At 33.0% G+C, this 115,343-nt stretch carries 99 protein-coding genes and 2 other RNA genes (1 of these 101 running past the window's edge); 63 read left to right on the forward strand and 38 right to left on the reverse strand.

Annotated features, from left to right (window positions below):
- The first annotated feature begins 530 nt into the window (after positions 1–530).
- The 5 genes from LPB88_RS02290 to LPB88_RS02310 all read left to right on the forward strand — a co-directional run bounded on the left by LPB88_RS02290 (position 531) and on the right by LPB88_RS02310 (position 4,302).
- Positions 531–1,121: a TetR/AcrR family transcriptional regulator gene (locus LPB88_RS02290; protein ID WP_230712182.1), complete on the forward strand. Its 591-nt coding sequence runs from the start codon at positions 531–533 to the stop codon at positions 1,119–1,121.
- 109 nt (positions 1,122–1,230) lie between these two features.
- On the forward strand, positions 1,231–1,998 hold the full coding sequence (locus LPB88_RS02295) for an SDR family oxidoreductase (protein ID WP_230712183.1): 768 nt from the start codon (positions 1,231–1,233) through the stop codon (positions 1,996–1,998).
- Between the two features lie 21 nt (positions 1,999–2,019).
- A complete protein-coding gene (locus tag LPB88_RS02300) occupies positions 2,020–3,021 on the forward strand; it encodes an NADP-dependent oxidoreductase (RefSeq protein WP_230712184.1) in 1,002 nt (333 codons plus the stop codon).
- A 220-nt stretch (positions 3,022–3,241) separates the two neighbouring features.
- Positions 3,242–3,517, forward strand: a complete 276-nt coding sequence (locus LPB88_RS02305) for a fatty acid desaturase (protein WP_230712185.1) — start codon at positions 3,242–3,244, stop codon at positions 3,515–3,517.
- Between the two features lie 110 nt (positions 3,518–3,627).
- A complete protein-coding gene (locus tag LPB88_RS02310; protein WP_230712186.1) occupies positions 3,628–4,302 on the forward strand; it encodes a M15 family metallopeptidase in 675 nt (224 codons plus the stop codon).
- Here the strand turns inward: LPB88_RS02310 and LPB88_RS02315 are convergent, their stop codons facing one another.
- From LPB88_RS02315 to tsaD, 8 genes are all read right to left on the reverse strand, one after another.
- Positions 4,303–4,869 (reverse strand): hypothetical protein, encoded by a 567-nt coding sequence (locus LPB88_RS02315; RefSeq protein WP_230712187.1) that lies wholly within the window; start codon positions 4,867–4,869, stop codon positions 4,303–4,305.
- Between the two features lie 2 nt (positions 4,870–4,871).
- Entirely contained in the window at positions 4,872–6,050 is a 1,179-nt protein-coding gene (locus tag LPB88_RS02320) for a class I SAM-dependent methyltransferase (protein ID WP_230712188.1), read from the reverse strand.
- 3 nt (positions 6,051–6,053) lie between these two features.
- The gene (locus tag LPB88_RS02325) at positions 6,054–7,145 is read right to left on the reverse strand and encodes an AI-2E family transporter (RefSeq protein WP_230712189.1); all 1,092 of its coding nucleotides are present in this window, start codon (positions 7,143–7,145) and stop codon (positions 6,054–6,056) included.
- Positions 7,146–7,257: 112 nt separating this feature from the next.
- Positions 7,258–8,208: a zinc metalloprotease gene (locus LPB88_RS02330; RefSeq protein ID WP_230712190.1), complete on the reverse strand. Its 951-nt coding sequence runs from the start codon at positions 8,206–8,208 to the stop codon at positions 7,258–7,260.
- A 307-nt stretch (positions 8,209–8,515) separates the two neighbouring features.
- A complete protein-coding gene (locus LPB88_RS02335) occupies positions 8,516–9,013 on the reverse strand; it encodes a TrmH family RNA methyltransferase (protein WP_230712191.1) in 498 nt (165 codons plus the stop codon).
- A gap of 10 nt (positions 9,014–9,023) precedes the next feature.
- The gene (locus LPB88_RS02340) at positions 9,024–9,662 is read right to left on the reverse strand and encodes a DUF4159 domain-containing protein (RefSeq protein WP_230712192.1); all 639 of its coding nucleotides are present in this window, start codon (positions 9,660–9,662) and stop codon (positions 9,024–9,026) included.
- Between the two features lie 160 nt (positions 9,663–9,822).
- The gene (locus tag LPB88_RS02345) at positions 9,823–10,536 is read right to left on the reverse strand and encodes a 16S rRNA (uracil(1498)-N(3))-methyltransferase (RefSeq protein WP_230712193.1); all 714 of its coding nucleotides are present in this window, start codon (positions 10,534–10,536) and stop codon (positions 9,823–9,825) included.
- A 3-nt stretch (positions 10,537–10,539) separates the two neighbouring features.
- On the reverse strand, positions 10,540–11,562 hold the full coding sequence (tsaD, locus tag LPB88_RS02350; protein ID WP_230712194.1) for a tRNA (adenosine(37)-N6)-threonylcarbamoyltransferase complex transferase subunit TsaD: 1,023 nt from the start codon (positions 11,560–11,562) through the stop codon (positions 10,540–10,542).
- A 207-nt stretch (positions 11,563–11,769) separates the two neighbouring features.
- Here tsaD and LPB88_RS02355 point away from each other — a divergent pair, with 207 nt between their 5' ends.
- From LPB88_RS02355 to LPB88_RS02380, 6 genes are all read left to right on the forward strand, one after another.
- Positions 11,770–16,260, forward strand: coding sequence for a translocation/assembly module TamB domain-containing protein (locus LPB88_RS02355; protein WP_230712195.1), 4,491 nt, complete (start codon positions 11,770–11,772; stop codon positions 16,258–16,260).
- A gap of 310 nt (positions 16,261–16,570) precedes the next feature.
- Positions 16,571–17,557, forward strand: a complete 987-nt coding sequence (gene pfkA / locus LPB88_RS02360; RefSeq protein WP_230712196.1) for a 6-phosphofructokinase — start codon at positions 16,571–16,573, stop codon at positions 17,555–17,557.
- A 95-nt stretch (positions 17,558–17,652) separates the two neighbouring features.
- Positions 17,653–18,657, forward strand: a complete 1,005-nt coding sequence (gene gap, locus LPB88_RS02365; protein WP_089353943.1) for a type I glyceraldehyde-3-phosphate dehydrogenase — start codon at positions 17,653–17,655, stop codon at positions 18,655–18,657.
- A 130-nt stretch (positions 18,658–18,787) separates the two neighbouring features.
- Positions 18,788–19,639 carry an N-acetylglucosamine kinase gene (locus LPB88_RS02370; RefSeq protein WP_230712197.1) on the forward strand — a complete coding sequence of 284 codons (852 nt, stop codon included), beginning with the start codon at positions 18,788–18,790 and terminating at the stop codon, positions 19,637–19,639.
- A 13-nt stretch (positions 19,640–19,652) separates the two neighbouring features.
- Positions 19,653–20,027: a methylglyoxal synthase gene (locus tag LPB88_RS02375; RefSeq protein ID WP_110837612.1), complete on the forward strand. Its 375-nt coding sequence runs from the start codon at positions 19,653–19,655 to the stop codon at positions 20,025–20,027.
- Positions 20,028–20,223: 196 nt separating this feature from the next.
- Complete coding sequence (locus LPB88_RS02380; RefSeq protein ID WP_230712198.1) at positions 20,224–20,610, forward strand: methylglyoxal synthase; 387 nt, start codon at positions 20,224–20,226, stop codon at positions 20,608–20,610.
- Here LPB88_RS02380 and LPB88_RS02385 read toward each other — a convergent pair.
- Together LPB88_RS02385 and LPB88_RS02390 are read right to left on the reverse strand one after the other, a co-directional pair.
- Positions 20,591–20,971, reverse strand: coding sequence for a RidA family protein (locus LPB88_RS02385; RefSeq protein ID WP_230712199.1), 381 nt, complete (start codon positions 20,969–20,971; stop codon positions 20,591–20,593). The genes LPB88_RS02380 and LPB88_RS02385 overlap by 20 nt on opposite strands.
- 23 nt (positions 20,972–20,994) lie before the next feature.
- Positions 20,995–23,721: a putative LPS assembly protein LptD gene (locus tag LPB88_RS02390; protein ID WP_230712200.1), complete on the reverse strand. Its 2,727-nt coding sequence runs from the start codon at positions 23,719–23,721 to the stop codon at positions 20,995–20,997.
- 82 nt (positions 23,722–23,803) lie between these two features.
- Here LPB88_RS02390 and LPB88_RS02395 point away from each other — a divergent pair, with 82 nt between their 5' ends.
- The 8 genes from LPB88_RS02395 to LPB88_RS02430 all read left to right on the forward strand — a co-directional run bounded on the left by LPB88_RS02395 (position 23,804) and on the right by LPB88_RS02430 (position 31,549).
- Positions 23,804–24,925 (forward strand): N-acetylmuramoyl-L-alanine amidase, encoded by a 1,122-nt coding sequence (locus LPB88_RS02395; RefSeq protein ID WP_230712201.1) that lies wholly within the window; start codon positions 23,804–23,806, stop codon positions 24,923–24,925.
- 50 nt (positions 24,926–24,975) lie between these two features.
- Positions 24,976–25,950 carry an MlaD family protein gene (locus LPB88_RS02400; protein WP_230712202.1) on the forward strand — a complete coding sequence of 325 codons (975 nt, stop codon included), beginning with the start codon at positions 24,976–24,978 and terminating at the stop codon, positions 25,948–25,950.
- Between the two features lie 5 nt (positions 25,951–25,955).
- On the forward strand, positions 25,956–27,293 hold the full coding sequence (locus LPB88_RS02405; RefSeq protein ID WP_230712203.1) for a (Fe-S)-binding protein: 1,338 nt from the start codon (positions 25,956–25,958) through the stop codon (positions 27,291–27,293).
- Positions 27,294–27,428: 135 nt separating this feature from the next.
- Positions 27,429–28,220, forward strand: a complete 792-nt coding sequence (locus tag LPB88_RS02410; RefSeq protein WP_230712204.1) for a (Fe-S)-binding protein — start codon at positions 27,429–27,431, stop codon at positions 28,218–28,220.
- A 1-nt stretch (position 28,221) separates the two neighbouring features.
- A complete protein-coding gene (locus LPB88_RS02415) occupies positions 28,222–28,824 on the forward strand; it encodes a hypothetical protein (protein WP_230712205.1) in 603 nt (200 codons plus the stop codon).
- A gap of 83 nt (positions 28,825–28,907) precedes the next feature.
- On the forward strand, positions 28,908–29,390 hold the full coding sequence (locus tag LPB88_RS02420) for an ABC transporter ATPase (RefSeq protein WP_230712206.1): 483 nt from the start codon (positions 28,908–28,910) through the stop codon (positions 29,388–29,390).
- A 572-nt stretch (positions 29,391–29,962) separates the two neighbouring features.
- A complete protein-coding gene (bshA, locus tag LPB88_RS02425; RefSeq protein ID WP_230712207.1) occupies positions 29,963–31,114 on the forward strand; it encodes an N-acetyl-alpha-D-glucosaminyl L-malate synthase BshA in 1,152 nt (383 codons plus the stop codon).
- Positions 31,115–31,126: 12 nt separating this feature from the next.
- Positions 31,127–31,549: a protease complex subunit PrcB family protein gene (locus tag LPB88_RS02430; RefSeq protein WP_230712208.1), complete on the forward strand. Its 423-nt coding sequence runs from the start codon at positions 31,127–31,129 to the stop codon at positions 31,547–31,549.
- Positions 31,550–31,677: 128 nt separating this feature from the next.
- Here LPB88_RS02430 and LPB88_RS02435 read toward each other — a convergent pair whose 3' ends face one another.
- On the reverse strand, positions 31,678–32,175 hold the full coding sequence (locus tag LPB88_RS02435) for a hypothetical protein (protein WP_230712209.1): 498 nt from the start codon (positions 32,173–32,175) through the stop codon (positions 31,678–31,680).
- A gap of 159 nt (positions 32,176–32,334) precedes the next feature.
- A complete protein-coding gene (locus LPB88_RS02440) occupies positions 32,335–33,159 on the reverse strand; it encodes a UDP-2,3-diacylglucosamine diphosphatase (RefSeq protein WP_230712210.1) in 825 nt (274 codons plus the stop codon).
- Between the two features lie 188 nt (positions 33,160–33,347).
- On the opposite strand from LPB88_RS02440, the gene aroC reads away from it, so the two are divergent.
- The 3 genes from aroC (at position 33,348) to LPB88_RS02455 (ending at position 38,057) form a co-directional block, all read left to right on the forward strand.
- Positions 33,348–34,406, forward strand: a complete 1,059-nt coding sequence (gene aroC / locus LPB88_RS02445; RefSeq protein ID WP_056249796.1) for a chorismate synthase — start codon at positions 33,348–33,350, stop codon at positions 34,404–34,406.
- Between the two features lie 52 nt (positions 34,407–34,458).
- Positions 34,459–35,739 carry a dicarboxylate/amino acid:cation symporter gene (locus tag LPB88_RS02450; RefSeq protein WP_230712211.1) on the forward strand — a complete coding sequence of 427 codons (1,281 nt, stop codon included), beginning with the start codon at positions 34,459–34,461 and terminating at the stop codon, positions 35,737–35,739.
- Between the two features lie 152 nt (positions 35,740–35,891).
- A complete protein-coding gene (locus tag LPB88_RS02455) occupies positions 35,892–38,057 on the forward strand; it encodes a response regulator (RefSeq protein WP_230712212.1) in 2,166 nt (721 codons plus the stop codon).
- On the opposite strand, the gene LPB88_RS02460 is transcribed toward LPB88_RS02455, so the two are convergent.
- Complete coding sequence (locus LPB88_RS02460; protein ID WP_230712213.1) at positions 38,054–39,304, reverse strand: DEAD/DEAH box helicase; 1,251 nt, start codon at positions 39,302–39,304, stop codon at positions 38,054–38,056. The genes LPB88_RS02455 and LPB88_RS02460 overlap by 4 nt on opposite strands.
- A gap of 124 nt (positions 39,305–39,428) precedes the next feature.
- Positions 39,429–40,475 carry a formimidoylglutamase gene (locus LPB88_RS02465; protein WP_230712214.1) on the reverse strand — a complete coding sequence of 349 codons (1,047 nt, stop codon included), beginning with the start codon at positions 40,473–40,475 and terminating at the stop codon, positions 39,429–39,431.
- A gap of 97 nt (positions 40,476–40,572) precedes the next feature.
- Here LPB88_RS02465 and LPB88_RS02470 point away from each other — a divergent pair, with 97 nt between their 5' ends.
- Positions 40,573–41,451, forward strand: coding sequence for a hypothetical protein (locus LPB88_RS02470; RefSeq protein WP_230712215.1), 879 nt, complete (start codon positions 40,573–40,575; stop codon positions 41,449–41,451).
- 614 nt (positions 41,452–42,065) lie between these two features.
- Here the strand turns inward: LPB88_RS02470 and hutI are convergent.
- Together hutI and LPB88_RS02480 are read right to left on the reverse strand one after the other, a co-directional pair.
- Entirely contained in the window at positions 42,066–43,301 is a 1,236-nt protein-coding gene (gene hutI, locus LPB88_RS02475) for an imidazolonepropionase (protein ID WP_230712216.1), read from the reverse strand.
- A gap of 137 nt (positions 43,302–43,438) precedes the next feature.
- Positions 43,439–44,488 carry a glutaminyl-peptide cyclotransferase gene (locus LPB88_RS02480; RefSeq protein WP_230712217.1) on the reverse strand — a complete coding sequence of 350 codons (1,050 nt, stop codon included), beginning with the start codon at positions 44,486–44,488 and terminating at the stop codon, positions 43,439–43,441.
- Between the two features lie 88 nt (positions 44,489–44,576).
- Between LPB88_RS02480 and ffs the strand changes: the two genes are divergently transcribed.
- From ffs to LPB88_RS02500, 4 genes are all read left to right on the forward strand, one after another.
- Positions 44,577–44,674: signal recognition particle sRNA small type (ffs, locus tag LPB88_RS02485), an RNA gene on the forward strand.
- Between the two features lie 165 nt (positions 44,675–44,839).
- Positions 44,840–45,643, forward strand: a complete 804-nt coding sequence (locus LPB88_RS02490; RefSeq protein WP_230712218.1) for an SDR family oxidoreductase — start codon at positions 44,840–44,842, stop codon at positions 45,641–45,643.
- Between the two features lie 156 nt (positions 45,644–45,799).
- Positions 45,800–46,456 carry a fructose-6-phosphate aldolase gene (gene fsa / locus LPB88_RS02495; protein ID WP_230712219.1) on the forward strand — a complete coding sequence of 219 codons (657 nt, stop codon included), beginning with the start codon at positions 45,800–45,802 and terminating at the stop codon, positions 46,454–46,456.
- A gap of 88 nt (positions 46,457–46,544) precedes the next feature.
- Positions 46,545–47,039, forward strand: coding sequence for a hypothetical protein (locus tag LPB88_RS02500; RefSeq protein ID WP_230712220.1), 495 nt, complete (start codon positions 46,545–46,547; stop codon positions 47,037–47,039).
- A gap of 89 nt (positions 47,040–47,128) precedes the next feature.
- Here the strand turns inward: LPB88_RS02500 and LPB88_RS02505 are convergent, their stop codons facing one another.
- From LPB88_RS02505 to LPB88_RS02515, 3 genes are all read right to left on the reverse strand, one after another.
- Positions 47,129–48,598, reverse strand: a complete 1,470-nt coding sequence (locus LPB88_RS02505; protein WP_230712221.1) for an MFS transporter — start codon at positions 48,596–48,598, stop codon at positions 47,129–47,131.
- A gap of 176 nt (positions 48,599–48,774) precedes the next feature.
- Positions 48,775–49,476: a LytTR family DNA-binding domain-containing protein gene (locus LPB88_RS02510; RefSeq protein WP_230712713.1), complete on the reverse strand. Its 702-nt coding sequence runs from the start codon at positions 49,474–49,476 to the stop codon at positions 48,775–48,777.
- Complete coding sequence (locus tag LPB88_RS02515) at positions 49,466–50,518, reverse strand: sensor histidine kinase (protein ID WP_230712715.1); 1,053 nt, start codon at positions 50,516–50,518, stop codon at positions 49,466–49,468. The genes LPB88_RS02510 and LPB88_RS02515 overlap by 11 nt, the downstream gene beginning before the upstream one ends.
- Positions 50,519–50,788: 270 nt before the next feature.
- On the opposite strand from LPB88_RS02515, the gene LPB88_RS02520 reads away from it, so the two are divergent.
- From LPB88_RS02520 to chiA, 7 genes are all read left to right on the forward strand, one after another.
- Positions 50,789–53,977 (forward strand): SusC/RagA family TonB-linked outer membrane protein, encoded by a 3,189-nt coding sequence (locus LPB88_RS02520; protein WP_230712222.1) that lies wholly within the window; start codon positions 50,789–50,791, stop codon positions 53,975–53,977.
- A gap of 12 nt (positions 53,978–53,989) precedes the next feature.
- On the forward strand, positions 53,990–55,513 hold the full coding sequence (locus LPB88_RS02525) for a SusD/RagB family nutrient-binding outer membrane lipoprotein (protein ID WP_230712223.1): 1,524 nt from the start codon (positions 53,990–53,992) through the stop codon (positions 55,511–55,513).
- 433 nt (positions 55,514–55,946) lie between these two features.
- Positions 55,947–58,985, forward strand: a complete 3,039-nt coding sequence (locus LPB88_RS02530) for a SusC/RagA family TonB-linked outer membrane protein (protein WP_230712224.1) — start codon at positions 55,947–55,949, stop codon at positions 58,983–58,985.
- Between the two features lie 154 nt (positions 58,986–59,139).
- A complete protein-coding gene (locus tag LPB88_RS02535) occupies positions 59,140–60,717 on the forward strand; it encodes a RagB/SusD family nutrient uptake outer membrane protein (protein ID WP_230712225.1) in 1,578 nt (525 codons plus the stop codon).
- Between the two features lie 114 nt (positions 60,718–60,831).
- Positions 60,832–62,769 carry a glucosamine-6-phosphate deaminase gene (nagB, locus tag LPB88_RS02540; protein WP_230712226.1) on the forward strand — a complete coding sequence of 646 codons (1,938 nt, stop codon included), beginning with the start codon at positions 60,832–60,834 and terminating at the stop codon, positions 62,767–62,769.
- 159 nt (positions 62,770–62,928) lie between these two features.
- A complete protein-coding gene (locus LPB88_RS02545; protein ID WP_230712227.1) occupies positions 62,929–64,995 on the forward strand; it encodes a beta-N-acetylhexosaminidase in 2,067 nt (688 codons plus the stop codon).
- 511 nt (positions 64,996–65,506) lie between these two features.
- On the forward strand, positions 65,507–70,258 hold the full coding sequence (chiA, locus tag LPB88_RS02550) for a T9SS-translocated chitinase ChiA (RefSeq protein ID WP_230712228.1): 4,752 nt from the start codon (positions 65,507–65,509) through the stop codon (positions 70,256–70,258).
- Between the two features lie 185 nt (positions 70,259–70,443).
- On the opposite strand, the gene LPB88_RS02555 is transcribed toward chiA, so the two are convergent.
- The 3 genes from LPB88_RS02555 to LPB88_RS02565 form a co-directional block, all read right to left on the reverse strand.
- Positions 70,444–70,641 carry a hypothetical protein gene (locus tag LPB88_RS02555; protein ID WP_230712229.1) on the reverse strand — a complete coding sequence of 66 codons (198 nt, stop codon included), beginning with the start codon at positions 70,639–70,641 and terminating at the stop codon, positions 70,444–70,446.
- Between the two features lie 207 nt (positions 70,642–70,848).
- On the reverse strand, positions 70,849–72,237 hold the full coding sequence (locus tag LPB88_RS02560; RefSeq protein ID WP_089353912.1) for a radical SAM protein: 1,389 nt from the start codon (positions 72,235–72,237) through the stop codon (positions 70,849–70,851).
- 10 nt (positions 72,238–72,247) lie between these two features.
- Positions 72,248–73,009: a prolipoprotein diacylglyceryl transferase gene (locus tag LPB88_RS02565; RefSeq protein ID WP_089353911.1), complete on the reverse strand. Its 762-nt coding sequence runs from the start codon at positions 73,007–73,009 to the stop codon at positions 72,248–72,250.
- Between the two features lie 98 nt (positions 73,010–73,107).
- Here LPB88_RS02565 and LPB88_RS02570 point away from each other — a divergent pair, with 98 nt between their 5' ends.
- Together LPB88_RS02570 and LPB88_RS02575 are read left to right on the forward strand one after the other, a co-directional pair.
- On the forward strand, positions 73,108–73,881 hold the full coding sequence (locus LPB88_RS02570; protein ID WP_230712230.1) for a TlpA disulfide reductase family protein: 774 nt from the start codon (positions 73,108–73,110) through the stop codon (positions 73,879–73,881).
- A 234-nt stretch (positions 73,882–74,115) separates the two neighbouring features.
- Entirely contained in the window at positions 74,116–75,735 is a 1,620-nt protein-coding gene (locus LPB88_RS02575; RefSeq protein ID WP_230712231.1) for an ABC-F family ATP-binding cassette domain-containing protein, read from the forward strand.
- Positions 75,736–75,793: 58 nt separating this feature from the next.
- Here the strand turns inward: LPB88_RS02575 and LPB88_RS02580 are convergent, their stop codons facing one another.
- From LPB88_RS02580 to LPB88_RS02600, 5 genes are all read right to left on the reverse strand, one after another.
- Positions 75,794–75,967, reverse strand: a complete 174-nt coding sequence (locus LPB88_RS02580) for a hypothetical protein (protein ID WP_165902304.1) — start codon at positions 75,965–75,967, stop codon at positions 75,794–75,796.
- Between the two features lie 225 nt (positions 75,968–76,192).
- Positions 76,193–76,588 carry a VOC family protein gene (locus LPB88_RS02585; RefSeq protein ID WP_230712232.1) on the reverse strand — a complete coding sequence of 132 codons (396 nt, stop codon included), beginning with the start codon at positions 76,586–76,588 and terminating at the stop codon, positions 76,193–76,195.
- An 11-nt stretch (positions 76,589–76,599) separates the two neighbouring features.
- Entirely contained in the window at positions 76,600–77,052 is a 453-nt protein-coding gene (locus LPB88_RS02590) for a hypothetical protein (RefSeq protein ID WP_230712233.1), read from the reverse strand.
- Positions 77,053–77,113: 61 nt separating this feature from the next.
- Positions 77,114–77,539, reverse strand: a complete 426-nt coding sequence (locus LPB88_RS02595; RefSeq protein ID WP_230712234.1) for a hypothetical protein — start codon at positions 77,537–77,539, stop codon at positions 77,114–77,116.
- Entirely contained in the window at positions 77,540–78,424 is an 885-nt protein-coding gene (locus LPB88_RS02600; protein ID WP_230712235.1) for a hypothetical protein, read from the reverse strand. It abuts the gene before it with no gap.
- A 233-nt stretch (positions 78,425–78,657) separates the two neighbouring features.
- Here LPB88_RS02600 and pyrR point away from each other — a divergent pair, with 233 nt between their 5' ends.
- The 7 genes from pyrR (at position 78,658) to LPB88_RS02635 (ending at position 83,859) form a co-directional block, all read left to right on the forward strand.
- On the forward strand, positions 78,658–79,197 hold the full coding sequence (pyrR, locus tag LPB88_RS02605; protein WP_089353902.1) for a bifunctional pyr operon transcriptional regulator/uracil phosphoribosyltransferase PyrR: 540 nt from the start codon (positions 78,658–78,660) through the stop codon (positions 79,195–79,197).
- 88 nt (positions 79,198–79,285) lie between these two features.
- Positions 79,286–79,927, forward strand: a complete 642-nt coding sequence (locus LPB88_RS02610) for a hypothetical protein (RefSeq protein ID WP_230712236.1) — start codon at positions 79,286–79,288, stop codon at positions 79,925–79,927.
- 82 nt (positions 79,928–80,009) lie between these two features.
- Entirely contained in the window at positions 80,010–80,936 is a 927-nt protein-coding gene (locus LPB88_RS02615; protein ID WP_230712237.1) for an aspartate carbamoyltransferase catalytic subunit, read from the forward strand.
- A gap of 161 nt (positions 80,937–81,097) precedes the next feature.
- Positions 81,098–81,430, forward strand: coding sequence for a ribonuclease Z (locus tag LPB88_RS02620; protein WP_230712238.1), 333 nt, complete (start codon positions 81,098–81,100; stop codon positions 81,428–81,430).
- Between the two features lie 106 nt (positions 81,431–81,536).
- Positions 81,537–82,451, forward strand: coding sequence for a ribonuclease Z (locus LPB88_RS02625; RefSeq protein ID WP_230712239.1), 915 nt, complete (start codon positions 81,537–81,539; stop codon positions 82,449–82,451).
- Between the two features lie 86 nt (positions 82,452–82,537).
- Complete coding sequence (gene pdxH, locus LPB88_RS02630; protein ID WP_230712240.1) at positions 82,538–83,182, forward strand: pyridoxamine 5'-phosphate oxidase; 645 nt, start codon at positions 82,538–82,540, stop codon at positions 83,180–83,182.
- Between the two features lie 173 nt (positions 83,183–83,355).
- A complete protein-coding gene (locus LPB88_RS02635; RefSeq protein ID WP_230712241.1) occupies positions 83,356–83,859 on the forward strand; it encodes a CAP domain-containing protein in 504 nt (167 codons plus the stop codon).
- A 166-nt stretch (positions 83,860–84,025) separates the two neighbouring features.
- Here the strand turns inward: LPB88_RS02635 and LPB88_RS02640 are convergent, their stop codons facing one another.
- A complete protein-coding gene (locus LPB88_RS02640; RefSeq protein ID WP_230712242.1) occupies positions 84,026–85,972 on the reverse strand; it encodes an OmpA family protein in 1,947 nt (648 codons plus the stop codon).
- Positions 85,973–85,983: 11 nt separating this feature from the next.
- Complete coding sequence (locus tag LPB88_RS02645; RefSeq protein ID WP_230712243.1) at positions 85,984–86,895, reverse strand: type IX secretion system membrane protein PorP/SprF; 912 nt, start codon at positions 86,893–86,895, stop codon at positions 85,984–85,986.
- A 406-nt stretch (positions 86,896–87,301) separates the two neighbouring features.
- On the opposite strand from LPB88_RS02645, the gene LPB88_RS02650 reads away from it, so the two are divergent.
- The 7 genes from LPB88_RS02650 to LPB88_RS02680 all read left to right on the forward strand — a co-directional run bounded on the left by LPB88_RS02650 (position 87,302) and on the right by LPB88_RS02680 (position 93,825).
- A complete protein-coding gene (locus tag LPB88_RS02650; RefSeq protein WP_230712244.1) occupies positions 87,302–87,787 on the forward strand; it encodes a histidine phosphatase family protein in 486 nt (161 codons plus the stop codon).
- Between the two features lie 7 nt (positions 87,788–87,794).
- Positions 87,795–89,876: a polyphosphate kinase 1 gene (ppk1, locus tag LPB88_RS02655; RefSeq protein ID WP_230712245.1), complete on the forward strand. Its 2,082-nt coding sequence runs from the start codon at positions 87,795–87,797 to the stop codon at positions 89,874–89,876.
- Positions 89,877–89,911: 35 nt separating this feature from the next.
- Entirely contained in the window at positions 89,912–90,802 is an 891-nt protein-coding gene (locus LPB88_RS02660; protein WP_230712246.1) for a Ppx/GppA phosphatase family protein, read from the forward strand.
- A 118-nt stretch (positions 90,803–90,920) separates the two neighbouring features.
- Entirely contained in the window at positions 90,921–91,502 is a 582-nt protein-coding gene (locus LPB88_RS02665) for a TMEM175 family protein (RefSeq protein ID WP_230712247.1), read from the forward strand.
- A gap of 85 nt (positions 91,503–91,587) precedes the next feature.
- Positions 91,588–92,148 carry a Crp/Fnr family transcriptional regulator gene (locus LPB88_RS02670; RefSeq protein ID WP_230712248.1) on the forward strand — a complete coding sequence of 187 codons (561 nt, stop codon included), beginning with the start codon at positions 91,588–91,590 and terminating at the stop codon, positions 92,146–92,148.
- A gap of 63 nt (positions 92,149–92,211) precedes the next feature.
- A complete protein-coding gene (locus LPB88_RS02675; protein WP_230712249.1) occupies positions 92,212–93,240 on the forward strand; it encodes a saccharopine dehydrogenase in 1,029 nt (342 codons plus the stop codon).
- 6 nt (positions 93,241–93,246) lie between these two features.
- Positions 93,247–93,825, forward strand: a complete 579-nt coding sequence (locus LPB88_RS02680; RefSeq protein ID WP_230712250.1) for an NAD(P)H-dependent oxidoreductase — start codon at positions 93,247–93,249, stop codon at positions 93,823–93,825.
- A gap of 90 nt (positions 93,826–93,915) precedes the next feature.
- On the opposite strand, the gene LPB88_RS02685 is transcribed toward LPB88_RS02680, so the two are convergent.
- Together LPB88_RS02685 and dnaX are read right to left on the reverse strand one after the other, a co-directional pair.
- Positions 93,916–94,260 (reverse strand): DNA polymerase III, encoded by a 345-nt coding sequence (locus LPB88_RS02685; RefSeq protein WP_230712251.1) that lies wholly within the window; start codon positions 94,258–94,260, stop codon positions 93,916–93,918.
- 314 nt (positions 94,261–94,574) lie between these two features.
- On the reverse strand, positions 94,575–95,660 hold the full coding sequence (gene dnaX / locus LPB88_RS02690) for a DNA polymerase III subunit gamma/tau (RefSeq protein ID WP_089350285.1): 1,086 nt from the start codon (positions 95,658–95,660) through the stop codon (positions 94,575–94,577).
- Positions 95,661–96,090: 430 nt separating this feature from the next.
- Here dnaX and LPB88_RS02695 point away from each other — a divergent pair, with 430 nt between their 5' ends.
- The 5 genes from LPB88_RS02695 to LPB88_RS02715 all read left to right on the forward strand — a co-directional run bounded on the left by LPB88_RS02695 (position 96,091) and on the right by LPB88_RS02715 (position 98,278).
- Positions 96,091–96,489, forward strand: coding sequence for an NIPSNAP family protein (locus LPB88_RS02695; RefSeq protein ID WP_230712252.1), 399 nt, complete (start codon positions 96,091–96,093; stop codon positions 96,487–96,489).
- 106 nt (positions 96,490–96,595) lie between these two features.
- Positions 96,596–97,075 carry a cupin domain-containing protein gene (locus LPB88_RS02700; protein ID WP_230712253.1) on the forward strand — a complete coding sequence of 160 codons (480 nt, stop codon included), beginning with the start codon at positions 96,596–96,598 and terminating at the stop codon, positions 97,073–97,075.
- A 49-nt stretch (positions 97,076–97,124) separates the two neighbouring features.
- Positions 97,125–97,286 (forward strand): type II toxin-antitoxin system ParD family antitoxin, encoded by a 162-nt coding sequence (locus LPB88_RS02705; RefSeq protein ID WP_230712254.1) that lies wholly within the window; start codon positions 97,125–97,127, stop codon positions 97,284–97,286.
- Between the two features lie 130 nt (positions 97,287–97,416).
- On the forward strand, positions 97,417–97,899 hold the full coding sequence (locus tag LPB88_RS02710; RefSeq protein WP_230712255.1) for a BON domain-containing protein: 483 nt from the start codon (positions 97,417–97,419) through the stop codon (positions 97,897–97,899).
- Positions 97,900–97,906: 7 nt separating this feature from the next.
- Positions 97,907–98,278, forward strand: coding sequence for a LysM peptidoglycan-binding domain-containing protein (locus LPB88_RS02715; protein WP_230712256.1), 372 nt, complete (start codon positions 97,907–97,909; stop codon positions 98,276–98,278).
- Positions 98,279–98,634: 356 nt separating this feature from the next.
- Here LPB88_RS02715 and LPB88_RS02720 read toward each other — a convergent pair whose 3' ends face one another.
- A complete protein-coding gene (locus LPB88_RS02720) occupies positions 98,635–98,928 on the reverse strand; it encodes a hypothetical protein (RefSeq protein ID WP_230712257.1) in 294 nt (97 codons plus the stop codon).
- Positions 98,929–99,052: 124 nt separating this feature from the next.
- On the opposite strand from LPB88_RS02720, the gene rnpB reads away from it, so the two are divergent.
- The 4 genes from rnpB to LPB88_RS02740 all read left to right on the forward strand — a co-directional run bounded on the left by rnpB (position 99,053) and on the right by LPB88_RS02740 (position 102,610).
- Positions 99,053–99,368, forward strand: an RNA gene (gene rnpB / locus LPB88_RS02725) — RNase P RNA component class A.
- 30 nt (positions 99,369–99,398) lie between these two features.
- A complete protein-coding gene (locus tag LPB88_RS02730) occupies positions 99,399–100,649 on the forward strand; it encodes a cation:dicarboxylate symporter family transporter (protein WP_230712258.1) in 1,251 nt (416 codons plus the stop codon).
- A gap of 131 nt (positions 100,650–100,780) precedes the next feature.
- Positions 100,781–101,701: a ketopantoate reductase family protein gene (locus LPB88_RS02735; RefSeq protein ID WP_230712259.1), complete on the forward strand. Its 921-nt coding sequence runs from the start codon at positions 100,781–100,783 to the stop codon at positions 101,699–101,701.
- Between the two features lie 360 nt (positions 101,702–102,061).
- Positions 102,062–102,610 (forward strand): hypothetical protein, encoded by a 549-nt coding sequence (locus LPB88_RS02740; RefSeq protein WP_230712260.1) that lies wholly within the window; start codon positions 102,062–102,064, stop codon positions 102,608–102,610.
- Between the two features lie 35 nt (positions 102,611–102,645).
- On the opposite strand, the gene LPB88_RS02745 is transcribed toward LPB88_RS02740, so the two are convergent.
- Together LPB88_RS02745 and LPB88_RS02750 are read right to left on the reverse strand one after the other, a co-directional pair.
- The gene (locus tag LPB88_RS02745; protein ID WP_230712261.1) at positions 102,646–103,335 is read right to left on the reverse strand and encodes a response regulator transcription factor; all 690 of its coding nucleotides are present in this window, start codon (positions 103,333–103,335) and stop codon (positions 102,646–102,648) included.
- A 10-nt stretch (positions 103,336–103,345) separates the two neighbouring features.
- Positions 103,346–104,704 (reverse strand): sensor histidine kinase KdpD, encoded by a 1,359-nt coding sequence (locus tag LPB88_RS02750; protein WP_230712262.1) that lies wholly within the window; start codon positions 104,702–104,704, stop codon positions 103,346–103,348.
- A gap of 268 nt (positions 104,705–104,972) precedes the next feature.
- On the opposite strand from LPB88_RS02750, the gene LPB88_RS02755 reads away from it, so the two are divergent.
- Positions 104,973–107,087 carry an outer membrane beta-barrel family protein gene (locus tag LPB88_RS02755; RefSeq protein WP_230712263.1) on the forward strand — a complete coding sequence of 705 codons (2,115 nt, stop codon included), beginning with the start codon at positions 104,973–104,975 and terminating at the stop codon, positions 107,085–107,087.
- Positions 107,088–107,145: 58 nt separating this feature from the next.
- Here LPB88_RS02755 and LPB88_RS02760 read toward each other — a convergent pair whose 3' ends face one another.
- Together LPB88_RS02760 and LPB88_RS02765 are read right to left on the reverse strand one after the other, a co-directional pair.
- Positions 107,146–107,751 carry an RsmD family RNA methyltransferase gene (locus tag LPB88_RS02760; protein ID WP_230712264.1) on the reverse strand — a complete coding sequence of 202 codons (606 nt, stop codon included), beginning with the start codon at positions 107,749–107,751 and terminating at the stop codon, positions 107,146–107,148.
- On the reverse strand, positions 107,748–108,569 hold the full coding sequence (locus tag LPB88_RS02765) for a DUF3822 family protein (protein WP_230712265.1): 822 nt from the start codon (positions 108,567–108,569) through the stop codon (positions 107,748–107,750). The genes LPB88_RS02760 and LPB88_RS02765 overlap by 4 nt, the downstream gene beginning before the upstream one ends.
- A 386-nt stretch (positions 108,570–108,955) precedes the next feature.
- Here LPB88_RS02765 and LPB88_RS02770 point away from each other — a divergent pair, with 386 nt between their 5' ends.
- Positions 108,956–110,380, forward strand: coding sequence for an ATP-dependent RecD-like DNA helicase (locus LPB88_RS02770; protein WP_230712266.1), 1,425 nt, complete (start codon positions 108,956–108,958; stop codon positions 110,378–110,380).
- Positions 110,381–110,455: 75 nt separating this feature from the next.
- Positions 110,456–111,286 carry a 4,5-DOPA dioxygenase extradiol gene (gene ygiD / locus LPB88_RS02775; RefSeq protein WP_230712267.1) on the forward strand — a complete coding sequence of 277 codons (831 nt, stop codon included), beginning with the start codon at positions 110,456–110,458 and terminating at the stop codon, positions 111,284–111,286.
- Positions 111,287–111,383: 97 nt separating this feature from the next.
- Here ygiD and LPB88_RS02780 read toward each other — a convergent pair whose 3' ends face one another.
- On the reverse strand, positions 111,384–112,724 hold the full coding sequence (locus LPB88_RS02780) for a PQQ-binding-like beta-propeller repeat protein (RefSeq protein ID WP_230712268.1): 1,341 nt from the start codon (positions 112,722–112,724) through the stop codon (positions 111,384–111,386).
- 131 nt (positions 112,725–112,855) lie between these two features.
- Here LPB88_RS02780 and kdsB point away from each other — a divergent pair, with 131 nt between their 5' ends.
- Positions 112,856–113,587 carry a 3-deoxy-manno-octulosonate cytidylyltransferase gene (gene kdsB / locus LPB88_RS02785; RefSeq protein WP_230712269.1) on the forward strand — a complete coding sequence of 244 codons (732 nt, stop codon included), beginning with the start codon at positions 112,856–112,858 and terminating at the stop codon, positions 113,585–113,587.
- Between the two features lie 131 nt (positions 113,588–113,718).
- Here kdsB and LPB88_RS02790 read toward each other — a convergent pair whose 3' ends face one another.
- Positions 113,719–115,343 carry the 3' portion of a thiamine pyrophosphate-dependent enzyme gene (locus LPB88_RS02790; RefSeq protein ID WP_230712270.1) on the reverse strand. Its footprint extends 787 nt past the window's final position, so 1,625 of the gene's 2,412 nt are visible here — the last part of the coding sequence; its start codon lies beyond the right edge, outside the window; its stop codon occupies positions 113,719–113,721.

A 115,343-nucleotide genomic window follows, 5' to 3' on the forward strand; every position in this document is an offset into this window, starting at 1 on the left:
GTTTCTATAGAAACAGGGTTTTTTGTTTTATAAATTTTTGGGGGTTTAACCGCAAAGCATGCTAGGGAGCAGGGTTATGATAATGTATTATGCTTCAATGATTGAAACCGTTGGCAATGTATTCTAGTGATGTCTGTTTTTTTGGTGTTGGAATTTGGAATTCAAAAATTGGAATTTCTTTATAATTATATCGTTTCTTTTTATTCTAAAGCGCGTTAGGGATGGAAGCGATGTCCTTTTGTGATACTCAAAACTTCTCGAAATACTGAAACCTCTATCACAAAAGATTTAGCGGACAGCGCGATCCGGAGAGAAAGGCTATTAATTGCATTTTTACAAATGTTTTATTTAAAGTTTTAAAGAGTATTTGCTTCTTATTCATATTGGAATTTTTTGTTGTTCTATAGAAGAATTAATAGATAGTTTTATTGCTTTTGAATATGTGAAGAATGCAAACGTAAAAATATTTTTCTTTTTATATGTTTTAAAATATACTTTTTAGTATATTTGTACTCTAAATTAATTTTACGATGCTTACAAAGGCTGAAAGAACTAAACAATTCATATTAGAAACAGCGGTACCTCTTTATAATGAAAAAGGTATTTCAGGAGTAAATATTGATGATGTTCTCGAAGCTACAAAACTTACGAAAGGATGTCTTTATGGCCATTTTGAAAATAAAGAAGATTTGTCTGAACAAGTGGTTGAGTTGGCTCTTAAAATGGTTTCTGATAAAATTAGAGCTGCAGTTTACAACGGAAAAACGATAAAAGATAAGATATTTGCCTTTTTAGATTTTTATAAAAATCCTATAGAAACTTATATTTCTGGAGGATGCCCGATATTTAATACAGCTGTGGAAGCCGATGATAATTATCCTTTTATAAAGGAAAAAGTTGCCAAAGTGTTTAAAAGTGGTCAACAAGAATTGATTGCTTTACTTCAGGAAGGAATTAATAATGGCGAGTTTTCTAATACTCTTGATCCTGCAGTTTTTGCCTTTAAATTGGTGGCTTCGGTCGAAGGTGGAATAGTAATGTGTAGAGTGATGGATACTGCAAAGCCAATGCAGGGACTTGTTAAAAGCTTAAAAAATGAGTTAGAACAATATTCTATCTAATTTTTTTTGGGAATAAAATAGACTAAAAAGTCTAAAAAAAAATCTGGAAGATTGGCACTTTTGCCAAATAGTCAAAGAAATTAAAACTAGAAATTTTAATAAAAAAATAATGAATATAAAAGGTAAAACAATATTAATTACTGGAGGCGCTTCTGGTATTGGTTTAGAATCGGCAAAACAGTTTTTGGGCGAGGGGGCAAATGTTATTATCACAGGTAGAAATCAAACAAAATTAGATGCTGCAAAAAGAATACTTCCCTTGGTTACTATTATTCAAAGTGATGTTGAAAATCCCGAAGATTCAAAAGTGCTTTTTGAGAAGGTTGTTGCTTTGGGCGGAATCGATATTTTATACAATAATGCTGGAGTTGGAAGCCCGGCACTTAATTTGGGAATTGCAAATGAGCAAATTTTAAGGAATGCGATCTATGAAATGAACGTGAATTATTTTGGCGTTATTAGATTGAATACCCTTTTTATAGACATGCTGAAATCAAGGAAGGAAAGTGCTATAATAAATACAACATCTATTTTAAGTTTAGTGCCGGCTTTAGAAGAACCAACTTACGCAGCAACGAAAACTGCTTTGAGCTTTTATACCCGAATACTTAGAAAGAATCTTGAGATATTAAATAGTGGCGTAAAAGTGTTTGAGCTACTTCCTCCGGTTGTAGCAACAGAGATGACTGCTAAAAGAAATGATAAGAAAATAACTCCCGAACAACTGGTAAAAGCACTTATTTCCGGAGTTAAAAAAGATCAATTTACGATTCGGGTAGGAGACACAAAACTATTATATATCGTTAGCAGGTTTTTCCCAAAACTGGCTTTCAATTTGGTAAATCCTAAAAAGATATATGCAAGCTTAAAGTATTAATGGAATTCTAAAATAGTAATAATGAAAGCATTTATAATTAATAAATACAGTAAGAAAGGGAGTTTGCAATTTACTGAAATACCATTACCGGAATTAAAAGACAATGATGTTCTGGTTGAAGTTTATGCTGCAGGAGTGAATCTTTTAGATTCCAAAATAAAGGCGGGTGAATTTAAACTCATTTTGCCTTATAAGCTTCCATTAGTTCTGGGGCATGATGTAGCAGGAGTAATTACAAAGATCGGGAAAAATGTAAAAAAGTTTAAAGTTGGCGATGAAATTTATGCCAGACCAGCAGATCATAGGATAGGAACATTTGCCCAATTTATTGCTATAAATGAAAAAGATGTTGCACATAAACCTAAGAATCTTTCTATGGAGGAAGCAGCATCTATTCCGCTAGTGGCTTTAACAGCATGGCAGGCTTTAGTGGAAATTGGAAAAATCAAAAAAGAACAAAAAGTATTTATTCAGGCGGGTTCAGGAGGAGTAGGGACTATTGCAATTCAGCTAGCTAAATATTTAGGTGCTAGAGTTGCCACTACCGCAAGTGCCAAAAGTTTTGATTTACTTCATGAACTTGGGGCCGATCTTATTATTGATTATAAGAATAGTGATTTTGAAAATCTGTTGAGTAATTATGATGTGGTGCTAAATAGCCGGGATAAAAAAACGCTCGAAAAATCATTACGTATATTAAAACCCGGAGGTAAACTTATTTCTATTTCTGGACCGCCAACACCAGATTTTGCTAAAGAAATTAAAGCGCCATGGTTTGTAAAAATAATTCTTTCTCTAATAAGTTCAGGCATTCGAAAAAAAGCAAAAAGTAATAATATTGATTATTCGTTTTTATTTATGAAAGCTGATGGTGAGCAGCTAAGTAAAATTACAACACTCATTGAGTCAGGAACAATTAAGCCGGTTCTGGATAAGGTTTTCCCTTTTGAAAAAACAAACGAAGCCATATCGTATATAGAAAGCGGCCGGGCAAAAGGAAAAGTAGTTATCAAGATAAAATAATTTTTTTAGCATATTGATCCTCACTTTCAATTTAAAATGAGCACCTAATTTACGAAATAGTTATAAATGAAATTTTTTTGATTTTCATTCATTGTGGCCCTATGAAGTAATTTAAATGAAAATCAATTATGATTTAAATTCGGAGGTGGGACTTAACTGATTTAGACCAGAACCGAATGCTTGTTTTGAATTGGGAGCGGGTGATTAATAAAAAATCGCTATGTACTTATGTAAAAGCATGGTAGGAGTTGTAGCCCTTGTATCGACTCATGTGGATGAAGATGCACATTTTCCCGCAACGGATCAAGACGGAAATCTTTCTGCCACCGGGGCTATGCATCAAATGATTGTGACTAAGGATTTTAGTACAGAGCGTAAACTGGCTAATTTTTTATATGGAGGTTTTACTCATCATATTGCTCATCATCTTTTTCCGGGAGTAGGGCATACCTATTATCCTTATATTACGCAGTACGTTCCCATTTTAGGATGTTGAAAAATAAAGGAATACAAGAAAATATCATGATGAGAGGAGAGATTTAGAGAATCAATAACATTCCTTAAAATGGTTTTGTTTATATTTACTCCACACAATAAAACTTTGCAATGAAAATCAACCTAGGTACATATTCTGCGTCATTATTATTATTATTATTTCTTGGATTTTTTCTCTCTGTTGCTTCTGTAAATGCACAAAACGAAGTTCACACAACTGAAATAAAACAAGAAATTGCTGATACCACTTTTGTAAATTTGAAAGATTACAGTCAGGATTTTATTTATGACATGAAGTACGCAACTGAAGATAATTTTTTGAAAGCCAAGGTTTATGATTGTGCCGAATGTATGTTGCGTTATAAAACGGTAAAAGCGTTAATTACGGCCAATAAAGAATTTATGAAACAAGGATGTAAAATAAAACTATTCGACTGTTATAGACCTTTGTCTATTCAGAAAAAAATGTGGGAGATTGTTTCAAACCCTGAGTATGTAGCCGATCCAAAAAAAGGCTCCATCCACAATAGAGGAGGAGCCGTAGATATTACTTTAGTCAATGATAAAGGAGAAGAAATCGAAATGGGAACTCCTTTTGATTTTTTCGGGATTCAGGCAAGTCATAATTATAAAAAATTCCCTGTATCAGTACGAGCAAACAGAAAGTATCTCAAAAGTATAATGATACAAAGTGGTTTTAACTCATTTGATTCTGAGTGGTGGCATTATAATTTAAAAACAGGTTTAAATGATAAAGTTTCCAATCAAAAGTGGGATTGCAATTAATTATTCAACACATCTGATGTTGTCCATAAAATAAGTATTGGGGTGGAAAACTTTTCCATTTAATTCAGATGTTAATTCGCTTTTTACAATATAATCTTCAACATCTGTTAAGTATTTTATTCTCATAATAGAAACTGGAGACTTTTTTAGTTCTTCAAAATTATCTTTCATAAACATAAAAATTCCAGTTTGAATACGGTTATCAAAACCTTTGTCATCGCGAACCAGAGTTCCGCAATTTTCCTGGTCAATGTGAAGTAAAGTCACGATTTTACCGTTTTCTAATTGTAAAAATACTTTTGAGTTTTTGTCAAAGCAATTTGCTTTTATAAAGTCTTTGCTTTTTTGAATCAATTGCAGGTTTAAGGTTGGTAAACCATCTGTTTGAGCCAATGAAAAGAAAACATAACTAATTTTACCTGCAAAGTTTTTCTCGCTAATTAAGTATTCGTTAGTTATTTTATAAGTACCAATTGAGTCGGTTACATTGGTACTGTATTCACATGGTTTTTGGGCAAATGCAGTAAGGGTTAATAGAAAAAAAGTTAGTGTAATTAGTTGTTTCATTTTTAAGTTATTTTTCTGCAAATTAAAACTATTTTGTTATCATTTTTATCTGTTGTAAAAAAACAATACAAATTTCCGCCATTTTTTATTTTCCATTTTTTTCGAATGTTTTCTACCGTGTCCGGAAAGTTTCTTGTGGTAAGGTTTGCCTGCTGATTTGCGAGCTCATTTTTCATCTCATTTTTGCTGTACGGAATGACTTTTTCAATTTCAAAAGTTCTTCCCGGAAAATCAATTAACGCATCTGAGGTGTATAAATGAGAATGTTTATGCAATTTATTGATTTCGAAAATAGCACTTACTTGATCAAAACCACCAGATTTCATAATGGCTGAATTAGGTTCGTAAAGATATTTTTGAGGAAGATGATAAAACGGAAAAACAGAATTGCCCAAAAGAAATTCAAAAGTTTCCGTTTTCTCTTTTAAAATATTGGCAGTCTTGATTGTAATCTCGCCCGAATAATGATTGTGAATTTCAAAAAGCAATTCTTTTACTTCATTTTCAAGAGCAATAATATGGATGTTTTTAACGAATTTTAATTCTGATAAACCAGCAGAAATATCCAGTAAAGGAGCCGTTTTTATTAAAATAGAATCTGTTTTTTCGAAATAAAAATCTAAAGATTCCGGCACATTTGGCAAGCAATCTTTCAGCATAAAGACTTTGCCTTTTGCATCATTCCGGCGGGAAGGATCAATATAAATCCAATCCCATTTTTGGTTTGATTCTTTTAAAATATTAGCTGAATCATCGGCATAACAAACACAATTTTCAACTTTAAGCTGTTCAAAATTATGTTTTACAATTGCCGATAAATCTTCGTTTATTTCGCAGTGCGCAATAGTTTTGAATTTTTTAGAAAAGTAATAATCGTCAACACCAAAACCTCCGGTAAGATCAATTAAAGTTTTACCCGAAATTAAAGAAGCTTTATAAGCAGCCGTTTTTTCAGAAGAGGTTTGTTCAACAGAAATTTTACTCGGATAAATAATAGTATCAGCAACAAACCAAGTTGGTAATTTGTCTTTTGCTTTTGATTTGGCTTCAATTTGATTTAAAATTAAAATCCAGTCTACTTCAGGAAATGGATTTTTCTGAAGTGCTAATTTTGTAATCGATGCACCACTATTTTGAGTTATAAAATCCTGAATATTCTGGCTTAAAATAGAAGTGTTCAATGTTTAAATTCTTTCGGTTAATACGGAGACAATTTTGTTGTCAGGAAAAAATTCTTTCAAAATTACTTTCACCATTGTAAATACAGGAATTGCGATAATCATTCCGACAATCCCAAAAGTAATTCCGCTGATTAAAGTAACCAAGAATATTTCTAACGGGTGCGAATTTACACTTTTTGACGAAATTATTGGCTGACTGATGTTATTATCAATAGCCTGAACCAGTAAAAATCCAATGATTACATATATAGTAGTAGGAAGAATTTCTGATCTGAAATCGCTGCCAATTAAACTAATCATTGTTAAGAGTCCAGCTAATATGGTTCCAATAATAGGTCCTATATATGGAATGATGTTTAGAATGGCACATAAAAAAGCAATAACGAAGGCGTTTTTATTTCCAAAAATCATTAAAACAATAAAATAGAGAATAAACACAACCGTTAATTGAAGTAATAAGCCAATGAAATAGCGCGTTAAAAAGTGGTTTATTTTAGTAATCGAGTTTAAAATTTTGTCTTCGTTGGTATCAGGAAGAATTTTTCGTGCACTTACTTTAAAAGCATCCTGATCTTTAATAAAGAAAAAAGTAATAAAAAAAACAGATACCAATCCCATACCCATATTGGCCATAAAACCTAGGATAGAGTTTAAAAAAGAGGTAAAATAACTAAAATCCAGCAGAGAAGTCACCTTTGGATTTTTTAAAACTTTATTAAAATCTACATGCTGGATATTGAAATAAGTTTCTATACTTCTTTCACTTTCAATAAATTGCTTCTGTAAATTATCTGTATCTAATAAGGATAAATTGTTGGCTTGAGAAATGATTAACGGAACAAATAATAAAATAAAACCAACCATTGCCAGTATAAAAATAATCAGGGCAGTAGTTGCAGCGAGAGAATTGCCAAATTTTAATCTATTTTTTAAAAATTGAACTAACGGATTAGCTATCAAACATAGTATCAAAGAAATGCATAAGTAAACAATTACGGTTTGTATCTCATATAAAAAATACAAAATGGCGGCAATAACTAAGATTGTTGCAAGAGCTCTTAAGATTCCGTTAGAAATAATTTTAGATGTTATCATATTTCGATTTTAGATTATAAATATAGGAAAAAGCTTTTAAAATTTTCATGGAAACAAAAAAAAGCGAGATGAATACATCTCGCTTTTAAGTTTGCTATTTTGCTTTTCTTTTTTAGATTCCAAAAGCAGCTCTTGGTCCTCCTGAAAGGAAAATTGCAGCCATTCTGCTTTTTTGACCGTTTGAGAACATGTACATTGCATTATCGTCAACATAATCCATGTAATTCATTGTCATTTCTACAGGAGTTCCTGCACAAGTACTGTAATGAGGGTAAGCAGGTACACCATAGTTTTCAGCATTGTGAGTCGGAGTATCAGATACTAAATCGCTTCCGCAAGTTGCATCTCCCCAGATGTGACGTAAATTCATCCAGTGACCTACTTCGTGTGTAGCAGTTCTTCCTAAATTGTAAGGAGCAGCACCAGCACCAGATAAACCAAAATATTTAGAATCGATTACAACTCCGTCAGTTGCAGAAGCACCTCCAGGAAATTGTGCATATCCTAAAATTCCACCACCAATAGTACAAGCCCATAGGTTTAGTTTTGTAGTTGGCGAAGTTGGAGCCAAACCACCTTTTGATGTTTTTTTCATGGCATCAGCTGTTCCCCATGAAGTTTTTGTAGTCGATTTTCTGATGATTTGGTCTAAAACAAATGTAATTCCAACATTCGCTTTAACGCCAGAAAAAAGAGCAGGTACGCTGTTGAAATCTGAATTTAATGCATTAAAATCTTTATTAAGGACATCAATCTGAGATTGAATTTGAGCATCAGAAATGTTTTCAGTAGCAGTTCTGTACAATACATTTACTACAACCGGAATTTCGACTTTGCCATTTACAAGTCTACTAGTTAACATCTTTTTTTCTGTAAATGCTTCAATTTCATTCATTCTGATCGCTAACATCGGATCAGCTTTTAATTGTGCCTCTAATACTTCTTGTGTGGCGCATCCACGTCGAGCTGTAGCGCTTGCTTCTGAGCCAGCTGCTTCAGATTGGTCATTTTGACAAGAAAACAGCACTAACGCTGTGAATGCGGTAATAAGAACTTTTTTCATAATAATTTGGATTTTTGTTATAAAAAATTAAATTTGGTTAATTATGTGACAATTTTATAACAAAAAGATATTGTACCAAAATTTTTTTACTAAATTATTTTTAGGAAATTTTGCAAACCCTTGTATAATCTAGTTCCTACAAAAAAGTTAAAGTTATTTTTAAGATGTTTTTTCTTACTTATTGTTTTTAAACGCACTTTAACGATGTTATTTGCCTTTAGTCGAGGGTTTTGAATATTCCTGTTAAATACTATCCAGAATCGGTTCAGATTTTTAGTTAATTGTTTTGTAATATTTTAACAAAAACTCAGAAAGCAGTAATCTCGTACAATGCTATACTTGCAGCTTGTACAACATTCATACTTGAGTTTTTTCCGAACATATTTATGTGCACAATTTGGTTCGAAATTTTTAAAAGTTCATCCGAAATTCCATCAATTTCACTTCCTATTAAAAGTGCAATTTTTTGATTGTCAGGAATAACAACTTCTTTTAGCGGTTTACTATTGCTTGCAATTTCCAAAGCAATAATCTCAAAGTTATTTTGAAGTAAGTAATCAACAAGCTCGCTCGTTTCTTCGATTACTGTATGAGGCACATGAAGATGTGTGCTTCTTGAAGTTTTGTTTATTTTACGAGGTGTCAGCGGAATGTCTTTTCCTAAAAAGATGATATTCTCTACCCCAAAAGCTTCACTAATTCTAAAAAGAGAACCAATATTCTGTTGAAAATAAATATGATCACAAACTAATGTTATCGGAAATGTTTTTCGTTCAAATTGATTTTCTTGGTGAGTAAGCTGCACTTTCTAAAGTTTAATTGGTAAAAATATAATTGATAATGTTAGCGCCCATTTTCAAGGCTTTTTCTCTAACGGCCAGAGGATCATTATGAACTTCAGCATCTTCCCATCCGTCACCTAAATCACATTCATAAGTATATAGTAATACAAGTTTATTTTCTACAAAAATTCCAAAAGCCTGCGCCCGCGTTCCGTCATGTTCATGAATTTTTGGTAATCCGTTTGGAAAAGGAAAGGGTTTCTGGAAAATTGGATGATTTGCCGGAAGTTCTACCAGATTATTATTTGGGAATATTTTTTTTATTTCTTTTCGAATATATTGATCCATTCCATAATTGTCATCAATATGAAGAAACCCGCCACTATATAAGTAATTTCTAAGATTACTTATATCAGAATCGCTAAAAACTACATTTCCGTGTCCGGTCATGTGCACAAAAGGATATGAAAGTAAATCTGGATTACTTGGTTCAACTGTAGACGGTTTTGTTTTTATTCGGGTATTAATATTGGCATTACAGAATTTAATCAAATTAGGTAAAGATGTTGGGTTTGCGTACCAATCACCGCCGCCGCTGTATTTTAGTAAAGCAATTTCCTGCGAAAATACTGAGGCGGAAACCAATAAAAACAAAAGAAATATTTTTTTCATACCAATTTTTTTTTTGTCATTGTAGCAGACGTTTTTTTTGTCATCTCGACAGAGGAGAGATTACACTAGGAACTCCGGATAGTATATCGTCAATCTTTGTAGAGTTACGAGTGTGATCTCTCGTTCCTCGAGATGACAAAACTAGACCTTTTATTAGCTTTTAATTAGGCGTTTCATTAAAAAAGACAACACTATGACAGGCTACAACGGCAGCAGTTTCAGTTCGCAAACGGGTATTTCCTAACGTAACGGGTTGAAAATTATTTTCTAAAGCCAATGCAATTTCTTTTTCAGAAAAATCTCCTTCAGGACCAATTAAAAGTGTTATGTTTTCATTTGGCTTTAAAACATCTTTCAAAGATTTTTTATCAGTTTCTTCGCAATGTGCTATTAATTGTAAACCTTCATTTTTTTGTTTAATGAACTCTTTAAACGAAATCGCCTCATTTAATTTTGGTAAATAAGTTTCATTAGATTGTTTCATTGCAGAGAGAATAATCTTTTCAAAACGTTCTAAGTTAATCACCTTTCGCTCAGAACGATCACAGATTATTGGCGTAATTTCCTGAATTCCAATTTCGGTAGCTTTTTCTAAAAACCACTCAAAACGATCGTTCATTTTGGTTGGAGCAACCGCAAGATGCAAACGAAATTTAGGCTGAGGAGTTTTTTTTATCGAAAGTACTTCAACAATACATTTGTTATCTGAAGCCAGCGTGATTTCAGTTTCAAATAATAATCCCAAACCATTTGTAACGTGTAGAATATCCGAATCTTTCTTTCGTAAAACCTTTATAATATGGCGGCTTTCTTCTTTATCAAAAAAGAAGGTTTCAGTTGTTTCGTCGATATCAGGATTGTAAAATAATTGCATAATTTAAAATTGAATTCGCGCTTTCGAAACTACAGCTGAAGTTTCGAAACGACTTGATAAATATTTTTGATACCCTACAATTCCAATCATTGCGGCGTTATCTGTTGTGTATTCGAATTTTGGAACAAAAGTTTTCCAGCCGTATTTGGCTTCACTTTCTTTGAGTCGGGTTCTGATTCCTGAGTTTGCCGAAACTCCGCCACCAATAGCAATTTGCTTGATTCCGGTTTCTTTTACAGCTAATTTCAGTTTATCCATCAAAATTTCGATAATTGTATATTGAATAGAAGCGCAAATATCATTCAGGTTTTCTTCGATGAAATTTGGGTTTTTTAATTTTTCTTTCTGAATAAAATATAAAATTGCGGTTTTTAAACCTGAGAAACTAAAATCTAATCCGGGAACTTTAGGTTTTGTAAAAGCAAAAGCTTTTGGATTTCCTAATTTCGCATATTTATCAATTAATGGCCCGCCAGGATAAGGAAGTCCAAGGATTTTGGCACTTTTATCAAAAGCTTCTCCAACTGCATCATCAGTGGTTTCTCCGATAATTTCCATATCAAAAAAGCCATTTACTTTCACAATTTGAGTATGACCACCACTAATTGTTAAGGCTAAAAACGGAAATTCAGGTTTATCAAAACCTTCTTCGTCAATAAAATGAGCCAAAATATGGGCATGCATATGATTAACCGCAATTAGCGGAATTTTTAGGGCTAATGATAACGATTTGCTAAAAGAACTTCCCACTAACAAAGATCCCATTAAACCCGGACCTTGTGTAAACGCAATGGCAGTTAACTGTTCTTTTTGTACATTTGCTTTACGAAGTGCCGCATCAATTACAGGAACAATATTTTGTTGATGTGCTCTTGAAGCTAATTCAGGAACGACACCACCATATTGATTGTGAATTAGCTGATTGGCCACAACATTTGACAGTACTTTATCGTTATGTAAAACCGCGGCGGCAGTATCATCGCATGAACTTTCGATGGCAAGAATAAAAACCTCTGAATTTTGCATATAAAGGCACAAATTTTGAATTATATTTGACAAATCAAATTTTTAATTTTCTTTGACTGTAAGGAGAAGCCAAAATTAAAGAATTTTTATCAAAAACAGTCGTTCTTTGTCTGTTCAAAGCAAATTTAAAAGAAAACTAAAATAAAAGCAGCTATCAAAAAAGTACAGAAAATAGTATCCAGGACCCTAATTGGGTTAATCTTACTTTTGTTAGCACTCGCTATCATCTTGTCTTTGCCTGTGGTTCAGACAAAAATTGCCAATTATATTACAGAATCTCTGAACAAAGATTTTAATGTTAATATTAGTGTCGAAAGGACCGCAATAAATATTTTTGGTGGTGTTAAGTTAAAAAAAGTTCTAATCTTAGATCATCACAAAAAAACAATGATCTATTCAGATATTGTTACAACTGATATTTTGGCCTTGAAAAGGCTGCTTGATGGGGATTTGATTTTTGGGGATCTCCGATTAACAGGTTTAATTTTTAATTTAAAAACCTATAAGAACGAGCACGAAAACAATCTTAACATTTTTATTAAAGAATTTGAAAAAGGTCCAAAATCTCCAAAAACAAGCAAGCATTTTTTATTAACTGCTAAAAATGCATACATCGACAAAGGTGCTTTTTCTGTGGTTGACGAAAATAAAACGACACCAAAATTTCTTGATTTTAAAAAGCTGAACGCTTATATCAGCGATTTTAAATTATACGGTCCGGATGTTAATACAATGATTCACAGATTTTCTTTTTTGGATCACCGTGGTTTGTATGTTTCAAATTTTGCCGGGAAATTCAGTTATACCAAAAAACAAATCAAAGTAGAAAATCTGGCTATAAAAACCAAAAGATCATCGATTTATGGTAAAGCAATTTTGAATTATAAAATCGAAGATTTCTTAGATTTTACAGATAAAGTAAAGTTTAATGTGGCACTAGATTCGGCTTCGATTGCTTCAAATGATATTCGTTATTTTTATGACGGACTAGGGAAAAATCAACATTTTAAAGTTAGAACCAAGATAAGAGGAACGCTGAATAATCTTAATTTAAGACATCTTAAACTTAGCGATACCAATGGTTCGATAATTGCGGGAACGATTAATTTTAGAAACCTTTTAGGAAGCAAAACTCAAAAGTTTTCTATGGAAGGAAAGTTTGATAAACTGATTTCCAGTTATGACAATCTGGTTGTTTTATTGCCAGGTGTTTTAGGAAAAAAACTTCCAAAGGAGCTCCAGCGTATCGGGAAGTTTAATATTGTTGGAAAAGCAAAAGTCTCAACAACAGATTTAGAGACCGAGTTTAAGATGATAACTGATTTAGGAAATGGTCAGGCCAATATACACATGAATAATATGGACTTTATTGATAGAGCCTCTTATTCAGGAAATATTATTTTGGATAATTTTAATATTGGAGCTTTATTGAATCGTAAAGATATTGGAAGAACAACTCTGGATTTAGATGTTGATGGTGTTGGTTTTACAGAGAAATATCTAAATACGATTGTAAAAGGTGATATCGCAAAATTAGATTATAATAAATATACCTATAATAATATTGTTGTAAACGGTAATTTTAAATTACCTTATTATAAAGGGCAACTTTCTATAAATGATCCAAATTTGAGTTTGACATTTGATGGTTTGGTCGATTTGAGTAAAAGAGAAAGTAAATATGATTTTCATATAAATGTTGAAAATGCCGATTTACGAAAATTGAAATTCGTTAGCGATTCGATTTCTAGTTTTACAGGAGACGCAGTTGTTGAACTTACCGGAAACTCAATTGAGAATCTTCAGGGGAATGTATATATTAAGGATGCTGTTTATCAAAATCCAAAATCTACCTATGCTTTTGATGAAGTAACAATCAGTTCTAATTTTGATGCAGATCGATTGCGAACCATTACCATTAATTCTACAGACGTTATAAACGGGAAAATTGTAGGTAAATTTCAGTTTGCACAATTAGATAAATTGGTTATGAATTCGGTAGGAAGTTTATATACCAACTATAAACCTTATAAAGTTAAGAAAGGCCAGTTTTTGAATTTCAATTTCCATGTCTACGATAAGGTTGTCGAAATGTTGTATCCGGAAATCAATATTGATTCGTCGACTGTAATGCGTGGTAAAATAGATTCAGATCTTGAGGAGTTTAAGTTTAAATTTAAATCTCAAAAGATTACTGCGGCAAAAAACACCTTTGATAATATCCGAATTAATATTGACAATAAAAATACACTTTATAATGCTTATATCGAACTAGACAGTATTAAGACTCCTTATTATAAGGTACGTGATTTTAGTTTGATTAATGTTACTGCAAAAGATACGCTTTTTGTTCGTTCAGAGTTTAAGGGTGGAGATAAAGGCGAAGATTATTATAATCTGAATTTATTTCATACGATAGATAAAAACAAAAATAATATCGTTGGTATTAAGAAATCTGAGATGAAGTTTAAAGACTATTTATGGTATTTAAATGAAGATGAAGAAAAAGATAACCAAATTGTTTTTGATCAGTTTTTTAAAAATTTCACAATAGATAATATTGTTCTCTCACACGAGAATCAAAAGATTGATTTGAACGGATTCATAAAAGGAAAGGACTATAAAGATATTGTCCTCAATTTTGAAGATGTTGATATAAATAAGATTACGCCATTTAATTCCAAGTTTGTTTTTAATGGTAACCTAAATGGTCAGGTAAATTATAAGCAGAATAAAAGTGTTTATCAGCCAACGGCATCTATTGTTATCGATCATCTCAATTTGAATAAAATAGACTTAGGAACGCTGAATTTTGATATTGCTGGTGATGAAAGCTTTAAAAAGTTTACGGTAAATTCCTCGATCCAAAATGGTTTTACAGAATCATTTAAAGCTAATGGAACTTTTGCAATCGAAAATAAAGAAACTCTTCTGGATCTGAGTTTAAAACTCGAAGGATTTAATCTGGCAACTTTAGGGGCTGTGGGCGGCGACGTTTTATCAAATATAAGAGGAAGCGTTTCCGGAAATGCTGCTGTTGTAGGTAATCTTAAAAAACCTGAAATAAATGGTCGTTTGTATGTAGAAAAGGCCGGAATGACAATTCCGTACCTAAATACTGATTATGAGTTGAGTGATCGAACGGTTATTGATTTGACCGACGAAAAGTTTCTGTTTAGAAACAATCAATTAACAGATACCAAATACGGAACCAAAGGATTGTTAAACGGAAGTATTGAACATCATAATTTTGGAGACTGGAAACTGGATCTTACCATAACTTCTAAACGATTGGTGGCGCTGGATACAAAAGATAGTGAAGATGCGGCTTATTTTGGAACTGCATTTATAAATGGTACCGCAAGTATAAAAGGTCCAACCAACAGCCTATTTATTAAAGTAGCTGCGAAATCTGAGAAAGGTACCGAAGTTAAAATACCTATTAATAATGCGCAGAGTGTTGGAGAAAGTAGCTGGATTCATTTTGTAACACCACAAGAGAAATACAATCTGGCAAATGGTATTGTCGAGAAAACCAGAAATTATAACGGACTTGAATTAGAATTTGATTTTGATATTACACCAGATGCCGAAGTGGAAGTAATCCTCGATAGAAATTCCGGACATGGTATGAAAGGAAAAGGTTATGGATCGTTATTGTTTAAGATCAATACACTGGGTAAGTTTAATATGTGGGGAGATTTCCAGGCATACGAAGGAACTTATAACTTTAAATATGGAGGTTTAATCGATAAAAAATTCTCAGTTAAAAAAGGAGGATCTATTATTTGGGAAGGAAACCCGATGAAGGCACAGCTGAATTTAGAAGCAGTTTATAAAACATCGGCAAATCCTGCTGTGTTATTAGATAATACTTCTTCCTTCAATAAAAAAGTGCCAGTAGAAGTTGTTATTGGGTTAAGAGGAGATTTAACAAGTCCGGATCCTAATTTTGATATTCAATTTCCTTCAGTTAGTAATGTTCTTAAATCTGAGATACAATATAAGTTAGACGATAAGGATATTCGTCAGACACAGGCACTGTATTTATTATCCACAGGTTCTTTTATGAGTACAGACGGATTTAGTCAGGGCGATTTATCCGGAACATTAACAGAGACGGCCTCTAGTTTGTTAGGAGGTATTATAAAATCGGATAATGATAAAGTTAATATCGATTTGAATTATATTTCTGCTGATAAAAGATTGGGTCAGGAGGCAGATGGACAGTTTGTGGCTAATATATCATCTCAGGTAAACGAAAGGATTACCATCAATGGTAAATTAGGAGTTCCGGTAGGAGGTGTAAACGAATCTGCAATTGTGGGTGATATCGAAATTTTATATAGAGTAAATGAAGATGGGTCTATGAACCTGCGTTTGTTTAACAAAGAGAATGATATCAATTATGTAGGGCAGGGAATTGGTTATACACAAGGTGTTGGTATTTCGTATGAAGTAGATTTTGACACCTTTAGCGAATTGGTAAATAAAATATTCAAGGACCATAAACTTGAAAAAGCTATAAAAAACTCTAATAATGATTTACAGGATTCTAATTTAAATCCAGATTTTGTGAATTTCTCTAATAAAAAGGATGCTGAGAAAAACAAAAAGAAAACAGAGAAAAAAGAAGAAGAGAAGAAACCACCTCCACAAAACAATAACGAAGGTTTAATTCCTGATAATGACTTTTAAATCATTTTGTTAAATATATGTTTATAAAAAACCATTCGTTGTTGCGAATGGTTTTTTTATGCTAAATTTAGAGGTCCAAAAGGAAATTTAGAATTTGTAAAAACTCTGATTTTTATAACACTTCATTAATGTATTGTTAATTTTAAACATTTAATTAAAATAAGAGCCTTTTATTATTTTAAATGAAATTTTTGTTATCGAAAAACTTATTAACGAAAACGTTTGAATTTAACATATTTTATTAATTTATGACAATTACCACCTATAAAGTGGTGAATGTTTGCTAATTTTACACTTTAATACTTAAATAATGCCAAAAACAATAAAAAAAGTTGGTGTTCTAACTTCAGGAGGAGACTCACCAGGAATGAATGCCGCAATACGATCAGTTGTTCGAACATGTGCTTATCATAATATAGAATGCATAGGAATTTATAGAGGGTATCAAGGAATGATCGAAGGTGATTTCAAAGAAATGGGCCCTCGAAGCGTAAATAATATAGTAAACAAAGGTGGAACGATCTTAAAATCGGCTCGTTCTGTTGAGTTTAGAACCCCGGAAGGTAGAAAGAAAGCTCATGAGAATCTTTTGAAAGCAGGAATTGATGCTCTTGTTGTCATTGGAGGAGACGGAAGTTTTACCGGAGGTTTAATTTTTAATGCGGAATATGATTTCCCGATAATGGGAATCCCGGGTACAATTGATAATGATATTTTTGGTACAACTCATACATTAGGATATGATACTGCCTTAAATACTGTTGTAGATTGTATCGATAAAATTAGAGACACTGCAAGTTCTCATAACCGTCTGTTTTTTGTAGAGGTTATGGGTAGAGATGCCGGTCATATTGCTTTAAATGCCGGAATTGGTGCTGGTGCCGAAGAAATTCTTATCCCTGAAGAAGATTTAGGTTTAGACAGATTGCTGGACTCTCTTCAAAAAAGTAAAGCTTCAGGAAAATCATCAAGTATAGTTGTTATCGCCGAAGGGGATAAAATTGGTAAAAACGTATTCGAATTAAAAGATTACGTTGAAGCTAACTTGCCTGAATACGACGTAAGAGTTTCTGTTTTAGGACACATGCAGCGTGGTGGATCTCCATCTTGTTTTGACCGTGTTTTGGCAAGCCGTTTAGGTGTAAAAGCTGTAGAATCTTTAATTGAAGGTAAATCAAATTATATGGTTGGTTTGCGTGAAGATAAAGTGGCTTTGACTCCATTAGAGCAAGCAATTAAAGGTAAATCTGAAATTGATAGAGAATTGTTGAGAGTGTCAGACATTATGTCGACATAACATACATATAAAAGTTTAAAAAAGGAATGAAGTTTATTGTGAGGAAATTAGACTTTAAATTAGTGTAATAAAAACAAAAGCAAAAATTAAGTAAAATGTCAAAAGTAAAATTAGGAATAAACGGATTTGGACGTATTGGAAGAATCGTTTTTAGAGAAACTTTCAATAGAGATAATGTAGAAGTGGTAGCAATCAATGATTTGCTAGATGTAGATCACTTAGCTTACTTATTAAAATATGATTCAGTTCACGGTCGTTTTAACGGAACTGTAGAAGTAAAAGAAGGAAAACTTTATGTAAACGGAAGAAACATCCGTATCACTGCAGAAAGAAACCCTGCTGATTTGAAATGGAATGAAGTAGATGTTGATGTAGTTGCTGAATGTACTGGTATTTTTACAACTATCGAAACTGCAAATGAGCACATTAAAGGTGGTGCTAAAAAAGTAATTATTTCTGCTCCGTCTGCAGATGCTCCAATGTTTGTAATGGGAGTAAACCATGAAACAGCAAAAGCTACTGATTTAGTAGTTTCTAACGCTTCTTGTACTACTAACTGTTTAGCTCCTTTAGCTAAAGTTATTCACGATAATTTCGAAATTGTTGAAGGTTTAATGACTACTGTTCACGCAACAACTTCAACTCAAATGACTGCTGATGGTCCTTCTAGAAAAGACTGGAGAGGTGGACGTGCTGCTAGCATCAACATCATTCCTTCTTCAACTGGAGCTGCTAAAGCTGTTGGAAAAGTAATTCCTGCTTTGAATGGAAAATTAACTGGAATGTCTTTCCGTGTTCCTACTGCTGACGTTTCTGTAGTAGATTTAACTGTAAAGGTAGCTAAAGAGACTTCTTATGAAGAAATTATGGCTGTTTTGAAAAATGCTTCTGAAACTACAATGAAAGGTATCTTAGGATATACTGAAGATGCAGTTGTTTCTCAGGATTTTATTTCTGATAAAAGAACTTCAATCATTGATGCTGGTGCAGGAATTGGTTTAAATTCAACTTTCTTCAAATTGGTATCTTGGTACGATAATGAGTACGGATACTCTAGTAAATTAATTGATTTGTCTGTGCATATTGCAGGTTTAAAATAATAATATATAATTTTGCAAGATCCCGTTATTTTATAGTAACGGGATTTTCTTATTTTGTTACTTCTTTAATTAATGTGTAAAATACACTTTTAAATTAATTAAAAAGCAACTAATCCAAAAACTGAATAAAATGAAATTAATAGTTGATAGTGGGTCTACTAAAGCCGATTGGATTGCAATTGATGATAATGGAAAAGTATTATTTACCACGCAAACTCTAGGATTAAATCCTGAAATTCTTGATGGTCCTGAAATTATAGAAAGATTAAATGATCGTTTTGATATTTTACAAAACAAAAAAAATGCTTCACATTTGTTCTTTTACGGAGCAGGTTGTGGAACAGACAGAATGAAACAATCTTTATCACAAATCTTTCAGGCGTATTTTTCTAATGCAATTGTAGAAGTTCATGAGGATACTTACGCTGCTGTTTATGCAACTACTCCAAAAGGAGAAGAGGCAATTGTGAGTATATTAGGAACGGGATCTAACTGCAGTTATTTTGATGGAAAAGTTTTGCATCAAAAAGTACAATCTTTAGGGTATATTGCCATGGATGATTGTAGTGGTAATGTTTTTGGAAAAGAATTAATCAGAAAATATTATTTTAATAAAATGCCTAAGGAATTAGCAGTTGAATTTGAAAAAGAATACAACCTGGATCCTGATTTTATTAAAAATAAATTATACAAAGAACCAAATCCAAATGCGTATTTGGCGACTTTTGCAAAGTTCCTGATCAAACATAAAGACACTGAATTTTGTAGAAAAATTATCTTCAAAGGGATGAAATCTTTTGTTAAGAATTACATCAAACAATTTGATAATTGTAAAGAAGTTCCGGTTCATTTTGTTGGTTCAATTGCTTTTTATTTAAAAGACGAATTACAAGAAACATTTAATAAATATGAACTTCAATTAGGGAATGTTTTAAGAAGACCTATTGACGGATTAATTGCTTATCATGTTGCTAATCAATAAATAAAATTAAATGATTGAAATTGCTATTATAGCTCACGACGGTAAGAAGGCAGATATGGTTCAGTTTTTAAATAAAAATAAGACACTTCTCCTTAAAGAAAATATTAAGCTGATAGCTACAGGAACTACCGGAAGCAAGGCTGTAAATGCCGGTTTTAAGGTAAAAAGAATGCTTTCAGGACCAATGGGAGGTGATGCACAAATTGCTGCGCGTGTAGCCGAAGGTAAAACGCAAATGGTTTTCTTTTTCAAAGATCCGTTGGCAAGCCACGCTCATGAAGTCGACATTAATATGCTTATTCGCGTGTGTGATGTACATAATGTGCCTTTAGCAACAAATGAAGCTTCTGCTCAATTGTTATTAAATGCTGTTGCATTAGAGCTTTAGGATTTTAATTCATTTCGATTATATAAGAAACCGTTTCCATTACCGAAACGGTTTTTTTATTGCCTGTAAAATAGTAATAATGACTTATTTTGTAGTCTTTTTTACTGTTTTTCTAAATATTTGATATTCATTATCTTATGTTTAATCTGTTTTGCTTTTTTAAAGTAAATTTGATTAGTATAATTATTGTTAAATCATGAAAAAACAAACTTTAATTGCAATAATTGCTCATGATAATAAAAAAGCAGATATGATTCAGTTTTTAATTAAAAACGGAATTACACTGCGACATGATAAAGTAAAACTTATTGCAACAGGAATATTAGGGAAAAATGCTGAGAAATCGGGGTTTAAAATAAAAAAGATGCTTCCGTGTTCAATGGGTGGGGATGCTCAAATTGCTTCTAAAGTAGCAGAGGGAAAGATTAATGTCGTTTTTATGTTTACAGATCCATTAGTGACCAATGCTCATGAAGTCGATATTAAGATGCTTGTCAGGATGTGCGATGTTCATAATGTGCCGCTGGCAACAAATGAAGCAACGGCACAATTATTTTTAAATGCTATTGTACAGCGATTATAGATATTTCTACATTTACATTTTTTGGCAAACATGCTACCTGAACAGTTTCACGTGCAGGAGCCGTTTTTTCATTAAAATAAGATCCGTAAACAGCATTTATAGCAGCAAAATTATTCATATCCATAATGAATATAGTTGCTTTTACTACGTTTTCAAAAGTCATACCTGCCGCTTCTAAAATAGCTGTAATGTTTTCCATTACTTGTTTGGTTTCATCATTGATGTTCTCAGTAACAAGTTCTCCAGAAGCCGGATTTATAGCAATTTGGCCAGAAGCATAAAGTGTATTTCCTGATAATACGGCTTGATTGTAAGGTCCAATTGGTGCTGGAGCTTTTTCAGTAAAGATGATTTTTTTCATAATAAATTTATTGATTTAAGGAATTATCGATTTGAGGTACTTCGTTTATTCCATTTAATATCACTAAGCATTCCGGATTTAATTCCAATGAAGAAGTTCCAGTTTGAGTTTGTCCCTAACGGAGACCAGTTAAAGGCCATTCTCCAGCTCAATAAATCTCTTTCAAAACGGAATTGAGTAAAGGTAACTCCCTTTTGTACAAAATCGTAACCGGTAGAAACTCCACCTTTCCATTTTGGAGTAATATCCATGTTGACGGACACCATAACAGAGTTTCCGGAGATTTTATTTTCTCTTTTAATATTTGTATACGTTAAGGAATAGGCAAGAGTCATGTCCCATGGAATTTTCGATTTAAAAAACTCGCTAATTACATCTTTATCATCATCTTTTTCATTTGCAAATTGGCTATTTCTACTGTCTGTTAAATCAGTATTGGTACCAAACAAGTCATCATTTCGACCACCATTACGCTGACTTTGCGTGTTTTTTTCGTCTTTGTCGGTACCTTTGTTTGAGAACGAGTAATTTAAGGTTAGATTGGCATTTGTCATTCTAAATAAACTTCCTCCATTGTCGATATTATACATGTCGATCCTGTCGTTATTGCTGTTTAAAGCATAAGGATCTAATGTGGCTCCAAAATTAACATTCATCTTGTTTTGGAAAAGCTGTGTTCCACCACTAATAAGTAAGGGTTGCCAAGCTAAAATATCTTTACCATTTGCATTAAAATTATAATTTGTGCTAAGGTTTAAGTTGTTTAATAACATTACTTTTTTAGGTTCAGTCTTTGTGCTGTCCCTGTCTCTTACTTTGGCCTCAAAAGTGTTGCTTAAAGCAAAAGCGACAATGTTTGAGTTTTCTTTCCCGGGAGCACCATAAACACCTCCTGCAAATCGTGTGTATTGGTCTGTAAGTCTTCCTGAAGCATCTACAGCATAAGTGTCGTAGTATTTTTCGAAACTTGGTGTGTAAGAGTAGCTAATTGTAGGACGCATTACGTGGCGAATCGATTGGATTCTTTTGTCACTTCCAAAATTAAAAGTTCCATAGATAGTTGTACCTAAACTTGAGGTGAAATTGTATGTTCTAAAAGAGTCAAATCCGTTCACAACTTTATCTACAACTTTGCCCTGATCAGTATCATAATTTTTGTTAATGGTTTTAGTAACCCATGTTTCCTGATAATTAGTAGCTGCTTGTGCACTAAAATATTTGAACAATTTAAAGTTTGTACTTAACGGAATAGTATGCTGCATCCCAATTTGAGCATCTCTAAACATTTGAGGTTTAAAAAACAAGGAATCAGTAGTTGTAATATTGTTTTTACCGCTTAAGTTGTATTGTAAGTTAATGTTTTTTATAAGTCCTTTCTTTACGCCGTTTTTCCCAACAAAAGGATAAACACGATCAACACTTGCCTGTAAAGTTGGTAAAGTCATTGTAATAACTTCAGTTTGCGTGTTTTGTTGATGCGTTGCTGATAATGAAAAACGAGCTTGCGGAATAGTATTGAAAGTTTTGCTATAGGATATAGAAGAACTTAAAGTATTGTTCAGATTCGAACCAATATTAGCCTGATTGATAGATTGCTTAAAGTATTTACTACTACCCATATTCACCGATGCAGAAAAGCTAGAGTTAGGGCTTGATTTAGTATCTCTTGAATGCGACCACTGAATGTTGTAAATATTCTGTTTACTATAATCCGGATAACCACGCTCACTGTTAATTAAATTTTCGAAACGAATGTTAACATTTCCTCTGTACTTATATCTTTTGGCATACGCCGATTCAAATCGCATGGCGTAACTACCATTAGTATAATAATCGGCTAAAACGGTTAAATCATAATTTTCGCTTAACGCAAAATAGTACCCCATATTCTGAAGTGAAAATCCTCTTGTGTTTGAGTCATTGTAACTTGGAATAATGATACCCGAAACACTTTTTTCCTGGCTCATTGGAAAATAAGCAAAAGGTAATGCAAGGGGAGTTGGTACATCAGCAATAACCATATTAGTTAAACCTGTGATTACTTTTTTACCAGGTATAAATTTTACCTTATTAGTTTGAAAATAATATTCGGGATTGTCAATATCTTTTGCTGTTGTAAAACGGGCACCTTTTAAGAAGTAAACAGAGTCGTTTTCTTTTTTAGTAACAGCAGCTTTTATTTTAAATTCACCTTGTTCGGTTCTTGAATTGAAAATTAAAGCTTTTTTGGTTTTAAAATTAAAACGGATAGAATCAGGCTGAACTTCGCTTGCTCCTTGTTTAAAGTTTGGATATTGTGATAAAACCCCGGCAGAATCTTTTATTCTTCCGGCATAAACTTCATCTTTTTCATAATTTAAAACAATGATACCAGATTTTAATTCGACATCCTTATAGTATAATTCGGCTTCATTATATAAAGTAATCAGTTTCTTCTTCTGATCAATTTTGGCGTAATCTTTAGCTCTGTACTTTACTTTACCGTCAAGAAAAGTCTTTTTAGGTCTAACAGTATCCAGTTTTATAGTATCTGTAACAGTAGTTGTAGATTTATCTGTAACATTAGTTACTGGCTTATCTGTTTGTTTTACAGTTGTTAATGGCTTTTTTTTGTTTTTTATCTCTTGCGAATATAATTTACCACTTCCTAATGTTAGGAAAAATGATAATAAAACGATATTAAATAAGTTTGTATGCAAAGGTTTAAATGCTATTTTTGTAAAATTATGGCTTGTTTTTTGACATGTCAAACTTACATATAATTTTTTGGCAAAAATAATCAATTGTAAAAATTATAGCAGTTGCGTTTTATTAAAATTAACTTTTAGATTTATGAATAGATTTAACAAAATTAAGGTAATATTTACTTTTTTTCTAACGATAATATCATTTTGTGCTTACAGTCAGGCAAATGTTTTTAAGGTAACTCTTGATGCTGGACATGGTGATCACGACTTTGGAGCAGTTTATAGCGGACGAATTGAAAAAAATATTGCTTTGGCTATTGTTCTAAAAGTTGGAAAAATATTAGAACTTAACCCAAATGTTAATGTTATTTATACTCGTAAAACAGATGTTTTTATTGATTTGGTAGAAAGAGCCAACATTGCAAACCGTGCAAACTCTAATATTTTTGTGTCTATACACTGTAATGCAAATAAAAATACGGCAGCAGACGGAACCGAAACTTATGTAATGGGTTTGAGTAAAACAGCCTCGAATCTTGAAGCAGCGAAAAAAGAGAACTCGGTAATTACTTTAGAAAAAGATTATAAACGTAAATATGAAGGTTTCGATCCAAATTCGCCGGAATCTATGATCGGGATAACTTTAATGCAGGAAGAATATTTAGATAATAGTATTTCACTGGCAAGTAAAATAGAGGACAATTTTGAGAAACTTGGTAAAAAAATAAGACAAGGCGGAGTTAAACAAGCACCATTTATGGTATTGCATAAAGCCTATATGCCTAGAGTATTAGTAGAAACAGGGTTTGTTTCGAATCCGGAAGAAGGAAATGTTTTAAATTCAGAAGAAGGTCAGAATGATATTGCAAAAGCTATTGCCGAAGCCATTTTAAGTTATAAAAGAGAATACTTTGGTTCAGGCGCTCCTGAAATTATAGAAGCCAGACCTGCAAGAGACACTACTCCTACAAAACCTAAAGCGGTTGAAACGACTGCAGTGAAAAACGTTCAAAAAGGAACCTTCTTTAAAGTGCAACTTATCGCCAGTATCAAAAAGACACCATTGGAACCTAAAAATTTTAAGGGACTGAAAAATGTAACGATACTGTATGAAAATAATATTTACAAATATTTCTATCAGGAAACTTCAGATTATGAAGCTGCCAAAAAATATTTGCAAGAAGCTAAAGACAAAGGATATGGCGCAGCTTTTTTAATTGCAAATAAAGATGGAGAGAAAATCAGTATTCAAGACGCAATTAAATAATAGTCTTAAGTTCGAATATTTATATTATTTTTGTACAAACACTTAGAATTTTGAAACTAACAAGAGAAATTAAAACGGCTATCTTAGTCATCGCGTCAATTTTATTATTTATTTGGGGCTATAGTTTTTTAAAAGGCAGAGACCTTTTTACAAATTACAAAACATTATATGTAGAATACGATAATGTTGAAGATCTGTCATCGTCAGCGCCCGTTACCATAAACGGATTAACTATTGGTAAAGTAAATAAAATCACAATCAATGAAGTAACGGGGAAATTATTAGTTGAACTTCAATTAAAAACAGATTTTCCAATTTCAAAAACAAGTAAGGCATCTTTGTATTCTCCAAGTTTGATTGGAGGGAAACAAATCAAGATTGTTCCTAATCTTGCTGATAAAGATCCAGCTGTTGATGGACAAACTTTAGTACCTGCTGTTGAGTTGGGATTAACAGAGTCTTTAGGAGGTAAGATTGAGCCTATTCAGCAAAAATTAGATTTAATGCTAGCCAATATTAATACATTGGTTTCAGGATTAAACAATGTTTTGGACAAACAGGGTCAGGAAAACTTAAAAAAATCATTGGCAGAATTGAGCCAGACAATGGAGCAATTTCATAAAGCTTCCGGAAGTCTTAATTCTATTTTAGATACTAATAAGGGACAAATTAATGGCGTTGTAACTAACTTCAATAAAATGTCTAGTAACTTCAATAAGATATCAGATTCTTTAAACAAAGCCGACTTAGGAAAAACAGTTAAAAACCTAAACCAAACTTTGGCTAAAGTTGATAATCTTATGAGTAACCTAAACTCAGGAAAAGGTACTGCTGGTAAATTATTAAATGATGAGGCTTTGTATAACAACTTGTCTAAAACTTCAAAAGAGTTAGAGTTATTATTGCAGGACGTTCGTCTTTACCCAACACGTTATGTAAATGTTTCTCTTTTTGGAAAGAAAAACAAACCATACGTAGCACCAACAACAGAAGAGGCTAATACAACTACAACTACTAAAAATTAATTAGAATGAGTTATTTAGATAATATTTTGTTCGCTATACTGCTAATTGTAGGTTTCGGTTTTTTTGCATCGAGCGTAAAAAAAATCATCCGAAACATTAATTTAGGAGTTGATGTAAATCGAAAAGATAATTCTAAAGCACGTTGGAAAAACATGGCATTGATTGCTCTTGGGCAATCAAAAATGGTGAGACGCCCTGTAGCTGGAATACTTCATATTTTTGTATATGTAGGTTTTATAATTATTAATATCGAATTACTCGAGATTATTATTGATGGTTTATTTGGAACACATAGAGTTTTTGCACCTTTTTTGGGTGTAATTTATGATGTTTTAATAGCTTCATTCGAAATATTAGCACTACTTGTAATCTTTGCTGTAACAGTTTTTTGGATTAGAAGGAATGTGGTAAGATTAAAACGTTTTGCTAATCCGGATTTAAAAGGATTTCCTAAAAGTGACGCAAACTACATTTTGTATTTTGAAACAGTTTTGATGCTTCTGTTTTTGTTCATGGATGCTTCTGATTTGCATTTGCAAAATGTTCCGGGAGGATTTTCTCATTTTCACAGAGCAGGAAGTTTTCCAATAAGTCAGTTTATTGCGCCAATGTTTAACGGAATGTCAAATGAGTTGGTTGCCATATTGTTTGAAGTTTTTTGGTGGTTGCATATCGCTGGTATTTTGGTTTTCATGAACTATTTATATTTCTCAAAACACTTACATATTCTTTTAGCTTTCCCGAATACTTATTTTGCAAACTTAAATCAGGAAGGACAGTTTGATAATTTAGAATCAGTTACAAAAGAGGTTAAGTTAATGATGGATCCAAATGCTGATCCGTTTGCAGCTGCTCCGGTTGATGAAAATGCTGTTCCAAGTAAATTTGGAGCAAGTGATGTTCAGGATCTAAACTGGGTACAATTATTAAATGCTTACACTTGTACAGAGTGCGGCCGTTGTACATCATCATGTCCGGCGAACCAAACCGGTAAAAAATTGTCTCCTCGTAAAATTATGATGGATACAAGAGATCGTTTACAAGAAGTAGGAAAAAATATTGATGCCAACAAAGGTGTTTTTGTTCCGGATAATAAAACATTATTAAACGATTATATTACTCCAGAAGAATTGTGGGCATGTACTTCATGTAATGCTTGTGTTGAGGAATGTCCTGTAAATATCAGCCCGTTGTCTATTATTATGGATATGCGCCGTTATTTGGTTATGGAACAAAGTGCTGCTCCAATGTCATTGAATGCTATGATGACAAATATTGAGAATAATGGAGCGCCTTGGCAATACAATCAACAAGATAGATTGAACTGGAAAAACGAAAACTAAAACCGTTTAATTGGTTATTTGTTTAACCGTTTAATGGATTAATAAAATAAATTTCTGTGTTAATGTTAGCGAAAGGGTTATTGCAAGAGAGCGATTAATCAAATTAACAATTAACCGATTTAACAACAAAAGAAGATGTCAGAAAATTTAGTAGTGCCAACAATGGCTGAAATGCTAGCCCAAGGAACACAACCGGAAGTTTTATTTTGGGTTGGTTGTGCAGGGAGTTTTGATGATAGAGCAAAGAAAATTACAAAAGCATTTGTGCGAATTTTAAATCGTACCAATGTTTCATTTGCAGTGTTAGGTACTGAAGAGAGTTGTACTGGAGATCCTGCAAAACGTGCCGGAAATGAGTTTTTGTTTCAAATGCAAGCCATGATGAATATCGAGGTTTTGAATGCGTATGAAGCTAAAAAAATCGTAACGGCTTGTCCGCATTGTTTTAATACTTTAAAAAACGAGTATCCTGAATTAGGAGGTCAATATGAAGTAATTCATCATACAGAGTTTTTAAAGTCATTAATAGATGATGGAAGATTGACTGTTGAAGGTGGACAGTTTAAAGGAAAACGCATTACTTTTCATGATCCTTGCTATTTAGGAAGAGCAAATAAAGTATACGAAGCTCCAAGAGATTTGATTCAGAAATTAGACGTTGAATTAGTCGAAATGAAACGTTCTAAAGCAAATGGTTTATGTTGTGGAGCAGGTGGAGCACAAATGTTTAAAGATGCTGAGCCAGGAAACAAAGAAATAAATGTTGAGAGAACAGAAGATGCTCTTGAAACTAAACCAGATATTATTGCTGCTGGTTGTCCATTTTGTAACACTATGTTAACCGACGGTATCAAACATCAGGAAAAAGAAGGACAAGTTAAAGTGATGGACATTGCGGAGTTAATTGCGAATGCTCAGGATTTGTAATATGAGGAAAATATTTTTATTAGTTGTTTTGCTTTGTAATGCAGTATCTTATTCTCAAGATGTTTTAGAAGTTATTGCAAAAGAAACTTGTCAATGCTTAGAAACTAAAAAGGCCAAAGAACCTAATTTATCTGCTGCAGATTTTAAAACTGAAGTGGGGGTATGCATGATTAAGAGTTATACAGATCATATGTCGGAATTTAAACCTTCGGAGAAAGTAGATTTTGCAGATGAAGAAGGTATGGGTAAGTTAGGAGAAAATGTAGCTATGAAAATGTTGCAAGTATGTCCTAACATGATTATAGAATTAGGAAGGGGTACTATAGATGAAGGGAAAGAAGCTAAGAAGGAAGATTCTTTTCTTTTAGGGGAAGTAATTGATGTCAAATGGGAGCAATTTGTAACTTTGCAATTGAAAGATCAGACTGGCAGAAATTATAATTTTCTTTTATTAGATTCTTTTGACACGGCTCCGTTGCTGACTAATAATGAAATTAAGAAAAAAGATAAGCTTAAAGTGAGTTACACTGAGATTGAATTATTTGATTCAAAAACCAAAGAATTCAGGTATTTTAAAATTCTCACAAAAATAGAGAAACAGTAATCTTTAAGGTTCGTAAAGAGGTAAGGTTTGTAACCTGAAACTTGAAACCTGAAACAAAAAAAAACTAAAAAGAAAAAAATAAAATGTATATACCTTTTGAAAATTTGCCTGGTGAATCCAGAATTTGGATTTATCAATCGAACAGAAAATTTTCTGAGGAAGAATTTTCTGAAATAGAAACTGACCTGAAAGCTTTTGTTGAAGGTTGGGCAGCACACGGAACAAGCTTAGAAGCTTCATACCTGCTAAAATACAACCGATTTATTATTTTGGCTGTAAATCAGGATGTGCAAGCAGCTACAGGATGTTCTATCGATAGTTCAGTAGAGTTTATTCAGAGTTTAGAGAAAAAATACAACGTTGATTTATTGGATAAAATGAACGTGACTTTTAAACTTGGTGAACATATTGCACACAAACCTTTAATTGATTTTAAGAAAATGGTTAAAGATAAATCGGTTTCTGAGAATACGATTGTTTTTAATAATCTTGTAAATAATATCGAAGAGTTTAATGAATCTTGGGAAGTTCCTGCTGCTGATAGTTGGCATAGCAGATTTTTTTAAGAGATATTTATAAATATATTTGAAAGGCATGAAATTTAGATTTTGTGCCTTTTTTTGTTTTAAAAAGGTTTGAGTTTGTTTCAAGTTTCAGGTTTTTGCCCAAGTTTGTCATTTCTTGGAGTGGAAATCTTTGTCAAAGTTTTAAACTTTGACAAAGGTGAATTGCGACAAAAGGGACTGGTTTTTATCCCGAGGTTTGGGGAAGAAAGGTCTTATAGAAATAAAAACTTCTAATCTAGCCCCGATGGGAGTGATATGCTTTTATGGTGGGGTTCACCATAAAAGATATAGCGGACAGCGGGACGGGAGTTTCTTTTGAAAATGAGTTTTCTGCTCCTGAAAATAATGATGAATTATAAGTTATGAATTATGAGTTTGTTTGGAAATCTTGAGATTTCTATTTGATCTACCATAAATTAAAAATTCAGTAATCTTGGGGTTTAAGTTAGCCTAGAATTCTAAGTTAGTCTAACAAACTAATAACCTGAAAACTAATATTCACAAAAATCTAACAATCTAAAAGTTTAATTAAAAGCTATTTTTGAGTACTTTCGTAGGACTAAATTTAATACATGAAAATAGCAATAGTTTGTTATCCGACATTTGGTGGTAGTGGTGTAGTTGCTACGGAATTAGGCCTTGAATTAGCCAGACGCGGACACGAAATCCATTTTATTACTTATAGTCAACCGGTTAGGTTGGCACTTTTAAATCCTAATGTTCATTATCACGAAGTAAACGTTCCTGAATATCCTCTTTTCCATTATCAGCCGTATGAGTTGGCATTGTCAAGCAAATTGGTTGATATGGTGAAATTATATAAAATTGAAGTACTTCATGTGCATTATGCAATTCCTCACGCGTATGCGGGTTATATGGCCAAGCAAATGCTAAAGAATGAAGGAATTAATCTTCCGATGATTACAACGCTTCACGGAACAGATATTACGCTGGTTGGGAATCACCCGTTTTATAAACCTGCGGTAACGTTTAGTATTAATAAATCAGATTATGTGACTTCGGTTTCTCAGAGTTTGAAAGATGATACTTTGAAGTTGTTTAAAATCAAGAACAAGATTAGGGTAATTCCGAATTTTATTGAATTGGATAAAGTTCGAAAAGATCCGCAACAGCCCTGTCATCGTTATGTAATGGCAAAGGAAAATGAGCGTATCATTACACATATCAGTAACTTTAGAAAAGTAAAACGTATTCCGGATATTATTAAGATTTTCTATAATATTCAGAAAGTAATGCCGGCTAAATTAATGATGGTTGGCGATGGTCCGGAAAAAGAAAAAGCAGAGGCTTTATGTATGGAATTGGGAATTTACGATAAGGTAATTTTCTTTGGAAATAGTAATGAAATTGATAAGATTTTATGTCTGACAGATTTGTTTTTACTTCCGTCAGAAACAGAAAGTTTTGGTTTGGCCGCTTTGGAAGCTATGGCGTGCGGAGTTCCTGTAATATCAAGTAATTCTGGTGGTTTGCCTGAAGTTAATTTTGATGGTTATTCTGGATATTTGAGCAACGTTGGAGATGTGGAGGAAATGGCCGCAAATGCAATTAAAATACTGGAAAGCGACGAGGTTTTAAATCAGTTTAAAGCTAATGCTTTAGAAGTAGCCAAGAAGTTTGATATCAAAAACATTCTGCCTAAATATGAGGCTTTATATCAAAGAGCAATCGATGATTATAAAACGGAGAAACACCAATCTTAAAAGTAAACGTAAATGAAAAAAGTAATTTCGGTTTTAGCAATTTTTGCCTTGGTCTCTTGTGGAGTAAAAAAGACATCAGATTCAAAGGTTTTGTATGAAGTTTTAACAGAGCAATCTGACGGTGGTGGAAATATCAAATTTTTTGAGATTTTGACCGAACCTAATGAAATCAAAATGTTAGAAAACGATCCGCTTTTGGCTCATAAAATGAATCAGACTGATATTGGTAATTCGAATTATGTTATTCTGAATATGGGAGAGAAAAATACCGGTGGATATTCTATTGGTGTTGAAAAAGTAGAGGAAACAGATAAAAACATCATCATTACTGTAAAAGAAAATAATCCTGCCCCGGATGCAATGGTGACGCAGGTAATTACATATCCTTATACAGTTGTGAAAATACATTCTAAGAAAGATATTATTATCAAATAGTGTTTATAAGCAAAACGTTAGATGTGAGTCTGAGAATGACTTCGATTTCGCTCACTCTTGTTAATACATAAAAAAACCTGTCGTTATGAAGCGACAGGTTTTCTTTTACAATTATTTTTTATTTTTATTTAGAATCTAAATTTAACGCCTAATCCTACGTCAAATCCAAAATTATCGTCATTGTAATATCCAGAACCAATTTCAGGTCTGGCATCTAATGAAAGTGTAATTGGTGCTTCGCTAAATCTATATTCTATACCAATGTCTCCAGCAGCAAATACATAAGTTCCGCTATCGTTATATTTGTAATTGTTATTATAATAATCGTGATCCCAAGCTGCTAATCCTCCACCAACACCAGCATACCAGTTAAAACCACCGTCGATATTCCAAACCCATTGATAAAGTGCTACTCCTTTAATTGCATCTACATCACTGCTGTTTCTCCAGCCTAAATCAAATTCAAGTCTATTTTTTTGGCTTAAACCTAATTGATATGATACTTCCCCGCCAAAACCGTTATTGTCTCCTAAACGGATTCCTAAAGCGTTTTTAGAAATTTCTTGTGATTGAGCCGTTAACGCTAACCCTAATAGCATAATGGCAGATAAAATTATTTTTTTCATAAAATTGGTTATTAATTTTCTTCAAATGTAAGGTGTGATACCATTCTCAAACGTATAAAATTATTTGAAATTGTTATATAATTCACATTTCTGAAACTAACGAAATTTTATGAAAATAGTGTTATCTATTATAAACAGACTGATTTAGGGATTATAGTGTTATTTGTTTAGGATAATTGAAGAAATTAATTGAGAACTCAAAATGTCTTCCATTTCAAAAAGATTTTCTTCTTCGCTAAAATTACTTTCGGCGTACGAATACAATTTCCAACGTTTCTTGTGGTATTCTAGTGCGGTTAAATTCTCTACCCAGTCGCCTGAATTTAGATATAAAGTAGAGCCGTGTTTGTTTTCTTTGGTAATGATTTTTGGTTCGTGAATATGTCCGCAAATTACATAATCATATTTTTTTTCTATGGCCAGATCTGTAGCAGTAGTTTCAAAATCGGATATGAATTTTACCGCTTTTTTTACGCTGGCTTTTATTTTTTTAGAAAACGAATAAGGTTCTCTTCCTAATTTAGCCAAACACCAATTTGCAAAACGATTGCTTAGAATTAGATAATCGTAACCCAAACCGCCCAATTTTGCAATCCATTTAGAGTGCTGAACAGAAGCGTCAAAAACGTCTCCATGAAAAATCCATGCTTTTTTGTCGTCTAATTCTAAAACTAATTTATCGACCAAAGCAAAATTTCCCATATTCATATCACTGAATTTTCGAAGAATTTCATCGTGGTTTCCAGTAATATAATACACTTTCGTACCTTTAGATGCCATCCCGATTACGCGTTGAATGACTCTTAAGTGCGCTTTTGGGAAATAGGATTTTCTAAATTGCCAAGCATCAATAATATCGCCGTTTAAGACTAATGTTTTGGGTTTAATGCTTGATAGGTAGTTGTTTAGTTCTTTAGCGTGACTTCCGTAAGTTCCCAAATGGACATCTGAAAGGATGACCAATTCAACATTTCGTTTTTTCAATTTTTCGTTTTTTGAAGTTTAGCAAATAAAAGAAACTCTAACCGGATTTGTTTTATCAAAAGGTTACCAATTTGGCTACAATTTTAATAAATTGTGATTTTTAAAGGCTACAGCCTTTACTTAATAATACTAATTTTAAATTTTTTAATTTAATTCATAAAACTTACATTTGCTCAAAACAAATTACAATGGCAGGAAATAGCTACGGCACCCTATATAAAGTTACTACATTTGGTGAATCTCATGGTGAAGCTTTAGGCGGAATTATTGATGGATGTCCATCAGGAATAGAACTTGATCTGGAAGCAATTGAAGTTGAAATGTCCCGCAGAAAACCAGGACAGTCAGCAATTGTAACACAAAGAAAAGAACCAGATGCAGTTCAGTTTTTATCCGGTATTTTTGAAGGTAAAACTACAGGAACTCCAATTGGTTTTATTATTCCGAATACCAATCAAAAATCAGATGATTACTCGCATATAAAAGATAATTACAGACCAAGTCATGCTGATTATGTTTATGATCAAAAATATGGTTTTCGTGATTATCGCGGTGGCGGAAGAAGCTCGGCAAGAGAAACTGCTAGTAGAGTAGTAGCAGGTGCAATTGCAAAACAAATGTTGCCAGAGATTAAAATTAACGCTTACGTTTCTTCAGTTGGTCCAATTCATTTGGATACCCCATACCAAGATTTAGATTTTTCAAAAATAGAAAGTAATCCTGTTCGTTGTCCTGATGAAAAATCAGCAGCGATTATGGAAGAATATATTCGTGATATCCGCAAACAAGGAGATACTGTTGGAGGAATTGTTTCCTGCGTAATTCAAAACGTTCCGGTTGGTTTAGGCGAACCTGTTTTTGATAAATTGCATGCCGAATTAGGAAAAGCAATGCTTTCTATAAATGCTGTAAAAGGTTTTGAATACGGAAGCGGATTTTCAGGTTCTGAAATGAAAGGAAGCGAACACAATGATTTATACAATCCTGACGGAACTACAAAAACAAATCTTTCGGGAGGAATTCAGGGAGGAATAAGCAACGGAATGGATATTTATTTTAGAGTAGCTTTTAAACCTGTTGCGACTATCATGCAAACTCAGGATTCGTTAGATAATAAAGGAAATATTACACCAATGACCGGAAAAGGGCGTCATGATCCGTGTGTAGTACCTCGCGCAGTGCCAATTGTTGAAGCAATGGCAGCGATTGTTTTGGCTGATTTTTATTTAATCAACAAAACATATTAATAAAAGTTAAGACAGTGAGGGTCTTAATATTTTAATCTAAAAAAACAAATTAATGCAAGTTACAGAAACCAAAAAAAAATCATTTCTTTCAGGACTAACAGGGCAAATTATCGTTGCAATGATTCTTGGAGCAGCTTTAGGAATTATATTGCACAATTCGATTTCGCCAGAAGCGGCACAATCGTTTAGTGCTAAAATAAAAATGCTCGCGACGATCTTTATCCGATTAGTGCAAATGATTATTTCACCTTTAGTTTTTACCACTCTGGTAGTTGGAATCGCTAAATTAGGAGATATCAAAACAGTTGGAAGAGTAGGAGGAAAAGCTTTAGGATGGTTTTTTACAGCTTCTTTTATATCCTTATTAATTGGATTGTTTTACGTTAATATTTTAGAGCCTGGAGTGGGTATTAAGTTACATGTCGATATGGCAACAGCTTCTGAGGTAACAGGTAAAACAACGTCATTGTCTTTTGAGAATTTTGTGGAGCATATTGTTCCTAAAAGTATTTTTGAAGCAATGGCAACTAATGAGATCCTGCAGATTGTGATATTTTCAATCTTTTTTGGATTGGCAGCAGCTTCATTAGGCAGTACTGTAAAACCGGTTATCAATGCTTTGGATAAAACATCTCATATTGTTTTGAAAATGGTAAATTATGTAATGAACTTCGCTCCAATTGGAGTTTTTGGAGCCATTGCGGGAGTATTTGCTATTAGAGATGCAGAGGAATTAGTTATTACATATTTTAAATTTTTCGGATCGTTCTTAATCGGAATAAGCACTTTGTGGGTGGTTTTGATTGCAGTAGGTTATATTTTCTTAAAAGGAAGAATGACAGAATTATTAAGACGTATTATTGGGCCATTGGCAATTGCTTTTGGAACAACCAGTAGTGAAGCTGTTTTTCCTAAATTAACAGAAGAGTTGGAAGATTTTGGAGTAAAAGATAAAATTGTATCGTTTATGTTGCCCCTTGGGTATTCATTTAATCTGGACGGAAGTATGATGTACATGACTTTTGCCAGTATTTTTATTGCTCAGTTTTATGGTGTGCATTTAGACTTAGGTACGCAAATGGTAATGCTTTTGGTTTTAATGCTTACAAGTAAAGGAATTGCAGGTGTACCAAGAGCAAGTTTGGTAGTTGTGGCAGCAACTTGCGGAATGTTCAAAATTCCTGTAGAAGGAATTGCCTTAATCTTGCCAATTGACCATTTTTGTGATATGTTCAGAAGTGCTACAAATGTATTAGGAAATGCTTTAGCAACATCAGTTGTTGGACAATGGGAAGATGATAAAGAGACTGAAACTACTCCTGAAAATGTATAATAAAATGTTTTTTTGTAAGAGAGAATATTAACATTTGTTGAGATTTATATAAATAAAGAAAAGCTGTATTTTTACTGGAAATACAGCTTTTTTTTATTTTTAAATGTATATTTGATAAAATTCCACTATTAATGCCCCAGATACGGATTTTTTTGTTTTTACTCGTATTCCTGAATTGTTTCAATAATTCAGCAATTGGGCAATCCGAACCTATATCTGAAGCAAAAACGGATAAACTTGTAAAGCAGGCATTGGCTAATTTTAGGGAGTCAAATTTCGAAAAATCATTAATTATCTCCAGAGTTGCATTAAATGCGGCATCAAACATTAAAGACCCTTCTTTAATTTCTCGCTCCTATACTATTATTGCAGCAAATTATAATGAATTAGGTGAAGTTGATAAAGCGATTTTCTTCTATAATAAAAGTTTGTATTATGCGAATAAAACAAACAATGATACTATAAAGTATAATCTCTATAATAATTTAGGGAATGTATATTGTTTTGAAAAAAAACAGTTTGATAAAGGAATTGGCTATTATAAAAAATCAATAGCATACGGCTTGAAAATCAATGATTTAAATCAAGTTTATTTTACAAACGTAAATATTGCATGGGCTTATTTTGATATTAATAAATACGACCAAGGGGATCTTTTTCTGAAATATATAAATACTAATAATAAAAAATACGGCGACAAATCTACTGATGTTATAGTAAATATGCTTAACGGTATGTATTCGAGTTATCGTAAAGATTATGAAGCAGCAAATGAATTTTTTCTAAAAGCTATTGAGGCAGGAAAAAAGACTGAGGAAAAATCAGATTTGGCATACGCGCATTTAGAGTACTCAAAGTTTTTAAATAAGATCGATAAGCCCAGAGAAGCCTACAAAAACCTTACTTCCTACAATAAAGTTACCGAAGATTTATATAATGAGGAAAAACTTAAAAAAGCCTCTATTGCCGGATTTAGCCTCGAATTAGACGAGTATAAAAGACAGATCGATAAAATAGAAAACGAAAAAGTCGAACAATATCACAGTCTGAAAAAATCAAGAATAATTGTTATTCTGTTTATACTGATTTCTCTTATTTTGCTTTTTCTGATTATTACATTAGTTAAAAATATCAGATTTAAGAAAAAACACAATTTAGAGCTTCTTAAAGCTAAAGAAATTGCCGAAGAAGCCTCGTTACTCAAAACACAATTTATTTCGACTATAAGTCATGAATTGCGTACTCCGTTGTATGGCGTGGTGGGTATAACAAATATGCTTCTCGAAGAGCATAAAGAATTATCGCAAAGCCAGCATCTGAGTGCTTTGAAATTTTCTGCCAGGTATTTATTATCTTTAGTAAATGATATTCTTCAAATTAATAAAATAGAAGAAAATAAGGTTGTTCTGGAGACTTTGACCTTTAATATTTCGGATGAAATAACAATGATAAAAAATTCTCTTTCCTTTTTATCTCAGAAAAACAATAATAAAATCAATGTATCAATTGACCCTAATATTCCGGAGTATTTAATTGGAGATAAGTTGAGATTGGCTCAGATTCTAATGAACTTAGTGAGTAATGCATTGAAATTTACCAAAGATGGTGAAGTTGAAATTATTGTAAATCTGGATAGAATAGAAGGGAAGATATACTTTTTAGATTTCCTTATAAAGGACAATGGTGTTGGAATTGCTGTTGTGGATCAGGGAAAAATCTTTGAGAAATTTGTTCAGGTTGGAAGAAAAGACGAAGATTATCAAGGAACAGGACTAGGACTGAGTATTGTGAAAAAATTATTAGGCCTCTTTGGAAGTACAATAACTTTGGTAAGTGATATTGGTGAAGGAACTTCTTTTGCGTTTATAATTCCGTTTGAATACGATCCTGAGAAAACAAAAAATATTATTGAAGAAATTGAAGTCGATCTAACCTCAAATGAAGTGTTTAAAATTTTAATTGTCGAAGATAATCTTATTAATCAGTTGGTGACCAAGAAGATTATTGAAAAAAACAATTACATCTGCAAAGTTGTCGACGATGGTTTTGGCGCGCTTAGGATTTTAGAAAGCGAAGAGTTTGATCTTATTTTAATGGATATAAATATGCCACTAATGAATGGATTTGAAACCACTAAAAGAATTCGTTTGCAAGGTATAAAAACGCCAGTTGTTGCTCTTACTGCTTTTGATAAAGACGAAATAACAGATGAAGCAATTTCGTCAGGAATAAACGATATTATTATAAAACCATTTGAACCGGTTAAGTTATTTAAAATTATAAATTACTTAATAAGTGAAGCAAAAAACGCTGGTTAATACCAGCGTTTTTTATTTTGTTTAGAAGCATTTGATTTTCTCGATTTGTGAGCACCACCGCTTCGGTTTGAGTTTTTAGGTTTCTCAGCCGATGCTTCAGGACTTCCGGAATGCCATTGATACGGATGATCTGTGATGACTTTTACATCAACTTTTATTAATTTTTGAATGTCTTTCCAGTAAGGCTCTTCGTCTTTACTACAAAAAGAAATTGCAACACCTCCATTTCCGGCGCGTCCTGTACGTCCAATTCTATGAACATAAGTTTCAGGAATATTAGGTAAATCAAAGTTAATTACAAATGGCAATTGGTCGATATCAATACCTCTTGCTGCAATATCTGTAGCCACAAGAACACCAACTTCTTTATTTTTGAAAGCATCTAAAACGCGTTGTCTTGCATTTTGAGATTTGTCTCCGTGAATTGCTTCTGCCGGAATATCTTTTTTGCGAAGTGCCTTTACAACATTATCTGCGCCATGTTTAGTTCTTGAGAAAACTAAAACATTTGATAGATCTTCGTTTTTTATTAAATGATATAATAAATTTCTTTTTTCTGTTTTTTCAACAAAATAAACACGTTGCTCTACATTTTCGGCTGTCGATGAAACAGGAGAAACTTCTACTTTAGCAGGATCCTGCAAAAACATTTCGGCCAATTCACGAATTGCAATTGGCATTGTTGCTGAAAATAATAACGTTTGACGGTTTTTAGGAGTTAGTTTTACGATCTTTTTTACATCGTTTATAAAACCCATATCCAGCATTTGATCCGCTTCATCCAGAACCAAAGTATGTAAATGATCTAAATCAAGAAAACCTTGTTTTTGTAAATCAAGCAATCTTCCTGGCGTTGCAACTAGAATATCAACACCTTTTTTTAGTGTATCTACTTGTGGATTTTGCGAAACTCCTCCAAAGATGGTCAGCTGTGTTAAGTTGGTATATTTTGCATAAGTGTCAAAACTTTGACCAATTTGTACCGCTAATTCACGTGTTGGAGTTACTATAAGAGCACGAATTTGTTTGGCTTTTTTAGTAGAACCAACAATTCGGTGTAATTGATGTATGATTGGAATGGCAAAAGCAGCCGTTTTTCCCGTACCTGTTTGCGCACAGCCAATTAAATCTCTTCCTGCCAGAACAATCGGAATAGATTGTTCCTGAATAGGAGTAGGATTTAGGTAGCCTTCTTCAAATACGGCTTTTTGTATACTTTTTGAAAGTGATAAATCTTCGAATAACATATCTTAGGTATTAAGAATTTAGTTTTAAGTACTAAAATTCTGTGCAAAGATAGGTTTATTCAGTTAATCCTTTATTTGAATCTTGTTTTATTTGGCAAAAGGGTTAATTCCCAGTCGTTAATATTTATAGAAATTTTTCTTTTTCGTTATTGGCTTTAATAAAATCTGTTATTAAATAACCAATCAATTTACCAATTAAATTATTATTTGGAGAATCGGCAAGATCAGGTGCGCCTTCGCAAATATGTAAATAAGTAGCGTTTCTATGTTGTCCAAAAAACGATATAAACTGTCTTAATTCTTCAACAGAAAATCCGCTGATTGTCATAGCGCTGCTGGCTATGTTTGGAATTGCATCTAAATCAATTTCGATTCCAAAAGAATCTGTCCTGATAAATTCTAGAGCCAAAGCCATTTCTCTGCTAAAATCTTTTTCCTTGCGAATATTCACACTGTCATAAGTATTATAACGAACGCGATCTTCTAATTTTTTGATGATATCAAGAACACTTTTTGAAGTATAATTTTCGTGCAGACCAAAGATGAAATATTTTTTCAGGAACCCTTCTTCATAGGCATACGAGAAACCATTACCACTGTGACGTCCTTCGAGAATTCTAAAATCAGAATGAGCATCAAAATTAATAGCATTTATTGGTTTTCCTTTGGCCAAAGCCGAACCTTTAATATTTCCGTAAGCATTATTATGACCTCCGCCAATAATTATAGGAGTTTTCCCCGCTTTTACAATAGTAAAAATAATATGCGAAACTTCTTTGTCAATTTTTTCAACTAACTGACTTAGTTTTGACCGGTCGTCAATGTCGTTGAAATCAAGATTTTCGACGTCTCGCATTTCTTCAAGAACATTAACTTGTCCTAAAATAATAATCTGACTGCCTTTTGAAAAACGATTGTGCTGAATATTTGCGATACTTTTAATGGCGCTTTCCCATGCAGAAGCCGCTCCGGGTCTGCCGAAGTTAGCGCGTACGCCAATGTCTTCGGGGATTCCCAAAAGCACATATTTAGCTTCACTTTCTTTTAAAAACTTGAGTTTGTCTGCTCCTTTAGGAATGACAATCATTTTCTCTCCGAATTTTATTTCACCACTTCGGTGATTTGTGATTTTCGCTAAATCATTTACAGTAAAAGGAATTACTTTCTCCATGAAAAAAAAATATTTTCCAAAAATAATATAATTGTAACAACTTACGTTATTACCTTATATTAATTCTTAAATTTGTTTTAAAGAAAATTATTTAAATATGGAAAACCCAAAGAACAACAACTCGAGTCTAAAGGCGATAATCGCAGTTTTAGCAGTCCTACTAATTGGTAGCTTAGTGTATATTTTTAAATTGTCTTCTGATACAGAGGTGGTTAAGACAGAACTTACATCGACCATGACAGAAAAAGAATCTGTTATGAAAGACTTGCAAGAATTGAAAGCAACTTATGATGCTGCAATTGCTGAAAACACTTCTATGTCTGATGAGTTAATTCAGGAAAGAGATAAAGTAGTAGCTTTGATGGATGATTTGAATAAATCAAAAGGCGATGTGTCTAAATACAGATCACAAGTTCAGGCTATGCAAGGTAAAATGAAAACTCTTGTAGCTGAAAATGACGAATTAAAAAAACAAAACGGTGTTTTGACAGTTCAAAGAGACAGTACAGTTACTGTTTTAGGTGAATCTAAAAAATACAATGAAGTATTAGTTGGTCAAAACGAAGAATTAGCTAAAACAGTTGAAAAAGGCGCTAAATTATCAGTTTTAAACACAAAAACTGCTGCTTACAAATTAAAAAGCTCAGGAAAACAAATCGAAACAGATAAGGCAAGCCGTGCTGATGTTTTAAAAGTTAGTTTTACAATTGCTGAAAACCAAATCGCTAAATCAGGAGATAAAACGTATTATGTACAAGTTATCGATTCTAAAAACAATGTTTTAGGCGAAAAGAAAACAGAGACTTTTGGAGACAATACTTTAACTTACAGTTTTAAAACTACTGTTAAATACGAAAATAAAACTGTTAATGTTAGTGAAGATTTACCAGGTAAAGATTTTGCTAAAGGAGCTTATTTTATCAATGTTTTTGACAATGATGAATTAGTTTCTAAAACAAGTTTTAACTTGAGATAATTAAGTAGTCGAAAAGTAGAATACCACTAAAATATTAAAGGTCTGTGAAGTTTTTCATAGACCTTTTTTTATTAAATTAAAATCACATTAATTTAGTATCTACTTCCTTTTTCTAGTTTGTTGCTGTTCTAGCTTTTTTTGAATTTTCTCCTGTTTTTTTGCTTTTAAATCTGTCGTTGGAGCTTTCTTAGCCATGATCTTCTTGTTTAATTATTAAAAAAATAGTTTAAACCTGATCCTATAATTTATCTTATAATAAATAAAAACTTTATAAAGCGAGTAGCAACATCCAATGTAGATTGGAAAAGCATGTAAAAAAAAGTTTTATAGGATTTTATTAAGCACACTCGCAATGCTTAATAATTCGGGAAGATTTTTAATTTTAATAAAGAAGACAATTGTGAAATGTTCTTGTTGGTACACAAGCTCATATTGGTATTTGAAGCATTTTGCTTCAAACCAAATTTACTTATACCTACACTGAGAACTAAAATTTTCATATCTAAAAATCTGAGTTGTAAACATACTACCTTATTTTGAAGATAATTAGTTTTTGTAAGATTTTTATGTTTATTTTAACTATTGTAGGAATCAGTAAATCTGGTTCTTATTTTTTATATAATTTTACCGTTTACAAAAACGCTTTCGATTAAATTACTGCCAAATGCGTAAGGAATTTGATAATAAGACGAAATTGGTTTTGTTAGGATTAGATTAGCCTTTTTACCTTTCGTAATACTTCCGTGTGTTTCTGAGATTCCCATTGCATAAGCGCCATTAATAGTCGCCGCATTTATGGCTTCTTCGGGTGTCATTTTCATTTTGATACAAGCTGTTGCAACTACAAAATTCATATTTCCTGATGGAGTAGAACCAGGGTTGAAATCAGTAGCTAAAGCTAATGGTAAACCTGCTTTTATCATTTCGCGTGCTGGAGTGTACGGAATGCTCAAGAAATAAGAACAAGATGGTAATGCTACAGGCATTGTTTCAGTACCTTTTAAAGCTTCGATATCTTCGGGGTTCATAATTTCAAGATGATCGACAGAAAGGGCGTTAAATTTAATTCCGGCTTGTATTCCTCCAATAGAATTGAATTGATTTACGTGAATTTTTGGCTTTAAACCGAATTTAATTCCTGCCTCCATTATTTTCTCTGTTTCTTCAACAGAAAAATAGCCTGTTTCGCAAAATACATCCACAAAATCAGCTAGTTTGTCTTTGGCTATTTCAGGCAACATTTTAGTTATGATTTCGTCAATATAACCCGCTTTGTTTTCTTTGTAATGCAATGGAAAAGCATGTGCGCCCAGAAAAGTTGCTTTTATTGTAATGGGATAATTTTCAGCCAGTTTTTTAATAACACGAAGCATTTTTAATTCACCTTCGATTGTTAATCCGTAACCTGATTTAATTTCCACAGCTCCGGTTCCTAAATGCATAACCTCTTCCAGGCGAAGTTTTGACTGCTCATAAATTTCTTCTTCTGAAGTTTCGTTTAGTTTTTTAGCCGAATTTAAGATTCCGCCACCGCGATTAGCGATTTCTTCATAAGAAAAACCATTGATTCGATCCACAAATTCCTGTTCACGATTACCGGCGTAAACAATATGTGTGTGGCTGTCGCACCAAGATGGCAAAACAATTTTACCCGTTGCATCGATAATTTTGTCTGCTTTAATTCCAGGTAGATTATCCATAGATCCAAAATCTGCAATTAGATCATCTTTTAGAACTAAAAATGCATTTTTGATGGTTGGAAGTTCTGCCATTTCGGCTCCTGAAACTTTAGAAATTGAAGTTTCACGTATTTGAAGCAGTTCTTTTATGTTTGTTATAAGAGTTGTCATTGTTTTGATTTTATTATATAAAGGTATTTTAAAAGACAAATTTCACAAATTATCACGAAGTAATTTGTGAAATCTGTGAAATTCGTATTTATAGATTGGAATTTAGAATTTAAAATATTGGAATTTAGTTCTTAGATTTACTCTGAAACTGTTATTTCGAACATTTTTTCCCAATATTTACCAGTTACAAATATGGTTTTTGTTGTAGGATTATAAGCAATTCCATTTAAAACTTCTGCTTGTGGATGTTTTATGAATTTACGTAAATCTGACATATTTAAAATTCCTTCAACAGCTCCCGAAGTTGGGTTTACTACTGCAATTGCATCTTTTTGCCAAACATTAGCATAAAATTTTCCATTAATATATTCCAATTCATTAAGAACTTTAATTTTTGAAGTTCCTGAATAAACATTGATATAATCAATTAGCTTTTGGTTGCTTGGATCCATTTTCCAGATTTTTTCGGTTCCATCTGAGCGGTAAATGTATTTTCCGTCATTTGTCATTCCCCAACCTTCAATTTCTTTATCGTATTTAAAAGTTTTTTCAAGTTTTAATGTTTTGGCATCATATATAAAACCTGTGTTTTCCTGCCAGCTTAATTGAAACAATTTGTCATTAATAAAAGTGATTCCTTCTCCAAAATACTGTTTAGGAAGATCTACTTGTTTAATAACCTTTCCGGTTTTATAGTCAACAGATCTAAAATATGAATCTGCTTTTTGACCAGTACTTTCAAACAAAACACCGTCATGAAATTCTAAACCTTCTGTAAAAGCTGCTGTATCGTGAGGGTAAGTGTTTACGATTTTGTATTTTAATAATTTCGGCTCAACGTTTGAAACCAGCTCAACGCGTTTAGTTGCATCTGAAGAATCTGATCCAAAATAGACAGTTGCTTTTAAGTACTGATAACCTAATTTTTGATCTTTTAATTCAAATTTGAATTTTTCAGCACCTTTTGTACTACCTACTTTTTTGTCGTTTATAAAGTAGGCAACGCTGTCAATCTCTTTCGAATTTGGGTTTAAAATTCCGATAGAAATTGATTCTTGTGGTAAAAAATGTGCTGGAAAAGCAGAATCATCGATATTAAATAAAGAATTTTCACCTTTATTTTTATCTCCACATCCAATTAATGTGATTCCTAATAAAATGACAGCTAGGAAGTTATGTTTTTTCATAGTTTAAAATTTGAATAAGCCAATATACAACGATAATTTTATAGCAACAAAGCTCTTGCAAAAATATAAAAAGATTGTATATTTGCACCGGCAAGTCCTACACGACCAGCTCCTGCAGACTCCCCCAGGATGGGAACATAGCAAGGGTACGTGGTTGAGCGGTGCGATGTAGGTCGCTTGCCATTTTTTATTTTATCGTCCCAAGCTATCGGGATTTTTTTTAGAATTAATGCAAAAATAGTCTTCCTTATGGAGGATTTTTTTATTTTTGGACCTTTCGTGAGTTAGAAGTTTATCTCTTTATTGCAGCTCACGACATTTTACTACTAACATTTAACATCTAACTTAATAATGAGCAAAGTCGTTTTAATTACCGGAGGATCCTCAGGGATTGGAAAATCAATTGGAGAATTTTTACATAAAAAAGGGTTTGTTGTTTATGGAACCAGCAGAAATCCTGAAAAAATTTTGAATTCTGTTTTTCCACTTGTAGCTTTAGATGTTCGAAATGTTGAATCTATAAAGTTGGCGGTAGCTAAGATTATTGCAACTTCAGGAAGATTAGATGTTGTAATTAATAATGCAGGTGTTGGTATTACGGGACCATTAGAAGAAATTCCGATGGAGGAAATCAAGAATAATTTTGAAACTAATTTTTTTGGACCAATTGAAGTTATGAAAGCCGTTTTGCCACAAATGCGCGAACAAAAATCTGGCTTGATTATTAATATTACTTCGATTGCTGGTTATATGGGCTTGCCATATCGAAGTGTTTACTCGGCATCAAAAGGAGCTTTAGAACTAATTACAGAGGCTTTGCGTATGGAGGTTAAATCTTTTGGAATTGAAATTACAAATATAGCGCCTGGTGATTTTGCTACTAATATCGCTTCAGGACGTTATCATGCGCCTGTTATACAAGGTTCTGCTTATGAAAAAGTTTACGGAGATACGCTTGCAACGATGAATGATCATGTTGATGCGGGAAGTAATCCAAATGAAATGGCTGAGTTTGTTTATAAAATAATGCAGGAAAAAAAGCCTAACGTTCACTATAAAGTTGGTGCTTTTATGCAGAAGTTTTCAATTGTCTTAAAGCGTGCTCTTCCTGATAAAGTGTATGAAAAAATGTTAATGAATCATTATAAACTGTAAAAAAAGATGTGGAAGTAATAGCTTGATTTCGAAATTTGTAATTTTTTAATTGATTTTTGAAATTTGGACTGTTATTGGTGTCGATTTTGTAATTTTGCACCGGATTTGGCGTAATGAACTCGCCTAAAATATGAACACAATTAAATAGATATAATTATGAAATTTTTTATTGACACAGCTAATTTAGCTCAAATTAAAGAAGCACAAGCTTTAGGTGTTTTAGATGGTGTAACAACTAACCCGTCTTTGATGGCAAAAGAAGGTATCACTGGAAAAAATAACATTTTGAAGCATTATGTTGACATCTGTAATCTTGTTGAAGGTGATGTAAGTGCTGAAGTAAATGCGCTTGATTATGACGGAATGATTAAAGAAGGTGAGGAGCTGGCTGAATTACATGAGCAAATCGTGGTAAAATTGCCAATGACTAAGGAAGGTGTTATGGCTGCAAAATATTTTTCGGATAAAGGAATTAAAACAAACGTTACACTTGTGTTTTCTGCTGGTCAGGCTTTATTGGCTGCAAAAGCTGGAGCAACTTATGTTTCACCTTTTATTGGTCGTTTAGATGATGTTTCAACTGATGGTTTAGCATTGATTGAAGAGATTAGATTGATTTTTGATAACTACGGTTATGAAACTCAAATCTTAGCGGCTTCTGTGCGTCATACAATGCATATTGTAAACTGTGCTAAAATTGGTGCTGATGTTATGACTGGACCTCTTTCTGCAATTTACGGATTGTTGAAACACCCATTAACTGATATTGGACTTGCTCAGTTTGTTGCTGATTTCGAAAAAGGAAATAAATAAGTTATCCTTCTAATATAATTTAAATCGCCATTTTCGTCAGAAACATGGCGTTTTTTTTTACTTTTATGTATCTAAAAAAGAAGTACATATGAGAAAAGTTATCCTGATTCTGGCATTTTTGGTAATTAATATTTCAGTAAATGCACAAGCCAAAGTATTAACATCGGTAAATGAAGCTGGTGATGTAGCCACTTTTGAATTGGATTGTTCTATGCAATTTCAGACTCTTGCCAAAGGTTTGCGTTACAATATTACGCGCCATGAGTTTAAAGGGCCAGAAATGAAAAATTCTTATCGTTTATTATTAGTAATGGATGGTTTTTATTCTAAAACTTTAAATAATTCGATGACTATTTCGGCTGTACTAAGTGATGGAACAGTTATAGAAGCCAAAAAGATAATCGAAGATGATGGTTTTTTTGACGGCGCCTGTACATTGAAAATTAAAGATCCAAAAGCACTTTTAGAGGCTAATATTGACAAAGTTATCATTCATGCTGATAAAGATGTAGTGTATACATTATCAGAAAAAAATAAAGCTGCTTTTAAGAAAAATCTAAATGCAATTATAACGGCAAAATAAAATTTCAAAAAAAGCAATAAAAAAATTCCAAATTTCAATCGGTAAAATTGGAATTTGGAATTTTTTATTTGGAATTTTTTTATAAAGGTTTAGTGGCCTCCAGCGCCACCTTCAACGTGGCTAATTCCTTGTCTTTTTAAGATTTTAGGACAATAGAAACCGTAGAATCCTAAATATGCAAAACCAATAAGTGGTACGATATAAGAGAAATGTGTCCATGTAATACCAAATATTCCTTCTGGGCTAGTAAGGTCGATATCACAGATACTTCCCTGAACTAAAGGAATAACTCCTCCTCCAAGAATCATCATAATCAAGAAAGACGATGCTTTTCCTGTGTTTTTTCCTAAACCTGCAATCGCTAAATCGAAGATAGAAGGCCACATGATAGATAAGAATAAACCTCCGGAGATAAAGAAGAATTTAGCAATAGACGGATCTGGATAAACTAATCCTGCAAACATCATTACTAAACCTGAGATTCCGAAAAGCATTAAAGTTTTTCCGGCATTTTTACCACCAACAAAACTTATTGCAATAAACAATAAAATCCAGATTGGGTAAATATAGAAAGAAGAAACGTCGTGTGCAGCAAATATATTAGCGACAATAATTACTCCAAATGCAATTGCAGGAACAATAAATTTAAGTGCTGTATTTACTAAGTTTGAAGTATTGAAAACGTTAACTCCACCATTCCAGCGACCAATCATTAAACTTCCCCAGTAAAGGGCAATAAATGGCGCAATAGCATCTTCTAAAACATTTCCGAATTCAGAAGTGTGTAGTAAAGCTGGTAAGTTACTAATGATAGTAACCTCAGTTCCAACATAAATAAAGATTCCTAACATTCCTAGATACAATTGTGGGTAATCAAGAATGTTGAATTTTTCGTGTGCAACTTTAACTACTTCTTCCTCTTCTTTTGCAGGATCTTCGATTTTAGAGAAGTACATGAAAATTGCTACTGCAATAAATGCAAGACCTAAAATTATAAAAGGTAGTTTGATATCTTCTAATGAAAGAGATGTTTTTTTGTCGTCTCCCATTCCAAACAAAGCGATTCCTAAAAGAATAGCTCCAATTGTTGTTCCAAAAGAGTTTATTCCTCCCGCAAGTGTTAAACGGTGAGCTCCGGTTTGTGGGCTTCCCATTTTAATAGCTAAAGGATTTGCTACGATTTGTTGAATTGAGAAACCTAAAGCTATTGTAAATAAAGCAGTTAAGAAGAATGGAAAACTTTCCATTGTTGCTGCTGGAATAAATAAAAATGATCCAAAAGCTGATAAAAGTAATCCGGCAGAAAGTGTTTTTTTGTATCCGAATCTTTGTAAAATGTCTACTTTTAAGGATATTATGAAGAAAATAATTGAGCCTACAAAATAAGAAACATAAAACGCCCAAGCTACTAATTGTGATTGCACTTGAGATAAAGTAAATACTTTTTTGAATACTGGAATAAGGATATCATTGGCTGAACCAACAAAACCCCAAAAGAAGAAAACAATTATCAAAGAGATAAACTGTCCCCATTTGGTTTGAACATTTTCTGAACTCATAATTTAAGAGGTTAATTTTTTATTTTATTGTTTTTTGAAGACCGTAAATATATTTGTTAAGTATATCAAAAAAAAATAAAATGACACAAATAATGTTAAATTTAAACGAACGACGTTATTTTTTCAACAATGTGTTAATTTTTACCGAGTTAGAAAATGAAGTTATTAAGGGGGATTTATTCTAAAATTCTGTTTTTTACCTCTTTACTATAATTTCTGCCAATAGGGATGGTGTATGATTGAATTTGGATTCGGTTTCCCTCTATAGATTTTACCTTATTTAGGGCAATTACGTACGATTTGTGAATTCGCAAGAAGCGATCGGCAGGTAATTCTTCAGATAATGAGGTTAAAGATTTGTGTGTAATATAGGTTTTATCAGGAGTTACAACTTTTATATATTCCTTCATTCCTTCGACAAATAAAATTTCTTCAATATTAATTTTCATCATTTTTTTATCGACTTTTATAAAAATATGAGAATCTCCTTTGGTGGTTTCTACTTTAATATTGTTTTTTAAATTGTATTCGGTTGTGATTTTATTAATACATTTTATAAATCTTGGCAGCGGAATAGGTTTTACTAAATAATCTAAAACATCAAGATCATAACTCTCGGCAGCAAATTCTCTAAAGGCAGTTGTAATAATGACTTTGGTTTTGTTTTCGATTAAACTAATCAATTCAAATCCTGTCATCATAGGCATATTAATGTCCAGAAAAACTGCATCGACAGTGGTACTGTTTATAAAATCGAGCGCTTCGAGAGAATTGTTAAATGTACCAATTACTTCAAAATCTGTAAAATTAGCAAAGTAATTCTGCAGGACTTTGATAGCTAATGGCTCATCATCAATCAAAACGCATTTAATCTTCATCATTAATAGGTATTTGCAAACGGATTATATAGTAATTGAATTTAGTGGTATGTTTGAGACTGAAATCATTTTTATAAATTAATTTTAATCGTTTTTTGGTATTGACTAATCCAATTCCTCCTTTTTGATTAAGATTTTGTGAAATTACAAAATTATTTAAGATTTCAAAATCTAACATTTTATTGTCAATAACTTTACAGTTTATCTTTATTTTTAAGTTATGATTGTTTAAACTCCCATGTTTAAAGGCGTTCTCGACCAAAGAAATGAAAATTAGCGGAGGCACAACAATATCATCAATATTAGATTCTAAGTTTATCGTAACTTCTACATTTTCAAAACGTAACTTCTCAATTTCGATGTAATTTTGAATATAATCGATCTCTTTTATTAAGGGAACAAATTTGGTTCCTTTTACATCATATAACACATATTCCATCAAATTTGATAGTTTTATAATTACATCAGGAACCTTATTGGAAGATTCTAATGATAATGCATAAAGATTATTTAAGGTATTGAAGAAAAAATGTGGCTGAATTTGATTTTCAAGATACTTTAACTTGATTTTAAACTGATTTTCTCTTAACGATCTGTTTCTTTCTCGCTCGCGCAGCCAGGTCAAAGTCAGATAAACAGAAGAGGCCATAGCAAGAACATACAATTCACCAATGCAAACGGCTACAATATGATTGATCTCAAAAGGGTGATATTCTCTGTTGGCTTCCGGCCAAATATTCTCGGATATTATATAATAGGTAAGAGCTGTTTTTAATAAATAGATGCCAAAAAGACTTACCAGTAATGAAAATGTATAAGTAATATATTTCTGCTTTAATACATATCTGGGTACTAAAACAAAAAGATTAAAATAAACTAAAGGTATGTGCAGTGAGAACTCAATTAAGTTTGATTTGAAGGAATAGGGATAGTCATTAAAGTAGGCTCCCCATCTTAAAAAGTTAAGAGTGAAGTAAGTACTCCAGAACCAAATATGATTTTGAAGTTTAATGTCAAATTTTAACTTTCGAATTTCGCTCAACTTATTGTGTTGGTTATTGGTTTGTCTGGTTTCTTCCCCGTAAATAAAATGCAACTTTAAACAATTAGTTGCTTAATCGCAATTCTTTTGAATATTATTTTGAAAAAAAAGATAATTAATGTGTTTTTTCTACTGTAAAACGTTTTCGTAAAACATATTATTGATTGTTTTGTGTCGTTGGTTTAAAAATTGGAACCGTTTGTATAATAATTTTTTTTTAACACTACGTTAACAATAAATTTACAACTTAACCAAAAAAACCATGTTAAAATGAAACAAATTATGTTAATCTTTATGATTGCATTTACGGCGCAAGTCTCTCTTGCTCAGGTAAAAACAATCAAAGGTTTGGTAAGCGATCAGAACGGATTGCCGTTGCCAGGAGTAACTATTGTTATTCAGGGCACAAAAACAGCAACCCAGAGTGATTATGACGGAATCTATACGGTACAAGCATCTGCAGGAGATGTACTTGTTTTTTCGTATATCGGTATTAAAACTAAAGCTGTAACTGTGGCCGGTTCAGCTACAATAAATGTCGTGCTTACAGAAGATGCGCAAAACTTAAATGAAGTTGTAGTTACCGCATTAGGTATCAAAAGACAAAAGAAAGAGCTGGGTTATGCCGTTCAGGATGTTAAAGGAGATCAATTAAATAAAGTAATTACTACCAATGTAACTACGGCACTCTCAGGTCGAGTAGCCGGAGTTGATGTTTCGATACCTGCAACAGGAGTTGCCGGTAGCACCAGAGTAATTATTAGAGGTATATCAAGTATAGGCGAGAGTAACCAACCACTTTATATTGTAGATGGTGTGCCTATTGATAATTCAGGTTTGAATAATGATACTGCCGCAACCAGTAAATGGTTTGACGGACGTGATAACGGGGATGGAATATCTGGAATCAACCCCAATAACATCGAAAGTCTTACAGTGTTAAAAGGTGCTGCAGCTGCAGCTTTATATGGTTCAAGAGCTTTGAATGGTGTAATCTTAATTACCACTAAAAAAGGAACTAGAGGAAAACTTCAGGTTGAACTAACAAGTGGGGTGAGTTTTGACCGCGTCTTGGCTAAATATTCTGATTTTCAAAATGAATATGGTACAGGGTCAAATGGCGTCTTGCCAAATCCTGCTCAAGCTCCTACAGAGATTTATAATAACACTACAAATGCATGGGGACCTAAATTCTCTGAAAGTATTGGTAAAACAGTTACAATATTTGATGGTTCTGTAAGACCTTATCAAAGAGTTGACAATAATATTCAGGATTTTTTCAGAACTGGATTTACCACAACAAACGGAATTGCTGTTACTGGTGGAAATGAAAATGCCTTTGTGCGTTTTGGATATAATAATCTAAACAATGACGATGTTATTCCGGGTTCAGGTTTAGAGAGAAACGATGCAAGTTTGAATGCAACATTAAGATCAGATAAATTTACTTTGGATGCTAACGTAAATTATATTGCTGAAAATACAGAAAACAGACCAGGTTTAGGAGATTCTCCTAATAACGTTGGATATTCATTAAGCGGTTTAGCGCCAAATATTGATCAGGCTTGGTTGAAAAACTATAAAAATGAAGAAACAGGTCAAATCTATCCTTGGAATAATAATATTTACTTATTGAATCCCTATTTTACCACAGAAGAAAATCACAACTCCTCTAAGAAAAATCGTTTTATAGGAAATGTTACCGGAACGTATCAACTAAAAAAATGGGTAGGATTAACCTTAAGAACCGGACTTGATACTTATGCTTTTAGTGCCAAGGATTTTATGGCTGCCGGAAGTACATGGCCGGGAAGAGATGAAGGTTATCTTGGTTTAAATAATATTAATGTGTCTGAAATGAACACCGATTTAATTGCAACTTTTAACGGAATTAAATTGGCGACAGATTTTACTTTCTCTGGAATTTTAGGAGCTGGTAGAAGAGATTTTAGAAGAGAACAAAATTCAAGAACCGGAACTAAAATTATTGAACCGGGAACTGAATACATCAGCAACTTTGTAAATCAAACGGAAAATGCTCCTGTAGAGACTAAAACCAGAACAAACTCTGTGTATGGTTCTGCAAAGTTTGATTATAAAGGATATTTGTATGCAGAGTTTACAGGCAGAAATGACTGGTTTAGTGTGATAAACAAAGATGCTTTTTACCCGGCAGCTTCGCTAGGTTTTGTATTCTCTGATGCTTTTGGTATTCAAAGTGATTCATTCTCTTATGGAAAATTCAGAGCTTCATGGGCAGAAGTTTCGAATGCACCGGGAGCTTATAAAAATGCTTTAAATTATACCACATTTGCTTCTTATAATGGGCAAAGTGTTGTGAATATTAAAAATAGCGCTGCACCAAATCCTGATTTAACGTATCAATCAAAAACAGGAGTTGAGTTTGGACTTGAAACGGCTTTTTTTAAAAACCGATTAAAAGCTGATATTACCGTATATCGTGAAGATACATCAGATCAAACTCTTGATTTGCCTTCATCAGCAACATCTGGTTATGAATTTGTTTCTGTAAATGCCGGAAAATTACGTAACGAAGGTATTGAGTTGTTTATATCTGGTACTCCAATAAAAACCAAAGATTTTGAATGGGGAATTGATTTGAATTTTTCAAAAAACAAAAACTCAATTATTTCTTTGCATCCGGATATTAGTACTTATACTATTTCTGAAGCACGTTGGGCTGGAGCTGCTATTGTAGCACAAGTTGGAGGTCAGTACGGAACTATTATGGGTAAAGATTTCTTAAGAAATGAAGCTGGAGAAAAAGTAGTTGGAGCAAATGGTTTACCATTGTTTACAGATGATAAAGTAGCATTAGGAAAAGGTCTTCCGGACTGGGCTGCGGGTTTAACTAATAGATTTACTTATAAAGGAATCACACTTCAGTTTTTATTAGATATGAAATTTGGAATGGATGTTTATTCTATGACCAATTCAGTTGCTGCAACAAAAGGGCTTTTAGATGTAACTACAGAGGGAAGAGATGCTTATAATCACGCAAGAGCTGAGGCTGTTGCTAATGATCCTAACTTTAGCCAGTCTTCATGGGTTCCTACTGCAGGTTATGTTGCAGAAGGTGTTGTCAATACAGGAACAGCAGCTAATCCGGTTTATGTAAAAAATACAACTCCGGTGAATCCTCAGGATTATTGGAATACAGTATTCAATAATACCCCGGCACCATTTATTTATGATGCTTCTTATGTTAAATTAAGAGAGGTTAGTATTGGATATTCAATACCAAAAAGTGTTTTTGGCGGAGCAAAAATCAATTCAGTCTACATTTCTGCATTCGCAAGAAATTTATTGACTTTTAATAAAGATCTTCCAAACGTTGACCCAGAGTCTATGTACACTTCCGGAAACGGGCAAGGTTTCGAATATGGTTCATTACCATTTAGACAATCGTATGGTTTTAATATTAAAGTTGCATTCTAAAAAAAAGAAATTATGAAATTTAAAAAGATAACTATAGCCATACTCATATTGTTTACTGCAGTAGGCTGTACCGAAAATTTTGACTCACTGGAGAAAGATCCGGTGGCATTGTCTGCAAATCCGGCAGGACAACTTACGTTTACCCAATTGTGTATGTCAGGCGATGGCTTTTACCAATGGAGAGCCAATTTGATTTATTCAGGAGGTTTTGTGCAACATTATGCCGGCGCCTGGAATGTTACTGAATTTGGAAGCAAATTCAAGAAAGATGACGGATATGCGACTGCTTTATGGAGAAATGGTTATTCTAATGAATTGAAAAATGTAATAGATATTCTGGAAAAGACAAGTAATGATCCTAAAGCTGTAAATATGAATGCAGTTGCAAAAATTATGAGAGTAATGGTTGCCCAGCGTATAACAGATCTTTATGGTGATATTCCTTATTCTGAGGCTGGATTAGGTTTCTCAAAAGGAATTGTAACACCTAAATACGATAAACAGGAAGATATATATGCGTCATTTTTTAAAGATTTGGATGAGGCTTACAATCAGTTAAATGCTGGTGGAGGAGCTGTAAAAGGAGATCTGTTTTATAATGGAGATATTTCTAAATGGAAAAAACTGGCCAATACCTTAAGATTACGTTTAGGAATGAGAATTTCTGAAGTAAAACCTGCTGAGGCCGAAAAACAAGTAAAAGCTGCTTTGCAAAACGGTGTTTTTGAAAGTAATCTTGACAATTGTGTTATGAAACATTTAGATGCTACTTTTAATGATGATCCGGCTGCTATTGATTTTAGAGGAAATGGATTGGCTTATGCTTTTAATGGTAATGAAGGCGGAGATCATTTTAGTACTTTAGTTATAAACTATTTAAGAGATAATGGAGATCCAAGACTACCAATGTTAGCAACACCTAAAACAACTAGTAGTATTGTTAGTGGAGCGCCGTTGCAACCAGGAGAAACTCCATATGAAGGTGTAAAACCAGGACTTTTTCAATGGGAAGTTCCAACAGGTTCAAGTTCTACTTCTGGAATTCAATCTTATTACAAGAAAAAAACAACGCCATTTTTACATGTAAGTTATTCAGAAACACAATTACTATTAGCCGAAGCAGCTTTTAGAGGCTGGGTTTCGGGTTCTGCAGCAGATTACTATAAAAAAGGAGTAGAAGCAGGTATTAAACAATTAGAAATTTATGGAGCTCCTGGGGCAAGTGTAGCTGATATTAATACTTATCTAAATGCTAAACCTTTGGTAGCTGGCACAGAAAAAGAACAAATTGCAACGCAACTTTGGATTACCTATATATTCAATAGTATTGAAGCTTATTCAAACTGGAGAAGAACCGGATTTCCACATTTGATTCCAATAACAAATCCTGATTCTGAAACAAACGGAGTTACACCAACTCGTTTGTATTATCCTAATGATGAAATGCAGAAAAATGAAACCAATTATTTAGAAGCATTGTCCCGAATGGGGGGAACCAACGATTGGTTGAATAAAGTTTGGTGGGACGCAAACTAAATAGTAATCCCAAAACAAAAAGTCTGCCCTTTATAAGGCAGACTTTTTTTATACTTCTTTTTAGATGTAAAAATAAAAACCAGTAATGGGGAATGCCTTTTTTTTCTTTACTATTCTAGAGATCTGGTTTTTATAATGTTTTGTTAAAATTAAATTTTAATTACCAAAAAACAGCTGCTTTACAAGGTAATTATCAGCTAATTACTTACTTATATGGGACTGAGCATTTGTTAACTAATTCTCTTATTTTTTTAATTTAAAAACATATATAAGTGAAAAACATTAGAATATGTCAACATGAAAACGTTTTCGCAAAACGTATTATTGATTGTTTTATGTCGTTTGTTTAAAATTTAAAGTCGTTCGTATAAATTATTTTTTTTAACAATCCCTTAAGAATAAATTTACACCATAACTAACAAAATAAATAAACATGAAAAAAATTTTCTTAATCTTTATGATTGTTTTTACGGCGCAAGTTTCGCTTGCACAAGTAAAAAATATCAAAGGTGTGATTACAGATTCTGCGGGGATGCCATTGCCAGGTGCATCTGTTGCTGTACAAGGAGGTCAAAAAGGTGCTTCTACCGATTTTGATGGTTTGTATACAATTGAAGTACAAAAAGGGCAAACATTAGTTTTTACTTATGTTGGTCTTGAAACACAAAGTATAGTTGTAGGAGATGCTGCTACAATTAATGTGAAAATGCAACAAGCAGCATCTAATGCTCTTAACGAAGTTGTTGTAACTTCATTAGGTCTTAAAAGATCAAAAAAGACTTTGACTTATGCTGCTCAAGAGGTTAAAGGTGAAGAGGTAACAAGAGTTAAAGATGCCAACTTAATGAACAGTTTATCTGGTAAAGTTGCAGGTTTAATTGTTGGTAAAAGCTCTGCAGGAGCTGGTGGTGCTGTAAAAGTAACTATTCGTGGTAACTCATCTGCTACAAACAATCAGCCATTATATGTTGTTGACGGAATTCCATTATTGAACTCTACTTCTGCTATGTCAAATCAAGTTTTTGGTGATACAGCTGGAGGTAACAGAGATGGTGGAGATGCAATCTCAATGATGAACCCTGATGATATTGAATCTATGACAGTTCTTAAAGGAGCTTCTGCTTCTGCTTTATATGGTTCTCAAGGTGCAAATGGTGTTATCTTAATAACAACTAAAAAAGGTAAAGAAGGAAAAGTAACAGCAAATTATAATGCAAGTGTATTTGTAGATAATGTAGTTTCTTTACCTGATTTTCAAACTAATTACGGTGCAGATCCAGCATCTGATAAATCTTGGGGTGCTGCAAAAAAATCTTCTGATCATGTTAAAGGTTTTTATAACACTGGTTTAACAATGATTAACTCTATCTCAGTAAATGGTGGTAGTGATAAAGCAACAACTAGCCTTACTTATGCAAATACTAAGGTTGATGGAGTAATACCAACAAACGAGTTTAAGAAAAATAACATTGCGCTTCGTCAAAGTGTTAAATTGTTTGATGATAAAGTAACTGTTGATGCTGCATTATCTTATGCTGAACAAAAAATTGATAATAAGCCAACAAATGGATTATATTTCAATCCATTAACAGGAGCATATTTGTTTCCAAGAGGTAATGATTTTAATGATTACTATAACAATTATGAAGTTTTTGATCCTGCTAGAAACTTAATGGTTCAAAGATGGCCATCAGCTACAGCTGATATTATTCAAAACCCAGGCTGGATTTTAAACAGAAATGCTTCTATCGATAAAAATCAATCATTAATTAGTTCTGCTGCGGTTACATACAAAGCAAACAACTGGTTAAGTATTAAAGCAAGAGGAGGTTATAACAGATTGTACAACACATTTGATAAAAGAATGTATGCTGGTACAAATGAAACATTGGCTCCGTCTACAGGTAGATATATTTACTCAGATAGTGAAAGTTCTCAACTATATGGTGATTTAATTGCTACTATTAATACAAAATTCAACGATGATTTTTCTTTTAGTGCTAACCTTGGTACAAGTTTAACAAAGTCTACAATTAACGATGCTTATGTAAGCGATTCAGGTCAAAAAAATGGGTTAGTTAATGCAAACTGGTTTAATACTGGTAACTTTGTATCTGCTGAAAGAAATGCACACACTATTGGTGGTAAAAAAGAAGTTCAGTCAGTTTTTGCAAGTGCAACTTTTGGTTACAAAGACATGCTTTACCTTGATGTAACAGGAAGAAATGACTGGTCATCTACTTTAGTAAATACAGATAACTTAAGCTTCTTTTATCCTTCTGTAGGTTTATCAGCTATTTTAAGCCAAATGGTATCATTCCCGGAAGCTATTAGCTATGCTAAAGTAAGAGGTTCTTTCGCTCAGGTTGGTAATGATGTTTCTCCTTTCTTAACTACTCCAATAAACACTTTGGTTGGTGGTATCGTTACAGCTCCAAATGTTGGTCCTAAGCCAGGAACTTCTTTGAAACCGGAAATGCAAAATTCTTATGAATTTGGTACAGAGTGGAGATTCTTAAATAATAGAATTGGATTTGATTTTACTTACTATAGAAATGAAACTAAAAACCAATTAATTACTTCTCCTGCTCCAATTCCTAACACTACAGGATATCTTAATTATGCATTTAATGCTGGAAGTATCGAGAATAAAGGTTTTGAGATTTCTGTAACAGGTAAAGCAATTGTAAGTGAGAACTTTACTTGGGATCTTGGATTGAACTATGCTTCAAACAAAAACGAAGTACTTGATTTAGGTACAGGTGCAAATGGTGATGTTAATACAGTTATTTTAACTAATGGAGATCCAAATAGCTACAGATATATTTTAAAAGTTGGAAAACCATTTGGTGAAATTCAAGGAAAAGATATTGTAAGAAATGCTCAAGGTCAAATCTTACTTGATAAAGACGGTCGTATTCAAAAAACGGATTGGGTTGACATGGGAAGTTCAAATCCTGATTTTATGTTAGGTTTCTCAAATGCATTCAGATACAAAAAATTAACTTTAAATGTACTTATTGACGGTAGATTTGGTGGTAATGTAATGAGTATGACAGAAGCGATGTTAGATGCTTATGGTGTATCTAAAGCTAGTGGTGATGCAAGAGACGCTGGAGGTGTTAAAATAAATGCAGTAAAACCTGATGGAACTGCAGTAACTTCAATGAAAGCTCAGGATTACTATAGCCAGGTAGGAGATAGAGCTGGTGCAACAGGAGAATATATGTACAAAGCTACAAATGTGAAATTAGGAGAACTTTCTTTAGGATATACTTTTGATTTCAGTAAACAAACAATTTTCAAAACAGTGAATGTTGCTCTTGTTGGTAAAAACTTATTTTTCTTCTACAAAGATGCTCCGTTTGATCCAAACGTAACATTAAGTTCTGGAGAAGGATTACAAGGTGTTGATATTTTTGGTGCTCCATCAACAAGAAGTATTGGTGTTAATTTAAATTTAACTTTCTAAATAATATAATAAAAGGACAAAACCTTTTGGTTGTTGTAAGATATCTTGTTTGTTGATTGAATGTAAATAGTGTAAAACAACAAACAATTAAACCCTAAATGGGTCGGCTTATAAATCAATAAAAATGATTTTAATTAACGATAAAAATTCACAGATGAAAAATAAATTATTAATATTTGGTTCAGCTTTGGCTCTTTTACTAAGCAGCTGTACAAGTAACTTCGAGGATATAAATACCAACGAGACTGGTTTTACCAATGATCAATTAGAACAAGATTTTAATCAAGTAAAAGCACCTCTTAAGACAATGCAAAGAGGAATGTATATCTTGGTTGCAGATGACTGGCAAGGAGATATTCAGTTTAACTTAAATGCAGATATCTTTTCAGGATATATGGGAACTCCTCATGATTTTGAAGGAAATAGTAATAATTCAACCTATGCTTTAGTAGATGGTTGGAATGGTGCTGAATGGGTTCAGAAGTATCAAAGAGAGATGGTTAATGCTTATAATCTTGAGAAATTAACAAAAACTAAATACCCTCAGTTTTATGCTTGGTCTTTGATCTTAAAAGTATATGCAATGCACAAAACCACTGATTATTACGGACCAATCGTATATTCAGGTTTTGGAAATGCTGACGGAACAACTCCTTACGATTCTCAAAAAGCAGTTTATGATCAATTTTTTACAGAGTTAAAAACTGCGATTGATATCTTAACTCCAAAAGCTGCTGATGCTTCGGCTACGTTTTTCCCTTCAGGAGATGCAACAGACGGAACTACAGCTGGTGGAAATATTCAAAAATGGGTAAAATTTGCTAACTCTTTAAGATTACGTTTAGCAATGCGTATTTCTAATATTGATCCTGTAAAAGCAAAAGCTGAAGGTGAAGCTGCATTGGCTGGTTTAGGAGTAATCACTTCTAATGCTGATAATATGGCTTATTTAGCGGAACACCCTGTTAAAACATATACAGGTCCTTGGGCAGATATCAATGCAGGTGGAGCAATTACTTCTATCATGAATGGTTATAATGACCCAAGAAGAGCAACTTTCTTCCATACAGGTACTGGAGGTATTTACCAAGGTATCAGAATGGGAACTGTAGTTGATGCTAACTATAGAACTGCTAAAGCAGATTTATTCTCTAAAGTTGGACCTATTGTAGAAAATAACCAAATTCCTTGGTTTACTGCAGCTGAATCTCACTTCTTGAAAGCTGAAGCTGCATTAAAAGGATGGAATGTTGGTGGATCTGCTCAATCATTCTATGAGTCAGGAATTGCAACTTCTTTTGCACAATTAGGTGCAGGTAGTGCTTCTGATTATATTAATGATGATACTGCAATGCCAGCTGATTTTACTGATCCATTAAACGCTGCTAATAATATTACTGCGAAAAACTTAGTAACAGTAAAATGGTCTGATGCTGCATCTAACGAAGTGAAATTGCAAAAAATTATTACTCAAAAATGGATTGCAATATTCCCTGACGGACAAGAGGCTTGGGCTGAGACTAGAAGAACTGGTTACCCTAAATTGTTCTTACCTGCAAATAACTTTTCAGGAGGAAAAATTCCAGATGGTACATTCGTAAGAAGATTGAATTTCTATGTAAATGAGAAAACTGCTAATCCAACCGGTTATGCGCAAGGAGTTAGCCTTTTAGGAGGTGTTGATACTGGAGCAACTAGACTTTGGTGGGATACTGGAGTGAACAAATTCTAATAAAAAATAAAGAATTAAAAGAATTTAAGTTTGGTTAGTAGATGGTATAAGCAATGCAAATTGCTTATACCATTTCAAAAACCAAAATTGTAAATAGAAAAAAAAAGAAAAGAAATGAAAAGTGCTTTAGAAATAAAACCTGATATCAGCTATAAAAGCGCGGGGAAATTTGAAGAAACTCGATTTGAAAAAATCCATAACGAAATCTTCAAAAATTCTGTAGAAGCTTCAGTAATTGTAGCGCAGGAAATTGCGCAATTAATTAGATCTAAACAAGAAAAAGGTAAATCTTGCGTATTAGGTTTAGCAACAGGTTCTTCTCCTATAAAAGTATATGAGGAATTAGTGAGAATGCACAGAGAAGAAGGATTAAGTTTTAGCAATGTAATTACTTTCAATTTGGATGAATATTATCCAATGACCAAAGAGAACAACCAGAGCTACCATTATTTCATGCATCAGCATCTTTTTAATCATATTGATATCAATCCGGATAATGTTAATATTCCTGATGGAACTGTACATATTGATGAATTAAATCAATATTGCATTGACTATGAAATGAATATTAAAAATGCAGGAGGACTTGATTTTCAATTATTAGGTATTGGTCGTACAGGTCACGTAGGTTTTAACGAACCGGGATCACACATCAACTCTGGAACCAGAATTATTACACTGGATCATATTACAAGAGTAGATGCTTCATCAGATTTTAATGGTATAGATAACGTTCCTAAAAGAGCGATTACCATGGGAGTTTCTACGATCTTGAGATCTAAAAGAATCGTACTGATGGCTTGGGGACAAAACAAAGCCGATATCATCAAAAGAACTATTCAAGGTGATATCAGTTCAGAAGTTCCTGCGACATTTTTACAAAATCATCCTAATGCGACTTTCGTATTAGACCAGTCTGCAGCCTCAGAATTAACACGTTTTAAAACGCCTTGGTTAGTTGGAGAATGCATTTGGAATCAGGAATTAAAAAGCAAAGCGATTGTTTGGTTGTGCCAAAAAACAAAACAATCTATATTAAAATTAACAGACCGTGATTACAACAATAACGGAATGTCAGATCTTTTGGCGCAAGAAGGTTCTGCTTATGATTTGAACATTAATATGTTCAACGTATTGCAGCATACCATCACAGGATGGCCAGGTGGAAAACCAAATACTGACGATTCACACCGTCCGGAAAGAGCAAATCCTGCAAAAAAACGAGTGATTCTTTTTAGTCCACATCCAGACGATGATGTGATCTCTATGGGAGGAACTTTTTCAAAATTGATAAAACAAGGTCATGATGTACACGTTGTATATCAAACCTCCGGAAATATTGCTGTTACAGACGACGAGGCTCTAAAATTTGCCGAAGTTGCCAAAGATTTTATTGGTGAAGCCGGAAGCGGAATCAACTTTAAATCTGTAATTGAGTTTTTGAATAGTAAATCAGAAAATCAAATCGATTCGTTGGAAGTTCGAAAATTAAAAGGACTTATCAGACGAAGAGAGTCTTATGCAGCGACAAGATACATTGGTTTAAAAGATGAGAATACACACTTTTTAGATCTTCCGTTTTACGAAACAGGACAAGTGAAGAAAAATCCGTTAGGACCTGAAGATATTGCCATTGTAAAAGATATTATTGCACAAATAAAACCACATCAGGTATTTGCTGCAGGAGATCTGGCAGATCCACACGGAACACACGAAGTTTGTCTAAACGCGATCTTTGCAGCCATGAAAGAACTAAAACCAGAGAAATACATGGACGACTGCTGGTTATGGTTATACAGAGGCGCTTGGCACGAATGGGACATTCACGAAATTGATATGGCAGTTCCGCTTTCTCCATCAGAAGTATTGTTGAAACGTCATGCAATTTTGTACCACCAATCTCAAAAAGACCGAGTAATGTTTCAAGGAAATGACTCAAGAGAATTCTGGGTTAGAGCCGAAGACCGTAACAAGAATACAGCCATTTTATATGATGAATTAGGATTGGCAGAATACGAAGCAATTGAAGCTTTCAAACGTTTTGATTACTAGAGTTGTTTTTTAGATTCGGTTTGGAGCGAATCAAATTCAAAATTCAGATTGATTTCATAGCGATTAGTGAGGTTCAATAGAGAGATCATTCTGAGTTTTGTTTCTATTATCTATTATTAATGTTGTCTTTAGAATAACATCTTTTCAAAAACAGTAAAAATGAAATATTTATTAGTCCTACTATTAGCAGGTGTAACCTCTAGTGCTCAAATTCAAAAAGAGCAGCTAAATCTTATGCCTTGGCCTCAAAGTGTTGTTGTAAACGATGGGAATTTTGCTTTAAATAAAAATTTTAAAGTAAACATTACCGGAAACCCTAACCCACGTATTTTTAGTGGAGTAACTCGCTTTTTGCGTCGCTTAGACGGTAGAACTGGTATCTTTTTTCAACAAGGTTTTATTACAAAATTAAATGAAGTTCCAACAGCCGAGCTTCAGATTAACTGTACTAAAAGCGGAAAAATTGGTTTATATGAAGACGAAAGTTATCATTTAGACATCAAACAAAATCAAATTACAATAAATGCAACAAGCGATTTAGGCGCACTACATGGTCTTGAAACGTTATTGCAAATGTTGCAGAATAATAGTAACTCATTTTATTTCCCGATCTCACAAATATCTGATTTTCCAAGATTTACATGGAGAGGTTTGATGATTGATGTTGCAAGGCATTTTCAGCCAATTGATGTTGTCAAAAGAAATATTGACGGATTGGCAGCAATGAAAATGAACGTTTTTCACTGGCATTTGGTTGATGATCAAGGTTGGAGAATCGAAATGAAAAAACATAAGAAGCTTATAGATGTAGCTTCAGATGGAATGTATTACACACAAGAGGAAATTAAAAATATCGTAAAATATGCTGATGAGCGCGGTATTTTGGTAGTTCCTGAAATAGATGTTCCCGGTCATGGATCTGCAATTTTAACGGCTTACCCGGAAATTGGAAGTAAGGTGATTACATTGACAGGAGGAACTTCTGAAAAAAATATTCAAGGTACAGCAATTGCTACCTATGGAATTGAAAGAAATGCGGGTATTTTTTCGCCAACATTAGATCCTTCAAATCCTAAAACATATCAATTATTAAGTGAAATTTTTGATGAGGTTTGTCCCTTATTTCCAGGAGCTTATTTTCATATCGGAGGAGATGAAAATGAAGGAAAAGATTGGGATGCAAATCCAAAAATTCAAGAGTTCATGAAGAAAAATAAGTTAGCTAACAATCATGAGTTACAGACTTATTTTACCATGCAATTAGTTCCGATGCTTAAAAAACACGGTAAACAATTAATGGGATGGGAAGAAATTTTGACTAAAAACATGTCAAAAGACGCTATTATTCATTCTTGGAGAGGTCCAAATGAAGGAATGGTTGCCGGACAATCTTTAGTAGATGCAGTAAAAAAAGGATATAAAACAGTTTTGTCAAACGGATATTATATCGATTTAATGTATCCGGTTGCAAGTCATTATTTAAATGACCCAATGCCAAAAGGAGCCAATTTAACTGCAGAAGAAAAAGCAAGAATTTTAGGTGGAGAAGCTACAATGTGGACAGAACTTGCAACTTCAACAACAATAGATTCAAGATTGTGGCCTAGAACAGCTGCAATTGCCGAGAGACTTTGGTCAGCTGAGGATATTACAGATTTAGCAAGTATGCGCAAACGTCTTGATGTAGTATCATTTAGATTAGAAGAATTAGGATTAACACACATTCGTAACAAAGCGGTGATCTTGAGAAATATCTCAAACAATCAAAACATAAAATCGCTTAATGAATTTGCAAATGTTTGTGAACCGTTAAAAGGATACACACGTAATAAAGGCGGAACAGAATACCAAATGTACTCACCGTTTACACTTTTTGCAGATGCTTGCGGGCCGGATGCTAAAGAATCTTTAGCTTTTGATGACGCAGTAACTCAGTATTTAGCAAATAAAACGCCCGAGAATAAAGAAAAAGTTGCAGCATTTTTTAATAAATGGATTGCAGTAAATAAAGGATTAATTGAGTTAAGCGCAAATGCACCTTTAGTACAGCCAATTTTGCCTTTGTCGAAAAAATTAAATGATGCATCACAAGAATTATTACTTGTATTGGATAATAAATCAACTTTAAAAGCAGATGATTTAAAAAACCTGATAGAGCAATGTAATACAAAAGATCACGCAGATGTTGAATTGTCAGTATATGCAAGTCTTAAGAAATTGATATAAAGAGAAAGTTTGGTTTGAATTAGTGTTTAGTAAGTTTAAGTTACCATGATTATTTAGTAATTTTTTTATCTCTACTAGAATTTTCTAGTAGAGATAATTATGGTAAACCTGAAGGAAATCGCTATAAAAACCTGTTAAAAAGAATATAAGTATAAGAATTATAGAAACCAAATAGTAACCATTAAAACCAAATAAAGAAGAAGAATAGAATTAAAAACATGACAAAACCAAATAGAGCATAAAACTAGATAGACCCCGAATTTATCTTTTGTATTTAAACTAATTTTTAAAATTAAATAAATATCAATCACTACTATTCACTAATGATTATGGATAAAATCAGTAATAGTAATATTTATTTTTAGAAGTAATATGAATTAATTTCCAGTTGATTGCAATCTTTTTTTTGCAATTGGTTGAATCCCAATTGTTGCATTTTATATACAGAGTTGCGGTATGTAATTTATTGTGATTGGAATATTTCTTTTTATTAACCAATATTAATTTAATTATGAAACATTATTACAGATTGCTTTTTTTGTTACTGTTTCCCTTACTCGCGTTAGCCCAACCAGCTCACGGTAAAAAAGTAGTAGGGTACTATGCGCAATGGGCCATTTATGCCCGGGATTTTAATATTCCCAAGATAGACGGAAGTAAATTGACGCATTTGAATTATTCTTTTTATGGAACAACTTTCGATCCTGCACATCCGGAGAATACAAAGTTGTTATGTTTGGATTCATATGCTGATTTTGAGCATATGGAAGGTGGAATTCCATGGGATGCTCCTGTAAAAGGAAACTTTTATGACTTAATGAAACTTAAGGAAAAGTATCCGCATCTTAAAATTTTAATTTCTGTTGGAGGATGGACAAAAGGTCAGGATCTTTCTCCAATTGCAGCAAGTCCAGTTGCAAGAGCTGCTTTAGCTACAGATATGGCAAACTTTATTACCAAATATCCATTTATTGATGGATTCGATATTGACTGGGAATATCCTCTTTCTGGAGGAACAGACGGTACCGAGGTGATTAACGGAGCACCAATTCCTCCGCAAAAGTACAGCCCGGATGACAACAAAAATTTAGTGTATTTATTGAAAGCAATGCGTCAGGCAATGCCAAATAAATTAATCTCGATTGCTGCCGGAAACAATGTTCGAAATGTTGCCAAACAATATTTAGGGCCATCAAACAGAGCGCAATACGGAATGACAGAAGATATTTCGACTTATTGTGATTACATCACGTATTTTGGATATGATTTTGGTGGAAACTGGTATGATAAAACATGCTACAATGCACCTTTATATGCCAGCGGAAACACAAATGATCCACTTTATGGCGCAACACAATCAGAATCATTAGACGAATTAACAAATCAATATTTGAACGTTGTTGGTTTTCCTGCGAATAAATTAATCATGGGATTACCTTTCTACGGAAAGAAATTTGATCACGTTGCCAATAACGGAACCAATCCAAATTTTCCAGGATTATTCGTTTCAGCTCCAAGAGATGTTGTTGCAGGATGTACAAATCCGCAAAATCCAACAGGAACTTGGGACGGTCCAGCCGCTTGTGAAAAATCAGGAAGTATCGAAATTTGCGATCTTGTTGGAAATCCAGTTACGAATTCTCACGCTTATTTAGATCCAACTACAATGCAGGTTACACCAACTGCAGCAGCTGCAGGATGGGTAAGGTATTTTGACAATACAACAAAAGTTCCTTATTTGTACAATGCCACTTTAAAACAGTTTATCTCTTATGAAGATAAACAATCAATGGATTTAAAAGTACAATATATTAAATCGAAAAATCTTGCCGGAGGTATGGTTTGGGAATTATCTCAGGATACAAGAGGTTCTATTGCAAATTCATTATTGAATCAGGTTGATACTTCATTTGGAAGCGTAGTTCCTGGAACAGTAAGTATTGCAGGTTCTGTAAAAAACGGAGCAGCTTTAGTTCCGGATGTAACTGTTGAATTGCGTAATGCAAGTAATGTAGTATTGCAAACTGTGGTTTCTACAGGAGGTAATTTTTCATTCAGCAACCTGACTTCAGGACAAAATTATATTCTTACAGCGTTAAAAGCTGCTTATACTTTTACGCCTGTAACTTTGACAAATGTTACTACTAATCAAACAGGAGTAATCATTAACGGATCTCAGCCTACATATACAGTAAGCGGAACAGTTCTTAATGGAGCAACAGGAGTTTCTGGTGTAACAGTTACGGCAACTTCAGGAGCAACAGTTTTAACTGCGACTTCAAATGCAAGCGGAGTTTACAGCGTTGCAGGTTTAACAGCCGGACTTAACTTTACCCTTACAGCTGCAAAAACAGGATTCTCTTATACGCCAACTTCAACAGTTTATAATGCAATAAGTGCAAATCAAACGTTGAACTTTGCTCAAGGTGCGCCAATTGTATACTATACAGTAAGCGGAACAGTTCTTAACGGAACAACTCCGGTTTCAGGAGTTACAGTTATAGCAACTTCAACAGGAGGAACTTTTACTGCAACAACAAATTCAAGCGGAGTTTATACAATTGCTAATTTACCATCAGGCGGAAATTACACTGTAACTGCAGCTTTAGCAGGACAAACATACACTCCGGCTTCAACAGTTTACACGAATCTAACGGCCAACAAAACATTAAACTTTGCTCAGGATGTTATTGTAACTCCAACAAATAAAATCAGCGGAACAGTTAAAAATGGTACGGTACTGGTTGCTGGAGCAAAAGTAGAAATCGTTTTACCTTGGACAGATAGCACACACAACTGGAAAAGCGTTCTTGCAACAACAGATGCACAAGGAAAATATAGCTTTGATAATTCAGTTGTAGCTGGATATACTACAATTCTAAGTTTAAAATTAAACTCTTGGGAAAACGGAGAAACAGCTTATTTTCCAAATAATCTGGCAAACTTTGCAGTTCCTGCAAATCCAACAGTTTATAACTTTAATACAAGCTCTACTGCAAAAGCAGCACAAGTTCAGGCAAACTTAATTAGCGGAACAGTTAAAAACGGAACAACTCCGGTTGCTGGAGCAAAAGTAGAAATCGTTTTACCTTGGACAGATAGTACACATAACTGGAAAAGTGTTTTAGCAACAACAGATGCATCAGGAAATTATACTTTCGATAATGCAGTTGTAGCAGGTTATACACAAATTTTAAGTTTGAAATTAAATGCGTGGGAAAATGGTGATGTAACTTACTACCCAAATAACTTAGCCAACTTTGCAGTTCCAACAACTTCAACAGTTTATAATTTTAACAGACAAGCGGTGGTTACGACTAAGCCAGTGGTTACCATTACAGCGCCAACAGCTTCGGCGATTGCTATAAATTTAGGATCAGCAATTAATTTTGTTGCAAGTGTTGGATTAAGTGCTGCTGATGCCACTACAATCTCATCTGTTGTATTTAGTTTAGATGGACAAACCTTGAGTGCTACCAATTCTTCTGGAACTTATACATCGGTTTGGACACCAGCAGCAAATCAGTTTTCGCTTAGTCATACCTTAACCGTTACGGCTACTGCATCAAACGGAACAACAGATGCAAAAACATATAGTTTTACATTAACTTGTTCAGGTGCAAACTGTCCTAATTCATTGCCTGTAATTACTTGGAATTCACCATCGAATACTACAGTAAACCAAAGTACTTTTCAGGTTGTGCCAATTTCGGTTACAGCTGTTGATAGTAACGGATCAGTTTCAGGTGTTACTATTACAATAAATGGAGGTACATTTAACATGACAGCAGGTACAAATAATACTTATACGTATAATTTTACACCATCTGGATATCAGGATTATCCAGTTGTAATCAAAGCAACCGATAATCAATCTGGTGTAACTACATTAAACAATACCATTAAAATTGCTCCGGTAAGCACAAATAGATTCATTCCGCTTCCATCTAAAATTATTTTAGGATATGCACATTCTTGGGAAAATACTGGTGCTCCATTTTTATATTTTTCTCAAATGGTGGGAAGTAAGTTTAACGTAGTTGATTATTCTTTCGTAGAAACCGTTAATCGTGATGGTTATACACCAATATTAACTACAAATGATACTAGATATTTGACCAATGGTGTTTTCAATAAGCAATTGTTGAAAAATGATATAAAATCCTTAAGAGATAGCGGCGTTCCTGTTATTGTTTCTATTGGAGGTCAAAATGGTCATGTTGTTTTGGACAATGTAACTCAAAAAAATATTTTTGTTAATGGTCTGAAAGCAATTATTGACGAGTATCAATTTGATGGAGTTGATATTGATTTTGAAGGCGGATCGATGAATTTTAATGCAGGAGGTTTAAGAGATATTTCTTATGCGGGTATTTCTGCTTATCCAAGATTAAAAAACGTAGTAGATGCTTTCAAAGAATTAAAAGCTTACTATGGCCCTGGATTTTTATTAACTGCAGCTCCGGAAACACAATACGTACAAGGAGGATATTCTACCTATACAGATACTTTTGGTTCTTTCTTACCAATCATTCAAAACTTGCGTAATGATTTGGATTTGTTAGCAGTACAATTGTATAATACAGGTGGAGAAAACGGATTAGATGGTCAATATTATGGTTCAGCTAAAAAAGCAAACATGGTAACAGCCCTAACTGATATGATAATAAAAGGGTATAACATTGCTACAACAGGAATGCATTTTGATGGTTTACCAGCCTCAAAAGTTCTTATTGCATTACCAGCTTGTCCAAGTGCAGCAGGAAGCGGTTATTTAACACCGACAGAAGGAATTAGTGCTATGCATTATTTAAGAACCGGAACCACTTTTACAGGAAGAACATACACTATGCAGCCAGGCGGACCGTATCCTTCTTTAAGAGGTTTAATGACTTGGTCTGTAAACTGGGATGCATCTTCTTGTGGTAATTCATCTGAATTATCTAAAGCCTATGCCGCTTATTTTGCTTCACAATCAACAGCAAAAACATTAGCGCTTGATGCTGTTCCTTCAAAAAGCAGTGCAACGATAGCGTATTTTAAAAACAATGCATTATCAGTTACAAATGACACCGAAGAGATCGCTCAGGTTGATGTATTTAACATCCTTGGACAAACTTTAGTAAGTCATAAAAATATTCAGAATAATAAAGAAATTCTGCTGCAAGATCAAAGTTTCTCAACGAAACAATTGTTCTTAGTTGTTGTAACAAACAAAGCAGGAAAAACAAAATCTTTCAAAGTAATGAACTTCTTAAACTAGGTTTATTACAATGAATAAAAAAATAGAAATAAAACATTGGAACGGTTAAAATTGAGTTTGGTTATTTATTTTTTAATCTAATTTTTATTTCGAATAAATGCATCGAACTCAGGTGATTTGTTATTTGGTTTTCACCTGAAGGAGAGCATTCTAAGCCTGGCAATTTAATTGCCAGGTTTTTTTTATTAATGCATATTGCCCAACGAAAAATTGGCAGCACAGGTACCAAAACCAATTATAAAAGCTATAACGGAGTATAGAATAATTTTTAATGAAACTTTTTTATCGTCTGATATAAATATCAAACGACCTATTCCAACTAAAAAAGCAATCACACTTATAAAAGCAGTCAAACCTCCCGCTAAAACTAAAAACTCTCCCATATAAAATTTAAATTATAGATTACTCATAATGACTACGCATGTTCCAAATCCTATTACAACAATGATTATAGGAATCAACAAAAGTGTTAAAAAAAACTTTTTGTTTTCTTTGCTAAAAATTAAACCAACAAGGCCAATTAAAAACATCGCCAACAGAATAAATCCCAAAAACACTAAACTCTCCATATCCATATTTTAATAGTTTTATTAAACATTTAATTTTTCTCTTATTTTTTCAATTTTGTTATCTCTGTAGAATAAATTCATAGTTTCAAACGGAATAATTTTCATTTTATCACTTACAATATGAACACATGATTTTTTAACCGCCCTAACATCAAAATCATGAGCATCCATAAAATTCATAATCAAAATTCGAAATAAGTTATTATAATTTAAGGTGTCTGATTGAACTCTTGGCAAACAACACATTAATTCATTAAATTCACCTTCGGCACAATCTACAGAAATACCTGTGCTGAATAAATTGAGCATATGTGTTTTTAGTTTTTCGTCGTGCTCAAAAACGATTGTGTTTTTCGAATTATTCAACAGGTCTTCCGGATTAATCAAATGGGTCATAGGAAAAACTTCTCCATCAATTTTTAGTGCATAAGCCATACATAAAGCGTCTGGATTGCAAGGAACAGGAATTAAATCCTGTGGAGTAAAAAGAGGAGCTTGTTCGTAAATTTTTCTACGGACTTCTGTAAGGGTTATTCTTCCTGAAATATCATCGTAATTATCATTTCTGCCGGCAACTTGTGTAGGCTGAAAAGTAACACCACGAACACATTTTTGTTGTAAAGCATACTCTATTATTTTACCAATTTCATCGTCATTTTCTCCTTTTTGAAGTGTGATAACCAAGGTTGTCGAAATATTAAAATGATTTAGATGTTCGATAGCTTTTTTGCGTACTTCGGTTAAATCTTCACCACGTAATTTTTCCAATACTTCGGGTTTAAAACTGTCAAATTGCAAATAAATTTCAAAATCGGGCATATAGGTAGCAAGTGTCTCCACAAATTTGATGTCTTTTGCAATTCTAATACCGTTTGTATTTACCATCAAATGTTTGATAGGTTTACTTTTGGCAATATCTAAAATTTTAAAAAACTCAGGATGCACAGTTGGTTCTCCTCCTGAAATCTGGACTACATCCGGTTCACCTTCGTTTGCTACAACAGTATCAAACATTTTTTCAATTTCTTCTAATGTGCGATGTCTGCCGTAGTTTGGAGCTGAGCTGGCGTAACAAGTAGGGCAGGCTAAATTACAACGATCTGTAACTTCAATAATCGTCAAACAGGAATGCTGTTCGTGATCTGTACATAGTCCGCAGTCATACGGACAACCATAATGCACTTTTGTATTGAATTTTAAAGGCATTTCAGATTGTTTATTGTAATTACGAAGTTGCTTATAATAGTTAACATCATCTGCAATCATCGACTTTAACTCGCCATGTGTTTTGCAATGTTTTAACATCCAGACTTTATCATCCTGAAAAACAATTTTAGTGTCTACAAGGGCTAAACAATGAGGACAAAGGCTTTTAGTGTAATCGTAAAATATGTAATCACGAGTTTTCATTCTATTATATTTAAAGTGAAGAAATAAGATTTTCTTTGTATTGATAAGCAAATATTCGGCAGAGAAACTTCCAATAATAAATAAAAATTAAAATCGAACTCCATTGTATACTGCTTAAATTAAGAAATAAAGGTTGGTATGGTTTTAAAAATTCTACTAAAAATCGAAATAAAAAATATAAAACCATAAAGAGTTTAAATCGATCTCCATTAATCAAATTTTTATTTTTTATACTTTGAAATAAAACAAAAAGAAAAATCATAAATAACATTTCATACAAAGCAACAGGATGTCTTTGCAGGCCGTCACCTAAATTCATTCCTGTAAAAAAGGTAGTTTCGTTGCCATAAGTTGGCTCTGCAATTCCCATGGAAAAACACCCAATTCTGCCAATAAATAATGCTACAATAATTGGAATAACATATAAATCTCCCGAAGCGATTTTTACTCCAATTATTTTTTTTATTATTTCAACGCCAAATAACCCTCCCAAAAATCCTCCTGCAACTGTTTTGTTTTGATATAACGTTAAAAAAGTCTGATGGGTAATTGATGACGGAGTTTCTAATAAAGCAATAAATCTTGATCCTATTAAAGCACCAATCATAGCACCAATCATTATAATTAAACGATTAATATCTGATATAGGGTCTTGTGTTCTTTTCTTCAGAAAATAATAGATTCTTATGCCAATAAAAAAAGCTAAAGTTTCAAATATAAAATGCCAGTAAAAGGTTTTTTCAAAGATTTCAAATTGAAAAGGGAATATCATTTTTAATCAGAATTTTAGCTAATATAGGTAAATCTAGGTGAATGTTTTTAAAATAAATTTAAGTATTTTTGAAATCCCAATTATCGTATAAAATATTCATGAAGAAGTCAATCATTTTTCTAATAACATTTCTAGTTTCCACTACAATTTTCAGCCAAACCAAATTCGGAAATTCGGAAGTTGATCCAAGCCAAGTTCAAAATAAATTCAGTGATTGGTGGACGTATCAAAGCAAAAATATCATGCTTTCCAGAGATTACGTAGCACTTGATACAGATTCAAATGAAATTTCAAAAGAAGCCTTTCTAAATGAATTAACAAACGGAAATTACATTCCAATCCGACTAAAGGCCGAGGATTCAATTTACTATTATAAACTGTTTAAAATTCAGCCAAATTCAGATACAAGTATAAAAGCCACCATAAATCAGGAAGCTTTTGATGCCTTAAAGAATTTTGAAATGGAAGGAAAACCTTTTCCTAAATTCTCGTTTAAAGACCTAAACGGAAATCTGGTTTCAAACGAAACTATGAAAGGGAAAATAATAGTCATAAAATGCTGGTATATTCATTGTGCCGCCTGCATTAAAGAATTTCCCGAAGTAAATCACTTAACAGAAAAATACAAAGACCGAAAAGACATACTTTTCATAAGTCTAGCCGAAGATACTCCAGAACAATTAAAAGTATTTTTAGCAAGAAAACCATTGTCATATTCCGTTATTCCAAACATGAAAACGTATATGAACGAAACCTTGAATTTAAATGCCTTTCCAACGCATTTTATACTTAACAAAGAAGGTTCGATCGCAAAAGTTTTAAATAACTATAAAAGTCTGGAAGTCGCTTTAGAGAAAGAAAGTAAGCTATAGTTCTTTTTAACCATATAAGTCATATGAGTGATTATAAGCTTAGTTTAAGTATTATAAAACTTATATGATTTAATTTTTTAGCCAAAGTAAGTTATTAAGTTTGGCTTAAATGAACTTATATGACTTATATGGTAAAAAATAAACGCCCACAATAAAAAAACTTAGCACCTTAGCACCTTTGCAACTTAGAACCTTTTTCACTACTTTTGCACCAAATTAATTAAAAAGACATTCATGTTAACAGTCAATAATTTATCAGTTCAATTTGGCAAACGAATTTTGTTTGACGAAGTAAATACCACATTCACACACGGAAATATTTATGGAGTTATTGGAGCCAATGGTGCTGGAAAATCTACTTTTCTAAAAATCATTTCGGGCGATATCGACCCAACTTCCGGACACATTCATTTAGAGCCGGGAAAACGTATGTCGGTTTTGAACCAAAATCACAATATGTTCGACGAGCATACTGTTTTGGAAACCGTTTTGATGGGGAATAAAGTGCTGTATGCTGTTAAAAAAGAAATGGATGAACTTTATTTAGATTACAACGATAAAAACGCAGACAGAATTGGAGAACTTCAGGTTCAGTTTGAAGAAATGAACGGTTGGAATGCAGATTCTGATGCCGCTTCGATGTTATCGAACTTAGGAATCAACGAAGAACACCATTATACTTTAATGGGTGATCTTGAGGGAAAAATTAAAGTACGTGTGCTTTTGGCGCAGGCACTTTTTGGAAACCCGGATTTGCTTATTATGGATGAGCCTACCAACGATTTGGATTTTGAAACCATCTCTTGGTTAGAAAACTTCCTGGCAAATTATGAAAATACAGTAATTGTAGTATCTCACGACCGTCACTTTTTAGATTCGGTTTGTACACATATTTCTGATATTGATTTTGGAAAAATAAATCACTATTCAGGAAACTATACTTTCTGGTACGAGTCTAGCCAATTGGCAGCAAAACAACGTGCACAGCAAAACAAAAAAGCAGAAGAAAAGAAACAGGAATTAGAAGAATTTATTCGTCGTTTTAGTGCGAACGTTGCAAAATCAAAACAAGCAACTTCTCGTAAAAAGATGATTTCTAAATTAAATATTTCAGACATCAAGCCTTCAAGCCGTCGTTATCCAGCGATTATTTTTGATCAGGATCGTGAAGCAGGAGATCAGATTTTGAATGTTGAAAATTTAGAAGCTTCAGTAGAAGGTGATCTTTTGTTTAAAGGAGTAAACCTGAATATGGCAAAAGGCGATAAAATCGTTCTTTTCTCTAAAGATTCACGTGCTACAACAGCTTTCTACGAAATTTTAAACGGTCAGCAAAATGCTGATGCAGGAACTTTTGATTGGGGAATAACAACAAATCAGGCTTATTTACCGGCAGAAAATCATTCATTCTTTGAAAACGATTTGACATTGGTAGATTGGTTACGTCAATACGCAAAAACAGAAGAAGAGCGCGATGAGGTATTTATTAGAGGATTCTTAGGGAAAATGATTTTCTCAGGGGAAGAAGCTCTAAAAACTAGCCGCGTTTTATCAGGAGGAGAAAAAGTACGTTGTATGTTATCAAGAATGATGATGGAGCGTGCAAATATCCTGATGCTTGACGAGCCAACAAATCACTTAGATTTGGAGTCTATTACGGCTTTCAACAACTCATTAAAAAACTTCAAAGGTTCAGTAATTTTCACAACGCATGACCACGAGTTTGCACAAACTGTTGGTAATAGAGTAGTAGAGCTTACACCAAACGGAGCAATTGATCGTTATATGACATTTGATGAATATCTGGATGATGAAAAAGTTCAGGAATTAAGAAAGAAAATGTACAATTTGTAATATTCAATTTATAATAAGAAGAAATCCCGATCGCTTTGTGATCGGGATTTTTTTATGTTTACTTATTGCCGAATATCTTGGCGAAGATGAAAATAATAATCGCAACTATAAAGATGACGATAAAGATTCCGAATCCCATTCCGGCTTTAAAAATATCTCCTATAACTTCGCAACTTGTAAATGAAAATAGTATAACAAATACCATTAACAAACGTGTAATTATCTTTTGCATGATTTTGCTGTTTTAAGTTTTGTAATAAGAATCCAGTATTCTAATTATTGTAGATTAAAATTACTTCAAACAACAAAAAAGGTGTTATACAATTTTATGGGAAAGTTCTATGATTTTGATTAGCCACCAGCTTGAGAATATAAAAGACATTCAAAAAGAACCGAAGGTTCGACCTATATATTGTAGGGCTGGATTTTAATCCAGTCTACGTATGGAGATAAATAGTTAGATCATTTCAATAAGCTGAATCTTATTGCCGCAAGTATCATCCAAAATCGCAATTTTCACATTCCCCATTTCGGTTGGAATCATGCTAAATTCAACACCAAGACTAATCAATCTTTCATATTCTTCTTGAAGATTATCAACATTAAATTGCGTGTAGGGAATTCCGGCTTCAAACAATGCCTTTTGATATGTTTTTGAAGGTTCAAAATGATTTGGTGATGGTTCTAATAAAACTTCAACTCCATTTGGTTCGTCTTTAGAAACTACCGTTAACCATCTGTTGCCTTCGCCTAAAGGAACATCATGTTTTTTAATAAAACCTAATTTTGTAGTATAAAATTGTAATGCCTTTTCCTGATCTTGGACTGGGATTCCTATGACTTTTACTTTCATTTTTAATGGTTTTAAAATGGATTATTTTTTCTTCCATATTCATTTTTTATATCTATCAATTGAAGTTCCATACAATTGTCTAAAGTTAGAAAATGAATTGATTTTGAAATTTTTCCATTTTGATATTCTTTAAATAAATCTTTCCAAATTTTAGGATAAAATACGGCTAAAGAAAAGAATATTAAACAAGGAAAAGTAAAATTACCATTTCCAATTAAATATGCTTGCATTTTGATCTCATCTTTCATTGTCATTTCATATTCTAAAACGATGTGTTTTAGATCATGATTTTCAAATTTTGGAATTAATCTATATTGTTTACTGTCCAACATTTCTGCCACTTCACGACCAACGGTTCCGTGTTTTAGAGTTCTTAAATGATCTAGTTTAGTAGCTAAATAATCTTTTCTATGAATGAGTTCTAAAAACCATATAATTCCTCCTGTTATTTTTAGTTTTTTCAATTGGTTAATTAAGTTGGTCATATTCTGGTAATAGGTTTTTGTAATAAATATTTTGATGCAATTAATAATCCCTTCTATCTAATAATAGTTTTCTATTTATTGATTCTTCTATTGATTCCAGATGAAGGCTTTCATAAGTATTCTCAAGATCTTCTCCATAATGTTTATTCCAGGGAGGAGTACTATTTAGATTAGCACTTAGATATGTATTGATATTATTTAATAGAAATTCGCGATTTGAAATTGATATATTACAATTTTCTATGCGCTCATTTTCTTCTCTATTAACGAGAATATTATACAACTTCCCTAAATTAATTTTAAAATTATTTTTGCCTAATACCTCAATTGTAAATTCAATATCAGATAAATCCGGATCAATCGATAAATTAAAAATTGGCGTTATGTCATCGTATGGTTCTCCCCAGTCAAATTTCTTTTCTTCAATATAACAATGAGGAAATGTGCTTTTGTCTATGTAAATCATTTATTTTTTAAAGCCATATTGAAACGACATTAAATATGTCTTTCTAGTTTTTTCTCCATCCAATAATTTTGCAATCACAATATTTTTTTTTATTTCATTAAGATTTTTTAGAAATTGTTCTTTTAAGTAATTTTCAAAAACTTTGTCACCATCCTGTATATTTTTTAGATTCTCAATTTTTCCATTTTCTGAAACTTCAAAATATAAATGGGCATAGCATCTTTTGATATTGTTTTTTTTAGCAATTGGTTGGAAATCTTTATCAAAACTCTTTTCAATTTTTTCATAGACTTGATTATAAGATGTTTTTAGTTCTTTAGCATTGATATAATCATTATAATCTGAGAGATTATAAGTATCTGGAAAATATCGATATTGAAACAAAATTTTATTGTTTACAATTTTAATAGATATTACTAAAGGAATAATTGATTCTATAGGCTGGTTTTTATAATCAACAGCAGGTGAAACGAGTTTGTAATTATCTTTAATTACTTGAGCTAGTGATTGTAAGGTTTCAGTCGCTTTGTTTTTATACTGATCGATTAGCACTGGATCGAATCCTGTATATTCTGATATTTTAAAATCAATCATTTCACCAGTTTGAGAATATTTTACTTCACATATAGTTTGGAAATAATTTAGTCTACCCGGATTTATTGAATCATACTTGATAGGGTTAGTACTATCAAAATGCTTATTGATAGTATGGTTTAAATTTTCGTCTAAGCATCTAATGTTTTTGTTTTTATTATTAAAATCATCAGTTAAGCATTTATTTAGGTGAATAATATTTTTAATATTATTGTAGTATTTAGAATAGTCTTGAGCATGTATTAACTGCATTGTACAAAGTGAAATGAATATTAAAGTATATCTTTTCATGATTTTATTATTGAAAAAGTTAAGTATTGATAATTTATGCTAAAATATGTTTTTAATAGCAAAATGATATACTAGATTTTTTTGTTTATTAAAATAAGACTAGATCAATCAAAAAATATATTTGCCAATCTCAATTTCCCACTCAAAATCAAAAATAAATATTTCCCTTCCCAACACCCCAACAAATAAATTCTGATTTCGTATATTTGCCCAACCAAACATTACACTTAATTATGAGCCAAAAAGTATTACTTAATTCAAAAGAAGTTACTATCATACTCCATCGTTTGGCTTGTCAGTTAATCGAAAAACATCTTGATTTCTCCGATACGATTTTAGTCGGGATTCAGCCAAGAGGCGTTTTTTTAGCTGAACGTTTAAAACAAATATTAGAAAACGAATACAAGGTTCCCGAAATTTCTTTGGGATATCTGGACATCACTTTTTTTAGAGATGATTTTCGTCGTACTGATAAACCGCTGGAAGCCAATAAAACACAAATAAATTTTATAGTCGAAGACAAGAAAGTCATTTTTATAGATGACGTTTTGTTTACGGGACGAAGCATTCGTTCTGCTTTAACCGCAATTCAATCTTTTGGGCGACCATCAGAAATCGAATTGTTGGTGTTAATCGACAGACGTTTTAGCCGTAATTTACCAATTCAACCCGATTATCGCGGTCGTCAGGTAGATGCTATTAATGGCGAAAAAGTAAAAGTAAGCTGGATAGAAAATGAAGGTGAAGACGTTGTTCATCTGGTAACGAATTAGTTGAATCGTTAAATCGGTTAATTGTTTAATCGCAAAAAAAAACAAAACGATTAAACAATTTTAACAAATCAACAATTAAACAATAAAGATGACAGAGAACAAAACGTTTATTTATGAATCAATTTTTAATCAGATCAGAATGGGATTTCATTCTATTGATGAGATTCAGGAAAATATTACAGAAGAAATCGAAGACAATGAATTTGAAGACGAAATCTCAGAGGAATGGGCTTTTGATACTATAAAAGAAGAATACCAAAAGTTACTTTCAGAAAGTAAACAATGGAAAAGTCCAACAGATACTGAAAGACTAATAAATGCGTTTGATGAATTATGTGATGATAATATCGTTGCGCTTCACAAAGCAGGTTACACCACAACCGATGGTGAATATGAAGTAGTTGAGGTTGAAAGAGAATTGCAGGAAAATGAAATAGAGTCTGATGGTTATTGTTTTTATCACGAACAAGATTTAGCAAGAGCAATCGCTATTGAAAATCCAAGCTTGTATATTGCTTTTCAGAAAGTAGATAATTCTGATGATGCAGTTACTATAGAAGTTGGAAAAAGAGTTGCCGAAGTTTTAATAAACAACGATTTTAAAATAAAGTGGGATGGTTCTGCAAGAACTAAAATTGAAATCCCGGGTTTTAAATGGCAGAAGATTTTCAATGAAGATGACAGAGATCTGCAGGATTACAGCGAGGTTGTAGACAGAATGGTTCAATAAAGCAACTTTTTTTAAGCAGCATTAAAAAACTGAATATTTCGAAAATTCAGGAATTTGAAAAATAAATATTAAAGAAACAAAAATGAAAGAATTAAGCGTAAATCACTTATTAGGAATTAAATACATCAACGAGAATGATATTAACCTAATTTTTGAAACTGCCGATCATTTTAAAGAAGTCATTAACCGACCTATTAAAAAAGTTCCTTCATTACGAGATATTACGATTGCTAACATTTTTTTCGAAAACAGTACCAGAACAAAACTTTCTTTCGAGTTAGCACAAAAACGATTATCTGCAGATGTTATTAGTTTTTCCGCAGCACAATCATCTGTTAAAAAAGGAGAAACTTTAATTGATACTGTAAACAATATTCTATCTATGAAAGTAGATATGGTAGTAATGCGCCACTCCAATCCCGGAGCGGCTTATTTTTTATCTAAAAATGTCAAAGCAAGTATTGTAAATGCCGGAGACGGAGCACACGAACATCCAACTCAGGCCTTGTTAGACAGTTATTCGATCAGAGAAAAATTGGGAGATGTAGCCAGAAAAAAAGTAGTTATTGTAGGTGATATTCTGCATTCAAGAGTAGCCTTATCCAATATATATGCTTTGAAAATGCAAGGCGCTGAAGTTAAGGTTTGCGGACCAAAAACATTGATTCCAAGATATATTGAATCTCTAGGAGTTACGGTTGAACCCAATTTACGAAAAGCATTAGAATGGTGTGACGTTGCAAACATGCTTCGCGTTCAGAACGAACGTATGGATGTAAACTTCTTTCCATCAACACGTGAATACGCACAACAATATGGAGTTGATAAACCTTTATTAGATTCTCTTGGAAAAGAAATCGTAATCATGCACCCGGGACCAATCAATAGAGGAGTAGAGATTACGTCTGAAGTTGCAGATTCTGATCATTCAGTGATTTTGAATCAGGTCGAAAATGGTGTAGCGATCAGAATGGCTGTAATTTATCTTTTAGCCAGTAAGATTCAGTAATTTTAGATTGTTTCAGGTTTCAGGTTTCACGTTGTGGGACGTTCAGCTTGACAAACTTGAAACTTGAAACTTGAAACCTGAAACTTGAAACTTTGAAACTAAAATTAAAAACAAAAAACTTCGTACCTTAGCTCTCGAAAATAGAGCCTATATATTATAAAATGAAAGTAGATCAAAAAGGACATACCGTTACGATTAAAGATACCCAGGGAGATTTTAATTCTTTTTTGGAGAAAGTGACGCAGCAGTTTAAAACCTTTGAAAAACAAAATATTATAATTGATTTATCAGCAGATCCAGGATTGACTGAGAAAGATCTGAAACTTTTTTTACCTCTTTCCAAACAACAAAAAAAGGCTAAAAAATCATTTATAATTGTAGTTTCTGATCTTGACTTTAATGCTATTTCTGATAAATTAATCGTTGTTCCTTCACTTTTGGAAGCACACGATATTATCGACATGGAAGAAATCGAAAGAGACCTCGGATTTTAAGAAATTGGTTAATTGTTTATTTGTTTAACTGTTTAATCGATATTTTTATCTGATTTTTAATCTTTGGCGATTAAACGATTCACCAAATAAACGAATAAACATAAAATTGAAATTAACGATACTTGGCTGTTATGCCGCAACTCCTAGAACGATTACCAACCCAACAGCGCAGGTTTTAGAGATTAAAAACAGAATGTTTTTGATTGATTGCGGAGAAGGAACTCAAGTGCAATTGCGTAAAAACAAGATTAAATTCTCAAAGATTAATCACATTTTTATTTCGCATTTACACGGAGATCACTTTTTTGGTCTGATTGGGACTATTTCAACTTTTGCACTTTTAGGACGTACTACCGATTTACATATTTATGGTCCAAAAGGAATCAAAGAAATCATTACGTTACAATTAAGATTATCTAATTCATGGACAACGTATGAGTTGTTTTATCATGAATTGGAATCTAAAGAAAGTGAAGTTATTTTTGAAGATAGCAAAGTTATTGTAAAAACGATTCCGTTGAAACATCGCGTTTACACCAACGGATTTTTGTTTCAGGAAAAACCAGGAGACAGAAAACTAAATGTTGATGCTGTTCAGCAATACAATATTCACACGGCATATTATCAAAAAATAAAAGGGGGAGGAAATGTTACTCTTGATGACGGAACTGTAATTGAGAATGAGAAATTATCCTTTGACCCCATTCCTGCATTGAGTTATGCTTTTTGCTCAGATACAGTTTATCACGAGAATATTATCCCGATTATAAAAGATGTTGATGTTTTGTATCACGAATCTACTTTTTTGGAATCGGAAGCTGCTTTGGCTTTAAAAACATTGCATTCTACTGCAATAGAAGCCGCAAAGATTGCTTTAAAAGCAAATGCTAAACATTTGGTTTTAGGACATTACTCTACAAGATATGACGGAATTGAGCGTTTTAAAGAAGAAGCAGAAACTATTTTTCCAAGTGTTTTATTAGGGAATGATGGCGTTTCTTTTGATTTTGGAAGAGACTAAGTAACTAAGTTTCTGAGTTGCTAAGTTTAAAAAATCAAAAGGGCAGAGATCTAAAATCTAAAATCAACAATCTAAAATCAGCAATCATGAATGATTTAAGTAATTATAGAAAGTCTTACGAGAAAAGCGAATTATTAGAAACTAATATTCCTGAGGATCCAATTAATCTTTTTAACCGATGGTTTCATGAGGTCGAAGATTTTGGCGCGAGTGGAGAAGTAAACGCTATGACGGTTTCGACAATTGGTTTGGATGGTTTCCCGAAATCGAGAGTTGTTTTACTAAAGAAATTCTCTGAAGAAGGTTTTATTTTTTATACCAATTATGATTCTGAAAAAGGAAAAGCTATTGCCGCAAATCCTCATGTTTGTTTGTCTTTTTTTTGGCAGGAAATGGAACGTCAGGTAATCATTAAAGGAACTGCTGAGAGAACTTCTGAAAACATTTCAGACGGTTATTTTGACTCTCGTCCTGACGGAAGTAAACTTGGAGCGATTGTTTCTCATCAGAGTGAAGTGATTCCGTCAAGAGCATTTTTGGAAGAAAACTTAAAGAAACTGGAAGCCGAATTTGAAGGAAAACCAATTCCGAGACCTGAAAACTGGGGTGGATTTTTAGTAACTCCTTTTGAGGTAGAATTTTGGCAGGGAAGACCTAATAGATTGCACGACAGAATTCGTTATACGAGTCAATCTGATTTTTCATGGAAGATTGAGCGATTATCTTCTTAGTTGTAGGAAAATTATATTATATAGTAAAATAAACATGTAGTTCATCGATTAATTTTGTAGTTTACCGATAAATTAAATAAGTTTGATTTAAGAAACCAAACGATTTATCTAAAAATAAATTTAAAGAATTTGCCCCAACATTTACTTTAAAGTTTTAAAAACTGCTATTGATTATGAAGAAGATTATGCGCACCATGTTGTTCATTGTAACGCTTGTTACGATGAACGCATGTTCTGCCGACACTGCAGAAGGAAAAGAAAATAATACTTCAACTGAAAAAGCAGTAACGAGCTATACTTATAATGACTCTGAGCTCGAAACAATGCAATTAATAAACAATTACCGAGTAAGTATTGGTTTAAATGCATTAGAAAAAATCAATCATATTTCTTATGAATGCGAAGAGCATAATAAATACATGATCGAAACCAATACTGTTAATCATGACGGTTTTGTTTCGCGCTCAAATGATATTATGACTGTGCTTGGAGCTAAGTTTGTTGGAGAAAATGTAGCGTATAATTATAGAACTTCTGACGCTGTACTAAAAGCTTGGTTAGAAAGCCCTGGACACAAAGAAAATATAGAAGGAAATTATACGCATTTTGGAATATCGGTAACTATAGATCCTAAAACAGGATATAAATATTATACAAATATATTCGCAAGAATGTAGAAAAATTTTGGACTGGTTGGTTTTTATTTGTCGTTGTAATTCGAAGAGTTGCAACGACTTTTTTTTGTGCAAAAGTTTATAAATTCCAAATAGAAAATTCCAAATTCCAATAATAGAATGAATATCATTGGAATTTGGAATTTAAAAATATTGGATTTTAACTTTTTTATAGTGCAGTAATAATAAATTCGCTGCGTCTGTTTTCCTGATGTTCAGCTTCTGTACATGAAACATCATCGGCGCATTTGTTTACAAGCTGAGTTTCTCCAAAGCCTTTAGCGAGTAATCTGTTACGTGCTATGCCGTTTTTAATCAGCCATTGCACGGTAGATTTTGCTCTTCGATTAGACAAAACTTCATTGTATTTAAAGGATGCACGACTATCTGTGTGCGAGCGAATTTCTAATTTCATAGAAGGATTATCGTTTAATACGATCAATATTTTCTCTAAATCCAGAGCAGCTTCGGTTCGAATATTTGATTTATCTAAGTCAAAATAAATCCTTTTTATTTTAAAGCATTTTCCTAAATCATCGCCAATTGTTACTTTACAAAGTAACGGATCTAGAGCAATTGGCAGACTGGTTTTTCCGGTTAGTTTTCCAATTGTTATAGTAATTTCTTTAGTTGAATAATCTTGTTTTTCGGCTCGGACATTATAGCTTTTGCCGCATTCGACAGGAAAATAATAAAGTCCTGCAGAATCGGTAATAACAGTATTTTTAGGAATCGTTGAGCCGCCTTCGTATAGAGTAACCTTTGCATCAGGTAAAACTGCTCCCGTTTTTGAATCGGTGATATTTCCGTTTAGTTCCTGAATGCATTTTATTTTTTTTGTTTCTATAAATTTATAGATATCGTCAGAACCCAGACCACCATCTTTATTAGAACTAAAATAGCCTAGCCTCGAAACCGGATCAATAATATATGCAAAATCATCTTTAGGAGAGTTTATATCAGCACCCAGATTCTGAATCCCGCTAATAGTTCCATTATCTTCAAGCTGTCCCACAAACACATCGAGACCACCTAAACCGGGGTGTCCATCAGAGGCAAAATAAATCTCCTGTTCATTTGTAATATATGGGAAAGTTTCTTTTCCCTCGGTATTAATTGTTTTTCCCAGATTTTCGGGTTTACCATAACCTCCGCCGCTGTTTATACTAACTCTATAGATATCAGATTGTCCTAGCGTTCCGGGCATATCAGACGCAAAATAAAGTGTTTTTTCATCAGGACTAAGTGCAGGATGTGCTGTACTGTAATTGTCGCTATCAAACGGAAGCTCTGTTATATTACCCCATTTTCCATTATTTTTCAGCGTCGCTTTGTAGATTTTTACAAGAGTAATTTTATTTTCATCTTTTCCTTTTTTGCCATTTACATAGTTATTTCTTGTAAAGTAAATTGTTGTACCATCTTTTGTAAAAACAGGAGTAGCTTCGTGAAATTTACTGTTCAGGGCGCTTTTGAATTTACGCACCTTAGACGCACCATTGTTTGTGGTATCAATATCGGCATCATAAAGATTTGTAAAGTATTCGCCCGTCCATTTATGTTTTCGTTGAGAAAAATTGCCGGTATCTCTTGCAGAGGCAAAGTATAATTTGTTGTTGTACACAAATGAACCATAATCAGAGTATTTACTATTTACACCGGCATCTTCAATTTTATAACGGCCCGTATTTGCTTTAATCTGATCCAGATAGTTTACATCTTCTTTATATAGTTTTCCTCTGTGATCGCTTTTATATTTGGCATTAAATTCATCCAGAATTTTGTTTGCTTTATCAGTTTGTCCGGTTGATTTTAGAGACTGGGCATATCTGTAATAATACTCAGGTTCAGGGTTTGTATTCATTGCAAATAACTCACCATACCATTTTGCAGCTCCATCAAAATCAGAATTGAAATAGTAGGAATTGCCAAGTTTCTCAAACATTTCCTGAGATTTGTATCCTTTTAAGGCTACTTTCTCGTAGGTTTTTATGGCATCAATATAGGCGTAGTTATCGTATTTTTTATCGGCAGAATTTACTTTCGATTGTTGAGCATAACAGTTAAATGAAAAAGTACTTATGATTGTTAGACAAAGGAGCGTATAATTTTTCATAATAATCATTTTTAGAAGAAACGTGGAGTCGTGATTTTACCAAAGTTTTTGAAGATTTCATAGCGAAGGAAAATTTCGTGCGAGCCTGAATTATAGTTCTTCAAATTGGTTGTTTCGTTATCATATCCGTATCCAACATACAAGCCGTCAGTAATTTGAAATCCAACCATGGCGCTTATAGCTGCGCTCCACCTGTAGGCGACGCCAATTGTAAATTTTTCAAAAAACATAAAGTTTGCTGATAAATCTACTTGAAGAGGAGCGCCCTCGACCATTTTTGTTAGTACTGCGGGTTTAAATTTTAAATCATAAGAGAGATCAAAAACATATCCTGCCATTAAGTAATAGTTTATTTTGTCTTTGTAGATCGCTACATCATTATCATCATAGCGATTAGTTTCTATAAAATTCGGTACAGATAAACCAATATATGCATTATCCGAATGCCAATAAACTCCAGCTCCAATATTAGGAGAAAACTCATTGTCTAAATTTTGAAACTGAGGATCGTTTGGATTTTCGATGTTTAATTTGCTAACGTCCAGATTAAAAATATCAGCGGTACCTTTAATACCAAAAGAAAGTTTCCAGGTTTCAGAAGTTTTTATGGTATAAGATACATCTGCAGAAATCTGATTTTCATTTGTTGGACCAATTTTATCGTTCACCAGCGAAAGTCCGATTCCTAAATTACTATTATTGATTGGAGTATTAACAGAGACAGTATTGGTTTTTGGAGCTCCGTCAAGTCCTACCCATTGATCACGATGCAGGGCAAAAATACTTAGAGCGCCACGAGAACCGGCATAAGCAGGATTTATATTTATTGTGTTGTACATATACTGGGTAAATTGTGCATCTTGTTGGGCATATCCTGTAATTGTGACAAACATGATGACGAAGAAAAATAATTTTGTTCTCATAAGTAGATATTTATTATTTTAATTATTACTCTTGGATTTTTGAATGAAGAAACTTCAAAAAAGTAAATGTATTCGCTTATTCAAAAATAAGGATTTTTTTATTAATTATTCTTTAATGCCTTATAAAAGAATTTGTTAGGAAATATTTGTTTGCGGTAAATTCTTTCGATAAATCTAAATGTTCTTCTTTTTTATCTGTATTGATTGCACTATTTCCGTTTAAGAATGTGTATTTAATTTTATCGAAATAAAACTTTGCTACGAGTCTGTCCAAGCGTTTTTCTTTCTAAAACTTTCATTTATTGTTAACAGAAATAAAAAATGGGAGAGTATTAGAATTTCTTTTGTAAATTAGAACTTAAATAAAAGATTAGCCTCCATAAGGAGGTTTCTAAACCTTAGGCTTATGAAAAATTTAATTTTAATACGGCATGCAAAATCAAGTTGGGAAGCTCCTTTAAAAGATTTCGATAGACCTTTGATGAAGAAAGGGATTTTGGATGCTCATGATGTATCAACACATATTTCAAAATTTCTGCCAAAAACATATATAATATGGAGTAGTCCTGCTGCTCGAGCCACAGAAACTGCACTTATTTTTGCTCAAAATATTTCATATCCTATTGAAAGTATCGTTTATAAAGACGACCTTTATACCTTTGATGAAAGACAACTCGAGAAGGTTATTAAATCATGTGATAATAGTTTAGATAGCGTTATTCTTTTTGGACATAACGAGGCTATTACAAATTTTGTTAATAAATTTGGGGATGTTTTTATCGAAAATGTTCCTACTTCCGGCTTTGTGTCATTACAATTTGATGCAGAAAGTTGGGACAACATTAATAAAGGTAAAACCCATAAAACAATTTTCCCCAAAGATTTAAAATAAATTACCAGTGTACGAACAGAAATATATCGATAGAGAAAAAAGTTGGTTAGCGTTTAATGCAAGAGTACTTCAGGAAGCTGCAGATAATACAGTTCCACTTTTAGACAGGTTGCGTTTTGTTGGAATTTTTTCCAATAATTTAGATGAATTTTTTAGAGTTCGTTATGCTGCGATTAGAAGGTTGAGTCTTTCTGGAATTTCCGGCGAAAAATATTTAGGAGGAGTTTCTGCTCATCAATTAATCAAGGATATTACCGAGATTGTTATTCAGCAGCAATCAGAAAGTTTACGTATTTTAAGTAATATCGAAGCAGAACTTGAAGCCGAAAATATATTTATCATAAACGAAGATCAAATTACAAAAGATCAGGAAAGTTATTTAAAAGACTTTTTCGTTCAAAAATTAAGTCCGGAATTGGTAACGATTATTTTGAATGATCTGGCCGAATTTCCTGTTCTTAAAGATACATTAGGTTATTTGGCAGTTCGTCTCGAAATGAATTTAAACAATGAAATTCGCTACGCCGTTATCGAAATTCCTAAAACAATAAACAGGTTTGTTGTCCTGCCATCAAATGATGAAAAACAATATGTCATTCTTATAGATGATGTTATCCGTTATAATCTGGGAAATATTTTTAATATTTTCGATTATAAAAGTGTCTCTGCACACATGATCAAAATCACGCGTGATGCGCAATTGGATATTGATAGTGATTTGAGCAAAAGTATGCTGGAGAAAATTGCAACATCAGTAAAAGACAGACGAATAGGAGAACCGGTTCGTTTTATTTATGACAATTTAATTGAAGAAGATACACTGGAGTTTTTCCTGGATAAAATGAAAATCGTAGAAACAGACAGTATAATTCCCGGCGGAAGATATCACAATCGCCGTGATTATATGAGTTTTCCAAATTTAGGAAGATACGATTTGCTGTATAAACCAAATGAGCCATTACCAATTCCTGGTTTGGGTTTAGGCGGAAGTATTCTGGAAAAAATCAATAAAAAAGATTATTTATTACACGCACCATATCAGTCATTTTCTTATTTGACAAAGTTCTTGCGTGAAGCCGCTTTAGATCCAAAAGTTACAAGTATAAAAATTACCCTGTATCGTTTGGCAAAGAATTCGCAAATCATTAGTTCTTTGATTAATGCTGCTAAAAATGGTAAAAAAGTAACGGTTCAAATCGAACTTCAGGCGCGTTTTGACGAAGCTACAAACATCTCGTATGCAGAGCAAATGCAAACCGAAGGAATCGATCTTATCTTTGGAATAAAAGGCTTAAAAGTTCACAGTAAAATATGTGTAATAGAAAGAGTTGAAGACGCAAAAACACGTCGATACGGATTTATTTCGACAGGAAATTTCAATGAAGCAACCGCTAAAATTTATACAGATGTTACGCTTTTTACCTGCCATCAGGGAATTTTGAAAGACATTTCTAAAATATTCGAATTTTTCGATATCAATTATAGAGTACACAGATACAAGCATTTAATAGTATCACCACATTATACCCGATCGAAATTCGTTAAATTAATTGATCGTGAGATTCTGCACGCATTAGCAGGTAGAAAAACACATATCAAATTAAAAATGAATAGCTTATCAGATTTTAAAATGATCGATAAATTATATGAGGCTAGTAATGCCGGAGTAAAAATTCAGCTTCAGGTAAGAGGAATTTGTTCGTTGATTCCCGGAATTCCCGGAATGAGCGAAAACATAGAAGCCATTAGTATCGTTGATAACTATCTGGAACATTCAAGAGTTTATATTTTTGGAAATGCCGGTTTAACCGAAGTTTACATTTCGTCTGCCGACTTTATGACCAGAAACCTTGACGGAAGAGTTGAGGTAACTTGCCCAATTTATGATCTTGAAATCAAGAAAGAACTAATAGATAATTTCAACATCGCATGGAAAGGGAATGTAAAAGTGAGATATCATTCCTATAAATTAGATAATAAGTATAAGCCTCGTAATCATCATGCCCCATTTAGAGCGCAGTTGGAAACCTACAAATATTATCAAAATAAAATCGAGGTAATCGAAGAGGTGGTACAGCGAACAAATTAAAAACAAATAATAAAATTTCAAATCATAAAGTGAGTATGATTAATATAAGGAAATATGCAGCAATAGATATTGGTTCAAATGCCATGAGATTACTAATATCCAATGTTGTAGAACAAGAGGGTAAAGAACCGCAATTTAATAAAAGTTCCCTTGTTCGTGTGCCAATTCGTTTGGGACAAGATGCCTTTACTGTAGGAGAAATTTCAGATGAAAATATAGATCGAATGGTTGATGCCATGAAAGCATTCAGTCTTTTGATGAAAGTACATAAAGTAGAACGTTATATGGCATTTGCTACTTCGGCAATGCGTGAAGCTTATAATGCCAAAGAAGTTGTCGCTTTGATTAAGAAAAAAGCCGACATTAAAATTGAAATTATTGATGGTAAAAAAGAAGCGGCAATTATTGCTTCAACAGATTTACATCATTTATTGAAAACAGATGAAACGTATCTTTTTGTAGATGTTGGAGGCGGAAGCACGGAATTTACATTATTCTCTGATGGAAAAATGATCAACTCAAGATCTTTCAAAGCAGGAACAGTTCGTTTGTTGAATGATATGGTTTGTGATGTGGTTTGGGATGAAATCGAAAAATGGATTAAAACAAACACCGCAGATTATGATGAAGTAACTTTGATTGGTTCTGGAGGAAATATCAATAAGTTGTTTAAAATGTCTGGAAAACAACAGGAAAAACCGCTTTCATACATTTATATCAATTCGCAGTATGCATTCTTGAATTCATTAACTTACGAACAAAGAATCGCCGAATTAGGTTTAAATTCTGACCGTGCCGACGTAATTATTCATGCAACCAGAATTTATCTGAATGCCATGAAATGGAGTGGAGCGCGCCAAATCTACGTTCCTAAAATCGGACTTTCGGATGGAATCGTAAAAGCAATGTATTACGGAAAAATATAATTTTTGCTCAATTATTTTCGCCACGAATTCACGAATTAGTACTGATTTTTTAAGCGCAAAGTTTGAAATATTAATTCGTGAATTCGTGGCGAAAAAAAACAGATAAGTAATTTGTAAAATGAATAAAACTAGACTTGAAGCCTTTAGCGATGGTGTTTTGGCAATCATCATAACCATAATGATTCTGGAAATCAAAGTGCCTCATGGAGTTGAGTTTGCCAATTTAAAACCACTAATTCCAAAGTTTTTAAGTTATATTCTAAGTTTTGTTTATGTTGGAATTTACTGGAATAATCATCATTATTTAATTCACAGTCTGACCAAAATCAACGGAAAAATTCTTTGGGCAAATCTGCATTTACTTTTTTGGCTGTCTTTAATTCCGGTTGCAACGGGATGGATGGGAGAAAATAATTTCGCAAAGGCGTCCATGACTTTATATGGCGTGGTTTTGTTATTATGCTCGTTAGCTTATTTTATTTTGCAGCGAACTATAATTGTTAATGAAGGAGAAAACTCCTTACTAGCCAAAGTTATCGGCAGGGATTTAAAAGGACACACATCATCTGTTTTATATATCGTAGGAATAGTCTTTTCGTTTTTCAACGAATGGATTTCAGGAGCCGCTTATTTTGCAGTTGCATTGTTATGGCTAATTCCCGATAAAAGAATTGAAAAAGTTTTTGCATCAAAAGATTAATTTCGATGACGACACTTATTTAATGCATAAGGATCTATGTTTCTATGTGTTAGAATGTTTTTAAATTTAAATTACGATCCTATAAATGAAATCCGTTTTTCAATCTATTCAAAAGTTGCCTCAAAACGAATTAGATCAATTAGATGATTTAATTACTTTTCGAACACTCAAAAAAGGAGAACTTTTATTGAAAGAAAATGAGGTATGTAATGAAATTGTTTTTATCAAAAAAGGAATTTTAAGATCCTATTTTTTCAATCATCAAGGAGACGAAATCACCAATTGTTTCACTTTCGAAAACGAATTTATGGCTTCCTTTTCTAGTTTTATAACCCAAAATGTTGCCGAAGAAAATATTCAGGCTTTGGCCGATACAGAATTACAGGTTTTAAATCGTGAAGGTTTAGAGAAGTTGTATGAACTAGGAGTTCATTGGCAGGAAATAGGTCGTAAATTGACAGAAAAGGAATTTGTAACACTTCAGAAACGAATGGTCTCTTTTCAAAAATTATCTGGTACACAGCGTTATGAAGAGCTTTATCAAAATCATAAAAAATACCTTCAATTAATCCCGCTTCAATATTTGGCGTCCTATTTAGGTGTTACACCAAGGCATTTAAGCCGAATCAGAAAAGCAATTTTATAGGACATTTGTCTGGTTTCTGAGAAATATTTGCTCATTATTTTTGCTGAAAATAATATTACAATAATGAGAAAAAATATTTTAATAATTGGAGGAACAGGATTAGTAGGTAAAGTCATATTACGTATTCTTAAGGAAAGAAATCCTGACTATAACTTATTTGTTGGGAGTCGTAAATTAAGCAATCAAAGAAATAGTTTAGTTGTTGATGTTGCTAATCCTAAGACTTTTAGTGCTATCTTAGAGAATGAAATTGGTTTGATTGTAATGTCTACAAAAGATGATACCAATGAAATTCTGCAATTTGCAATACAAAATAATATTGATTATGTTGATATTACAAAGCCAACTCCCGATTTGACCGTCGCATATGATTTAGCTAAAGGGTATAAACAAAATATTAATAGCCGAATTGTTTTTAGTTCTGGCTGGATGGGTGGCATTGTGGGTAGTTTGGTTGATTTCGTAGAAAGTGATAAGTCTAAAATTCAAGAAATAAATCTTTATATTTATTATTCGGTAAAAGATTTGGCAGGGAAAAGCTCAGCAAATTTTTTGGCGCAAAATATATGTAAACCCTTTATTGTTTATGAGAATAATAAAGCTAAAAATGTCAAGCATTTTTTGAATTCAGAAAAATTTGATTTTTCATTCGGAATAGGAAAAAGGCAAGTTTATAATTTAGATGTTCCCGATTTATTCATTTTAAACCAGGTGGAGAAAATACCAACCGTTTGGGTAAAAATGACTTATAATTCTAAATTTATTACCCGTTTAATGGGGTATTTTCAATCCTTTAAAATTTTTAATATCATGTCTTTAAAGGAAAGGCAGCTATTGTTTGGTTCAAGTGGAAATGGTGATCAGACCATTTTTGAAATTATTATTAAAACCCAGCAAAAAACAAAGAAAATTAGTTTGCAAAGTGTGAAGGGTCAAGCCGAATTAACAGCATTATCGACAGTTTTGCATATAGAGAAAATGTTAAGTAAAACAGTATCAGATGGAATTTATTTTAGCCATCAAATGCATTCATCTCAGGAAGTTTACGAGGCATTAGAAAGTTATCATGCTATTAATATTAAAATAAACTAGTTGAATATGAAAAAAATACTGATTATAAACGGACATCCAAATCCGTCAAGCTTTAATTTTGGAATAGCCGATTCTTATTTAAAAGGTGTAATTGCTTCCGGAGCAGAAGTAGACACAATAACGATTGCAGATTTAAAATTCAATCCGAATTTGCAATTTGGTTATCAAAAGCGTACAGAATTAGAACCTGATTTATTAGAATCGTGGCAGAAAATTAAAAAAGCAGATCATCTCGTTTGGATTCATCCCGTTTGGTGGGGTGGACTTCCGGCAATCACAAAAGGATTTATAGATCGCTTATTTTTGCCAGGAATGGCTTTTCAATATCGTGAAAATTCGGTTTGGTGGGATAAATTACTAACAGGAAAAACAGCTCATATTATTACAACTTTAGATCAGCCAGGCTGGTATTACAGATTGTTCTATGCGCGGCCAAGCGTTAATCAATTAACGAAATCTACTTTACAATTCTGCGGAATAAAACCCGTAAAAGTCAGTTACATCGGAATCATAAAAACAGCAGATGGTCTTCAAAGAGCAAAATGGCTTGAGAAAATTTATGATTTTGGACTGAAAAATAAATAAAATGTAGTATTGATAAATTTTCGCCACGAATTCACGAATTTTTTATTCTCAAAGATTAACAAAAAAATTCGTGAATTCGTGGCGTTTTTTTTAAGAAGTTAAATCCAATCCAAATGTAGAACGCAAAAGATCAAGATTTGGGTTGATTTCCATCAAACGATTGTATCGATCCTGATCGTTTAAGCTTCGTTTGATTTCGACCGCTTCATTTACGTTAACTTGAATTGTGATATCGTGATTGTGTAAATGTCCTTTTAAATGTCCTAAAAGCCCGTGTATCTGGCTTTCGAAATCTAATTTAGAGCCTTCATTAGGTAATTCAAGTGTAATGGTAGTTCCGTCAAGAGTTGGGTCGTTAATTAATAATAACGCTTCCATAATTTTGAAACCTTTGTCGCCCAAACGCTGCGCATATTTATTCCATTGCACTAACATTTCGGTTTCTGTAAACTCTTCAGTAGGCAGTACAGAAGAAGGTTTGACATACGATTTAGTGCTTGCTTCCAGTTCTTTTTTCTTGCGAATACTGGATAATGAAAAAGCCGAAATTTTAGGTTCGTTACTTGTTTCAGGTTTTGGAGCTTGAGGAGTTTCTTCTTTTGAAGTTTTGGCAGTTTCAGTTTCTGTTGGACTTACTGCATTTTCAACTTTTGAAGTTGGATTTACAGTTTCAGCACTTTCGACTTTGGACTTTGGACTTTGGACTTCAACTATAGAGTAACCTCCATTTTTATAATAAGTAGGCGGAATTATGAATTGCTCAACTTTTTTTTTTCTCCATCAAAATTGATAGAGGCCAATTGCATCAAACATAATTCAACCAAAAGGCGTTGATTTTGACTTAATTTATACTTTAAATCACAGTCATTTGCAATGTCGATTCCTTTTAATAAAAAGTCCTGAGAACATTTCTGAGCCTGAACACCATACATTTGTTGCGCTTGTTCACCCACTTCAAGTAAAGCGATTGTAGCAGGAGTTTTGCTTACCAGTAAATCTCTGAAATGCGAGGCCAGACCAGCTATAAAATGATGTCCGTCAAAACCTTTTGCAAGAATATCATTGTAAGCCAATAAAAGATCCGGAATCTTATTTTCTAAAAGTAAATCAGTAATGCTAATGTAAGTTTCGTAATCTAAAACGTTAAGGTTTTCGGTTACAGCCTGACGCGTTAAATTAGTTCCGCAATACGAAACCACACGGTCAAAGATAGATAAAGCGTCACGCATTGCACCATCAGCCTTTTGGGCAATAATGTGCAAAGCATCATCTTCAAAATTGATTCCCTGACTTGTTGCAACTTCTGCCAAATGTTCTTTAGCGTCTTTTACGGTAATTCTTTTGAAATCAAATATCTGACAACGAGATAAAATCGTTGGAATAATCTTGTGTTTCTCTGTTGTTGCTAAGATAAAAATAGCATGTTTTGGCGGTTCTTCTAATGTTTTCAAAAAAGCATTAAAAGCAGCCGAAGACAACATATGAACCTCGTCAATAATATACACTTTGTATTGCCCGGTTTGTGGCGGGATACGAACCTGATCAATAAGGTTACGAATGTCATCAACCGAGTTGTTTGAAGCCGCATCTAACTCAAAAACGTTAAAAGCAAAATCTTCGTTAGGATCGTCATATCCGGGCTGATTTATTTTACGAGCCAAAATACGCGCACAAGTTGTTTTTCCAACTCCACGAGGTCCTGTGAATAAAAGAGCAGAAGCAAGGTGATTGCTGTCAATTGCATTCAACAAAGTGTTGGTAATGGCTTTCTGACCTACAACATCCTTAAAGGTCTGCGGGCGATATTTACGAGCCGATACTACAAATTGTTCCATATTCTTTTTATTCGATAGCAAATATAGTCCGAAAATTGCCAAATCACAAATCTGAAATTGATAAATATTAGAACGAATTTTGAGTGTTTTGAATATGAGAAAGTAAGAAGTTTAAATTAACAATTTTTAATATTAGCGATCTTAAATTAAACGCTGATAAAACAGATTCACTAAAGCGAAAAAGCTAATTTAGACAAACTTTTTGTGTGTTTGCCTTCCTGAGCGAAGTCGAAGGATGGTAATTAAAATCGAAAATCAAAGCCCTTGCGAGGAAAGACGCAATCGCACCATGCTGAAAAAATCAATGATTATGAAAAGATTTAATTCAGAAAACTATAATTTTAATTTATATTTTTGTTAGAGTATAAGCCTTTTGTTATCAGTGTTATAAATGAAATAGAGAATTGAAAACCTTAATTAACGATCCTATATGAAACTATTTTTATTGACTTTATTATTAATCACAACTTCAATTGTAAAATCGCAAAATACGACTCAATCAAGTCCTGTTTATCAATTGCGTATTTATGAAATTTTCGAAAACAACAAGAAAGAATTTCATGAGCGATTTCGTGATCATGCAATGCGTATCATGAAAAAATATAACTTTAAAATTATTTCTATTTACGAATCAAAATCAGATAAGAAAACGGAGTTTGTTTATTTTTTAGAATGGCCGAATGAAGCAGTAATGAAAAAAGCTTGGGAAGGATTTAAAGCTGATAAAGAATGGATTGATGTTAAGAAACAATACACCGAAAAATATGGGGATGTAGTAGGAAATGTTGAAGATCGGGTTTTGACAAAGGTTGATTATTCTCCGAATTAAAGATCCTTACTTATCTTTAGTATTTTTCATTTTTGTACCCGTTAACGTGAACGTCCCGCTCGTGAACGCAATCTAAATTAATTACAGAGAATAAAACAATCTAAAAATGAAAACTCCAATTACAACCGTCAATGAAACCGAAGGTCATAAATTAAAAATAGCCGGAGGTAATTACCGAATCATAATCTCAGGAAAACAAACTAATGGAGAATACGCTGTAATCGAAATGTCGGTTCCTCCGGGAGCGGGACCAAATCCTCATGAGCATCCTGATTTTGCAGAAACGTTTTTTGTTTTGGAAGGCGAAGTTTCTTTTAAATCAGAATTAGGGAGTTATGTGGCTAAGAAAAACTCTTTTGTCAATATCCCGAAAGGCGGAATTGTTCACGGATTTAAAAATCTAAGTGATAAACCTGCTAGACTTTTATGCACGGTAACTCCAGCGGGATTGGATGATTTGTTTGAAGAAATGGCAAATTATATGGAAAGCGCTGCTTCAAGTAGTGAATTGGAGAAAAAGGAAAACATAAATGCTATATTTAAGAAGTATGGACAAACACTTTATCCTGAGAATTATTTGGAATAATTAATTGTTTTACGCTTTTAATAATTTTAAATAAACTTGAAATACGCTCATGGAAAGAAATACCTCTAAAGAAGAAGAGAATCGTTTAGTAATACTGAAAGATGCAATTCAGGAAGGAATTAACAGTGGTAGAGCTGAAAATTTTGATCCAAATAAATATCTTGAAAGTTTAAGAGCAACGAAAAGCCAAAAATCAAAAAGTCTTAAATAGCAAAATTCAGGACTTTTTTTATGTGCTTATTTTAAGAAATTAATAAGATTTAAAATTGTAGGATTATTTTGTAATATTTTATTGATTTATTCGTTAACTTAGAAGATTAATTAATTTAAAAAATATCATTATGAAAGTTAAATCAATTTTATTAGGTCTGTGTCTTGCTTTTTCATTAGTAGCCTGTGGTCCTAAAGATGCAGATATTCAAAAAGAAATCGCTGCAAAAATGGGTGATATGCCCGGAATGGAAGTTACTGTAAAAGATGGTGTTGCTACTATCTCTGGTATTTGTAAAGATGCTGCTTGTAAACAAAGCTGTGAGAGCATTGCTAAAGGAATTAAAGGAGTAAAATCTGTGGTGAATAATTGCGAGATTGCTGCTCCGGAACCTGTGGCTGTTACTCCGGCTCCAGTTGAAATTAACCCTGATGCTGTTTTAACTACTTCTGTAAATGGTGTGGTGAAAGCATATAGCGGAGTGACTGCTACAGTTGCAAATGGTGTAGTAACACTTACAGGAGTGATCAAAAAAGAGCAATTACCAGCTTTGATTCAAAGTGTGCAGGAATTGAAACCGAAAAAAGTTGAAAATAAGTTAACTATAAAATAAGAGCGTTATGAGTTTACTGGATAAATACAAAGAGTTGACAGATTTAGCTACTAACTTAGGTACGGCTAATTTGCAGGTAAGAGAGCAGGATAATGTGCTATATGTTGATGGTACAGCAAAATCGGCAGAAGATAAAGAAAGACTTTGGGATGCTTACGGAAAGATCGATCCTGAATTTAGATCGGCTGATGTGGTAATGAATATTGCAGTTGCCGAAGGAACAACAGTTGATTATACTGTTGTAGGTGGTGATTCTCTATCAAAAATAGGAAAAGCACACGGGGTTTCATGGCAGGCAATTTTTGAAGCCAATAAAGATATTATTAAAAATCCTGACTTGATTCAACCGGGATGGAAGTTAAAAATACCAACAGCGTAATTTAGTTTATGTACTGTTTTTAAAAGTCTGTCATTTTATGATGGACTTTTTTTTGGTTTGGGGTTGGGATTGGCACGCGGATGACGCAGATTTAAACGGGTTTTCGCTGGTTTTTTATGTCATTGCGAGGAACGAAGCAATCTCATTTGCTGAATCACTTTGCGTTTGTAGTAGTGAGGTTGCTTCGTTCCTCTCAATGACTTAGATTGTGGTTAATTGCTTTGAAAACATAAAATTTCTGTATGAAACCTAAAGCCCTAGCCCTGATAGAAGCGAAAATCCTTTTGTGGCGGTCCCGATAGCTATCGGGAGCAACAAAAGATTGAAGCGGATAGCAGGAAATAGCTCCTTAAAAATCACCTTCCCTTTATGCTTAGTTCGAATAAAAATTTTGCGGTTTCCTGATCAGAGTCGGCGGAGAAACCTGCTACATAAACGCCCTTTTTGCCTGAACTCGATTTAATTCCGTATACAACTGCCTCATCGCCTGGGTCCGAATCCCCCTCGTATCGATACACATGAACAATTTCAAATTTTTCAGGATTTTTTTTAATCAGATCCGAGTTTAGATTAAAATCACATGTAAATCCTTTTTCATTCAATTGATCTAAAGCTTTTGAAACAGTTGCGTAATGATACATTCTAATCATAATAATTGAATTTTAAAATTATGGATTTTAAAGATAACTAATTTAAAATTAAAAAGTTATGAAAATGAGGGTAAAATCTAAAATTTAAAATCATTATTCTTAGTTGATAAATCGTTACTTTTGCGCCGCAGACCGCCTTATCGTCGCTCAATTTATTGGGGGGAGGAAAGTCCGGACACCAGAGAGAAGCATAGCGGGTAACGCCCGTCGGCGTTAGAAATGACGCAAGGACAAGTGCAACAGAAAGTATGTACAGGTAATGCTGTAGTGAAACCAGGTAAACTCTATGCGGTGAAATACCAAGTATATCAGCATTTAAGGGCTTCTCGTCCGTTGTTGAAGGGTAGGTAGCTTGAGTCCCGCAGTAATGCGGGATCTAGATAAATGATAAGGCTCTGATTTATCAGAGACAGAATCCGGCTTATAGGTCTGCATTTTTTATATATTTGTGATGTCTCTAATCTATTTTCATGAATATAACTTCTCCTAATGCTGCAGGGAAACCTAAGCAAAGTACTTTTAAAACTGTAATTACCAATCTTACTTTTTGGGTTTTGATTGCTATTATCGCCGGAATATTACTCGGACATTTTTCGCCTGAAAATGGTGTGAAAATGGAAATTTTAGGAGCAAAATTTATTGCACTAATCAAACTTTTTATCGGACCAATTATTTTTCTGACCATTGTTTTGGGAATTTCCGGAATGGGAAATCTTAAAAAAGTAGGTCGAATTGGTGTAAAAGCGCTCGGATATTTTGAAGTAGTTTCGACAGTGGCACTCGCTATTGGTGTTGGCGTTGCTTATCTTTTTAAACCCGGAAAAATTGATAAATCGGCATTGACTCTTGGAGATGCCAGCCAATATACAAAAGGCGGGGCGGAACATTTTTCGTGGGTGCAGTTTTTCTTTTCAAATTTTACATTACAAGTTTTATTAGCTGCAATTATTTGTGGTATTGCATTGAATTTTTATAAAAAGAGAGAACAGACAATTCTGGTTTTAGAACGCTTTTCGAAAGTCGTTTTCACAGGTTTGAAATACGTCATGTATCTGGCTCCAATTGGCGCTTTTGGCGGAATGGCTTTCACAATTGGTAAATTTGGATTGCAAACCTTGATTCCACTTGGGAAATTAATGTTATGTGTCTATCTGACAATGGCTTTGTTTGTGTTTTTAGTTTTGGGAAGTATCCTGAGATATTATAAAATCAGTATTCTTTCGGTTTTAAAATACATAAAAGAAGAACTTTTATTGGTTCTTGGAACTTCGTCTTCTGAAGCCGCTTTGCCAAGTATTATGGTGAAACTGGAGCAGATGGGCTGCAGTAAATCTGTTGTAGGGTTGGTGATTCCAACGGGCTATTCTTTTAATCTCGACGGAACTTCGATTTATTTGTCAATGTCGGTGATATTTTTGGCACAATTGTATGATGTACATTTGAGTTTTTTCGAAATACTGAGCGTAATCGGAATCCTGATGGTGACGTCAAAAGGTGCAGCAGGAGTGACCGGAAGCGGATTTATAGTTCTGGCGTCAACTTTGACGGCTTTGCATAAAATTCCGGTCGAAGGTTTGGCCTTTTTATTGGGAGTGGATAAATTTATGAGCGAAGCCCGAGCCATAACAAATTTGATTGGAAACACGGTAGCAACAATTATAATTTCGAAAACAGAACGTGATTTTACGGAGCTGAATTTAGAGCCTGTTTTGGAGGAATAATTTGATTTACGAGATGGCACGCGGATGACACTGATTCGCTAAAGCGAAAACGCGGATTTAAACGGATTTTTTTATCATTGTGTTGCATAATTAACATTGTGACTTAGAGCCTTTGTGGCAAAAGAAATATTATGAAAAGAATTGGAATTTTAGGACTAGGCGGAGTTGGCGGTTATTTTGGCGGACTTTTGGCAAAAGCGTATTATAAATCAGATGCGGTTGAAATTGTTTTTATTGCGCGTGGAGAAACTCAAAAGGTAATTGCTCAGGACGGATTAAAAATAGTTACAGATGAAAGTGAACTTATTGTTCGTCCAAAACTGGTTTCGAATAATCCAGAGGAAATTGGTGAATTAGATTATTTAATTTGCGCTACCAAAACTTATGATATTGAAGAAAGTTTGCTTTCGCTGAAAAATTGTATCGTTCCTAAAACGGTTATTCTTCCACTATATAATGGCGTTGATGCGCCAGAACGTATTCAGAAATTATTTCCTGAAAATGAGATTTTAGAAGGTTGTGTTTATATTGTTTCGATGATTTTTTCGCCAGGAACAATCCGAAAAATAGGATTTTTTGAAAAGTTATTTTTTGGTTCTAAAACCGCTTCAAAATCAAAATTAGAAGAATTACAAGGTATCTTTCAAAAGGCAAAAATCGAAAGTTATTGTGTTGAAAATATCGAAGAAACAGTTTGGGAGAAATTCATTTTTATTTCGGCGTTAGCTTCTGTAACTTCTTATTTGAATGAGAATATAGGTGAGATTTTAAGTAACGCAGATTCTAAAAAACTTTATGTTGAATTATTGCATGAAATTGCCGCTGTTGCGAAAGCTAAAGGGCTGAAATTGCCAGATGATATTGTAGCGCAAACCATTTTAAAATTAGAAAAATCACCAAAAGAAGCGACCTCGTCTATGCACAGAGATTTACTGGCAGGCAAAAATACAGAGGCAATTTCGTTGACGCAATTTGTGGTAAAAGAAGGTGCTAAATATAATGTAGAAACACCTTTTTATAAAAAGATTGCAAGTGTTTTGTTGTCAGAATAAATTATGATTCGTCTTTTGTGGTACGTACTAAACTGATTCCGGATATGAAGAATACGATACCAAGAATGCCGTAAATAATTAGGGATTTAATATCTCTAGTTCCTCCGGATGTGCCAGCGAATATTACGGCTGTATAAATAAGACCAACTATACCAAGAATGGTTAGCAAGCCTCCAAAAAATCTTTTTAGGTTCATGATTTCTAGTTTTAAAAGGTTCATAACAAAGCTATTAGGTAATCTGTTGAAACCGTTATACAATTGTGTATAAAACTTATATCATTTACAGTGTTAAAAGATTGTTTTAGTACGATTTGTATGATTTAAATGTTATTTTTGGCGCAACCAATTTAACAACCAAAATGAAAAAAAATTATCTGTTCTTATTTTTAATGACCCTTTTGTTTAATGGGGTTTATGCACAAGATGAAGCGGTAACTTCTGTTAGAAAAAATCAATTTAAGATTAATATGCTCTTTCCGGGATTCGTTTACGAACATGGTTTTTCGACCAAAAACACCTTGTATTCAGAGGCATGTTTAGGAGCGGGTTATCGTTACAGTAGCTATTATGATGAATCAAATGTGTATCTTTTTCCTATGATTAACGAACAACTTCGTCATTATTATAATTTAGAAAAAAGAGCTGCCAAAGGAAAAAGAACAGCATATAACTCAGGAAACTTTGTTGCTGCGTCGGCTTATTATAATTTTCAATCCATCTCTACGAATAGTAGATATGGTAATTATGCGCCTTCATTTACAATAGCAGCACTTTGGGGATTTCAACGCACTTACAAAGGAAGATTTAATCTGGAATTCAATGTTGGACCCGGAGTTAATTTCGATAAATATGATACTGAATTTTCTCCAATTGTTAACTTTACAATAGGTTGGGTAATAGGGAAGTAATTCTAAAAAAAAATATACAGAAAAACCTTGATTCGTCAAGGTTTTTCTATTTTAAATTCTAAGCCAATATTACGAACGCTTTCAATGCTAATTTTTGGATCTGAATTAAAATATTTTCTAAGCCTGCTGATAAAAACATCCATACTTCGTCCGGAGAAATAATCGTCTTTTTTCCAGATGGACATTAAAATTTGATCCCTTTTTAATAACTGGTTATGATTCAGATATAAATACTCAATAAGAGAAGCTTCCATTTCTGTGAGCTGCTGGACATGATTTTTATTATTGAGAGTTAATCTTTCATTATCAAAAATATAAGAACCAATTTCAATTATATTATTTCCGTCGAGAGTTCTCTTTTGTTCGATTCTCTTTAGAATATTCTGCAAGCGTAGAATCAGTTCGTCGACTTCAAAAGGTTTTATGATATAGTCGTCTGCACCTAGTTTTAAGCCAATGATTTTGTCTTCTTTTAACTTTCTTGCCGTTAGAAAAATAAAAGGAATCTCAGGGTTGATTGTGATTATTTTTTCGGCCAATGAAAATCCGTCCATTTTTGGCATCATAACGTCAAAAACACAAATATCAAAAGTTTGGTTTTTAAAATAGTCTAAAGCTATTTCTCCATTTTCTGCCCAGATAACTTCAAATTGATGCAGTTCTAAATATTGTTTTAAAATTGCAGCAAAATCAAAATCGTCTTCGGCTAAAAGTAGTTTTTTCAAAATATGGTAATTAAACTTTTAATAAAATAGTAAACTGAGTTCCTTTTCCTAAATCACTCACAACGCTAACAGAACCCTGATGCGCTTTTATAATTTGATTGACATAGTACAATCCTAAACCTAAGCCTTTTGTATTGTGAAGATTTCCTTGTTCTACGCGATAGAATTTTTCGAAAAGAAGTGATTGTTTGTTTTTTTCAATTCCAATTCCGTCATCTTCAATACTAATTGAAAATTGATTTTGTACTATTCTTGTTTTTATCGTAATCGTATTGGAACCATATTTTACAGCATTTTCCAAAACATTTAAAAAAGCGGTTGTCAGATGGAATTTATCCAAAACTAAAACTGTTTTCTGCGTTTGAAAATCAGTTTGAAGATTGATTTTTGGAAATGTAATTTTAAAATCATTTATAATTGAAAAAAGAAAATTTTCGGTTTCTATTTTTTCTTTTTGTAATTCAATTTCGTTTTCTGCAAGCGAATTTGCCATAACCTGATCAATCAAATTTTGTAAACGATTGTTCTGGCGTGAAATCGTATTGACAATCGAATTGAAATTATCATCATTATCACGAATGTTTTTTTGCTCCAGAATTTTGGTAGAAATCCCTAAAGTTGCCAAAGGTGTTTTAAGCTCGTGTGTAATATTATTGATAAAATCGGTTTTTACATCGCTTACTTTTTTCTGTTTGATCAAAGCTTTAATCGCAATAATAAAAAGCGTTATAAGCGTTAAAATCGATAACAAAGACAAAATCAAAACAAACATCATTCGTCTTAGAATAATCATTTCCCAGTCGATTACAGAAACATACATTGAATCTTCGGTCAATAATTTATAATCCTCATTGGCGTACGTTCCGTTTGTGGTTCCAACATAACTTCGAACCAAAAAAGCATGATTTAAAGAAATCAGATTTCCATATAATTTGTTTTGTATAAAAGGCTTTTCAGAGAAAATAGTATCTGCCTTTTTTGTGTTTTGATACAAAATAAATTTATTCAGGACAATGGCAAAATCAATTTTAAGATTGGGTAAATCTCTTTCAAATTTACGCTTGATTTTCTGTGTCAATATATCTTGAAATTCATTGTCGAGAACACCATTTTTAATGTCAAGTTTGGTCTTTTTTCCTTTAATATAATTCTCTGATAAACTTTTATAAAGAGCTTCTTTTTTAGAAACAATTACTGAATCTATATCACTGTAATTATTGGAGATCTGAGCGATTTCATTCTTGATTTCAGTATGAAACTGCGCCACTTTATAATCGTAAGTCGTTTTTACCAAATAACATTGAACCGTTGACAAAACGATCAAAGCGATGACAGAAAACGCGATTAATAAATTGATTCTTTGTTTCATTGTTTTTATGGCTCGCGGATGACGCGGATTAAACGGGTTTACACGGATTTTTTTATTTTTCACCCACATCTAAAAATGATTTAAGCAGATAAAAATAGAATCTGTGCAAACCAGTTTAATCCGTAAAATCCGTGGGCAAATTTTCAAGTCAAAAATAATGCTTTTATAGAACAAAAAGCACGTTAACTCCGCATTAACCTTCAATTAACCTACAGAACTCTTTTTTCGAAGCACTTTTGCAGTGTTTCAATCTAAAATCAATCAAAAAATGAATGTTTATTTGCCTTTAAAGCTTATTCTAATTGTACTCTTATTTTGTTTTTCTCTTATCGGAAATGCTCAAACGAAAACTCCCAAAGACAGTATTTCTAATAAATTAAATGAAGTTGTTATCGCTCAGAATAAAAAAACTTTTACCAATACAAACGGAAATATCAAAGTTGATGTTGCCAATTCGATTTACAGTTCAATCCCTAATTCGGTTGATTTGCTGGCAAAATTACCAACAGTTCAAATAAGCTCAGACAAAGAAAGTATTACAGTTGTTGGAAAAGGAAGTCCGTTGATTTATATCGACAATCAAAAAGTGGGAATGAACGATTTGAATGCTTTGGCTGTTGCCGATATTAAAAGCATCGAAATCATTCAGAATCCATCTTCAAAATATGAAGCAGAAGGACGTTCTGTAATTTTGATAACCAGAAAATTTAGTAAAAAAGATAGTTTTAAAACTGAGATTTCTGAGGTGGCTTCTTTCAAAAAGAATTATAATAATTATCTGGGATTTAATTCTACTTTCAAAAAAAATAAACTGGAGTTGAAAGCTAATTTTAACTACAACCGACTGAATCCGTGGGAAAGTCATAGTATCGATTATCAAATTCCAACGGCAGATATTGCGTCTAAATATGATGTCTCGGCCGAAACCACACGAAATCAATATGTTTTTGGTGCAGGTTTGTTTTACAAAATAAATGAAGACGATTATTTTTCGTTTAGTGTCAATAGCAAGTTACAATCAGATACTTTTCCGATTAATACAATAACAAATAATAAGAATAAAGATGTTGTAAATAACGTCGTAACTTTTACAGATAATGATAGTAAAAAGAATTTTGTAAACTCCTTTTTAAATTATCAGAAGAAAATAAAACCAATTGATACACAGGTTTTTGCAGGTTTGCAATATTCTAATTTTGATCAATCATTGTATACCGATGTAAGTAATAATTTTAATGATACCCAATTTGAACAAGCACAAATCAGAGATCAAAAATTTAAAATTGATTATTTTTCAGGAAGAATTGATGTAGAGAAAAAGTTTAAAAACGAAATGAAATTTGAGTTTGGAGGATTGTATTCTGCTGCAAAATCTAAATCTGATGTGGCTATTTTTTATACCGAAACCAATCAAAATGAATTAAGCAATTACGACTTTAAAGAGGAAAATTTATCTGGATATACTCAATTGTCAGGCAAGATTAAAAAAGTTGATTTCTCTCTTGGTTTTAGGGTGGAGAACTCAAATATAGTCGGGAAGTTCAGAACTGATGCCGAACCGTTACTCGAAATAAATTATACCAATTTTTTCCCGAAAGCACAGTTTACATTTCCAATAGATAGTACAAAAAGTATTTCTGTAAATTATGCCAGAAGTATTTCAAGGCCAAATTATTCCTCATTAAGTCAGGGAGCAACTTATATAAATCCTTATTTTTTATATGCCCGAAATATCAATTTAGGTCCAACATTTATTAACGAAATTTCAAGTACTTTTCAATATCATGACAAGTCGGTCAAACTTAGTTATTACGAGGCTAAAGATCCTGTTTACAATAGTTTTTCTTTTGATGATCAAACTAATATAATGACTTTTAAAGATATCAATTTTGATAAAAGCTCCGGATTTTCAGTTGATTTTACGCTGCCGTTTACCTATAAGTTTTGGACAACAACCAATTCTTTGATTTTTATTTTAGAAAAAGTTGAAGATAAATCTGCAGAATTTCTGGCTTCAAAACCATATTCTTATTATAGTTCAAATAACGAATTTAAACTTCCAAAAGAGTATTCATTTGTTTTAAACTTTTGGGGATTAACAAAACAATATACTGGGGTTTTTGAGACAAATCCCAGATTTATAGTGGACGCGGCGGTTTCAAAAACCTTCTTCAAGAATTGGAATTGTACTTTAAGCTGCAATAATATTTTTAAAAATAATATTGAGACCGAAAAATTCACCATCAATAATGTAAATTCTAAAGCAAGATATGTTGTCGATAATCATTTGGTTTCAATAGCCATAAAATACTCTTTTGGAAAGGTAAAAGAAACCGAATTTAAAGAGAAAAACAACGATGAAAATCAGAACAGAGTTAATTAGTTAAAACAAAAAATCCCTTGAAATTTTCAAGGGATTTTTTTATGATATAAAAGGGAAATTATCCTTCGTCTTCTTCTGTTACTTTATTGGATGAATCGTCCGGAAGTTCTTCATCGTCATCTGTCGAGTTCAGTTCGAAGAAACTAAAGAAAGAACCACCGTAACTTTTCTGGAAAGAAAAATTACTTAAATGTTCCATTTTGGTATATTTCGAATGCTCGATAATCATCATTCCGTCTTCGTGAAGCAAGTCTCTTTCAAAAACCGTTAAAACAATTTTTTCAAAAGCCGCCTGATCTAATCCGTAAGGAGGATCGGCAAAAATAATATCGTATGATGTTTTACAGTTTTCCAGAAACTTGTACACATCACTTTTTGTAGCAGCAATATTAAAATCATATTCTGAAGCTACTTGTTTGACAAATTTTACGCATCCAAAATCTCCGTCAACAGAGGTAATTGGCGCACTTCCGCGTGAAGCGAATTCGTAACTAATATTGCCGGTTCCTGCAAATAAGTCTAAAACCTTTAAGCCTTCAAAACTAAAATGATTATTCAAAACATTAAATAATGCCTCTTTACTCATGTCAGTCGTTGGTCTTACAGGAAGGTTTTTTGGCGGAAAAATTCGGCGTCCTTTGTATTTTCCTGAAATGATTCTCATGATTGAAATAAGATATAATGTTTTTGATTTTGTGCAGTTGAAAAGCTGTTCCTTTGCTGTAAAGTGTCGACATTCATAAATGATATATGGCGAATGTACTTGTATGCAATGGCATAAAATGGGTCATTTTCGTCTATTGTGCCTAATAATTCCAGAGGGAAAATTTCTGGATTTAAATTCAATTGTTCGGCAGTAAATAGAATATAATAAATGAAATCTTCGGGAGTTTGATATTCAAAAGAATTGAATAACAATAACTTCTGATTTTGTACTACGATAATTTCAAAATGATCCGGATTGAAATTGACAACCATTTTTTTCTCATCATGATTTCGCGAAGCGTCAAGTATTTTTTCCACCAAAATACTGTTGGCATGTTTGTAATCGAAAGTACCAAACTGGTCAATAAAAAAGTTGTTTATATTCACGTACGGAATATAAACTGAGTTCATGTGGTAATTTGAAATCTGATCGTAAGCAAAAAAATCAGTTTCAAAAACCTTTGTATTGTATTGCAAATAGCTGCCAAGATAGTTTTCGTCAAACAAAGGCGTTGGTACAAACGTCGAAAGATTATTGTTGTGAATGACTAAAACTTCGTCGTAGGTATCTTTTAACTCCGGATTATTTTTGAAAGCATCGCCAAAAAGCTCTTCAATTTTGTTCGCTTTATGAAAAGAATCAAACTGAATTTCTTTTAGAGAAGTTATCGTATTATTTAAAGTGTCAAAACAACAAAATGACAATCCAGTCAGGGAAACCTGAATAGAAAGCTTTTTGTATTTTTTTGAAGTGATATTAGTATTTTGCAATGACATATTGATTTACAATTCGTTACCTGTTTTACAAGAAAGAATTTAAGGCGACCACAAACTTACAAATTAAAAAGCAACAATTATAATTGCAATTTCGAAAAACAATTTTAATTAGGCTTTAAAATATGGTTAAGAAAAAGTTTTCGACCTGTTCTTTTACCATATAAGTGATGTAAAAAAAAGAAATTCCAATTTTTTTAAATTCTAAACTCCAATAAATCCTTTTTTATCATCGTCTTTGCTTTAGCGAATCAGTTTAATTTGCATCAGTTTGTTTTTTTTGATATTTGAAGTTGTCACTGTATTGGAATTTGGAATTTAAAAATTTGGAATTTTATAAATTGACATTGCCATTTAAAAGCCCGTACTTTGTATCTCAATTTTACCTTATGAATTCATCACTGTTTTACGGCGTTTTACAAAAAAAGTTTCCATTTGCACCAACTTACAAACAGGACATTTTTTTTCAGAAAATCGCTATTTTCTTAACGGATACACATAACGATACCATTTTTGTATTAAAAGGATATGCGGGAACTGGAAAAACAACCGTGATTTCGACTATTGTAAATAATCTGGGTGACATCAATAAAAAGTTTGTTTTGCTGGCACCAACAGGTCGTGCGGCAAAAGTAATTGCCAATTATTCGAATACTCCAGCTTTTACGATTCATAAAAAAATATATTTCCCTAAAAAATCGGCTGGTGGAGGCGTAGCTTTTACCAAGCAATTGAACAAACATAAAAACACCATTTTCATTGTCGATGAGGCTTCGATGATTTCAGACAGTAATTCGGATTCTAAATTGTATGATAATGGATCGCTTCTGGATGATTTGATTCAGTATGTATATTCGGGAACCAATTGCAAGATGATTCTTTTGGGAGATACCGCTCAGTTGCCACCTGTAAATTTAGACATAAGTCCAGCGCTTGATACACAGACTTTAGCGATTCATTATAATAAAGAAATCGAGCATATAGAACTTGACGAGGTAATGCGTCAGGAGGAAAGTTCAGGGATTTTATTTAACGCAACAGAACTGCGTGAATTACTAAAAGAAAGTTTTATTACCGAGTTTAAATTCAATGTCAAAAAGTTCAAAGATATTGTTCGTTTAACGGATGGTTACGATATTCAGGATGCTATTAATTCGGCGTACAGCAATTATAGTATTGAAGATACAGCGTTTATTGTTCGTTCGAATAAAAGAGCGAATCAGTATAATGAACAAATCAGAACTAGGATTTTGTTTAAAGAAAGTGAACTTTCTGTGGGCGATTTCCTGATGGTGGTTAAGAATAATTATTTCTGGTTAAAAGAAACTGACGAAGCCGGATTTATCGCCAATGGTGATATTATCGAGGTTCTGGAGCTCTTTGGAATCAAAGAATTATACGGATTTAATTTTGCAAAAGTAAAAATCAGAATGGTCGATTATCCGGAGCAAAAGCCTTTTGAAACCGTTTTGTTATTAGATACCATAAAGAGCGAGTCTCCATCTTTAACGTACGAAGAATCAAATCGTTTGTACGAAGAAGTGATGAAGGATTATGAGAATGAAACCACGAAATACAAGAAGTTCCAGAAGGTAAAAGAGAATGAGTATTTTAATGGTTTACAAGTGAAATTCTCGTACGCCATTACCTGTCATAAATCGCAAGGAGGGCAGTGGAACACGGTTTTTATCGAACAGCCGTACTTACCAAACGGAATCGATCGTGATTACATTCGTTGGCTTTACACGGCTATGACGCGTGCCAAAAATAAGTTATATTTGATAGGATTTAAAGACGAGAGTTTTGTGGAATAAAATTTTTTCGCCACGAATTTTACGAATTTTATTAGAATAATTTGTGAATTCGTGGCGAAAAAAAAACTTAAGCAAATGACAACACTAAACGATTTACATTCGATTTCGTCTACGTTTTCGAATACTGATAAAATGCCGGTTTTGTTTTTAGGACACGGCAGCCCGATGAATGCTATCGAAGAAAATCAGTTTGTGGCTGGTTTCCGAAATCTGGCTAAAACTCTGCCGCAGCCAAATGCTATTTTGTGTATTTCGGCACATTGGTTTACCAATGGAACCAAAGTAACCGCAATGCAAATGCCAAGAACTATTCATGATTTTGGAGGATTTCCGCAAGCATTATTTGACGTGCAATATCCCGCAAAAGGAAGTCCAGAACTGGCTGTAGAAACTAAAAAAATATTAGAACCTGTTCAGGTTGATTTAGATGAACATTGGGGTTTAGACCATGGTGCCTGGAGTGTAATAAAACATTTATATCCAGAGGCAAATGTTCCGGTAATTCAGTTGAGTATTGATTACACCAAATCAGGACAATATCATTTTGAGCTGGCGCAGAAGTTACAATCATTGCGACGAAAAGGAGTTTTAATTATCGGAAGCGGGAATATCGTTCATAATTTACGTTTGGTCGATTTCAGAAATTTTGACAAAGATAATTACGGTTTCGATTGGGCAATTGAAGCGAGAGAAACCATCAATAATTATTTATTAGACGAGAATTTCCAGCCTTTAATTGATTTCGAAAAAATGAACAAAGCAATACAACTCGCGATTCCAACTCCAGATCACTATTTGCCTTTGCTTTATACTTTAGGTTTAAAAGAAAAATCAGAAGAACTGACTTTGTTCAACGATAAATTACTAGCCGGTTCTTTGAGTATGACCTCAGTAAAAATCATGTAATATAACTTTGCGAATCTCTGTGAAACCTTTGTGAGTCTCTGTGGAAGAGTTATAACACAAAGTTGCGCGAAGATTTCACAGAGATTCACGAAGATTTTTATTTGCCTTTCTCTAAGTTATAAGCATATAAATAACCGTCAGCACTTCCAAAAAAGATTGTATTGTTGTTTATAAATGGCGATGATACAATTGAGCCTAATTGATAAAATTGATCCATCACTTTTTTGTTGTTTTCATAAAGAGAAAGATCCTCGTTTTGTCCTGTATATCCAAAATCTAACAAATCGTTTTTTAATGTTGAAGAAGCAAATTGCTTGCGATTATCAGTGCTTATAAAATTGGTTTTTTTACCATTAGAAAGTAAATCCAAAGAGAAGAAATTACCAGTAAAATCGCCAAAATAAATCGTATTTCCTGCAATTGCCGGAGATGTATAAATATAACCATTGGTTTTAAATTTGTATTTTTCGGCTCCGGTTTTGGCATCCAAAGCCAATAAAGCGTAACTATCTGATGTTCCTACATAAACGGTGTTATTTTTTATAACGGCGGAACTTAATATCCAGGATTTTTCGGCATCATATTTCCAGATTAGTTTTCCGGTTTTAGCATCTAAGGCAAAAAAGAACGGATCTCTGGCTCCAAAATAAACTTTTCCATCAGAAACCGCAACAGACGATTGAATGCCTTTAAAACCCATTTTTGTTCCTGTTGGGAAATTCCATAGTTCTTTACCTGTTTCAATGTTCAAAGCATATAATGTTGCATCCCAACCTCCAATATAAACTTTATCCTGATCGATTACAGGAGTTCCGTGAATTGGTCCGTTGGTTTTGAATTTCCATTTTAAAGCGCCTGTTTTGGCATCAACTGAATAAACATTTCCATCACTGCTGCCAAATAAAACTACTACTGATCTTCCTTTTTCATACACAACAGGAGATGATAAGTAAAAATCCCATAGATCATCCATATATTGTGTGTCTGGTTTCATTCCGTCTATACCGTTTGCGCCTAGCCAGTGTTCTCCGCCGGTTTTAAATTTCCAGATTAGCTTTCCATTTTCTGTATTTATGGCGTAATAATTTCCGTCGAAACTGCCAAAATAAAGAATGTTTTCAAAAGTACTTAACGAACTGTGAATTGCTCCGTCAGTTTTGAACTTCCATTTTGTTTCTCCTGATTTTTCATCAAGGGCATAAAGAAATCCATCTTCACTACCAATATAAACTACGCCATTTTTTACCAGTGGCGAAGCAAAAATTTTACCTTCGGTTTTGTGTTTCCATTTCAAATCGCCAAGTGGCTGATATCCTTTTCCGTCATAAATGGGATTCGAAAAGGCATTAATTATTTTGGGATTATTTTTTTGGCTTAAAGCCGAATTGATAAAAAAGAAATTCAATAAAAGCAGAATCAGAACTGACGGTTTTTTCATGATGTTTTTTCTTATAAATATACTATAATTTTAAAATGATGGCAATCATATTGTAAAGTTCTGTTCTGATTATTTTTTTAAACTTAATTTCGAATGGTTACATTTGTTTGACGTTTAAAAAATAGTATAAAATGAAAATAATAGCTGTAATTCCGGCGAGATATGCATCAACACGTTTTCCTGCTAAATTGATGCAGGATTTGGGTGGAAAAACCGTGATTTTAAGAACTTATGAAGCAACTGTTGCTACAAAATTGTTTGATGATGTTTTTGTCGTAACCGATTCTGATTTAATATTTGATGAAATTGTAAATCACGGCGGAAAAGCCATTATGAGCATCAAAGAGCACGAATCCGGAAGTGATCGAATTGCAGAAGCTATTGCAAATTTAGAGGTTGATATCGTGGTAAATGTGCAAGGCGATGAACCTTTTACAGAAGCTGGACCATTAGAGCAGGTTTTATCTGTTTTTAAAAATGATGAAGAGCACAAAATAGATTTGGCTTCGTTAATGCGTGAAATTACAAATGAAGACGAAATCAACAATCCTAATAATGTAAAGGTTGTAGTTGATCAATCGCAGTTTGCGTTGTATTTTTCGCGTTCAGTAATTCCTTATCCAAGAGATAAAAATGTTGGTGTGCGTTATTTTCAACACATCGGAATTTATGCTTTTAGAAAACAGGCTTTGTTAGACTTTTATAGTTTGCCAATGAAATCTCTAGAAGCTTCTGAGAAGTTAGAGCAACTACGTTATTTAGAATTTGGCAAACGTATTAAAATGGTTGAAACCACTCATGTTGGAATCGGAATTGATACTGCTGAAGATTTAGAGAAGGCTAGGGCTATTTTGGGGGGGTAGTTTGTGGGTAATGGCATGCGGATGACACGGATTTAAAAGGATTTGTTCCTCGCAAAGACAAACACAATACAAAAAAAAGCTTATAAACAATTGTCTATAAGCTTTTTTTGTATTTTAACCGAACTGAATTCTTAGTATAAACTTGGATATTTAGACGGATTAACTTCGTTCATCATTGAATAAACTTTCTCGAAAATATCTTCGGCAGAAGGTTTAGAGAAGTAGTCACCATCAGTTCCGTATGCTGGTCTGTGTTCTTTTGCAGCAAGAGTTTGCGGTTTACTATCTAGATAGTTATAAGCATTTTGCTCTTCCAGAATTTGTTGTAAAATAAATGCTGAAGCTCCTCCAGGAACATCTTCGTCGATTACTAAAAGACGATTTGTTTTGGTAATACTTTTTACAATATCCTTATTAACATCAAACGGAAGTAGGGACTGAATATCAATTACTTCGCAATCAATTCCTAAATCTAGTAATTCTGTTGCTGCTTGTTCTACTAATCTTAATGTTGATCCGTAAGAAACTAAAGTAATATCTGAACCTTCTTTTAGAGTTTCAACCACACCAATTGGTGTTTTGAATTCTCCAAAATTAATCGGTGTTTTTTCTTTTAAACGGTATCCATTCAAACATTCGATTACTAAAGCTGGTTCATCAGTCTCTAAAAGAGCGTTGTAGAATCCTGCGGCTTGCGTCATGTTTCTAGGAACCAGAACGTGAATTCCGCGGATAGCGTTGATAATCATTCCCATTGGAGAACCAGAATGCCAGATACCTTCTAGACGGTGTCCGCGGGTTCTGATAATTAATGGTGCTTTTTGTTTTCCAACAGTTCTATATTGAAGTGTAGCCAAATCATCACTCATGATTTGAATGGCGTACAATAAATAATCTAAATACTGAATCTCAGCAATTGGGCGTAAACCTCTTAAGGCCATCCCAATTCCTTGTCCAAGAATAGTTGCTTCACGAATACCAACATCGGCAACACGAAGTTCACCGTATTTTTCCTGCATACCTTCAAGGCCTTGGTTTACGTCACCAATATTTCCTACGTCTTCTCCAAAGATCAAGGTTTCAGGATATTTAGTGAACAAAGCGTCAAAGTTGTCACGCAAAATCATACGTCCGTCTGAATCCGGTTTTGCGTTTTCAGCATATTCCGGAAGTACTTTCTGAACTGAGAATACATTTTTATCAGAATCAGAATATAAATTACTGCTGAATCTTCCTTGTGTAATTCCTATGTAATTTGTGATCCAGTTTGATAGTAAAACTTTACTGTTTGGAACTTCGATAAAACGTAAAATCTTTCTTGCGATAACAAGCATTTCCTTTTTTAGAGGTGATTTTATAGCGCTTAATTCCGAAATATATTTTCTTATTTTTTCTTTATGATTGATGCTTGCCTCGGCAATTTGCTCCAATAATACCAAAAGATTTTTTTGATCTTCAATAATTGGATCTATAAAAGAATTCCATGCTTCTTTTTTAGCTTCAAGAACTTCTTTTTTCAATTCAAAATCAATTTCAGCCAGTTCTTCAGGAGATGCAATATTGATGGCGATCATCCATAAACGCATCTGACGAATACAGTCAAAATCTTTTTCCCAAGCCAGTCTTTCTGCGTTTTTGTAACGTTCGTGAGAACCTGAAGTTGAGTGTCCTTGTGGCTGTGTTAATTCGTTTACGTGAATTAAAACAGGAATATGCTCTTCACGCGCAATTGCACCGGCTCTTTCGTAAGTAGAAA

Origin of the sequence: Flavobacterium sp. JAS (genome assembly GCF_020991455.1) — a bacterium.
In the GTDB taxonomy this organism is placed as follows: Bacteria; Bacteroidota; Bacteroidia; order Flavobacteriales; family Flavobacteriaceae; genus Flavobacterium.

Coding starts and splice junctions, on each gene's coding strand:
- LPB88_RS02290 (WP_230712182.1), top strand. CDS start 531: ATGCTTACAAAGGCTGAAAGAACTAAACAATTCATATTAGAAACAGCG.
- LPB88_RS02295 (WP_230712183.1), top strand. CDS start 1,231: ATGAATATAAAAGGTAAAACAATATTAATTACTGGAGGCGCTTCTGGT.
- LPB88_RS02300 (WP_230712184.1), top strand. CDS start 2,020: ATGAAAGCATTTATAATTAATAAATACAGTAAGAAAGGGAGTTTGCAA.
- LPB88_RS02305 (WP_230712185.1), top strand. CDS start 3,242: ATGTACTTATGTAAAAGCATGGTAGGAGTTGTAGCCCTTGTATCGACT.
- LPB88_RS02310 (WP_230712186.1), top strand. CDS start 3,628: ATGAAAATCAACCTAGGTACATATTCTGCGTCATTATTATTATTATTA.
- LPB88_RS02315 (WP_230712187.1), bottom strand. CDS start 4,869: ATGAAACAACTAATTACACTAACTTTTTTTCTATTAACCCTTACTGCA.
- LPB88_RS02325 (WP_230712189.1), bottom strand. CDS start 7,145: ATGATAACATCTAAAATTATTTCTAACGGAATCTTAAGAGCTCTTGCA.
- LPB88_RS02330 (WP_230712190.1), bottom strand. CDS start 8,208: ATGAAAAAAGTTCTTATTACCGCATTCACAGCGTTAGTGCTGTTTTCT.
- LPB88_RS02340 (WP_230712192.1), bottom strand. CDS start 9,662: ATGAAAAAAATATTTCTTTTGTTTTTATTGGTTTCCGCCTCAGTATTT.
- LPB88_RS02345 (WP_230712193.1), bottom strand. CDS start 10,536: ATGCAATTATTTTACAATCCTGATATCGACGAAACAACTGAAACCTTC.
- tsaD (WP_230712194.1), bottom strand. CDS start 11,562: ATGCAAAATTCAGAGGTTTTTATTCTTGCCATCGAAAGTTCATGCGAT.
- pfkA (WP_230712196.1), top strand. CDS start 16,571: ATGCCAAAAACAATAAAAAAAGTTGGTGTTCTAACTTCAGGAGGAGAC.
- gap (WP_089353943.1), top strand. CDS start 17,653: ATGTCAAAAGTAAAATTAGGAATAAACGGATTTGGACGTATTGGAAGA.
- LPB88_RS02370 (WP_230712197.1), top strand. CDS start 18,788: ATGAAATTAATAGTTGATAGTGGGTCTACTAAAGCCGATTGGATTGCA.
- LPB88_RS02380 (WP_230712198.1), top strand. CDS start 20,224: ATGAAAAAACAAACTTTAATTGCAATAATTGCTCATGATAATAAAAAA.
- LPB88_RS02385 (WP_230712199.1), bottom strand. CDS start 20,971: ATGAAAAAAATCATCTTTACTGAAAAAGCTCCAGCACCAATTGGACCT.
- LPB88_RS02395 (WP_230712201.1), top strand. CDS start 23,804: ATGAATAGATTTAACAAAATTAAGGTAATATTTACTTTTTTTCTAACG.
- LPB88_RS02405 (WP_230712203.1), top strand. CDS start 25,956: ATGAGTTATTTAGATAATATTTTGTTCGCTATACTGCTAATTGTAGGT.
- LPB88_RS02410 (WP_230712204.1), top strand. CDS start 27,429: ATGTCAGAAAATTTAGTAGTGCCAACAATGGCTGAAATGCTAGCCCAA.
- LPB88_RS02415 (WP_230712205.1), top strand. CDS start 28,222: ATGAGGAAAATATTTTTATTAGTTGTTTTGCTTTGTAATGCAGTATCT.
- LPB88_RS02420 (WP_230712206.1), top strand. CDS start 28,908: ATGTATATACCTTTTGAAAATTTGCCTGGTGAATCCAGAATTTGGATT.
- bshA (WP_230712207.1), top strand. CDS start 29,963: ATGAAAATAGCAATAGTTTGTTATCCGACATTTGGTGGTAGTGGTGTA.
- LPB88_RS02430 (WP_230712208.1), top strand. CDS start 31,127: ATGAAAAAAGTAATTTCGGTTTTAGCAATTTTTGCCTTGGTCTCTTGT.
- LPB88_RS02435 (WP_230712209.1), bottom strand. CDS start 32,175: ATGAAAAAAATAATTTTATCTGCCATTATGCTATTAGGGTTAGCGTTA.
- aroC (WP_056249796.1), top strand. CDS start 33,348: ATGGCAGGAAATAGCTACGGCACCCTATATAAAGTTACTACATTTGGT.
- LPB88_RS02450 (WP_230712211.1), top strand. CDS start 34,459: ATGCAAGTTACAGAAACCAAAAAAAAATCATTTCTTTCAGGACTAACA.
- LPB88_RS02460 (WP_230712213.1), bottom strand. CDS start 39,304: ATGTTATTCGAAGATTTATCACTTTCAAAAAGTATACAAAAAGCCGTA.
- LPB88_RS02465 (WP_230712214.1), bottom strand. CDS start 40,475: ATGGAGAAAGTAATTCCTTTTACTGTAAATGATTTAGCGAAAATCACA.
- LPB88_RS02470 (WP_230712215.1), top strand. CDS start 40,573: ATGGAAAACCCAAAGAACAACAACTCGAGTCTAAAGGCGATAATCGCA.
- hutI (WP_230712216.1), bottom strand. CDS start 43,301: ATGACAACTCTTATAACAAACATAAAAGAACTGCTTCAAATACGTGAA.
- LPB88_RS02480 (WP_230712217.1), bottom strand. CDS start 44,488: ATGAAAAAACATAACTTCCTAGCTGTCATTTTATTAGGAATCACATTA.
- LPB88_RS02490 (WP_230712218.1), top strand. CDS start 44,840: ATGAGCAAAGTCGTTTTAATTACCGGAGGATCCTCAGGGATTGGAAAA.
- fsa (WP_230712219.1), top strand. CDS start 45,800: ATGAAATTTTTTATTGACACAGCTAATTTAGCTCAAATTAAAGAAGCA.
- LPB88_RS02500 (WP_230712220.1), top strand. CDS start 46,545: ATGAGAAAAGTTATCCTGATTCTGGCATTTTTGGTAATTAATATTTCA.
- LPB88_RS02505 (WP_230712221.1), bottom strand. CDS start 48,598: ATGAGTTCAGAAAATGTTCAAACCAAATGGGGACAGTTTATCTCTTTG.
- LPB88_RS02510 (WP_230712713.1), bottom strand. CDS start 49,476: ATGAAGATTAAATGCGTTTTGATTGATGATGAGCCATTAGCTATCAAA.
- LPB88_RS02520 (WP_230712222.1), top strand. CDS start 50,789: ATGAAACAAATTATGTTAATCTTTATGATTGCATTTACGGCGCAAGTC.
- LPB88_RS02525 (WP_230712223.1), top strand. CDS start 53,990: ATGAAATTTAAAAAGATAACTATAGCCATACTCATATTGTTTACTGCA.
- LPB88_RS02530 (WP_230712224.1), top strand. CDS start 55,947: ATGAAAAAAATTTTCTTAATCTTTATGATTGTTTTTACGGCGCAAGTT.
- LPB88_RS02535 (WP_230712225.1), top strand. CDS start 59,140: ATGAAAAATAAATTATTAATATTTGGTTCAGCTTTGGCTCTTTTACTA.
- nagB (WP_230712226.1), top strand. CDS start 60,832: ATGAAAAGTGCTTTAGAAATAAAACCTGATATCAGCTATAAAAGCGCG.
- LPB88_RS02545 (WP_230712227.1), top strand. CDS start 62,929: ATGAAATATTTATTAGTCCTACTATTAGCAGGTGTAACCTCTAGTGCT.
- chiA (WP_230712228.1), top strand. CDS start 65,507: ATGAAACATTATTACAGATTGCTTTTTTTGTTACTGTTTCCCTTACTC.
- LPB88_RS02555 (WP_230712229.1), bottom strand. CDS start 70,641: ATGGGAGAGTTTTTAGTTTTAGCGGGAGGTTTGACTGCTTTTATAAGT.
- LPB88_RS02560 (WP_089353912.1), bottom strand. CDS start 72,237: ATGAAAACTCGTGATTACATATTTTACGATTACACTAAAAGCCTTTGT.
- LPB88_RS02565 (WP_089353911.1), bottom strand. CDS start 73,009: ATGATATTCCCTTTTCAATTTGAAATCTTTGAAAAAACCTTTTACTGG.
- LPB88_RS02570 (WP_230712230.1), top strand. CDS start 73,108: ATGAAGAAGTCAATCATTTTTCTAATAACATTTCTAGTTTCCACTACA.
- LPB88_RS02575 (WP_230712231.1), top strand. CDS start 74,116: ATGTTAACAGTCAATAATTTATCAGTTCAATTTGGCAAACGAATTTTG.
- LPB88_RS02580 (WP_165902304.1), bottom strand. CDS start 75,967: ATGCAAAAGATAATTACACGTTTGTTAATGGTATTTGTTATACTATTT.
- LPB88_RS02585 (WP_230712232.1), bottom strand. CDS start 76,588: ATGAAAGTAAAAGTCATAGGAATCCCAGTCCAAGATCAGGAAAAGGCA.
- LPB88_RS02595 (WP_230712234.1), bottom strand. CDS start 77,539: ATGATTTACATAGACAAAAGCACATTTCCTCATTGTTATATTGAAGAA.
- LPB88_RS02600 (WP_230712235.1), bottom strand. CDS start 78,424: ATGAAAAGATATACTTTAATATTCATTTCACTTTGTACAATGCAGTTA.
- pyrR (WP_089353902.1), top strand. CDS start 78,658: ATGAGCCAAAAAGTATTACTTAATTCAAAAGAAGTTACTATCATACTC.
- LPB88_RS02610 (WP_230712236.1), top strand. CDS start 79,286: ATGACAGAGAACAAAACGTTTATTTATGAATCAATTTTTAATCAGATC.
- LPB88_RS02615 (WP_230712237.1), top strand. CDS start 80,010: ATGAAAGAATTAAGCGTAAATCACTTATTAGGAATTAAATACATCAAC.
- LPB88_RS02620 (WP_230712238.1), top strand. CDS start 81,098: ATGAAAGTAGATCAAAAAGGACATACCGTTACGATTAAAGATACCCAG.
- pdxH (WP_230712240.1), top strand. CDS start 82,538: ATGAATGATTTAAGTAATTATAGAAAGTCTTACGAGAAAAGCGAATTA.
- LPB88_RS02635 (WP_230712241.1), top strand. CDS start 83,356: ATGAAGAAGATTATGCGCACCATGTTGTTCATTGTAACGCTTGTTACG.
- LPB88_RS02640 (WP_230712242.1), bottom strand. CDS start 85,972: ATGAAAAATTATACGCTCCTTTGTCTAACAATCATAAGTACTTTTTCA.
- LPB88_RS02645 (WP_230712243.1), bottom strand. CDS start 86,895: ATGAGAACAAAATTATTTTTCTTCGTCATCATGTTTGTCACAATTACA.
- LPB88_RS02650 (WP_230712244.1), top strand. CDS start 87,302: ATGAAAAATTTAATTTTAATACGGCATGCAAAATCAAGTTGGGAAGCT.
- LPB88_RS02660 (WP_230712246.1), top strand. CDS start 89,912: ATGATTAATATAAGGAAATATGCAGCAATAGATATTGGTTCAAATGCC.
- LPB88_RS02665 (WP_230712247.1), top strand. CDS start 90,921: ATGAATAAAACTAGACTTGAAGCCTTTAGCGATGGTGTTTTGGCAATC.
- LPB88_RS02670 (WP_230712248.1), top strand. CDS start 91,588: ATGAAATCCGTTTTTCAATCTATTCAAAAGTTGCCTCAAAACGAATTA.
- LPB88_RS02675 (WP_230712249.1), top strand. CDS start 92,212: ATGAGAAAAAATATTTTAATAATTGGAGGAACAGGATTAGTAGGTAAA.
- LPB88_RS02680 (WP_230712250.1), top strand. CDS start 93,247: ATGAAAAAAATACTGATTATAAACGGACATCCAAATCCGTCAAGCTTT.
- LPB88_RS02685 (WP_230712251.1), bottom strand. CDS start 94,260: ATGTTAGTGCAATGGAATAAATATGCGCAGCGTTTGGGCGACAAAGGT.
- dnaX (WP_089350285.1), bottom strand. CDS start 95,660: ATGGAACAATTTGTAGTATCGGCTCGTAAATATCGCCCGCAGACCTTT.
- LPB88_RS02695 (WP_230712252.1), top strand. CDS start 96,091: ATGAAACTATTTTTATTGACTTTATTATTAATCACAACTTCAATTGTA.
- LPB88_RS02700 (WP_230712253.1), top strand. CDS start 96,596: ATGAAAACTCCAATTACAACCGTCAATGAAACCGAAGGTCATAAATTA.
- LPB88_RS02705 (WP_230712254.1), top strand. CDS start 97,125: ATGGAAAGAAATACCTCTAAAGAAGAAGAGAATCGTTTAGTAATACTG.
- LPB88_RS02710 (WP_230712255.1), top strand. CDS start 97,417: ATGAAAGTTAAATCAATTTTATTAGGTCTGTGTCTTGCTTTTTCATTA.
- LPB88_RS02715 (WP_230712256.1), top strand. CDS start 97,907: ATGAGTTTACTGGATAAATACAAAGAGTTGACAGATTTAGCTACTAAC.
- LPB88_RS02720 (WP_230712257.1), bottom strand. CDS start 98,928: ATGATTAGAATGTATCATTACGCAACTGTTTCAAAAGCTTTAGATCAA.
- LPB88_RS02730 (WP_230712258.1), top strand. CDS start 99,399: ATGAATATAACTTCTCCTAATGCTGCAGGGAAACCTAAGCAAAGTACT.
- LPB88_RS02735 (WP_230712259.1), top strand. CDS start 100,781: ATGAAAAGAATTGGAATTTTAGGACTAGGCGGAGTTGGCGGTTATTTT.
- LPB88_RS02740 (WP_230712260.1), top strand. CDS start 102,062: ATGAAAAAAAATTATCTGTTCTTATTTTTAATGACCCTTTTGTTTAAT.
- LPB88_RS02750 (WP_230712262.1), bottom strand. CDS start 104,704: ATGAAACAAAGAATCAATTTATTAATCGCGTTTTCTGTCATCGCTTTG.
- LPB88_RS02755 (WP_230712263.1), top strand. CDS start 104,973: ATGAATGTTTATTTGCCTTTAAAGCTTATTCTAATTGTACTCTTATTT.
- LPB88_RS02760 (WP_230712264.1), bottom strand. CDS start 107,751: ATGAGAATCATTTCAGGAAAATACAAAGGACGCCGAATTTTTCCGCCA.
- LPB88_RS02765 (WP_230712265.1), bottom strand. CDS start 108,569: ATGTCATTGCAAAATACTAATATCACTTCAAAAAAATACAAAAAGCTT.
- LPB88_RS02770 (WP_230712266.1), top strand. CDS start 108,956: ATGAATTCATCACTGTTTTACGGCGTTTTACAAAAAAAGTTTCCATTT.
- ygiD (WP_230712267.1), top strand. CDS start 110,456: ATGACAACACTAAACGATTTACATTCGATTTCGTCTACGTTTTCGAAT.
- LPB88_RS02780 (WP_230712268.1), bottom strand. CDS start 112,724: ATGAAAAAACCGTCAGTTCTGATTCTGCTTTTATTGAATTTCTTTTTT.
- kdsB (WP_230712269.1), top strand. CDS start 112,856: ATGAAAATAATAGCTGTAATTCCGGCGAGATATGCATCAACACGTTTT.